The organism is Kitasatospora sp. NPDC056651, assembly GCF_042792155.1.
Classification (GTDB): domain Bacteria; phylum Actinomycetota; class Actinomycetes; order Streptomycetales; family Streptomycetaceae; genus Kitasatospora.
Genome location: NZ_JBHTWX010000020.1, coordinates 1 through 87,667 on the forward strand (window position 1 = coordinate 1; position 87,667 = coordinate 87,667).

Sequence of the window (87,667 nt, forward strand, 5' to 3'; positions counted from 1 at the left end):
ACGTCGCCAAGGCCGCCGGACTGGCGGTGTCAGCCTGCGGAGCGCGGGTAAGACCGGGACTCGTCCCGGCACAGCGCGAAGAAACAGGAACCCACTCGAAGCCCCGCCCGGTGACCACCGGCAGGCAGGCGGGAATCTCCGTCCTTTAGGGCGGAGAGGATGTCAATCGTTGATCCTGGACCGCAGGATCGGCTCGTACGAGCTGCCGCCCGGCTCGATCGTGATCGGCGCCGGGAACCGCGCCACCGACGGCGCGCTCGCCCGCCCGATGGCCTCCGCGCTGGTCAACCGCATGGTCCACGTCCATCTGCGGGCCAGCGCCGAGGACTGGCTGCGCTGGGCGGCCGGCACCGGCATCCACCCCTGGATCGTCGACCACCTCACCGACCGGCCCGACCACCTGTGGTCCGCCCCGCCCAAGACCGAGGAACCGTTCTCCACCCCGCGTGCCTGGCACATGCTCTCGGACGCGCTGCACTCCTTCGGTCCCGCCCTGGACGAGGGGACCCTCAAGGTCGTCGCCCACGGGCTGCTCACCGCCCAGCACGCCGTGGCCTTCTGCGGCTACGCCAAGATCGTCCGCAACTCCTACGGCCTGGAGGCGATCCTCAAAGGCGACGCCCGCTGGCCGCACCGGCTGGAGGACCGCGACCTGCTCTACTACCTGGCCGACGCCTTCCGCGGCCGGCTCGTCAAGGAACTGCCCGCCCGCAAGGAACACGCCTCCGGGGCGCAGCGGCAGACCGCCTTCCGGGCCAAGTCGCTGCTGGTGCAGCTGGCCGAGATATCGGTGGAGGTCGCCCAGACGGTGATCGCCGACGGTCCGGACGGCAACCCGCTGCTGCCCGCCTGGTTCCTGATCGAGGCCGCCCGGGACATGCCCCGCCTGGTCGAGGCCCGCCGGTGAACCGCGCCCCGGCCGACCGGAAGAAGCCGGACCCGGGCGCCGAGGCCTTCGCCGAGGGCCTGGCCCGGCTCCGCGGCAACCGGGCCCTCGCCGCCCTGAACGCCGACGTCTGCCGCAGCGAGGACTGTGCCACCGCCCCGCCGGACGGCTGGGCGGTGGTGGACTCCAACGGCACCCTGCACGTCAACCCGCGCCGCCGGGCCGAACCCGAGGAGTGGGCCTGGGTCCTGGCGCACTGCCTGCTGCACCTCGGCTTCGGCCACCTCCCGGGCGCCCGCGGCCGCGGCACCCAGCCCGACGCCCACCTGGCCGCCGCCCGCTGCGCGGTGGTCAACCGCTTCCTCGCCACCTTCCCCGTCGGCCACGCCCCGGTCGCCGTCCCGCAGCAGTACCCGGGCGGCGACGAGGAGGAACTGGCCGCCCGCTGGCGCCGCGACGGCCTGCCGCCCACCGACGCCGCCGGAACGGCGGGCACCGCCGGCACCGCCGCACGCGACCAGCTGCTCGTCGAGTGGCGCGGCCACGGCCAGGCCCCCGAGGACTGGCCGACGGCCTTCGCCGCCGCGCTCACCCGCACCATGTCCGCCGCGATGGACCGGGCCGGCGGCCGGATCGACGCCGAGACCGGCGAACGCCTCCCCGAGCGGTCCTGGAACCGGGCCCTCAACTGGTTCGTCTCCTCCTACCCCCTGCTCGGCGCCGTCGCCGCCGGCCTCACCGTCGTCGCCGACGCCGAACTCGCCCGCGCCCACGACATCGCCGTCGCCGCCGTCAACGCCGAGGCCGCCGAGATCTACGTCAACCCGCTGCGCCACCACACCGACGAGGAGTGGCGGTTCATCCTCGGCCACGAGATCCTGCACGCCGCCCTGCGGCACGGCGAACGCCGCGGCGGACGCGACCCGTTCCTGTTCAACGTCGCCGCCGACTACGTCATCAACGGCTGGCTGCTGGAGATGGGCGTCGGCGACATGCCCGACGGGCTGCTGCACGACCCGCAGCTGAAGGGCCTGTCCGCCGAGGAGGTGTACGACCGGATCGCCCGCGACCGGCGCCGGATCCGCCGCCTCGCCACCCTGGCGGGGAAGAACCGTCCGGACGTCCTCGGCGAACCGCTCGGGCCGCCCCGCGACTACGTGGACCTCGACGACTTCTACCGGAGAGGCCTCCAGCAGGGCTTCGAACTCCACCGGCGCGAACGCGGCCTGCTCCCGGCCGGGCTGGTCGAGGAGATCCGCGCACTCGCCCACCCGCCACTGCCCTGGGACGCCCGCCTGGCCCGCTGGTTCGACGAGTTCGTGCCGAGGCCGCAGCCGGTGCGCAGCTACGCCCGCCCGGCCCGCCGGCAGTCCGCCACCCCCGACATCCCCCGGGCCGGGCGCCACCACCCCGAGGAGGAGGTGCCGCGCTGCACCTTCGGCGTCGTCCTGGACACCTCGGGCTCGATGGACCGGACGCTGCTCGGCAAGGCGCTCGGCGCGATCGCCTCCTACGCCGCCGCCCGGGACGTCCCGGCCGCCCGGGTGGTGCACTGCGACGCCGCCCCGCACGACGCCGGGTACCTCCCGGTCGAGGAGATCGCCGGGCGCCTGCGGGTGCACGGGCGCGGCGGCACCGTCCTCCAGCCGGGCATCGACCTGCTGGAGCGGGCGGAGGACTTCCCGCCCGGGGCACCCGTCCTGGTGATCACCGACGGCGAGTGCGACGTCCTGCGGCTGCGCCGCGAGCACGCCTTCCTCGTCCCGCGCGGCGCGGCGCTGCCGTTCACCCCGCGAGGGCCGGTCTTCCGGATGACCTGAACGGGCCGGACCGTGAGGCGGGGGGCGTTCCGGTCGGGCGTTCCAGGGCGAGGAGAACGCGCAGGTCAGAGGAGGTGCGACCGTTCCAGCGTCCCGTGTCGCCCGGCGGCGCTGGTGGGCGGGACGGATCGCGGGGCAGTCTTCGGTCCGGCGGCGACCGGCACCGGGCCGGGGCCGCCCGGCCGCGGAGCGCGGCCTCCCATGGCGTTCGTCCGCCATGCACCACCCGACCAGAAGGAAGTCCTGCCATGCGCCTCTCGAACCGACGCCTGATCGCCGTCTTGCTGGCGGCCGCCGGCCTGCTGGCCGCCGGGGCCACCCCGGCCGCCGCCGTCCACGGTGGGTCGGACACCACGACCAAGGCCCACCCCTTCGTCGTGGCCCTGGAGACCGCCGCGGGCGAACAGTGGTGCACCGGCGCGCTGATCGCGCCGACCAAGGTGCTCACCGCGGGCCACTGCGTGGCCGAGGCGAGCGACCCGGGCTCCCTGCGGGTGATCGCCGGCCGGACCGACCTGACCGGCACCGGCGGCCAGGTCCGCCGGGTGAAGGGCTACCGGGTCGACCCGCGCTACACCGCGGGCCTGGAGCACGACTCCGCCGTCCTCGCCCTGGACCGTCCGCTGCCGCAGACGCCGGTGCGGGTGGCGCGCCAGGGGGACGAGGCGCTGTACCGGTACGGCCGCACGGCCACGCTGCTGGGGTTCGGGCGCACCGGCTCGGACGGTCCGGGCACCCGCCTCAAGCAGGCGGTGCTGACGCTGGCTCCGCCGGCCTCCTGCGACCCGTACACCGAGCCCGGGGACTCCCCGCTGCTGAAGGTCTGCGGTCTGCCGCGGGCCGGTACGGCGGACAGCGTCTGCAAGGGGGACTCGGGCGGGCCGCTGGTGGTCGGCGGTGTGGTGATCGGGGTGGTCTCCACCGGCAACAAGTACTGTGACACCCAGTTCCCGGTCTCGGTGTTCACCCGGGCCACCGACGTGCCCGCGCAACTGCTGTCCTGACCGATACCGGTGCCGCTGCCGGTACTACCGCGGAAAGGCCGTCCGCGCCGAACGCGCGTCAGGGTGTGGGTAAAGGGGGCGTATCGGATGAACCACGCACTTGCGTGTGCATGTCATTTAATGACCCTTTACCATTCATCAGATATGAATCCCTGACATTCGTTCATATGATCGCTCCGTCTCTGCATAATTCCGGTGGAGGACTCGTGGAGGCCTTCGCGGCAAGCAGAGGGGGTTGCGTGATCTCACCCGATCAGACCGGAGAACTCGTCGAGGCCACCTACACCTGGGCGCGCTCCCTGGAGACCGCCTTCGGCGCTCCGGAGCCGCGCCGGCCGGGGGCCCTGGACGGCGCGGCCCAGCAGATGACCGAGGCCGTGGTACGGGCCCGGCAGCGGGTGCTGCTGGCGGAGCCGGCGGACAGCGCGCCCGGCCGGCGCTGCTGGCTCGGGCTGCTGACCGGAGCGCTCGCCGACAGCGCGCGGCGGGGCAGGGACGTGCGGCTGCTGCTCGGCGGCAAGCGGCCGTGGCGGCCGCAGGGGGCCGCGGAATGGGCCGCGCTGGACGGTCTGCAGCAGGCGGGCGTGGTCCTGCGGGCGGTGTCGGGCCCCGTGCAGCCGATGCTGCTGACGGACGCCGCCGTGCTGCTGGGCGCGGCGCGGGAGGCTTCGGCCGGCCCGGACGACGTGCTGGAGGTGACGGAGCGGTCGACCTCGCAGATCGTCCACCACCTGGCCGCGATGCTCTGGGAGAGCGGCGAGCCGCTGTGAGCCGTCGGGCCGGCCGACCGTCGAACCGGTCGGCCGGCCCCGGCATCGGACCCGACGTCGGACCGAGGCCAGACTTGAGGCCGGACCCGAAGCCAGACCCGGGCGTCAGACCCGGCGGATGTCGCGGCGCAGCCGCCACACCGCGAGTGCTCCGAACAGGACCGTCCAGACGACCAGGCCGCCCACCGGCACCAGCACCTCGCCGCCGGACACCGCGGCCCGGGCGAGCGCGCCCGACCCGTACGCCGGGGTGAACGGCGCCAGTTCGCGGAGCATGCCGGGCAGCACGTCGAGCGGGATGAACAGGCCGCCGAAGACGGCGAGCAGGGCGAGGCCGGGGCCGGCCAGCTGCATCACGTTCTCGGAGGGCAGCAGCAGCCCGCAGAGCAGTCCGAGGACGGCGAACAGCAGCGCGGGCAGCCAGGCCGCCGCCGCGGCGAGCAGCCACTCGCCCCAGCCGAGCCGGACGCCGAAGGCCGCGCCGAGCGCGAACTCGGCGGCCACGGAGACGAGTCCGAGCACCATCGCGGTGATCGCCTTGACGGCGACCTGGCCGAGCGGGCGCATCGGGGTGAGCCGCAGCTGGCGCTGCCAGCCGGCGGCGCGTTCCACCGCGATGCCGGCGCCGCAGCCGGCCGCGCCGACCATCGCGCCGTACGCGGCCATGCTGACCATCACCTGGGCCAGCGGTCGCCCGCCGGACGCCTGGCTGGGCAGGCCGTAGAGGAGGAAGAAGGACGTCGGCATCGCGACCACCAGCACCACGGTGCGCACGTTGCGCAGCACCCGGCGGATCTCGAGGGCGAGCACGGTCCGGTTGCAGCCGCGCAGCGGTGATCCGGCGGAGAGCGACAGGGACACGGGTTCCTCTCAGTCCTGGGTGCGGGTGGGCGGGGGGACGGCCGCGGCGAGGGCGAGGAACGCCTCCTCCAGGCCGGAGGAGGTCACCTCGATCTCGCGGGCGGCCGTCGCGGCGAGGTGGCGCACCACCAGGTCGGAGTCCTCGGTGTGGACGGTGAGGGCGGGGCCGTGCTGCTCGACCCGGCCGACGGCGGGCAGGGCGCGCAGCGCGGTCAGGTCGGCGTCCGGCCAGTGGGCGCGAACCACCCGGCCGGCGGCGTGGCCGCGGATCTCGGCGGGGGTGCCGTCGGCGGCGATCCGGCCGGAGGCCATCACGACCACGCGCTTCGCGTACTGTTCGGCCTCGTCGAGCTGGTGGGTGGCGAACAGGACGGTGGGTCGGCTGGGGATCCGGGCGACGGCGTCCCAGAACTGGCGGCGGCCGGTGACGTCCAGGCCCGCGGTGGGCTCGTCGAGGACCAGCAGGCGGGGGCGGCCGAGCAGGGCCAGCGCGAAGTGCAGCCGTCGGCGCTCGCCGCCCGAGCAGGCGCCGACCCGGCGGCGGGCGACGGCCTGGAGGCCGGCCAGTTCGAGCGCCTCGGCGAGCGGCAGCGGGTCCCGGTGCAGCGAGGCGAAGTAGCGCAGGGTCTCGGTGACGGTGAGGTCGTGGAGCAGGCCGCCGTCCTGGAGGACCGCGCCGACCTCGCCGCGGGCGGCGGCCTCGGCCGGGGTGCCGCCGAGGACGGTGACGGTGCCGCGGTCGGGGGTCTGGAGGCCGAGGAGCAGGTCCATGACGGTGGTCTTGCCCGCGCCGTTGGGGCCGAGCAGGGCGGTGAGTCGGCCGGGCAGCAGGTCGAGGCTGATCCCGTCCACGGCACGGACCTCGCCGAACGCCTTCTCGACCCGCTCCAGGCGGACGCCGTCCGGTGCGGTGCCGCTCACCACGCGGCCCGCCGCGCCACCGCTCACCGCGCCGCCGCTCACCACGCCACCGCCCGGGTGTCCTGGCCGATCCGGAAGCCGGCCTGGAAGCGGCTGACCGCGTCGGTGGCGCTCATGATGTCGGCGATGTGGCGGCGACAGGTGCGCAGGGAGACGTTCAGGCTGCGGGCTATGGTCTCGTCCTTCTCGCCGCCGGCCAGTCGGCGGATGATCTCGCGCTTCAGGTTGCTCTCCAGCATCTCGTCGATCGGGTTGGCGGGCCGCAGGCACCGGGCGGAGCGCCAGACCAGGTCGAAGGCGGAGGCGACCGCCTCGGCGACCGCGGCGTCCCCGATCACCAGGGTGGGCGGTTCGTCCTCGGGGGTGCGGGGCAGCAGGGCGGCGACCCGGCGGTCCACCACCAGGACGGCGTCGAGCCGCCGGTCGAGTTCGCCGCCGCTCTCGGCGACCCGGACCTGTTCCGCGAGCGGGTGCGCGGCCAGCTGCTCGCGGCAGCTGTCCAGGGACCGCGGGTCGAACAGGGCGCGACGGTCGAAGTCGTGCCAGGCGAGCGCGAAGCCCCACAGGTCGAGGGCGGCCCCGCCCGGGACGCGCTGCCAGATCACCGCGGTCCGGGCGCCGCGCAGCAGGTCGGCCAGGGTGGCGCCGACCGCGCGGCTTCCGGTGGCGCTCTCGTACTGGGGGAATCGTTCCGCCACCGCGCGGACCGGTGCGGAGGTTCGGGCAGCCGTGAACTCCGTCGGCTGCACGACTCCACTGGAGGACAGGGTCATGTGACACCTTTCTGCCTCGTGAGCGGCTTCGTGCTCACGTGCTGCTGCACAGGCGGAAAACGGGCCTCTGTGTGGGGGACCGGCCCCGGACGTCTCCGGATTCGGCTGGCCCAGTCTAGGTTCGTCCGGTGACGACCGGCAGTCCTGACGCATGGTCAATGATCGCCAGTCTCAGAAGGATTCCGGCCAGCTGTGACTCCGCGGCGAGACCGAGGCCGAGCCGGTTGTGGGCCATGTGCAGGTGGGAGGCGAGGATCTGCCGGGCGCGGCCGGCGCCGAGTTCCCCGGTGAGGGCGGCGGTGGCGGCGGCGAGGCGACGGGTCAGCGGGGACCAGCGGCCGGCCTCCCCGGCGGCGAGCCGCCGCAGGGCGGGCGCGCAGGGCCGCAGTGCCTCGGCCTTGGCGTCGAGGGCGCCCGGATCGGGTGGCGGGGTGTCCAACAGGGCCTGCCAGCCTGCGGTGTTGGCGTGCAGGAACTCCTCGGGGTCGGGCCAGGCGGGCAGCGCGGCGGCGAGCAGTTCGAGTCCGTCCACCAGGGTCCGGGCGCGGCCGGCCTGCCCGGCCCGGGCGGCGCAGGCGCGCAGGCAGACCACGCTGGAGACGTGGAACAGCTGCTCGGCGGCGGCCATCGCGCCCGGGCCGCCGTAGCGGTCCACCTCGGGCCGGTAGTCGGCCCGGTGGACGCCGGGGGCGAGCAGTTCACCGGCCGGGAGGCTGGTGCCGTACTCGCCGAGGGCGGCGAGCGGGGCGGCGAGCTCCGCGTAGCGGGCGGGGGTGAGCCGGCCGTCGGCGGGCAGGGCGGCCTCGATCCCGGCGAGGCCGCGCGCCAGTTCCGCCTCCACCTCCGCCGCCGACCGCTCGGTCAGACCGGCGACGCGCAGGCGCAGGTGCGGTCCGTGCTGCCAGTAGCGGAGGTAGAACCAGGAGCGGGGCGTGCCGTCGGCGGCCGGTCCGGCGAGGCGCAGCGCGCCGGGCACGCACGTCAGCAGGAGCTGCTCGACCACCGCCGGGTCGGCGGTGGGCACGTGCAAGTGCCAGCTGTGCCAGGGCGGTTCGCCGGTCATCCGCGCAGGTCCCAGAGCGGCCCGGTGTACCGGGGCGTGCCGCAGACAGTCATGAAGACCGGGACCTCCTTGCGGTCGAGCCCCAGCAGGGGCTGCAGGTGGTGCTCGTCGTAGGAGCGGGCCGGCCGGGCGACCAGGCCGTGGGCGGCGGCGGCCAGGCACAGGCCGTGCGCGGCCCAGCCGCACCACTGGGCGGCGAGGGCGAGCGCGGCGGGGCCGAACTCCTCGACCAGCGCGCCGGGTTCGGCGCTGTGGACGTACAGCACGCCGGCGTGCCGCAGGGCGATGCCGGTGTCCGGGGCGTCGGGCCGTCCGAAGCCGGGTTCGAGGCGGGCGGGCAGGCCGGGGCCGGGCCGGTGCGCGGTGAGCCGGCCGTCGGTGAGCCGGTAGGCGCCGTCGGGCAGGCCGGCGACGTTCTGGAGGACCACGGTGCGGCGGATCCGTTCGGCGACGCGTGCCGTCAGGGCGTCGGGCGGCGGGACGGCGGCCCAGGCCAGCAGGTCGCGCAGCGCGCGTTCGGCGACGGGCGCGGGGCGCAGGGCGAAGCCGTAGCGGCGGCCGGGCACCCGGCCGGCGGAGCGCCGCCACAGGACCTCGGCCCAGCTGGGGCCCGGTGCGTCGGCGAACGCCGGGATACCGGTCAGCGGGCCGGCCGGGGCGGCGGTGCGGCAGCGGCTGAGGGCCCGGCAGTCCTCGGCGTCGGGGTCGGCGGCGGTGAACCGGGCGTGGTCGGCGGGGGCGGGCGCGGGGCCGGGCAAGGGTCGGCTGGGGCCCGGGTGGTGGGCGGTCAGTTCGACGGACAGCGGGGCGCTCCAGCGTCCGGTGCCGGCGGCGGCGATCAGCCGCTCGGCGGGTGCGTCGTCGGCCTCCAGGCGGCCGGGGACGCCGAAGGCCTGCGCGGTGACGGCCCAGGCCCGCAGGTTGACGCCGAGTTCGGCCTCGCAGACGGCGAAGCGCAGGCTGCCGTAGGCGGCGGGCAGGTCGGAGTAGCGGGCGGCGAGCACCAGCCGGGTGCGGTCGTCGGCCTCCCCGCGGACATCCCCGCCGGCCTCCCCGCCGGCCGGCGGGGAGGTGAGGTCGACCAGGGCCCGCCGGTACGGGTCGAGGTAGCGGCGGACGCCCGGGCCGCCGAGCAGCGCGTGCACCGGGTGGCGGGCCCGGCCGGAGGCGGTGCCCCGGTGGTCGGGGAACTGGTGGTCGGGCTCGCGCCGTTGCAGGCCGAACGCGGTGGCCAGTGCCGCGCCGAGCGGGTCGGCGCCGTACCGCAGCGGGCCGGGGAAGGCGGTGTCGGCGAGCAGGTCGTGCGGGTCGCCGGGCAGCGGTGTGCCGGTGGCGCCGAGGGCGTGCGGGGGCGGCAGGTAGGCGGTGGTCGGGGCGGTGTCGTCGATGGCGCGCTGCTCGCCGAGCAGGCGCTTGCCGGGGCCCTGCCGGTAGCCGAAGGCGAGTGCCTCGGCCGGGCCGGGTGCCGGGCGGGCGGTCACGGGAAGGGGTGGGGGTCGAAGGGCAGGTCGCGCTCGTCGGCGTCCAGGGTGTCGAGCAGTCTGGGAAGTCCGGCCAACCGTTGCTGGGCGTGGCCGAAGCACATCGGGACGATGCCGGGCACCACGGCCTTGACCGCGGTCATGCCGTGCGCGGTGTGCTCGGGGGTGGACTGGTCGACGATCAGGATCCGCCGCAGCCCGGCCGCGTCGTAGAGCCCGGCGACGTGGTCGAGGGCGCCGCGGACGTCGCCGCGGGCGGCCCGTACCAGGGAGTGGGGCCAGTCGGGGAACGCCTCGGCGGCGGTGGTGAGCGGCCCGCCGAGGACGCGCTCCACCCGGGGCAGCAGCTCCGGGAAGGTGTAGCGACGCCAGTGCTCGGCGATGGTCTGGATCGACCAGGGGTCGTCGACGGTGTGCTCGTACGAGGCCGGGTCCCAGGCCAGGCCGCCGCTGACCATCTGGGTGAGCTCCCACAGCGCGGCGCGGACGGCCTGCTCCGGGTCCGGGTGGCAGCCGGCGGTGCTGAAGCTGGCGGGCAGGGCGCGGCGGCGGTTGACGGCAAGGGCCCAGACGGCGGGCAGTTCGAGCCGGTCGGTGATGACCAGCAGGTGCACCTCGTAGCCGTGTTCGTCGGCGAGGCGGAGCATCATCCGGCTGGCGGGGTCGCGGATCGTGCCCGGGTCGAGGCGGGGCAGCGGCCGGGCGCGGTGCCAGGCCAGCAGGAACGCGTCGCGCTCGGCGAGTTCGAGCAGGGCGTGCAGGGCGGCCTCCTCGTACCCGGAGCCGAGGGCGCTGCCGCTGGAGGACTCCAGGAAGCAGTTGCGTCCGGCCTCCGCTCCCTCGCCGTACGGGCGCAGGTCGTAGCGGTAGCGGAAGAAGCCGATCTCGGCGGGGACCAGTTGGGGCGGGCCGCCGTCCAGCGGGTGGGACCAGACCCAGTCCAGCCGGGTGTCCGGGGTGAAGCGGCGCAGCCGGCTGTGCGGGGAGGCGAGTTGGGCCTCGGTGTGGTGGCCGAGGGTCATCGGGTCGAGGGCCAGGCCGCCGAGTTCGCGGTGGGTGGCGCCGGGGAGCAGCGGCGCGTGGTGGGGGTAGCCGGCGGTGCGTTCGTACGCCTCCAGGACGGAGACCGCCTCGGCCTCCCGGAAGGACCCGGCGCGGCCCATGCCGGCGGGGGTGCCGGCGAGCAGTTCGGTCTCGGTGATCGGGAAGGTGCCGGCGGCGTGCCGGGTGGTGCGGGTGATCGGGCCGAAGCGGGGGTCGGCGAGTGCGGCGCGCATCCGGGCCGGGTCGAGGCCGAAGGGGGCGGCGGGGCCGCGCAGCGGCAGCGCGGCGGTGGTGGGTTGGGGCTCGGTGGGCCGGGCGGGCGGTGGTGCCGGGTCGGTGAGCAGCGCGGGGGCGGGGTCGCCGCAGACGGTGCAGCCGTGGTCGCGGGCGACCCGGTGGCGGCTGATCCGGCCGTCCGCGGTGACGGCGGTGGTCTCGCCGGGTGCGGCGTCGCGGGTGGCGAGGTTGGTCAGCAGGGCGTCGACGGTCGCGGCCAGCCAGGGCGGCAGGGCGGCGGTCCCGCGGGTGGCGGCGGTGCGGGGCGGGGGTGTCTCGCGTTCGGCGCGGCGGCGGACGAAGCGCTGCTCGGGCTCCAGGGCGCGGGCCCGGTCGGCGCGTTCCGCGCAGCCGGCGCAGCCGCGTTCGGCGGCCGGGGTCCACAGCGGGCCGATGAGGATCTCGTGGGCGGTGAGCCGGACGGAGAGCAGGGCGCGGTCCTCGGCGCGGGCCCGGTCGAGGGCGGAGCGCTCCCAGGCGGCGTCGTGGCCGGAGCGGGCGGCGAGCAGGACGCCGGGGCCGAGGGTGTCGGCCCAGTGCCGCCAGGGCCAGGAGGCGGGCAGTCCGGGGCCGAGCAGCGGGGCGGGGGACAGGGCGGTGGTCACGCGCACCACACCCGTCCGGCGGTGGCGGGCAGCGGGCCGAGCACCGGGTCGTGGTGGCGGACCGCGGCGCGCAGCGTGCCGACGCGTTCGGCGAGGTGCTCGGCGAGCCGGGCGAGTGCGGCGTCGGCCCGGGCCGCGGTGAGCTGTTCGACGGGGGTGGCCGCTCCGGCGGCGACGAGCCGGGCCCGGGTGCCGGGGTCGGCCTGGGCCTGGGCGGCGGCGGCGGTGAGGGCGGCCTCCAGGGCGGTCGAGCGGTCCTCTCCCCAGGCGGCGGCGCGCAGTTCCCCGGTGGCGTCGGCGGCTTCGGCCAGCTGCCAGCCGGTGCCGTCGAGCCGGCGGACGGTCAGGGTGGTGTCGCGGTGGAACCACTCGTCCAGGACGCTCCACATCGAGCGCTGCCGGGCGTTGTCCAGGTCCTCCCAGGCGACCGGTGCCGGTGCGGCGAGGGCGGGTCGCAGCAGGCGCAGGGCGCCGTCCAGCAGGAAGCGGGTCGGGCTGCTGCCCGCGGCGGGCACGGCGTCGGCGGGGTGTGCCCCGGGCGGGTGGCCGGTGGCGGCGAGGGCGCGCAGGGCCTGGAGGACGGCGTCCAGGACGGCGGCGGCGCGGGTGCGGCCCCAGGCGGCGAGCGGGTCGCCGCCGAGCGGGCGGACGGTGGCGAGGGAGACCGGCAGCTGCGGCAGCGGGCCGTCGTCGCCGGGGACGACCAGTCCGGTCCAGGGCGCGGTGAGCGGGGTGAGCGTGCCGAGGACGGCGGCGGCGTCCGGGGTCTCGGTGTCCGGAGCGCCGCTGTTCGAGGCGTCGGCATCCGGGGCGTCGGCGTCCGGGGCGGTGCCGCGGGGCGGCCGGGCCAGGGCGTCCCACTCGGCGGTGGCCCACTCGGGGGCGGGGCGCTCGGGCAGGGCGGGGAGCCGGCTGGTGGTCAGGTGCGGGCCGTGGATCAGCAGCGGGCCGGGGCCGCCGGGGCCGCCGAGCAGCCGGTCCAGGGTGGTGTGGGCGGCCAGCGACCCGGCGAGGGTGGCGCTGAGCGGGGTGGGGGCGGCCTCGTGCGGCCGGGCGTCCAGCCAGGCGGCGATCCGCTCGGTGAGGGCGGCGGGTTCGCCGCCGTCGCCGAGCAGGGCGTACCGCTCGTCGGTGTGGACGGTGACCGTGCCGCCGTCGGCGCGGCGCAGGGTCAGGGCGGGCCGTTCGGCGCCCCCGGCCGGCAGGTCGGTGACGCCCGCGCCGCGCAGGGTGCGGACGGCGGTGCGGGCGGCCGGGCCGGACCCGAGGACGGTGACGGTGGCGGCGCGCAGCGCGGCGAAGTCCCGGTAGGGGTCGGTGCTGCGGGTCTCCAGGTGGGCCAGCACGTCGGCGTACTCGGCGGCGGTCCGCGGGTCGGGGGCGGGGACGGTGAGCGCGTCCAGGTCGAGCAGCACGCCCTGGTGGAGCAGCCGGCCCAGGACGTGGGCGAGGACCGGGCGGGCGGCCGGGTCCCCGGTGGCGGCGGCCAGCTCGTCGAGGTCGGCGCCCTCGGTGAGCGGGCCGAGCAGGCCGTCGATCAGTTCGTGCAGGGCGGGCGGGCCGGCGAGGACGAACTCGCGGCCGCCCCGGGCGACGTACAGGCCCTGCGGGACGGGCGCGTAGTGGGTGTCGGGACGCAGTTTGACTCTCATCCGAGGGCCGCCTCCCGGTCGACCTCGACGGCCCACTCGAAGGCGTGCGTGCCGTTGCGGACCGCCGGTAGCGCCTCCTCGAAGTAGCCGCGGTGGCGGCGTTCCATCAGCCGCGGCAGCACCCGGACCATCAGGGCGCTGGCGAGGTCCACGTACTGGGGCTTCTCGCGGCGGCGGGCGGCGATGATCTGCTCGATCTTCGGCGCGGGGGTGTCCTCGCCGGGGCGCACGAGTCCGGGCAGCCGCCACAGCGGGGTCTTGACCACGATCTGCTCGGGCACGTCGTGCCGGGCCCGCCACGCGGTGAGGGCGAGCAGGTCGGCGATCTCGTCGACCGGGGCGCAGGGCGCGGGCAGGTCCTCGCCGGGGTACCAGCGGCGGCGCTGCAGGACGCAGTCGCCGGCCACCAGCCGGGGGTAGTGCACGGTCGGGGTGGTGTCGCCGGGCGGGCGGGCGGCGCGGTGGGCGCGCTCCACCGGGTCGAAGGCGACCAGGCTGGGCCCGTGCAGCCAGGCGGCGACCAGCAGCGGGGCGGGCTGGGCGTCGATCCACTTCATGCCGAGGGAGAGCACCCGGATCGGCTGCCCGTCGCCGTCCAGCAGCGTCAGCCGGTCGGTGGCGGGGTCGTGGGCGAGCCGGGCCCGGGCCCAGTCCCGCGGGGTGAGGCGGCGCTCCAGCAGCGGCAGCCGGTGGTTGAGGTTGCTGCCGTGCAGGCCGTGGTCCTCGACGGGCTGCTCGCCGCGGACGGAGTGCAGCCGGTGGAGCCGCTCGCGCAGCCGCTCGCGGAAGACCCCGTCCCGGTCGGCGGTGTCCAGGAAGCGGGTGGTGAGCTGCCCGGAGCCGGGGTAGCAGGCGTTGACCACCAGTCGGCCCCCGCCGGCGGGCTGGATCAGCAGGCCGTACGAGGGGCTGTCGCCGGCGCACTCCTCGGGCAGGCCGTCGGCGAGGGCGGCCAGGTCGGCGGCGGTGCAGCGGGCCTCGGTCAGGCCGTCGGCGCGGGAGCGTTCCAGCAGGTCGGTGAGGGCGCTCTCGGCGTGTGCGCGGGCCCGCTGGAGGCGCGCCAGGACGCCGTCGGCGGCGGCCGGGTCGGTCTCCAGGAGCCGCTGGCGGGAGCGGACCTCGGCGACCAGGCCGGGGGCGTGGTCGAGCAGCGGGGCCTGGCCGCCGGCGCCGAAGCGGTCGGTGAAGGCCCGCACCAGCAGGGCGCGCACGTCGTGGTGGCGGTCGAAGAGGTGCAGGAAGCGGCCGACGGCGGGCAGTTCGCCGAGCGCCGTGTCGTGGCCGCGGGCACTGACCCGGGCGGGCGGCAGCAGGTGGTCCTCGTTGACCCGCAGCCGGACCGGGACGGCGCTGAGGGTGTTGAGCTCGCGGCCGGCGCGCTCGATCCGGCTGAGCGCGGCGACCCGTTCGGGCACCGTGCCGCGGGCGGCGCGGGCGAGTTCGGCGCCGATGCCGTCGAGGAGGGCGGCGGCCCGGCCGTGCCCGGGGGCGAGCGCGGCGGTGGCCTCGGCGAGCAGGTCGGTGCTCTGCTCGTCCAGGAGCGGGGCGGGCACCAGGATCTGCGCCCGGACGGCGGCGGTGACCAGGGTGGCGGTGGCCTCGGCGGGCACGCCGAGGCGCCGGGCGGTGGCCTCGGCGAGCTCCCGCGGCGTCAGCGGACCCATCTCGGTGAGCCGCAGCAGCACCGTCAGTTCGCGGTTGAGTTCGGCGGCGAGCATCCGGCCCTGGCCGTCGCCGTGGTGGTGGAAGCGGATCCGGTCGCCTTCGACGCGCAGCATCGGGTTGCGGGCCAGCAGCGTCGCGCTGGTCCGCTCGGGGTGCTGGAGGATGCCGTTGACCAGACCGGACAGCTGCGGCTGGTCGAGCCTCAGCAGGCTGTGGGCGTCCCGCCGGGGGAAGCGGACCTGGTCGAGCGGGGTGCCGTCGTCGGCCCATTCGGCGAAGCCGGCGGCGGTGAGCCGGGCCAGCGGGCTGACCCGGACCACGGCGCGGGCGTAGTGCTGGACCAGTCCGCGTTCGGACTTGCGGTCGCGGGCGGAGGTGCGGCCGGCGGCCTTGCGGTAGCGCTGCACGGCGTCCAGGACGTGCGGGGAGTTCAGCGCCAGGGAGAGCAGGAACGGCTCGCTGCCGAGGGCCTCGGCGAACGCGGCGCGCTCCTGGGCGAGGAACGCCGCGTGTCCGGCCCGTACGGCGGTGCGCGCGAGGCGGCGGCGGCCGTCGGCGTCCAGCCAGGCGGTGACCGGTTCGGGCAGCGGCTCGGGCCACGGCCCGGGGCCGGGATCGCGGTCGTTGTGGACGGCGCGGCGCAGGTGCAGCAGCCGGTGCCGGTCGGCGCCCCCGGCGTGCGCGATCGCCTCGTACAGGCTGTCGCGGGCGGCGTCGGCGAGCCGGGCGCAGCGCTGCTCGGACTCGGCCAGCGCGGTCAGCGCGGTGCGCAGCTCGGGGCCGGCGAGCCGCCGGCCGGGGGTGGGGTTGACGCGCAGCATCACGCTGTCGGCCAGGACCCATCCGCCGGCGGGCGCGGACGGGCGCGGCGGGGCGGCGGGGGCGGGAACGGCGAAGGTGGGCACGGGGGAGCGGCCTCTCTGGGGACGGGACGCGGCTGCGCGAGGGCGCGCGGCACCGGCCGCGCGGCCGGTGCCCGGAACGGGCCGCACCGGACCGCGGGCGGGCAGGACGGAAGGGGAGGCTGACGACCGCCGGAAGCAGGGGGGACGGTCAGGACGCGGCGAGCTGGCTGCGCCGGGCCCGCATCCGTTCCACCGACGTGGCCCCGGTGAGCGCGTCCGCGGCCTCGGCGAGGCCGTAGCAGAGGTAGTAGCGCTGCATGGGGGTGATGCCGAAGCAGGTCAGTGTCGGATACAGGGTGTTGAGCAGCAGCCGGTAGGCGTTCTGCCGGTAGTTCTGCCCGGCGGCCTCCCGGTTCTCCAGGTAGGCGGCGATGAAGTCGCTGCGCACCGGCCTGCCGAGCGGGTACTCCATGGGGCCGACGGCCTGGTGGATGGCGTCCTCGTTCAGGACGTCGTGCGCGCACGCGGCCTCGGCGGTGCCCCAGATCCGGGTCAGCGCGCTCTCCCAGCCGCGCAGCAGCGGGCTGTCGACGGGCTGGGTGAGCGCGGCGGTGAAGCGCTCCGCGTCCTGCCGGTACCGCCGGGCGTAGATCGCGCGCAGGTCGGTGTGGTTCCCGGTGGCGGAGCAGACGCCCTCGACGTGGGAACGCAGGGCCAGGGTGCCGACGGGGTAGCCCTGCGGATGGGAGCGGGCGACCAGGGCGAGGATCCGGGCGAGCTGCGGCAGCAGGTCCTCGTCGGGCAGGGCGGCGGTGTCCAGGACGGAGTCGAGGAAGGCGTCGGCCATCAGGTCGCGGGTGAGCAGCAGCGGGGCGGAGAAGCGGGCCGCGTCCTCGTCGGGTCCGGACTCGACGTGGCCGTGCGGGTGCAGCGGCAGCGGGTCCTCGCGGCGGTTCTCCCAGCGGCCGAGCTGCTCGGCGCGGCGCAGGTAGTCGGTCTCGGTCAGGGGCGGCGCGGTGAGTTCGGCGGCGGCCCGGCGGGCCTGTTCGGTGAACTCGGCCAGCAGGGGCGGGCGGTGCGGGTAGGAGCGCACCAGCACCCGCAGGTGCGAGCCGTGCAGCCAGCCGCGGCGCAGGTGCACCACGGGGAGCTGCTGCGCGTCCCTGAGCAGCCTGAGCGGCGTGTCCAGGGCGCGCAGCAGGTCCCGCGGCTGCGCCGAGTGGTCGGTGATTCGTACGGCCGTGCCCGGGCCGATGGTTTCCATGGCGTGTCTCCCGGAGGTACGCGAGGCGACCGGTGCGGCTGAGGCCGCGCGGTCGTTCGCAGGTGGCCGATTGGCTGGTGCGGGGCGCTGTCCCGGGTCAGTGCGGCGTTCGGGCCGGCTGCCGGGCGGTCAGCGCCTCAGCTGCTGGGCGGTGTCAGCAGCAGGAGGTGGACAGCGAGCCGGAGATGCCGTTCAGGTCGGCCTCGCCGAGGACCTCCTCGCCGTCCGGGGTCACGGTCGGGTAGACGATGATGATGGAGGCGCCCATGTCGGGCAGCGCGACGCCGTCGCCGGCCTCCAGGACCTCGAGCTCGGTGACGTCGAAGGCGCCGAAGTCGATGCTCATGTCGATTGTCCTCTCGGTTCGTTCGAGGACGTCGGTCGTCCTCGCAACGGCAATCAGCTTCCGGGTCGGGAGCCGTGCCGGGCAAGCGGCCGGCGCGGCATCAAGTTGCCGAGCGTCCACGGGTTTTGACATGGACTTGAGTGGAATTCGAGGGTCCCTTGAGCCGCCGCCGACCGGCGGAACGGAGCAAACCGGTCCATAACCCGCTTGCAGTTTGCTGCCAACGGGCACCTCGGCGTCCCGTCCCCTCTGGACGGCACCGGGGCCGACCTCGCAGAGTCGGGGACCGACCTGGCGGCGCACCTGCGGCCGCGGCCCTCCATCCGCCGATCCGGCCGGGCATCCTGTTCAGAATCGGAGCCATCGTGATCCAAGCCCAGGCACTGACCCGCAGTTTCCGCACCCGCTCGGGACCCGTGCAGGCCGTCGCCGGCGTCGACCTGTCGGTCGCCGAAGGCGAGGCCGTCGGCTTCCTCGGACCCAACGGGGCGGGCAAGACCACCACCGTACGGATGCTGTGCACCCTGCTGCGGCCCACCTCCGGCACCGCCAGCGTCGCCGGGCTGGACGTGGTCCGCCGGCGCGCCGAGGTCCGCCGGCAGATCGGCTACGTCGGGCAGAGCGGCTCCGGCGGCGACCACCGCGCCGGCGACGAACTGCGCACCCAGGCCCGGCTACAGGGGATGACGGCGGCACAGGCCGCCGAGCGGGCCGCCGAGAGCGCCGAGCGCTTCGAACTGACCGACCTGCTGGACCGCCCCTGCGGGCGCCTGTCCGGCGGGCAGCGCCGCCGGCTGGACCTGGCCCTCGGGCTGGTGCACCGGCCGCGGGTGCTGTTCCTCGACGAGCCGACCGCCGGCCTCGACCCGCAGTCCCGGGCCAACCTCTGGGACCACCTGCGGGCGCTGCGCGCCGAGCAGAACCTCACCGTCTTCCTCACCACCCACTACCTGGAGGAGGCCGACGGGCTCTGCGACCGCATCCTGGTCATCGACGGCGGCAGGATCGTCGCCGCCGACACCGCCAAGGCACTGAAGGACCAGATCGGCGGTGACGTGATCATCCTGGAGACCGAGCAGATCGGCGACTGCGCCGCCACCGCCGCCCGGGTGCTGCCCGACTGCCGGCCGGACGTGACCGCCGAACGGGTCCACCTGCACTGCGCGAACGCCCAGCGCAGGCTCCCGGAGCTGCTGAAGGCACTGGACGCGGCCGGGATCGCGCTCAGCTCGGTGGAGGTGAAGCGGCCCAGCCTGGAGGACGCCTTCCTCCGGCTCACCGGCCGCTCGCTGCGCGAGGAGAGCCCCGCCACGGCTTCGGCGGTCGCGGCGGTGACCCGGTGAGCACCCTCCGCACCAGCCTGATCATCTTCCGCCGCTCGCTGCGGTTCACCCTGCGCAACCCCGCCTGGGTGATCATGAGCCTGGTCCAGCCCCTGCTCTACCTGGTGCTGTTCGGCCCGCTGCTGGCCAGACTGGCCGCCGTGCCCGGGTTCGGCGACAACCCCTGGCGGGTGTTCGTCCCCGGCCTGCTGGTGCAGCAGAGCGTCTTCGCCTCCGCCTTCGTCGGCTTCGGCGTGATCGCCGAGATCCGCTCCGGCGTCCTGGACCGGATGCGGGTCACCGCCGCCGGGGAACTGGGCCTGCTGCTCGGCCGGGTGATGCGCGACGCCGTGGTGTACGCCGTCCAGGGCGGCCTGCTGGTGCTCGGCGCCGTCGGCCTGGGACTGCGCGCCTCGCCGGCCGGGGTGGTGCTCTCCTTCGCCGTGCTGTGCGTGCTCGGCCTGGCGATGTCCGCGCTGTCGTACGGGCTGGCGCTGCGCATCCCCGCCGAGGACGTCTTCGGACAGCTGATCAACGCGGTCACCCTGCCGACCCTGCTGCTGTCCGGGGTGCTGCTGCCGATGACGCTCGCCCCCGGCTGGCTGTCCGGGCTCTCCCGGGCCAATCCGCTGACCCACGTGGTGACCGGCGTCCGCGAACTGTTCGACGGGAGGATCACCTCCACCGCCACCCTGGCCGGCGCGGCGGTCACCATCGGCCTGGCCGCCCTGACCGTCTGGTTCGGGCTGCGCTCGGTCCGCTCCACCGACCGCTGACCGCCCAACCCGCCCACCAGCCCGCCAGCCCGCCCTGACCGCCCAGCCCGCCCGGGCCGCCCCCAGAAGGGAACCCCAGTGCCCCTCGGTACCACCGCGCCGCCCGCCACCGGGCAGCCGCTGCGCCACCGGCTCGGCAACGGACTCACCGTCGTCCTGCTGCCCGACCCCGAGGTCCCGGCCGTCGCGGTCGCCGTCGGCTACGACACCGGCTACCGCAGCGAGGCCCGCCCCGGCTTCGCCCACCTCTTCGAGCACCTGATGTTCCAGGGCAGCTCCTCGCTGCCCAAGCTCGGACACGCCGAGCGGGTCCAGGCCGCCGGCGGCGCCTTCAACGCCGTCACCCAGCGCGACCACACCTGCTACTACCAGGTGGTGCCCGCCGAAGCCCTGGAACTGGTGCTGTTCCTGGAGGCCGACCGGATGCGCGGCCCCCGCATCACCCCGGAGACCATCGCCAACCAGATCGCCGTGGTGACCGAGGAGATCAACCAGAACTTCCTCGGCCGCCCCTACGGCGGCTTCCCGGCCTTCACCCTGCCGCCCGTACTGTTCCGCGACGAGGCCAACACCCACAACGGCTACGGCGACACCCGCTCGCTGAGCGGCGTCACCCCGCAGGAGTGCGAGCGGTTCTTCGCCGACCACTACACCCCGGGCAGTGCCGTCCTCGCGATCAGCGGCGCCTTCGACCCGCGACACGCCCTCGACCTGGCCGACAAGCACTTCGGCGCGCTGCCCGCCCGCCCCCGCCCACCGCGCCGCGACCACACCGAACCGCCGCCGGACCAGGAACGCGCCCACACCGTCACCGACCCGCTGGCCCCGGCCGCCGCGGTCGCCGTCGGCTGGCGCTGCCCCGCCCCCGGCACCCCCGCACACCTGGCCGCCCTGCTCGTCGCCGCCCTGCTCGGCGACCCGCAGCAGGGCCGGCTGCGCCGCACCCTCGTCCGCGCCGGACAGGCCACCCAGGCGGCGGTGCTGCCCTCGCTCACCGGCCAGGCCTTCGACGCCCGCGACCCGGAGGCCCTCGTCGCCACCGCCGTCTGCGCCCCCGGCCGCACCCCCGGCGAGGTCGCCGCACTGATCCGCCACCAACTCGCCCTGCTCGCCGAGCCGGACGGCTTCGACCAGGCCGAACTCGGCCGCGCGGTACGGCGCTTGAGCGCCACCTGGTACTCCGAGACCGACCCGGTCGCCGCCCGGGCCCGGCGCGCCGCCGCCTTCGAGGTCCTGTACGGCCGGGCCGAACTCGTCACCGAACTGCCCCGGCTGCTGGCCGACGTCGACCTCGCCCAGGTCCGCACCGCCGCGGCCGCGCTCGCCGCCTGCCCACCGGCCGTCCTCACCGTCGAACCGGCCGGAGGCCGCCCGTGACCACCGCCCCCGCCATCCCCGCGGTGCCGCGCCCGGCGGCCGCCCGCCCACCGGAACACCGGGAACGCACCCTGCCCAACGGCCTGCGGGTGCTCGCCGCCCGGCGCGCCGCCGTCCCGGTCGTCGAACTGCGCCTCGCCCTGCCGTACGGCGGCCAGACCCCCGAGCACGCCGCCGAGGCCGAACTCCTCGCCGCCGCACTCACCTGCGGCGCCGCCCGCCGCGACCGCGCCGCCGTGGACGAGGTGCTCGCCGACTACGGCGGCAGCCTGCGCGTCGAAGCCCGCCCCGAGCGGCTCAAGATCACCGCCCGGCTGCTCGGCGAGGGCCTGCCGACCCTCCTCGACCTGCTCGCCGACCTGCTCACCGGCACCGCCTTCCGGGCCGCCGACGTGGAGGCCGAACGGGCCCGGCTGCTCCAGCGGGTCCGGCTCGCCGGCCGGATGCCCCAGTACGCCGGCCGCGCCGCCCTGCTGCGGCACTGCTTCGGCGAACACCCCGCCGCCCGGGAGACCCCGGACGCCGAACTGGTCCGCGAGGTGTCCGCCGACACCCTGACCCGCCGCCGCGCCGAAGGGCTCCTCCCCGCCGGCTCGACCCTGGTCCTGGTCGGCGACCTGACACCGGAACACGCCCTGGACGCCGCCGCCCTCGCCCTCGCGCACTGGACCGGCCCCGGCCCGGCCCGCGAGATGGCCAGCCCCCCGCAGATCGCCGGCGGCCCCGTCGCCGACGTCCGCATGCCCGGCCTGCGACAGGCCGAGGCCCGCCTCGCCGCGCCCTCGCTGCCCCGGACCGACCCCGGCTTCGCCGCCCTGCACCTGGCCGAACTCGTCTTCGCCGGCTACTTCTCCTCCCGACTGGTCCGCTCCCTGCGCGAGGAGGCCGGCTACGCCTACAGCGCCCGCTGCGCCGCCGTCGAGATCGGCACCATCGCCGTCAACCTGGTCCAGTTCGGCGTCGACCCCCGCCACCGCGACGAGTCGCTGGAACGCACCTTCGACGTGCTGGCCCGCCTCAGCGGCGACCGGCCGCCCACCCCGGCCGAGGTCGAGGCCGCCGCCGGCTACAGCGCGGGCATCCGGGCGATCTCCCTGGCCACCCAGATCGGCCTCGCCGACGCCCTGCTCGACGCCGCCGTGCACGGCCTGCGCCCGGCCTGGCTGTCCGCCTTCCCGGCGTCCCTCGCCCAGGTGACGGCCGACCAGGTCGCCGAGGCGGCCCGCACCCACCTCGATCCCGGCGCGTTCACCGGCATCGTCCTGCAGCCCTGAACCCCGCCCCACCGCCCCCCGGAGGAACCCATGCGTTTCGGCCTGTCCTTCCTGCCCGACTCCACCCCGGAGACCAAGTCACCCGCCGCGTACTACGACGAGGTGCTGGCCCTGTCCCGGTACGGCGACCAGGCCGGCCTGGACTACGTCAAGATGACCGAGCACTACCTCCACCCCTACGGCGGCTACTGTCCCAGCCCGCTCACCTTCCTCACCGCCGTCGCCGCCCAGACCACCGACATCCGGCTGATCACCGGCTGCGTGCTCCCGGTCTTCCACCACCCCGTCCAACTCGCCTCGCACATCACCATGGTGGACGCCATCAGCCACGGCCGGCTGGAGATCGGCTTCGCCCGCGCCTACCTGCCGCACGAGTTCCACGCCTTCGACGTGCCGATGGACGGCAGCCGGGCCCGCTTCGAGGCCGTGGTCGCCGCCGTCGCGCGGATGCTCCGGGAGGAGGGCGTCGACGAGCAGACCCCCTACTTCACCCTGCGCAACGCCACCGTGCTGCCCCGCCCCGTCCAGCAGGACGGCCCGCCCCTGTGGATCGCCGCCGTGCAGTCCCCGGAGAGCTTCCGCCGGATCGGCGAACTCGGCCACGGCCTGCTGATCACACCCACCGGCCGGGACCTCGACAACACCATGGTCGAGCTGTACCGGAAGACCTACACCGAACACCACCCCGACTCCGCACCCCGCGTGATGGCCAGCCTCCCGCTGGTCGTCGCCGAGACCGACCAGGACGCCCGGGCCCTCGCCGACCCGCACCTCAACCGCTACCTGGAGGTGTGGAGCTCCGCCCTCGACCCCTGGGACGAGACCGTCTCCAAGGACTACGACCAGTACACCGGCCTGGCCGCCTCCATCCGCACCCTCACCGCCAAGGACCTGCGCGCCAACGGCAGCGCCATCGTCGGCTCCCCCGAGCACGTCGCCGAGCAGATCGGCCGCTTCCAGGAGCGGATGAACGTCGACGGGCTGCTCTGGCAGGCCGACTTCGGCGACTTCGGCGGCGCCGCCGCACTGCGCAGCACCGAACTCTTCGTCGAGAAGGTCCGCCCGCAGTTCCCCGGGACCGCCCGGTGACCACCACGACCGCCGACTCCGTCGCGCTGAACGCCACCGCCGTGCTCCGCGACGGCCAGGTCCGCTACCAGGTCACCGCACCCGACCGGACCCGCAGCCTCGCCGTCACCGCCACCGCCACCGTCCGCACCCTGGTCGCGTTCAGCGCGCTCGGCCCGGCCGGCCGCGACCGGCTCACCGCCGCGCTGGCCCGCCGGCTCGGCCCCGGCCCCGCCGAAGCGGCCGTCACCGCGGGCCTCGGCAGCGGACTGCTGCTCGCCCGCCCGGCCGACGGCTCCGCCCCGGCTCCCGAAGACCCGGGAGCGGTGCGCCGCCACGCGCTCGGCGCACCACCCGAAGGCTACGCCGAGGCGTTCGCCGACCTCGCCGCCCTGCTCCCGCTGCTCCGCCCGCTCGACCGCGGCCACGACATCAGGGCCCTGCTCACCGTCGCCTTCACCGACCGCCACGGCACCGGCACCTCCGTCCCCCTGGTGGACTGCGCCGCCGACCTGCTCACCGTCGCGCACCGCCGCTCCGGCATGCTCGACGCCGACGGCGCCGAGGAGTTCGGCCCCGCCGACGGCTCACTCACCGCGCTGCTCGCCGCCCGCGCCACCGCCGCCGCCACCCTGGCCGAACGGCTCACCGGCGCCGGCCCGGGCCCCGTTCCCGCGCTGCCCGCCCGCTTCCGGGACCCGGACGGCGGCTACCAGCTCCTGACCGCCCCCCACGACGGCTCGCTCGCCCTGCACGGCGCGGGCACCACCGGCACGCCCGCCGACCCCGGCCCGTACCCCTGGTACGAGGCCCGGCTCAGCCACCGGCCCGAGAGCGACACCCTCGTCGTCACCGACCAGGACGGCCACCCGCTCACCGTCCCCAGCCCGCCCCAGCGCCCCGCCTGGCAGCTGCCCGCCCCCGTCCAGATCGCCGCCTGGCTCTCCGGCGCCACCCGCCTGCGGATCGACCTGCCCGCCCGGCACACCGACGGACCCCGGATCGGCCGGATCCTGCTCGGCACCGCCGCACCGGCCGCCGAACCCTGGCTGATCGACTGCGGAAGCCCGGCCAGGTGACCCGGCTCAAGCTCCGCCCCGGCTGCCACTTCGCCCCCGTCCCGCAGGGCCTGCACTGCTCGTTCCGGGACACCGCCTTCGTCGTCCGCGGCCCCGCCGCCGCCCTGTTCGACGCACTCGACCGCCGGCTCGGCCCGCTCACCGACGGGGCCGCCCCGGCCGACCTCGCCGACGGACCGTCCGGCCCGCTGCTCGCCAAGCTGCTCCCGGTGCTCACCGAACGCGGGCTCCTGTTCGACCCCGACGCGGCCGGCGGCCCGCCGCCCACCGACCCCCGCCACGAGGAGATCGTCGCCCACCTGGAGGAACACGCCGAGCAGCCCTACGCCCTCTACCACCGCCTGCGCCGCACCACCGCCGCCGTCACCGGCACCGGTCCCGCCGCCGACGCCGCCACCCGGTCCCTCGCCCGCCTCGCCGTCGGCACCGCCGCACCGCCCGACGGCTCGGCGGAGGTCACCGTGCGGGTCCTGGCCGACCACTCGTCACCGGCCGACGACTCGTCACCGGGCGCCGTCCTCCCCGTCTCCTGCGGGCCCCGGCACGCCGTCGTCGGTCCGGTGCTGGACGATCCCGCGCGGATCGCCGACTTCCGGGCGGCGGTCCGCCGGGTGGCCGGCTGGCTGGCGGTACTGCCGCAGGGGCCCGCACCGATGCCGGTAGGCGCGGTCCTCGCCGGTGCGTTAGCCGCCCGGCGCGTGGTCGACCGGATCACCGGCCTGGCGCCCGTCGACGGGGCGCTGGTGGTGCACGGCCCGACCGCCGAGGTGACCGCCGTCGCCCTGCCGGACCGGACGGCCGCCACCGGCTGGCAGCCGCTCGACCCCGACGAGCCACCCGGCGACACGGACCCGGCCGTCCTGACCGAGCCGTGGCGCGGCCTGGGCCACTGGCCGGATGCGGCCGGACCGGAGCACCGCCGTCCGGTCGCCGCCGTCACCCTGCACCCGGTCCTCCCGGCGGGGGCGGCCCCGCTGACCGGCTGGGGCGAGGACGCCACCGCCGCCCGCCGCCACGCCCTGCTCGCCCTGCTCCGCCGTCACGCCGACGGCGCCCGGGCCGAACCGGACGCCGCCCGGGCCGAACCGGACGGCGCGGGCGCCGCCGACCCGGTGGAGCAGCCCTGCGCCGGCACCACCCCCGCGCACGCCACCCTCGACGGTCTGCTCCGCGCACTGACCCCGCGGACCCAGGAGTCTCCCGGCCGGGCACTGCCGCCGTCCGCGCTGGAGCACCCCACCGCCCGGGCCCTGCACAGCGCACTCGCCGACTACCACGGCCACCGCTTCGACCTGACGGTGCACCGGCTCGGCGACGGCTCCTGGCACCTGGCCGCCGCCCGCACCCCCGACGGCGACCCCCTCGCCGTCGAGTGGGGACCGAGCCCGGCGTCCGCCGCCTACGCCGTCCTCGGGACGCTGTTCACCGCGAGGACCACCGGCGGCACCCACCCGGTGACCGGCACCTGGTGCGTGGAACACCTCACCCCGCCCGCGCTGACCCGCTCGCTGCACGCGCTGCTGGCCGAACACCGGGTGACGCTGCGCCGGCTGCCCGCCGACCCGGTCCTCGGCCCGCTGCCGTGGACCTGCGCCCGGCTGCGCCTGCACTGACCGCCGCCCGCCCGCGACCACCGCCACCCCGCCCCGAGGAGTCCCGCATGCCCACCGCCCCCGAGCCCCCCTCCGCACCGGAGGTGCTGCGCTTCGCGCTCGCCCAGGGCCCGCTGCGGGGCCTGCTGCTGGACCCGGTCGCCGTGGACGAGCGGATCGCCACCACCGCGCTGCTGCCGCCCGCCGCGGCCCGTGGCGGCGAACTCCACCCGCTGCCGGCCGGGACCTTCCGGCTGCTGGAGGACCTGCCGTTCGGCGCGGGCCGGCCGGCGGAGCGGCCCGCGGACGGGGAGCGGCTCGGGCACCTCCTGGTGGCCGCGCTCGGCCTCCAGCGGCGCGAGCCGTCGAACCCGGCGAACGACCACCGCGCGGTGGCGTCGGTGCGCAGCAAGTTCCCGGTCCACGCGCTGGTGGTGGGCGTGGACGGCCGGGCCGGCTACCTCGACCCGTACCGGCACGCCCTGGTGGCGGTGGACGCGCCGGTACCGCCGCGGCTGCGGCCGCCCGAGGGCGCGGTGCGGGTGGTCCTGGCCGCCCGGCTGACCGACCTGCCGACGCCGTACGGCATCCTGCGCCGGGCGCTGGGGGACCTGGAGGTCGGCATCAACCTGCGGGCGGTGCTGACGGCCGCCGAACTGTTCGACTGCCCGGCGACGGTGCAGAGCACCGGCCCGGAACCGTCCGCCGCCGAACGGCTGCTGGCGGACGCCGGCCCGGGCTGCTGGTCGGTGCCGGTGGTGGTGACCCTGCACGGCGTGGCGGGCCCGGCACCGTTCGGCACGACGGCCGCCGGGCGCCCGGTGGCCGCCCGACTGGACGCGCTGCTGGCCGCCTCCGCCGCCCACCCCAGCCTCACCGGCTCCCGGTCGATCGCCGCACCGCGCCGCTACGCCGCCGGCGCCGCCCCCGTCCCGGCCACCGCGCTCCCCAAGTCCGCCGACGGGCCGGACGGGCCGGACGGGCCGGACGACGGGCAGGCGTCGTGGGCGGACGTGCTGTGGAGCCGCAGCGCGGGCCGGGTGCCGCTGCCGCTCACCGGCTTCTCCGTCCGCCCGGGCACCAGCACCGCCGCCGAGGTGGAGTCGCTGACGGCGTGGGCGGGCGTCCCGGTGCCGTCCGGCCCGCTCGCACCCGTCCGGGAGGCGGTGACGGTCCACGTGGTGCTCCAGCACACCGCGGGCCTGCCGGACGGCCACTACCGGGCCGCGCCGGACGGCGGGCTCACCCTGGTACGGCGGGCCGAGGGCCTGGCCGCGGAGCTGGAGGCGGGCTTCGGCTACCCGCTCGCCCCCGGCAACGACAGCGGGGTCCGGCACGCCTCCTCGCTGTGGTTCTGCACCGTGGACCTGGAGCGGCTGATCGAGCGCCACGGCCCGGCGGCCTGGAGCCTGCTGCAAGTCGCCTGCGGCTGGCTCGCGCACGGCCTGAGCCTGGGAGCGGCCGCGCAGAACCGCTTCGCCCGCCCGGCGCGCTCCTTCGACGAACACCTGGTCGCCCGCCTGCTGGGCCTGCCGGACGGGGAGTACCCGGTCCTGCTCACGGTCTGCGGCCGCACCCGCTACGCGGAGCCCTACCTCGACCTGCGCGTCTGACCCCGGCCCCAGCCCCGGCCCCAGCCCCGGCCCCGGCGGGCCCGGCCCGGCGGGAGGGGCGCTCACTGGTCCCGGTGGTTCGGGACGAGGACGGTCGCGGCCGCGGCGACCAGCGCCCAGGCGCCGAGGACGACGCAGGCGCCTCCCACCGTCCACGGCCACTGCTCCGTGGTGGACTGCTCGTGGCCGATGCGCCCCCATGCCTGCACGACCGTCAGGTGGAGAAGGCTGACCGAGAGGTGCTTGCGGCTGTTCAGCAGGGAAGGCAGGACGAAGAGCAGAGCGATCGTGGCCACGATGGTGAGCGCGCTGTGCCGGATGAGCGTGGCCAACCCCATGCCCACGAGCGCGGAGACCGGAGCGAGCAGCGCGGAGGCCGCGAGCAGGCGCAGGACCCCCTCATGCCCGAGGCCGACCGCGGCGTGCTCACCGGACAGGACCGCCTGGGCCGCACCGAACGAGGCCAGGGCCAGAACCGCACCGAGGCCGGTCGTGACCAGGGCGACCACCGCCACCTTCGCGGCCATCACCGCACCACGCGCGGGGACGGCCGTGAAGGTCGTCCGGATCATGCCGGAGGTGTACTCGCCGAGGACCGCGATGGCGCCGACGGCACCGGCGCCGATGGTCAGCAGCGTGGCGGCGCCGGTGGAGAACGCCTCGGCCGGCGCCCCGAACATCCGGAAGTACGCACGCTCCGTCCCGGTGGCCTGACGGTAGTTCTGGACATCGCCCAGGGCGCCGGTGACGGTGATGGCCAGGAGCAGCACGGCGGTCGCGGCCAAGGCCCAAGGGGTCGACCGCAACGACCACAGCTTGATCCACTCGGCGGCGAACAGGTCACCGAAGCGGGGCTCGGGCTCCGGAGGCGGCACGGCGGACACCGGGGCCGTCTCCGTCGTCTTCGGCGCGGTCACCCGGTCCCCCCGGCGAGGTACTCGACGCTGCCGGCGGTCAACTCCATGAACGCCTCCTCCAACGATCCGGTGCGGCCGGTCAGTTCGGTCAGCAGAACGCGGTGCTCGAAGGCGATCCCGGCGATCCGGTCCGCCTCCAGCCCGACCACCGTGAGGCTCCCGTCGGCCTCGCCCCGCACCGAGGCGCCCCCGGCGGTCAGCAGCGGCGACAGCGCCGCCGGGTCCGGCGTACGGACCGACACGCTCCGGCCTGCCCCGCGGGCCGCGAACTCCCGTACGCTCTCGGCGGCGATCAGCTCACCACGGCCGAGGACGACGAGCTGATCGGCGGTGTGCTCCATCTCGGACATCAGGTGGCTGGAGACGAGGACCGTGCGCCCCTCGCGGGCCAGCCGGCGGAACAGACCGCGTACCCAGTGCACGCCCTCCGGGTCGAGCCCGTTGAGCGGCTCGTCGAAGAGCAGCACCGGGGGGTCGCCGAGGATCGCGGCGGCGATGCCCAGGCGCTGGCGCATACCGAGGGAGAACCCGCCGATCCGGCGGTCCGCCGCGTCGGCGATGCCGACCTCGCGCAGCACCTCGTCCACCCGGCCGCGCGGGATCGCGTTGCCGCGGGCCAGAGCCCGCAGGTGGGACCGGGCGGTGCGCCCGCCGTGCACGTCACCGGCGTCCAGCAGCGCGCCGACGTGCCGCAGACCCCGGGGCAGTGAACGGAACGGACGGCCGGAGACGGTGACGGTCCCGCTGGTGGGCGCGTGCAGACCGACGATCATCCTCAGGGTGGTGCTCTTGCCGGCCCCGTTGGGCCCGAGGAACCCGGTCACCCGGCCCGGACGGACGGTGAAACTCAGGTTGTCGACCGCCGTCTTCTTCCCGTAACGCTTCGTCAACTCATGGACTTCGATCATGCGGCCCATGGTGTCGGCCACGCGCCGCGCTGCGCGTCGGACCAGTGGTGACACTTCTTCGACCGGGCCTGTCACCCACGGTCGTACACCCACGGTCCGATGCCCGGCCGAGACCCCCTGACTACGATCCCCGTATGTACGCCACGCGGACCCTCCCACTGCTGAAGCGCGTTCCACCGGGCGCCTGGACAGCCGTCACCTGGCTGGTCGTCACCGTCTACCCCACGCTGCTCGTCGGGCGGAACGGAGCCACCGCCTGGCTCGGCGGCATCGCCATGGGCGGCCACTCGGCGACGAACCGGGACTGGAACATGGTGCAGGTGGCCGCGCTGTTCGCGCTGGCGGGCAGCGCGCTGCTGGTCCGGCGGCCGCTGGCCGGTCTCGCCCTGCTGACCACCGCCTCGGTGGGGGTGACGAACGGCTGGTCGTCCGGGTCGCAGTTTCCGCCCCTGCAGTTCCTCTCGGCGGACATCGCCCTGCTCGTCATCACGGCCACCCACCCCCGGCGCACGGCACGCATCGCCGCGGGCATGCTGATCGGCGTCCTGGTCGCCCACATCGGCATGGTCCCGCGCACCGACACCACCGACGCCCAGGGCGCGGTGCTGCTGGCCGTCATCGCCTGGCTGATCGGCCGCTCGATGCACCAGGCCCGCGACCACGCCGAGGAGCTCAGCGCCCAGGCCGCCGCCCGGGCGGTCACCGCCGAGCGGCTCCGGGTCGCCCGCGAGCTGCACGACACGGTCGCGCACACCATCGGCATCGTCGCCCTCCAGGCCGGCGCGGCCCGCCGGGTCATCGAGACCCAACCGGACCGGGCGCGCACCGCGCTGGGTGAGATCGAGACCGCCAGCCGGGAGACGCTGTCCGGGCTGCGCCGGATGCTCGGCGCGCTCCGGCAGCCCGAACCCGGTGCGGACGCGGACGCGGAGTCGGCGCCGATGGCCCCCGGGCCCGGTCTGGCGACGCTCGACCACCTCGTCGCGAGCACCGCGGCCGCCGGCGTCCGGGTCGACGTCCGGTGGAGCGGCGAGCGCCGGTACCTCCCCCCGGAGGTCGACGTGTCGGCCTTCCGGATCATCCAGGAGGCGGTCTCCAACGTGCTGCGGCACGCGGACACCACGACGTGCCGGGTGTCCCTCGACTGCCGGGAGTCGGAGCTGTCCGTCGAGGTCGTCGACGACGGCCGGCGGCAACCGCACGGCGCCACCGCCGGGTCCGGCCTCGGCCTCCTGGGCATGCGCGAGCGGGTCAACCTGCTGCACGGCGAGTTCTCCGCCGGGCCGCTGCCCGGGGGCGGCTTCCGCGTGGCCGCGCGTCTTCCCGTCCCGGAGGGGGCCCGATGACGATCCGCGTGCTGCTGGCCGACGACCAGCCGCTGGTGCGCGCCGCCCTGCAGATGGTGATCGCCGACGCCCCCGACCTGGAGGTGGTCGGCGAGGCCGGCAACGGCGCCGAGGCGGTCGAGCTCGCCGCCGCCCTGGAACCCGACGTCGTGGTGATGGACATCCGGATGCCCGGCATGGACGGCATCGAGGCCACCCGCAGGATCACCGCCGCCCCTGGCGGCACCCAGGTCGTGGTGCTCACCACCTTCGACGACGACGAGTACGTCTTCGGCGCGCTGAAGGCCGGCGTCTCCGGCTTCCTGGTCAAGGACATGGCCCTGGACGACATCCTGGCCGCGGTACGGGTGGTCGCGAGCGGCGACGGCCTGATCGCCCCCGGCGTCACCCGCCGGCTGATCAAGGAGTTCGCCGGCCGCCCGTCGACCGGAGCCGGGGTTGGGTCAGGGGCCAAGCCGCGGCGGACCGTCAGCGGCATCACCGACCGCGAGCGCGAGGTGCTCACCCTGGTCGCCCAAGGCCTGTCGAACACCGAAGTGGCGGAGCGGCTGGTGATCAGCGTCGCCACCGCCAAGACCTACGTCACCCGGCTGCTCGCCAAGCTCGACGCCCGCGACCGGGTCCAGCTGGTGATCATCGCCTACGAGGCCGGCCTGGTGACCCCGTAGCCCGTGTCGCCGGGCCCGGGGGGCGGGCCCCCAAGCGCCGCAGGTCAGGTCCTTCGCGGGCAGTTGGGCCGTCGTCAGGTAGCGGGTGACGCTGACGTCCACGCCGGACGGGCCGGCTACCACCCCCGCCGTGGCCCTCGCCGCCGACAGCCCGCGGGCGCGGTCACTCGGCGGAGTGGAGAATGGGGGATTCCCGGGCGGAGCGGCCGCGTCGGGCAGTACGGTGCCCGCATGACCGTGCTCGTCCGCCGTCGTCACATCGACTTCGGCCGCATCCACTCCACCGGCTGTCCGGTCATCGTCTGATCGCCCGACCCGCCCGGCCGCGCCGTTCCGTTCGCCTCCGTGCCGAACGCCGCCGCCGTGGCGGCCGTCGTCCGCTGCCGCGCGGGCCCGCCGTCGCTACGACCGGTGGCTCCGTGCGCGCGGCGCTCCGGGCACATCCGCCGGGACACGGCCACGTCGCCGCTCCGCGTACCACCCGCTCCGCACCGCCCGTTCGGTACCACCCGCTCCTCGGCGCACGCGGCACGCGTCCGTGCGTGCGGACGCGGGGACGGAGCGCGCCCGCGCGTCCCGGCCGGCCACGATCCGACCGCACCGAAGGGACAGCCGTCCACCATGACCGACACCGCCACCGACCACTACCTGCGCAACAACACCGACTACGCCGCGGCCTTCGACGGGCCGCTCCCGCTCCCGCCGGCCCGCCACACGGCCGTCCTGGCCTGCATGGACGCCCGGCTCAACGTGTACCGCGCGCTCGGCCTCGCCGAGGGCGACTCGCACGTGATCCGCAACGCGGGCGGGGTGGCGACCGACGACGCCATCCGCTCGCTGGCGATCAGCCAGCGGCTGCTCGGGACGCGGGAGATCGTCCTCGTCCACCACACCGACTGCGGCATGCTCACCTTCGCCGACGACGCCTTCCGCGAGTCGATCCGCGAGGAGACCGGCATCAAGCCCCCGTGGGCCGCCGAGGCCTTCACCGACCTGGAGACGGACGTCCGCCAGTCCGCCGCCCGGATTCGCACCAGCCCCTTCGTCCCGCACACGGACTCCCTGCGCGGGTTCGTCTTCGACGTCGCGACCGGCCTCCTCAAGGAGGTCGTGCTCTGACCCGACGGCGCCCCCGGTGCGGCGGCCTCCCACGGCCCGCCGCACCGGGGGCACCCGGTTCGGGGGTTCAGCAGGGGTGCCGGGGCCCGCAGACCGCGCTCCGGCGGCCCGCCCTGGCGGCCCAGTGCCCGGTGGCCGCCGCCGTCCGGGATGTTGCCGAGCTTCTTGATGTCGACGTGGACCAACTCGCCTGGCGCGCAGTGCTCGTAGCGGCGCACGGCTCGGCCGGTGGCGCGGTCGAGGTGGGTCAGTCGGGCGAGGCGGTAGCGGGTCAGGACGCGGTGCACGGTGGCGGGGTTGAGCTTCAGCAGGTAGGCGATGCGGGCGGGCCCCCAGCGTCGCAGGACGCGGACCTTGATGATCCGGCGCTCGGTGCGGGTCGGGGTGCGGTGGGGGCTGTGGTGCGGGCGGCTGGAGCGGTCGCTCATGCCGGCCTCGCCGAGAGCACGGTAGCGGTCCGCCCAGCGCTTGGCCGTGGTCGGCGAGACCTGGAAGCGCTCGGCGGCCCGGCGCAGGGGCCAGCCGTCCTCGACCACGCAGCGGGCCAGGCGCAGGCGTCCGGTCTCGGTCAGCGGTGCGTTACGGTGTGGCATGAGGGCCTTTCTGGGTGCCGGTGCAGATGTCGCAATCCACACCGAGCCAGAAGGCCCTCACTCATTTCAAGGTCACCCGCCCGTGAACCCTGTCACCAACCTCCGTGGTCAGTACACCTAGGCCTTGCCGCCTGTGGGCGTGGCCCTGCTCGACGGCGCCTACTACACCGTTGACCTCTCCGGCGACGTGCCCCGCTTGGTACCCCGCCCACCGCTCCAGGCCATCGAGCCGCACCCCGATCCGCCGCAACCGGTCCCGCAGCGGGACGCAGGGGCGGCGGTCCTCGGGCCGGCCAGACTGCCATGTCGGACGGACCGCGATGAGAACTGACACGGACACCGGGCGCCGGGTGTCCGGGCGTTGTCCGGACACCCGGATCCGTGACCCTGGCACGGCCCGTGAGCTGGGCGGACACCATCCGGACAGGGCAGGCCGGGCACTGGCCCGCCGGGCTTCGAAGACCCACTAGCGGACACCGAGGACACCGCGTCCGGACACGCCCCTTCTGGGTGTCCGGACATGAGCGACAACGAGGAGGACACCAACGATGAGCGCACCACTGACTGCCGACCAGTTCCTCGCCGCACTGCGCGCCGAGGGCGCGACCGTCGTCGAGACCGGCGGCTGGCGCACCCACAACCGCAACAGCCGCGGCCCCTGGGGTCCGGTCAACGGCGTCATGATCCACCACGCCGTGACCCGCAGCACCGACGCGACCGTGCGGATCGTCCATGACGGGTACGAAGGCCTGCCGGGCCCGCTGTGCCACGTCGTGATCGCCAAGGAGGGCACGATCTACACGATCGGTTGTGGCCGCACCAACCACGCTGGCCTCGGCGACCCCGCGGTTCTCGCCGCCGTCATCGCCGAACGCGCTCTCCCGACCGACAAGGAGAACGCCGTCGACGGCAACGCGAGGTTCTACGGGGCGGAATGCGAGAACCGGGGAACTGGCGACGACCCGTGGCCTGAGCCCCAGTTGCTCGCGATCGAGCAGTTCGCGGCGGCGCTGTGCCGCGCCCACGGCTGGTCGGCCGCGAGCGTCATCGGCCACAAGGAGTGGCAGGTGGGCAGATCGACCCGCTTGGCTTCTCGATGGACCGGACTCCCTGAGCCCGTTCGTTCTCGCGCTCATCCCGACCGCGGTCACCGCCGTCTCCGGGTGGGGCGCGAAGCACAGCCCGCGCGACAACGCGGCCGACGCCGAGGCGTAGGAGTGGGTACCGGCATCCCGGCGCTGGACACCGCCCTCGTGTGGGGCGGAGCCTTCACCGCCCTCGCCGCTGTCGTCGCGCTGTTCTGGCGCGTGCTGCGCGGAGGGCTCCACCTCACCCGGGCGGTCGGCAAGGTGATCGACGACTGACACGGCGAGGAGGCCCGGCCCGGGGGTGCAGGCGAGGCCGGGGCTGATGGAGCGGGTCGGCGGGATCGAGGACAGGCTCACCCGCGTCGAGCACGAGCTCTACCCGAACTCCGGGGAGAGCTTGAGGGACGCGGTCGACCTGGCGAACCGGCGGCTGGCCCGGCTCTGCGACGATGACCCCGGGCGGGCTTCGCCGGGGTCGCCGTCCCCCTGACCAGCCGCCCGCCGTCCTGGCTCCGGGGGGCGGGCGGTTGCTGCGCTGGGAAAGCTGATGCGACTGGGTGATCAGGCTGGGAGCATCTGGGAATGCAGCTCTCCCTCCCGCCCGGGACAAACCGGGATGATGCCCTCCATATCCTTGGAGAGGTCTCCCATGACATCGGCGACCTCTACACCGAGAGCGACCACTACGATGCCGATGAACTGCTGTACGAGTACCTGAAGTGGGCGAGCAGCGCGGTTCGCCGGCTGGAGCATGTGGTCAGCCCCGCGGACCTCGACCGGCTGGTTCTCACCCGCCGGTACGACCAGCTGCTCACCAACAGGTCAAAGCTCAGCTCCTCTTCGGGGAAGCTGGTGGACGGACTGCTGCGCCTCGAACTCTCCCAGCGCTCACGCGCCTTCGCTGAAGCGGTACGGGAACTTCAAGCGGCGGTCGTCAATTTGGGGCGCGTGGCCGCCAACGTCGTGTTCGACACCTCGGTATTCATCCACCACCCCAAGAAGCTGGAAGAACTCTCCTTCTTCCCCCTGACGGGCAAGGTGTTCGGCCCGTTCCGGCTCATCGTGCCGATGGTGGTCATCGATGAGTTGGACAGGCTGAAGGAGTCGGGGAAGACGCAGACTCGCTGGCGGGCCCGTTACTCGCTGGCGGTCCTCGACCGGATCTTCGCCGACAACAGGAGGGGGAAGTCCTCGGCGACACTGTCCAGCCCGAGCCCGGCCAGCAGTGCGTCTGGTCCCCGCCTGGGGGACGAAGTGATCGTCGAGATCGTCTCGGACTCGGCGCATCACATCCGACTCCCGAACCCGGACGACGAGATCGTGGACCGGGCCCTGGCCATGGAGCCGCTTGTGGGGGCCCACGTGACGCTGATCACCTACGACACCGGCCAGGCGAGCCGAGCGCGGAGCGCAGGCTTGTCTTTTCGAAAGTTGGACATGCCTTTGGGGCCGGAGCCTGGGCCTGAGCCCGGGAAGGAAGTGAAGCGGTCGAACCGCACCTCGTAGCGCCCGGCTACGAGACGCTGACTGTCTCAAGATCCTCAGTCTGAACTGGTGGGGCTCGGCGCCCGCCGCTGACCGGAGTCCGGGCGGTCAGATCCTGCGCAGGACGTCCTCGCACTCCTGGCACCGCTTGGCCCGAAGGTAGATCGGATACCAGGGATCGCCAGGCCGAGCCGGCCGGTAGCGCGAGTTCACCATGGCGGCCGTGCCGAGCCCGCGGACGGTCTCGTCCAGGGGTCCGAAACCGCCTCGGGATCGGCTCCAGCTGCGTGAACCCGCGCCACCCCGGAAGCCTCGTCTACCGGGTCGGGGCCCTGCCCTGGCTCCATCTCGAACAGCACGATGATCGACGCCATGGCTCGACCATGCGGTACGGGGGCCGAGCCCGCGCCTCCTGGGACTATGCGGGATCGGGGTCCTGGAGGTGTTTGAGCTTGGAGCGGGCGTCGCTGTGGTCCTCGGGCGGCAGCGTGGCCCAGTAGTCGTTCGCCCACACGGCGTGGCTGGCCTGGCGCTCTTCCTCCTCCAACTGCTTGGACTGCTCGGCTTGCTCGTCGCTCAGGCCTTGGGCGGCGGCTTCCAGGTTGCTGCCCCAGGCGGGAAGGCCGGAGAGGAAGGCGCGGCGGCGTGCCTGCCCGTCCTCCAGTGCACGCTGCGCCTTCTGGAGATCCTCGGGATAATCGAACGTCTTTTCTTTCTTGCCCGCCTGGAGATGGTACGGCCGCCCGGTAGCTGACGGTCGGGGCCCGGGGCCTGGGCGGTCGTGGTTGCTGCTCCGTCCGAGGTGGTGGCGCGGCAGCGTCCATGGAGGCGGCGCGCGGGGGATCGTCACGCTCCCTGGGGCGGGCACCGCGCTGTTCCCCAGGGGTGATCTGGTGGTTACGCTCAGGCCATGAGTGACTTCCTCGTGGTGACGACGACCCATGACGACGAGACGAAGGCCCGCGACCTGGCCGCGAAGGTGATCGGGGAGCGGCTGGCTGCGTGCGCCCAGGTCTACCCGATCCGCTCGGTGTACTGGTGGGACGGTGAGGTGCAGTCCGGCGAAGAGTGGCGGATCGACTTCAAGACCCGCGCCGAGCTGGGTGGGCGGCTCAGCACGTTCATCGGTGAGCAGCACTCGTACGACGTGCCGGAGGTCGTCGCGGTGCCGGTCGTGGCCGGCGCCGAGAGCTACCTGAACTGGATCACCGCGGAGACGTCGGCCAGCTGACCGGTCAGGCGATGGCGGCCTGGACTTCCTCGCGGAAGGCCCCGGCCGTGCTCTCGTTCAGGGAGGCGGTCGGCGAAGAACCGGGCTGCATGGCCATCAGCTCAGTTCCCTCACCATCACGGCGTATAGCGGGGAGTCCGCGAAGGGACGACGGTCTCCCACCTTCGCGTACCCCCAGCTTTCGTAGAGGGCCTGGACCCTGGGGTGCTCTGTGTCGACGAGGAGTACTGCCAAGGCCTCGGGCCGGTCCGAGACCAGCTCGTCGTGCAGGCGGGTGGAGTACCCCCGCTTCTGCCAGGCCGGGCGGACCATCAGCTCGGACACCGCGAAGGTACTGGGGCTCTCCGGCGCGGGGGTGATGTGGTCGCGCCACCACTCGCGGCCGGCCGCCAGGGGCGCCCCGTAGATGAAGCCGACGGGCTCCCGACCGTCGTACGCCACCACGCAGGTGAAGCCGTCCATGTCGCTCCAGTGGCCGACGAACCACGGGAAGCGCTGGTTGAACTCGTCGTCCATCACGTCGGCGTAGACCTCCGTGTGGATGGTGATCAGCATCTCGCGGAAGACGTCGTTCACGTCGTCAGCGCGGTACTGACGCAGGTGGATTGCGTCGGTCACATTCGGCTCCATTCGGTCCGGTAGCGGTCCCCCCACTCTTGCGCAGCCGGGACGTTCGTGGAAAGGGTCAGCAGCTCGCGGTGGAAATCACCGAGGAGGGTGCGCATCCGCCCGGGTAGGGGGCCGCCTGCCATGATGTCGAAGACCGATGACGCGGTGTGGACGGCCAGGTCTAGCTCGTCCTGGTGGAGCAGTGTCAGGGCGAGGCGTGCGGTAGCGAGCGCGCGGTTTCGCCGGAACTGGACAGGCAGTAGCGCGAGGGCCTGGTGGCTGGCGCTCTCTGCGCTCACGGCGTCACCGAGTCGGTCATGGACGATCGAGGTGAGCGCTTGGAGTTCGGCGGCACCGTAGAAGGCGAACCAACTCGGGCACGGCCGGTCGTCGCGTGCGCGGCCGAGCGCATCGGCGGCCAGGCCGATGGATCGGAGAGCGCTCTGACGGTCGCCCAGGCTGGCGCTGCCGATGGCGGTCCGGGCGTGGGCGAGCGAGGCGAATGCGGGGTCGCGGCGCGTGATCCCGGTGCGTTGTGCGGCGCGGGCGGCTGCGATGGCGTCAGGGTAGTTCCCCAGTTGGTTGGCCAGCATTGCGATCATGTTCCAGGTGCGGAAGGCAGCCACAGGGTCTCGGGCGAGGCCGGCCAGGCGCATGCAGGCGTCGAGGTGCAGCTGCGCACGGTCGAGTTCTCGGGCGTCGATGCAGGACCAAGCGGCGATCGCGGTGTAGTCCGCAGCGACGCTGTACAGCCGGAGGCGAATTCGTTCGGTGGCGCTGCCGGTGCGCTGGAGGTTCATCACCTCTTCTGCGTAGGCGAGAGCTGCCTTCTCCAGGGCGCCGTGGCCGCCCTTGCGGTCGTCGAGGGCGTCGAGGGTTTCGAGGCCGCCGCGTAGGCGGATCACGTCGGACGTCCCGATGGTGGTCCGGGATGCTGTGGCGGCAGGTGGCGAGGTGAGACCGGCTGCTGCGGTGGCAGCGATCCCCTTGAGGAAAGTTTGACGCTTCATCACGTCGTTCTCCGTCGGTGGGGGCGCGGGGGTTGCTCCCCGCGGCTTGAAGCCGAGATCTTCGGCCGTGCAGTCGAATACTTCCTCAAGCGCGCGGCGTTGGAGCGCGCGAGGCCAGGTGGCTTTGCCATTCATCCAGTCCCGTACCGTGCGCTCGGAGCAGGTCCCGTAACGACCGGTGATCGTCTCAATCGTGATGTTCACGCGATGGGCCAACTCGACCTGGTTGATGTCCAGTTCGAGCATGCGCTGCCGGAGTGCCCGGTTGTCCCCCATGTACCGACAGTAGCGATTGGGTGACGAAGCGCACCCGCCCTTTAGGTAAAGGGAGAGTCAAAACTTCCGGGTCCTTGCGTGCACTCGGACTCGAAACCACCCTGCCCCTAACCGACACCCCCCCGTTGACTGGGTACAGCCGCTTGGATGACCGTCGTGATCAGGTCGCCGGGGAAGGACCGAGCGGTTGAGGCGCTCTCGGCCTCGGTCCCCCCGTCGGGGCCAGGGCGCCGCTCCCCCTCTTTCCTGGCCCCAGTACGGGCCCTTCGCAGGGAGCACCACCATGCATCTGATCAATCACCGGTCGGACCGTGCCGCAGCCCAGGCGTTCGTCGAGCTGCTGGGCTGGCAGGTCAAGGTCGGCCACCGGTGCCGGACGTGGCAGGGCTGTACGTGTGAGAACCCGGAGTGCCCGGTGCCGGGCGCGCACCCGGTGGCCGACGGGTCGCCGCTGCTGCGCGATGCCGAGGCCGTGTGCGCGGCCCTGGAGGCCTCGCCGGGCGGGGCGCTGATCGCGCCGACGACCGCGTTCGACGCGGTCGTGGTGCCGCGGGACCTCGGGTCGGCGACGCTGGCGGCCCTGGACGCCAAGTCCCGGCAGGTGCCGTGCATCCTCACCGGGTCCACGGCGACGTTCCTGGTCGAAGCCGGCACCGGGCAGGAAGCGTTCCAGGGCGAGGAGACGCCGGGGGAGGTGCGCGGGGGTGGCGAGGGCTGGGTGGCGCTGCCGCCCTCGACTGGGTGCCGGTGGGACACCTTCCCGTGGCTGGACGGCACCGTGACGCCGCGGGCGCTGCGCCCGGGCGGTGACCTGGCGGGCCCGATCGCGGACTCGCTGCTGTACTACCGGTCCCGGCTGGCCGCCAGGACCGTCGAGGTCGGGGCGGAGGCTGTGGCGTGAGCGGCATCGTGACTGGCGCGGAGCGCGAGGCGGCGGTGGCGCAGTGGCTCATCTGCGCCGTGCAGGCCTCGGAGCGTCGCGCGGTCTGGCAGGACTGGACGCAGCGCGGCGCGGCGCTGATGCCGTGCGGCGTGCTGTTCTCCGGGGTGAAGATCACGGCGAGGACGGTGACGGCCGCAGCCGGCAGTGAAGACGTGGACGCGTACCTCGCGCGCGTCATCCAGGGGCCGGTGATCTGCACGCAGAACGGCCGGTCGTACGTGGCGCTGGTCGGGCCGAGCGTGGCCCGGCGGTGGAAGGTGCCCGGGGTGAGCATGCTCGGCGACGGGGCGTTCCTCGGTGTCCCGCGGCCGTCGCTGGACCGGGCCTCGGGGGCGAGTGCGTTCTGGGCGGTGCCGTTCGACTCGCCCGGGATGCTGTGCATGGGGCACGACGTCGAGCACGTCGTGGAGGCGGGCAGGCGGGGAGGGCCGGCCTGTGGCTGACATCGGGTACCCGCTGGACGTGCAGGCCGCCGAGGCGGCGGTCCGTGCGGTGGACGAGGTCAGGCTGGCCACCGCGGTGGGCGCGCCAGTGGACGCCATCGCGCTCTTCCAGCTGCACGAGGAGCTGATCGGCCATTTGCTGCTGCTCCTCGCGGAAGTGCAGGAGCTGTACCGGGACCAGCCGGGGCGCGCGTGGATGGGGCAGGTCGTCGAGGGCGCGGTGCGGCTGGCCGGCGGCCTCGCGGCCCGGCCTGGCATCGGCCACCTGGACGAGGTCCTGGTGGTCGCGGGTGTCTGCAAGCTGCTGCTTGTGCTGCACCAGATCCACCCACAGGCCACCCCCACCTCGGAGGCCGTGTCGTGATCGGCGATCTGTCCATGAACGATGCGATGCGGTGGCTGAACAAGGAACTCGCCACAGCGGGGTTCCGGGCCTGGGAGGTCGTTGAGGACGGCCGCTACAGGCAGGTCACCGAGGGCATCGGCTGGTGTCAGCGGGCGGGGTGCAGCCGGAAGCCTGGCCGCCCGGGGCGCTCGGCTGCCTTCGCCTCACTTGGTACCCGGACCCGGCGTTCCGGCGGGACTACCGGACCGGCCGTGTCCCCGCCGGCGCCGCCGGGCACTGGCGGGAGTCGGTGGATGCGCTGCTCGCCACGGTGCGAGACCTTGGTCTCGGCGTCGCCGTGACCGGGCCGCCGCGGACCCCGGAGCGGAACGCGTCGACGTGCCTCCTCGTCTGGGAACCGGGCCCCGACACCCCGACCGACTGGCCACCGCCCGGCGCGTGGGATGGTGTGCCCCCAATGAAGCCGAACTTCGTGGACGGCTGGCCGAGCTGGGCTGAGGGGCCCGGCGTCGAGGTGGGCGACGCGTTGCGGCTCCTGGCCCGCAGGCGGGAGGCCGAGGACCTGCTGTCTGTCGGCCAGGTCTCGGTCAGGGACGCGGACGGCGTGCTGTGGCCTCCCGGTGCGCGCGCCTGCGCCCGGGTCCTGTGGACCCCGGAGAAGGCCCACGAGCGGGACGCCAGCGGCGCGTTGTCGACCGATGCCCTGCTGCACTGGCGGACGCCTTCCGGCTCCTGCACCCGGAGCTGGCTGAGTACTCGTGGGTCGGGCGCACCGGGGACGGCTACCGCTACGACCACGCGCACGCCTCGCGGCTGCTCGCCAAGCGGGTGACCGCCTGCACGTACGACCACGTCCCGCGGACCGGCGAGCAGCGGCTGACCGACCACTCGGCGCTGGCCGTCCGCTTCGACCTGGCGGCGGCCGAGCCGCTCGTGGTCGATGACCCATCACGGCCGGCTGGGCGCCGGCCCAGTCCTGAGAGCGCGAGGAGAGGCACATGGAAGACGAGCTGTGGGTTCGGGTTGAGAAGCTGCGGGCCTGGCTGGACGACAAGGCCGACGAGGTGCCGGCTGCGGACGTGCGGCTGCTGCGGATCCTCAAGATCTCGGAGGAGGTCGGGGAGGTCGGGGAGGCCGTGCACGGTGCTCTCGGGGCGAATCCGCGCAAGGGGCACAGCCACGGGTGGGCGGACGTCGAGACGGAGCTGGCAGACGTCATCGTGACCGCGATGGTCGCGCTCGACACCATCTCGGGTGACGGGCGCCAGGTTCTCGCGGACCGACTGCGGGAGCTGGTGGTCCGGGTCGGCCTGGAAGCGCCCGCCGAGGTGGACTGAGCGCCCGCTTGCGGAGTCACTGGCGTGGGGTCGGGGTGTCAACGTCTCGGTGACGCATCCGCGCCAAGCGCTACTGCGCCTGGGGCGCGCTGCCCACCGTCCCCAACCCCGAGGGGCAAACGCTGTGGTGACATGCTTCTCGCAGTGGTACCGACGATCCGCGGCTGACGGTGCCCGCTGCTCGGTGGCGTGGGTGGTTTCCAGCCATACCTGGAGAAGGCGGCCAGAATCTGCCGCACTGACTGCGAGGCGGCTGGGCGGGCAGGGAAGTGGCGTCCTGTCCGCCCAGGTCAGCAGCGAGGCGGTGCCCGTTCCCGAGGGGACTTCCCGGCCGTGTTCCCACGGGAACATGAGGGTGGGGAGATCCTGGGAGATCCGGAGTGAAGCGGGGAGATTCGGGCCGGTTCTCGCAGGTCACGGCATCGCCGCAGGTCAGATGGGGTGCCCTTTCCGGTTCTCGCCTGGCCGAGACCATCGCGGTCCCGGTGAGCCGCTCCACGCTCCGATCCCCGAGCGGGCGGTCGACGCAGGTGCGCAGGACGCCCCTTGGTCCTTCGAAGAGGGCGGCCGGCCGAGTCTCGATCGACCGGCCGCCTCCTTTGTCAGACGTTCTGCTGGGCGAGCGGATTGGCGACGGACAGGGACTTGGTCGCGAGGACGACGTGGGCGTCGCCATTCGGAGAGCTGATCTCGACGAGTCCGGCCGAGTCTGTGATCGGGTGATCCGAGTTCCCTCGGCCAGGGCGTCTCACCGTCACTTGCCGTCACCGGCGGGGCTGAAGGCGGACTCCTGTGACTCGGCAGGGGCGAGATGCCATACGCCGTGGGCAAGGTCGAGTGTCGCCGTATGGTCGGCCCGCTCCGGGAGCCGCTGGCCAAGGTGCCATCGCTGCGACTGGGCCGACAACTCGACGGTCACCGTGGTCTCGGACGCGGTCCCGACGACTCCGATCCAGTGGGGGCTCTCGGCAATCAGCTGCTCCGGCAGCGCACCGTCCGGTTCCGGGACTCTCACTGATGAGGCTCCACCGGCACCGAGCAGAGCGGACCCGGCCAGCAGGGCCAGCAGCCGGCCGAGGACCGACGAGGGCATGGCCGGATCCGTCGATTCCACCGCCAGGTAGCAGTCGTCGTGCCCGGAGAACCAGAAACGCGAGCCATCGAGGCGAGGGAGGACTGGTTCGTCGCCGACGGCCGTGCCCATGACCAGAGCGAGCTCATCGAGCTGCTCGGGCGTCGCGCCCGCCGGCACGTCGACCAGCGACAGCTCGTAGGGCGACCAGTCGCCGCTCAGGAATCGGGGCAGGCTGTCCCGATGCATCACCAGGAACTCCTCGCCGAGCTCGATGGAGTCAGAGGCCCACGGCTTGACCGGGTGGACGGTGCAGTCGACCCCTTGCTCCGCTGCGATCAGGGACGGCCGCCACTGCTGGTGGTCCTCGTGCAGGAAGCAGTTCGTCGCCAGGTTCACGACGACGACCGTGTCGCTCGCCGTACGGGTGAGCAGATCGATCAGCTCAAGGGCCTGGGCTGCCGCCGCGCTGATCATCCATGAGCCGTCGGTCTCGCGGACGCTGAAGCTCAACGGGAACGGCAGACGCTCCAACCCGACACAGTTGACGCTGAATGCCCCTTGGCGCTCCACCTTGACCACTGCCGCAACCCCCGTATGAACTCGCCCGCACCGTGACTTGTGCGGACCATCATCCCCTCTGTGTCGACCTGTCCGGAGTCCGGTATCGGTGGGAGTTCGTGGATCGAGTGATCGATGCTCGTAGGCCTGAGGGTGCGTGAGGTCCACGAGGGTGGTCACCGGGGGCGTACACCTTCCAGGTGCTTCCCGCCTGGGCGGCGACGGCCTCGGTGTGGACGGCCTCGGTGTGGACGGCGGGATGAACGATGGGGCGGCACGGCGGCTGATGCCCTGCCGCGGTGCACCGCCGGTACATCCCGGGAGGGCCGGTGCCCGCCACGCGCGCCGGAACGGCTGGGACACCGTCGCGGCACCGACCGTCGGTCACGCGGGCGCGGCCGACAGGCAAGCGAGCGCTTGCGTATGGGCTTCACGCAGGGGACACCGACGCCACCGACGCCACCGACGTCACCGACGCCACTCCCGGCTACCCGGTGTTCCAGGAGTGCACGGGAATCCGACCGTCCGCGCACTCCTGTGGGGCGAGTGTCACAGGTGGTGCCGGGCGAAGAACTGCCAGGCGGCGGCGGAGGCGTCCGGGCCGGTGGGGTCGCTGAACCGGGCGACCGCGGGGTCGGTGGAGCCGCCGGACCACGTGTGGGCCATGCCGTGGACGGTCCAGAACTCCAGGAGGCCGCCGTACTCGATGGTGGTGTAGGCACGGCCGCCGGGAACGGTGGCGTCGGTGCTCCGGGTGGGTCGGGCGGGGATGGCGGGCAGTCCCTGGGCGGCGAGGGCCAGGTCGTCGGTCCGGCGCCACTGCTCCAGGGCCTGGAGGCCGCACTGGTAGGGGACGAGCGGGTCGGCGTCGCCGTGGAAGAGGATCACCGGGACGGGGCGGCGGCGCGGGCCCATCTGCTCGAACGCCTGCTGGGCCAGGGCCGTCGTGTCGGCGGTCGGCAGGTACGGGCCGGCGCAGCCCGCGAGCCCGTGGGCGTAGGCGGCGCCGGAGTAGACGCCGATCGCGGCGTAGAGGTCGGGGTAGTCCGCTCCGAGCATGGAGGTTTCGAAGCCGCCGGCGGACATGCCCAGGGCGTAGGTGCGGCTGGTGTCGACGTTCCAGGCGGCCGCCACGGCGCGGGTCATGCCGGCGATGGCGGCGGCGTCGCCGCGGTCGCGGGTCTCGCCCTGCGGGTCGGTGACGGCGCGCCAGCAGCGGCCGTTGAGGAGGCGGTCGTAGGCGTCGCCGTCGGGGTAGAGCACGATGGCGTGCCGCTGTTCGGCCACCTCGTTGAACGCGCTGGACTGCGCGCGCTGGTCGGCGGTGCTGTTGCAGCCGTGGAGCAGGACCACGAGCGGTGACGGCGTCCCGGGGTCGTAGCCGGAGGGGACGTAGAGGCTGTAGTCGTAGACGTCGCCGGCGGAGTCGTAGCTCTGGTGGAGGTAGCTGCCGGGCCCAGGGAAGACGAACGACGTGGACGCGGTGGACGTGGCCGACGAAGCGGACGCGGTGGACGTGGCCGACGCGGTCGGGGCTGGCAGGAGCAGGCCGGTGGCGGTGGCCAGCAGGGCCAGCAGGCGGGCGGGGCCGGGTTTCACGCGGTGGTCTCCTTCGAGGGGGTCGGACGGGTCTCAGCGGAGGGCGGCGCGGCGGGCGAGTTCCCGCTGGAGGCGGCGGACGTCGTCGGCCCAGGGGCGGTGCAGCAGGGTGAGGAAGAGTCCGTTGGCGAGCATGAGGCCGACGAGGACGGTGAGGAAGACCGGGCGGAGCCCGAAGGCCTCGCCGGTCAGGCCGGCGCCGAGGGTGAAGGCGGCCCAGGCGAGGGCCTCGGCGACGGAGACGTAGACGGTGAAGGCGGCGTCGCGCAGTTCCGGCGGGACGACGGCCAGCACCATCGGGCGGTTGATGCTGGGGTTGACGCCCTGGGTGACGCCCATGAGCAGGAAGAGCAGGGCGTGGGGACCGATGCTGCCGTAGTCGATCTGGGTGCCGAGGCAGGCGAGGACGGCGAAGGCGATCTGGGCGCTCTGGAGGGCGGCCGGCAGGCCGTGGCGGGGGCTGCGGCGGTCGGCCCAGTCGGCGAGGAAGCCCCCGAGGGCGGTGCCGAGGACGTAGCCGAGGCCCAGCGGCAGCAGGACGATGGCGGCCTTCGCGGTGGTGAATCCGAAGACGTCGACCAGGTAGACGACCGCGAAGGAGCCGAGGAGGAGGTGTCCGGACAGCAGCCGGGAGGCGACCAGCACGGCGAAGGTGCGGATGCGCAGCAGGGAGAGCAGCGCGGCGCGGTCGAGCTTCGGCAGGGCGGCCGCGGGTGTGCCGGTGCGTCCGGCGAGCTGCGGTTCGGCGGCTCCGCGGCCCGGGTCGCGGAAGAACAGCAGGAGGAGCAGCCCGAAGAGGACGTTGAGGGTGCCGATGGTCCAGAAGCCCCAGCGCCAGCCGTCCTTGATTCCGGAGAGCCGGCCGATGAGCGGGCCGAGGGCGGACCCCGCCAGGGCGAGTCCGCCGTAGAGGGCGCCGGTGGCACGGCCCCGGGAGGGGCCGGGGAACAGGTCGCCGAGGATGCTCGGCACCAGGGGCTGGGCCGCGGCGTATCCGGCGGCCAGGAGCGTGGTGAGCAGCAGCAGTTGGCCGAAGTCCCGGGCGAAGCCGGCGGCGATGCCCCAGACGCCCCAGAAGCCGGTGGCCAGGACGAGGACGCTCTTGCGGGACCAGCGGTGCGCGGCCCAGGCCCACAGCGGTCCGGCGACGACGCCGACGAGCTTGCCCGTGGCGGTGAGGACGCCCAGGGAGCCGAGGGTGAGGCCGAGGGACTGCCGGATCACCGGGAACAGTCCGCTGATCAGGCCGGCTTCGGAGCCGTCGACGAGCATCGCGCCGCCGAGGAGGGCGAGTTGGCGCCAGCGTCCCCGTCCCTGCCCGCAGGCTCGTGGGCTGGTGTCAATGCCGCCACCGGCGTCGGCGTCGATCGGGGCGGTCGGTCTCAGGTCGGTATGCTCGGGCACGGGTCACTCCTGCGGGTCACGTGGTTCGTGTGAAGGAACGGCGCCGGGGAGTGACGACCGGTGGCGGGGTGGCCGCCCCGCCACCGGTCATCTCACGGTCCCCGTTCGACCGGGGGCGGGCCTGGCGGAGGCCGGAGCCCGACGGGTGTCAGAGCTCGGCCAGTTCGCGGGCGACGGCGTGCAGCGCCCGGGCGTCGAACCGTCCGCCCACGATGGCTGCCAGGTCGAGCAGCGGGAGTCCGCCGAGGAACTGGAGGAACTCCGAGTCGACGATGCCGGGCAGGTGCTTGCGCAGGACCTCCACGGCGACGGGGTCGGAGATCAGCGCGAGGACGGGCGTGTGCACCGAGAGCCGGCCGGCGGGGAAGTCCTGGGCGCGGGGGAACGGCCGGGCGGCGTCGCGCGCCCGGTCGCGCTGGGCGCGGACCAGCAGGTGCTCGTCCGAGACCGGTCCCTCGGCGGGGAGTCCGAGGCGTTCGTACTGGCTCGGCGGCGCGTCGTTGTCGCGCATCAGGTCGACCAGCAGCCCTGCCATCCGCAGCTCGGCCGCGTCGTCGACGACGGGGGACAGCTGCTCAGGGTCGGCCTCCAGGTCGAACAGGAGGGTGCCGTGCTGGTACGGGTTGAGGAGGGAGCGGCCCGGGGTGCGCAGGGTCCGTACGCCCTTGGTGAAGCTGAAGGGCTCGGCCAGTTCGAGGTCCCGCAGCTCGGCGGGGGTGAACCGGCCGCGCATGCGGGTGGGCATCAGGGTGTGCTCCAGCAGGGGCTGGTTGTCCGGGTTCACGGGTGCCCGCAGGTAGACCCAGCGGCCGTCGGTGACGTTGACATGGCCGCCGTGGGCGCCGAACAGGCCGGCCTCGCGGACCGGGGTGTCGGCCGCGACGGGCAGCGGGTGGCCCTGCATGTCCGCGGGCCGCTCCATGCCGAAGAAGTCCAGCAGGGTGGGCGCGAGGTCGATCGTCTGCACCAGTGCGCCGCGGCGCTCGCCGGCGCGGCCGGCGCGCGGGTCCCAGACGAACAGCGGGAGGCGGACGAGCTCGTTGTACCAGGGCTGGATGTTCTTGCCCCACCAGCCCTTCTCGCCGAGCAGCAGGCCGTGGTCGGTGTTGACGATCAGCAGGGTGTCGTCCCACAGGGCGAGTTCGTCCATCAGGTCGAGTACCCGGCCGAGCGAGTGGTCGCACATGGACAGCAGCGCCGCGTACTCGTTGCGGGCGTGGGCGACCTGGTCGTCGCTCTCCACCACCCGTTTGTAGTCGGGCCAGTCGAAGTGCGGGCCGTCGTAGTCGTGCGGGTAGAGGTCCTTGTAGCGCTGGTGGGAGAAGAAGGGTTCGTGCGGGTCGAAGGTCTCGATCTGCACGAACCAGCGGTCGGCGTCCCGGTTGGTGCGGACGAACTCGACGCCCGCGTCGAAGGTGAGCGTCTGCGGGTGCTCGGCCTCGGTGGGCAGGTACCGCCGGTTGACCCAGTCCTGGCGGTGGGTCGCGAACCGCAGCCGCTTCAGATCCTCGGGGATCTCGGGGTCGGCGACCTGCCCCTTCCACGGGTCGCCCTCCTGGCCGCGGAAGAACTCCCAGGTGGTGTACCGGCCGTGGTAGGTGGCGCCGCCGTCCTCCCAGTAGTGGGGGTGGTCGCTGGCCAGGTGGGTGTGGACGCCGTGCTGCTTGAGCAGCTCGGGCATGGAGTCGTCGAACGGCTCCAGCGGGCCCCAGCCGCGGTGCAGGAAGTTGTGGCGGCCGGTGTGGATCTCGCGGCGGGCCGGCATGCAGGGCAGCGAGCCGGCCCACGCGTTGTCGAAGGTGACCGAACGCTCCGCGAGGCGGCGGAAGTTGGGAGCGTGGGTCCAGTCGCCCCCGTACGGCGGCAGCAGGTGCCGGTTGAGGCTGTCGAACATCACCATGATCGCCTTCATCGGGCGTCCCCCTCCGTCGCGGCGGCGTCCTGGGCCTGCCGCTCCTCCAGCATGGTCAGCATTCCTTCCAGCCAGTCGACCCAGCGGTCCACCGAGGCGGCGCCGAAGCGGTGCAGCTCCTCGGCGACCTCACGGGCCAGCCGCTGGTCGAGCTCGGGCAGCGGGTCGGTGAAGCGCAGGCTCCGGTCCCGGCCGCGGTTGCGGGCGATCTGGGCGCGCCGGAAGTCCAGCTCGGTGCGCAGCAGCCGGATCGCGGCCTCCAGGTCCAGCGGCGCCGCGAAGGCGAAGCGGGCGAGGAAGTCCGCGTCCTGGAAGCGGCTCGGCGGGTCGTACGGGGAGCGCACCCAGTCCAGCAGGGCCTCCCGTCCGACCGGGGTCAGCCGGTAGACCTTCGCGTCCGGGCGGCCCTCGCGGGGGTCCACCTGGTAGTCGACCCAGCCGTCCACGACCATCCGTCCGAGCAGCCGGTAGATCTGGCTGTGGTGGGCCCGCGACCGCAGGAACTGGCCCTCGGTCTCCACCCATTTGCGCAGGTCGTACCCGCTGAGCGGGCGGCCGGCCAACAGTGCGAGCAACACGTACTCGAAGCGCAACTCCATCTCCCCTATGTGCATGGTGTCCTATGTGCAGAGTGCTCTAGCCACGGCGGAAGGACAACGCCTTCGGCGGTCCCGCCATCAGCTGTTCACGGGAGTTCACGCAGCCGCAGCACCGGACGGAACGCAGGAGGGCGCCGACGACCTGGAGGCGGCGGCCTTCGGACTGGCTTTGGTGACCAAGGCAATGTCGATCTGCTTCCCGGATGGCTTCCTGCCGATCTTCTCCGCCTCGCACGTACGGCACTTCGCCGCTCTGCCCGCCGCGCCCGAACTCCTCAAGGCCTCCAGCATCCGGACCTGGCGGGCCAACCTCGTTCAGCACGACCTGATCCGCCGCAACCGGCTGTTCGAGGACTGGCACCCACACGAGGTCATGCACTGCCTCTACTCCGCATACGACCCCCGGATCGTCGACGGAGACGTGTGGAAGATCGCCCCCGGCGATGGTGCCTGTGTCTGCAGCGCCCCGTTTGACCCCGTCGCTCGCCCTGAGCTCCGACGGGCCCAGGGCGAACGAGCGGACCTCAGAGGTGGTCAATTCCGCCTGCCGGCTGCCACGACCTTGTACTCGGCCGTAGGCTGCGAGGATGGCTGCTGTGGGGAACTATCGTGGCGTGATCTTCGACTTCTTCGGTGTACTGACCTTCAATATGGTCGAGGTGATCACCGGTTTCGAGACCCGGGAGGGGATCGCACCTACCAGCAGCAGTGCCGTGATGCCCAGCTGAACGCCACCCTCGTCGGCGACTTCGACCGCCAACTCGCCCGCGCCCTCGCCGCCCTGCCCACCACCCGCGTCATGGCCTGCCCCAGCCGCGGCGAGACGCTGGCCAACGTCGTCTTCGAGACCGGCCTGTGGGCGCAGAACCATGGCGCGATCGTCCTCGCCCCCGGCCGCGACGGCTTCCCCGAGCAGATCACCGACGGTCGCAACGGCCTGCTCTACCCGCCGGACGAGGACCGAGCTCTCACCGCCGGGCTGCGCCGCGCCCTGGCCCTGCCCGAGGAGGAGCACCGTCGGATCCGGCGGGCCGCGCACGCCCGCGTGGTCACCGAGCGGGATGCCGCCGGGCACCTCGCCGCGCTGCTCGCCCGGTTCTTCCCGCCTCCGGCCCCGGGCGCCGGTAGACTCCCGGGTCATCCCATCCCGGATGCCCGTCAGCCGCGGTCACAGGCCACCACCAGCCAGCTCGACCCTCTGGAGGCCTCGCGATGACCCCTCTGCCGCTGCTGCTCGTCGACGGCCACAACCTCCTCTACCGGGCCTGGTTCGGATTCGCCGCACGGATCTTCGACCGGGCCAAGGAACACGACCGCACCGGCGTGTTCGGCTTCGCCGCCCTGCTGCGCAAGGCCCAGCTGCAGCACGCCGCCGCCCACGAGATCTTCGTCGTTTTCGACTCCGAGAATGGCGCCGAGATCCGAGTCGAGCAGGACGCCACCTACAAGGCCAACCGGGCCGTGGAGCAGGACCCGGGACTGATGGAGTCCCTCGCGCACATCAAGGCCGCCCTCGACGAGACCGGAGTGCGGTGGATCGAGCAGGACGGCTGCGAAGGCGACGACGTCATCGCGACCCTGGCCGCCCAGGCCCGCCGCCAGGGCCGACCGGTGGACGTGATGAGCGCCGACAAGGACTTCCTGCAGCTGCTCGCCGACCCCGGAGTGCGCCTGCTGAACACCATGCTCGCCGAGCACCGGCGCCACAGCACGGGCGCGGACGTCGTGGCCCGCTACGGCGTCACCGCCGCCCAGTGGCCGGACTACCGCGCGCTGACCGGCGACCCCTCGGACAACATCGCCGGCGTGCGCGGCATCGGCTGCAAGACCGCCGCCCGCCTGCTGCGCGACGGCCGCTCCCTCGAACAGATCCCCACCGACGAGCTGCGCCAGGCATGGGCCGGGCAGTGGCAGGACGCGCTGCGGTGGCGGGAGATGATCCGCCTCGACCACAAGACCGAGCTGCCCGACGAGCTGCTCACCGGCGCGCCGACCGCGGCCCTTCCCCGCGCCGCTCTTCTCCTGGAAAGGCTGGACCTGTGGTGACCGGCACGGTGCTGTGGGACTTCGACGGCACCCTCGGCCACCGCCGCCACGGCACCTGGGCCGAGTGCCTCCTCGAGATCCTCGACCGCCACCAGCACGACCACCCCTGGCAGTTCACCGACCTCTTCGACGCCCTGGCCACCGGATCCCCCTGGCACCACAGCGACCACCCCCACCTCGCCGACGCCGACCGCTGGTGGGCCCACATCACCACCGTGATCCGCGACGCCCTGACCGGACTCGGCATGGACCCTGAGACGGCCGCTGGCGCGGCGCATGCGACCCGCGCCACCTACACCGACACCCGCGCCTGGTCCCTCTACCCGAACGCCCTGCAGAGCCTGGACCACCTTCGGGCCCAAGGCTGGCAGCACATCGTCATGCCCAACCATGTCCCCGAACTCCCGGCGATCCCCGACGCCCTCGACGTCACCCCGCGACTGACGGCCGTCATCAACTCGGCCGCCACTGGCTTCGAGAAGCCCCCAGAGGCATTCGGCCGCGCGCGGGCGGCGGCCGGTCCAGGCCCCATGTGGATGGTCGGTGACAACCCGCACTCGGACGTCGCCAGCGCCCAGGCGGCCGGCATCAACGCCACCTGGGTCCAGCGCCCCTACGGCCGCGGCATACCGGACCTGCCCGCCGCAGCCCGCATGGTCCTCGAACACCGCGGCGAGAGCCACACGCTGTGGTGGGAAATCCCGCCCGCCTGCGCCGAAAGCGCCCGCGCCACCCATCCGGTCGGCTAGTCTCACGACGTCTGCGACGTAGATGCCCGGCCAGCGCCCCGGAACCGGCGCGCGAAAGCCAGGCATGCACCAGAGCATCCCCGCACCCGCCCAGGCCGAGTGCCTCACCGCGTTCGCCCGCCTGCGCGCCGGTTCCCCCACGGGCGCGTTCGAGATCGGCGAAGGCTGCAACTTCTACCCGCCTTCACCCGATCTCGGCCGTCACCTCGCGACCCTGCTCCACGGCCTCGCCGCCCACGGCGGCCTTTCCCGGTACTCCGACCCGTTCAACGGCGGAGCCAAGGCGGCCCTCGCCGAACTCACCACGGCCCGGCTCGGCATCCCCCTGACCGCACAGGACATCACCTTCGTCCAAGGCGGCACCGAAGCGATCAGTCTGATCATCAGCCACCTGGCCGCCGCCGGGCACAGCCTCACCCTGCCCATCCCGAACTACTACGGCTTCGACCACTCCGCCGCTCGCTGGGGCGCACCCATCGCGTCCTACTACCGGCACGACGGCGTGACCCACCCCAACAGCAAGCAGACCGGCCACCGAAGTGCCCTCGTCGAGGTCCTGCCCAACGGCGTGACCGGAACGCTCTTCGCCCGGCCGGCCGGCAGCCCGGACTTCACCATCCTGGACCTCGTGTTCCAGCACGGCGCCCACCACGACCCGTCCGCGCTGCAGGTGGCGGTCCAGTCCCGCATGCACGAACTCGACCTCTGCCACAGCGCGGTCATCATGACCGCCTCGAAGGACCTGGCGATGCCCGGCCTGCGCGCCGCCGCGATCATCACCCGCAACCGCACCCTGCGCCAGCACCTGTCTGCGGACGCCTTCGACCGCGCCCCCGCCGGCTCCCCGCTGGCCACGCTCCTCATGGTCCTCTACGCAGCCATCCTCTACACAGCCAACGGCCCGACCGAACTCCTCAACGAGCGCCACCAGACGGCACAGCAGATCGTTCACGACCACGGCTTGCCCGACCTTCCCGACGCGGCCACGACCCACCAGGTGCACGCCCACTTGAACACTATGGCCCGGCGCTTCCGCAGCAACAGCGAGCTGCTCACGGGACCGTCCAGCCCCCTCGCGGTCGCCGACGATCTGGTCCCGACGGCGGGGTACTCGGCGTTCCCGCACCTGCGCGTACCGAAGGCGGACTTCCTGGACTGGGTCCGTCGGTGCGGAATGAACGGCCTGCTACTCAACCCCACTCTCCTGCACGCCGGGACCGCAGCCGCCTGGCAGGCACTGCACCCCGGTCAGCACCTGCGAGTCAACCTCTCCGAATCCGCCAGTCGAACAGGGACCGGTCTGCAACGGCTCTGGGCCGAGCTCCAGGCGGAGCCGCGTTGACGATCACGTCCGGCAAGGCACCAGCGCTCCGCACAGGGGCATCCTTCGTCCGCCATCCACGAACCGCCAACCCGGCCGGTCGTGTCCCCATCCGGCGCCACCGGGACGACCTCTTCCGCCAGCGACCCACCCGCGGCCGAGCCCGAGGAGCCCCGATCATGCCGGAGGCCCGGTGACCGCGCAGACTCGCAGACCACCCACGCCTGCTTCACAGGTCACCGCCCGAACCCCGTTCACCGCAGCACTCGCCCTCGAACCAGGCGTGCGCGACCCGGCAGCCGTCGCGAAGCTCGCCTGGTTCCCGCGGCACCGACCGGTGCCACGGCTGTTCGCGCCGCTCGGCGACGACCGTCCCGCTCGGCGCCAGCGCCTGCTCGACCTCGCTGACGAACCCGAACAGCACCTCGCCGTCTGCCATGGGATGGACCACGTCCTCATGCAGCGCGACGGCCGCATCCCGAGCGGACCGAACTTGGGTGCCGGCCTGCTGGCCGTCACCCTCCAGGATCTCCGCCGGGTGCCGCTTGAGCCGGTCGAGCGCGGCTTCTGGCCAACCGCTGTCTGTGGCCGGCACCGCTCGGCCCGGGACCGGGGGGGGGAGGGGCGGCGTGAAGCGGCGCCGCCGCGAGGCGGCCGTAGCCGACGGGTCGTCTCCGAGCGAACAGTTGTTGTTCGGTGGCCCGATGCGCTACGACGGCGGCTTCGTCCGTCGCAGAAGATGTCGTCAGGCACCGGTCGCCTCCTCGTTCTCGATCGGGTCGGGGCGCCAGGTGGGGTGGATGACGGTGGCGGCGTGGTCGAGGGAGCGCAGGCCGAGCCGGGTGGCCTGGGCGGCGACCGAGTACGCGCCGGTGATCACCGTGTCGTCGAGTTCTCCGGAGGCCAGGGCCTTGCCGGGCCCTTGCCCTTCGAACACGGTGGGGGGCCAGACGCGGGGCGCATGTCCCGGAGACGCCGTTGACGCACGTGCAGACGCGTCCCGTTCGGTGGACCCCGCGCCGCCCGCGCGGATGGCCTAGGAGAAGTCGGCGGGGCCGGAGCGTCCGCCCGAGACTCGGAGCACCGGAGTGGTATCCGACCGACAGCGGAGCGTGGTCACCTTGGCGGACCTGGCGTACCTCGGCGTGACGGTGCTCGTGTTCGCCGTCCTCGCCCTGCTGGCCAAGGGGGCCGAGCGGCTGTGACGGCCGACAACGTCCTCGGGCTCGTGGTGGCGGCCGTACTGGTCGGCTACCTGGTGCTGGCACTCGTCTTCCCGGAGAGGTTCTGAGGTGGACCCTGCGCTCGCCGGGGTCCTGCAGGTGCTGGCCCTGGCGGCGGCGCTCGCGCTGTCCCACCGCCCGCTCGGCGACTACCTGGCGCACGTGCTGACGACCCGCAGGGACCTGCGGATCGAGCGTGGCGTCTACCGGCTGGTCGGGGTGAACGAGGAGTCCGAACAGACCTGGCCGGCCTATCTGCGGGGCGTGCTGGCGTTCTCGGCCGTCTCGGTGCTGTTCCTCTACGGCTTCCAGCGCCTGCAGAGCCACCTGTGGCTCTCGCTCGGCTTCCCGGACGTGCCCGCCGCGACGGCGTGGAACACCGCGGTCTCCTTCGTCACCAACACCAACTGGCAGTCCTACAGCGGCGAGTCCACGATGGGCCACCTGGTGCAGATGGCGGGCCTGGCGGTGCAGAACTTCCTGTCCGCCGCCGTGGGCATCGCCGTGGCCGCGGCGCTGGTCCGCGGGTTCGCCCGGAGCGGGACCGACCGGGTGGGCAACTTCTGGGTGGACGTCACCCGGGTCACCGTGCGGGTGCTGCTGCCGGTGTCGGTGGTCTTCGCGGTCGTCTTCGTCGCCGCCGGCATGGTCGAGAACCTGCACGCGGCCCAGCCGGTCGGCACGCTCGGCGGAGGCACCCAGGCCCTCACCGGCGGCCCGGTGGCCTCCCAGGAGGTGATCAAGCTCCTCGGGACCAACGGCGGCGGCTTCTACAACGCCAACTCGGCCCACCCGTTCGAGAACCCGAACCCGCTGACGAACTGGCTGGAGGTCTACCTCCTGCTGGTGATCGGCTTCGCGCTGCCCCGTACCTTCGGCACGATGGTCGGCGACCGGCGCCAGGGCCACGCGATCGTCGCCGTCATGGCCCTGATCTGGATCGCCTCCACCGCCCTGACGGCCCTGTTCGAATGGCAGCACGAGGGTTCGGCACTCAGGGCTGCGGGCGCCGCGATGGAGGGCAAGGAGGTGCGCTTCGGCATCTCCGCCTCCACGCTGTTCGCCGCCGGCACCACGCTGACGTCCACCGGCGCGGCGAACTCCGCGCACGACTCCTTCTCCCCGCTCGGCGGGGGCGTGCTGCTCGTCGACATGATGCTCGGCGAGATCGCACCCGGCGGCACCGGATCCGGCCTCTACGGCATCCTGGTCCTCGCCGTGGTCACCGTCTTCGTGGCAGGCCTCATGGTCGGCCGCACCCCGGAGTACCTGCGCAAGAAGCTCGGCGCACGGGAGGTGAAGTTCGCCTCCCTGTACATCCTCACCACCCCGGCGGTCGTCCTCGTCGGCACCGGCACGGCGATGACCCTCCGCGCGGAGCGCTCGACCGCGCTCAACAGCGGCCCGCACGGCTTCTCCGAGGTCCTGTACGCCTTCACCTCGGCCGCCAACAACAACGGCTCCGCCTTCGCCGGCCTCACCGCCACCAGCACCTGGTGGGAGACCGCCCTCGGCCTGGCCATGCTGTTCGGGCGGCTGCTGCCGATGGTGTTCGTCCTCGCCCTGGCCGGGTCGCTCGCGCGACAGAGCACCGTCCCGGTGACCGCGGGCACCCTCCCCACCCACCGGCCGCTGTTCATCGGCATGCTGACCGGCGTGGTGCTGATCGTGGTCGGGCTGACCTACTTCCCGGCCCTGGCGCTCGGACCGCTCGCGGAGGGGCTGCGGCGATGACGACGCCCGCACCGGACCCTGCGATGCCGGACCCTGCGATGCCGGACCCTGCGATGCCGGACCCTGCGGTGCCGGACCCGCCCGGGCCGGCCCCGTCCGGGCGTGAGCCGCACCGGGTCTCCGGCGGCCTGATGGACCCCAAGCAGCTGCTCCGCTCCCTCCCCGACGCCCTGCGCAAGCTGGACCCCCGCCGCATGGTCCGGCACCCGGTCATGTTCGTCGTGGAGGTCGGATCGCTCCTGACCACCTACTCGGCGATCCGGCACACCAGCCTGTTCGCCTGGCTGATCACCGTCTGGCTCTGGCTGACGGTCGTCTTCGCCAACCTCGCGGAGGCCGTGGCGGAGGGCCGCGGCAAGGCCCAGGCGGAATCGCTGCGCCGCACCCGCACCGAGGCCGTGGCCCGACGGCTCACCGTGCCGTGGCGGGCCGGGCTCGCGGAGGCACCGGAGGAGACCGTCCCCGCGGGGGACCTGCGCCTCGGCGACCACGTGATCGTCGAGGCGGACCAGCTGATCCCCGGCGACGGCGACGTGGTCGAGGGCGCCGCGAGCGTCGACGAATCGGCGATCACCGGCGAGTCCGCCCCCGTCATCCGCGAGTCCGGCGGCGACCGCAGCGCCGTCACCGGCGGCACCAAGGTGCTCTCGGACCGGATCGTCGTGAAGATCACCTCGAAGCCGGGGGAGACCTTCATCGACCGGATGATCGCCCTGGTCGAGGGCGCCGCCCGGCAGAAGACGCCGAACGAGATCGCGCTCGACATCCTGCTGGCCGCGCTGACCATCGTCTTCCTGCTCGCCGTCGTGACCCTCCAGCCGATGGCCTCCTACGCCGGCGCCGAGCAGGGCATCGTCGTACTGGTCGCCCTCCTGGTGGCGCTCATCCCGACCACGATCGGCGCCCTGCTCTCCGCGATCGGCATCGCCGGCATGGACCGGCTCGTGCAGCGCAACGTGCTCGCCCTGTCCGGTCGCGCCGTCGAGGCCGCGGGCGACGTGTCGACGCTGCTGCTCGACAAGACCGGCACGATCACCCTCGGCAACCGACAGGCCGCCGAACTCACCCCGGTGGGCGGCACGGAGATCGGACGGCTGGCCGACGCCGCCCAGCTGTCGAGCCTGGCCGACGAGACCCCCGAAGGCCGGTCCATCATCGTCCTCGTCAAGGAGACGCACGGACTGCGGGCCCGCTCCCAGGACGAGATCGGCCGCGTCGAGTGGATCGCGTTCTCCGCGCGGACCCGGATGAGCGGCGCCGACCTGCACGAGGACGGAGACGACGGAGAAGACGCAGGCGTGCGGCGCATCCGCAAGGGCGCCGCCGGCGCCGTGGTCCGCTGGGTCGAGGAGAACGGCGGCACCCCCGGCACCGAGCTCGACCCGCTCGTCGACCGGATCTCCGAGACGGGCGGCACACCCCTCGTCGTCGCCGAGCAGCGCGGCGCCGCACCCGCCACCGTCCTCGGCGTCATCCACCTCAAGGACGTCGTCAAGCACGGCATCCACGAACGCTTCGAGGACCTGCGCCGGATGGGCATCCGGACCGTCATGATCACCGGAGACAACCCGCTGACCGCCAAGGCGATCGCGGACGAGGCCGGCGTCGACGACTTCCTCGCCGAAGCCACCCCCGAGGACAAGATGGCCCTCATCCGCCGGGAACAGGGCGGCGGCAAGCTCGTCGCGATGACCGGCGACGGCACCAACGACGCCCCCGCCCTCGCCCAGGCCGACGTCGGCGTCGCGATGAACACCGGCACCTCGGCCGCCAAGGAGGCCGGCAACATGGTCGACCTCGACTCCAACCCCACCAAGCTGATCGAGATCGTCGAGATCGGCAAGCAACTGCTCATCACGCGCGGGGCGTTGACGACCTTCTCGATCGCCAACGACGTGGCCAAGTACTTCGCGATCATCCCCGCGATGTTCGCCGGGGTCTACCCGGGCCTGAACCACCTCAACATCATGGGCCTGCACAGCCCCGAGTCCGCGATCACCTCGGCGATCGTCTTCAACGCCCTGATCATCGTCGCGCTGATCCCGCTCGCCCTGCGCGGCGTCCGCTACCGGCCCTCCTCGGCCTCCGCCCTGCTGCGCCGCAACCTCGGCGTCTACGGCGTGGGCGGGCTGATCCTGCCGTTCCTCGGCATCAAACTCATCGACCTCGCCGCGCAGTTCCTCTACTGACACCTCCCGCCGTGCCCCCGCGTGCCCCCGGGACCATCCACCGAAGGGAGGGCTTCCATGCGGACCCAGCCGCTCGTCCTCATCCGGCCACACCTGACCGCGCTGCGCCTGCTGCTCGTCTTCACCGTGATCTGCGGCCTGGCCTACCCCCTGCTGCTCACCGGGTTCTCCCAGCTCGCCTTCTCCGGCCAGGCCAACGGCTCGCAGCTGCGGCAGGACGGCCGGGTGGTCGGATCCAGTCTGCTCGGGCAGACCTTCGACCTGCCGAAGACGCGTCCGAACGACCCCAAGGAGCAGCCGAGGCCCGATCCGAGGTGGTTCCAGCCCCGCCCGTCGGCGGCCGGAGCCGGCTACGACCCGACCGCCTCGGGCGCGTCCAACCTCGGGCCCGACGATCCGGGGCTGACGAGGACGATCCAGGACCGACGGGCCGCCGTGGCGGCCTTCGACGGCGTCGACCCGGCCCTGGTCCCACCGGACGCCGTCACCGCGAGCGGCTCCGGCCTCGACCCGCACATCTCCCCGGCCTACGCTGATGAGCAGGTCGACCGGGTCGCCACGGCGCGCGGCCTGGACCCGGCGGCGGTCCGCCGGCTGGTCGAACAGCACCGGCAGGGCCGGACCCTGGGCTTCCTGGGCCAGCAGCGGGTGAACGTCGTCACCCTCAACCTCGCCCTCGCGCGGCTCGGCCGTCCGTGAAGGGAGGCCGTCCGGTGACGCGGGAGAACGCGACGCCGGCGCAGGCGTCGGCGGGGCTTCGGCTCGGCCGGGGTCGGCTCAAGGTGTACCTCGGCGCCGCACCCGGTGTGGGCAAGACCTTCCGCATGCTGGAGGAGGGCCTGCGGCGCAGCGCGCGCGGCACCGACGTGGTGGTGGGCCTGGTCGAGTGCCACGGCCGGCAGCGTACGGAGGCGATGCTCGGCGGTCTGGAGGTCCTCCCGCGCGCTCGTCGCACCTACCGGGGCGCCGAGCTGACGGAACTGGACCTCGACGGGGTGCTCGCCCGTGGGCCCCGGGTCGTGCTGATCGACGAGCTGGCCCACACCAACGTGCCCGGCGGCCGCCACCCCCGGCGCTGGCAGGACGTCGAGGACCTGCTGGACGCCGGCATCGAGGTCATCACCACCGTCAACATCCAGCATCTGGAATCGCTGAACGACGTGGTGCGGAGGATCACCGGCGTGCTGCAGCACGAGACCGTGCCCGACGAGGTCGTCCGGGGCGCCGATCAGGTCGAGCTGGTGGACATGGCGCCGGAAGGGCTGCGGCGCCGGATCGTGCACGGCAACGTCTACGCGCCGGAGAAGGTGGAAGCGGCGCTGTCCAACTACTTCCGGATCGGGAACCTGATCGCCCTGCGCCAGCTCGCGCTGCTCTGGCTGGCCGAGCGGGTGGACGAGCGGCTGCAGGACTACCGGGCGGAGCACGGGATCCACCGGGTCTGGGAGACCCGGGAACGGGTCGTGGTCGCCCTCACCGGCGGGCCCGAGGGGGAGACCCTGCTCCGGCGGGCCGCCCGGATCGCCGACCGCACCGGCGGCGGGGACCTGCTCGCCGTCCACGTGGCGCGCGAGGACGGCCTCACCGGTGCCGGCTCCGGGACCCTGGACCGGCAGCGTGAGCTGGTGGAGAGCCTGGGCGGGACGTTCCACCAGGTGGTCGGCGAGGACGTCCCCCGTGCGCTCCTGCGGTTCGCCCGGGACCACGACGCCACCCAACTCGTGCTCGGCACCAGCCGCCGCGGACGGTTCAACCGCTTCCTCACCGGCCCCGGCATCGGCGAGACCACGGTCCACCTCTCCGGGGACATCGACGTCCACATGGTCACCCACGAGGCCTCCGCCGGCGGCCGACGCCACCGCGGGGCCGGACCGCTGGGATCGCGTTGAGGCTTCGCCTGCCGCCTGCCGCCTGCCGCCTGCCACCGACGCAGGGGCTGCTGCACCGGAACCAGCAGGAGGTGCGCGATGCCTTGGTACGTTCGGCAGGTCCGGCTCGTTCGGCGTCCGAGCTTGCTGAGACGGCCGCCATCATCGGGCCGGCCATCACCGCCGAAGACGCGGACCAGGACCCGGACAGCGGCTTCGACACCGTCATTGCCACCGTCCAGGCCATGGCGGCCCTGGACGACCGGCTCGCCCGCCACCTCACCCGAATGCGCCGGACCCGGCAGAGCGACGCCCGGCCCACGGAGCCGCCGGCACTGCCGAAGTGGATCTCTTTCAGCGGCACCGGGATCCCGGCGGGCTTCATCGACGCGGTCACCGTTCGGAGCGTTCTCTCCACCGGTTCCCGCAGGGCACGCCACCTGGAGGACCTGCGGGTCTTCCACACCGCTAACGGCCACCTGCGAGTGGCCCGGGCCAGGGTCGGCCCCCGCCTCCACGGCGGCGATCCTGCGGCGGCAGGCTGATCGGGTCGAGGCGGCCGTCTGGTGCGGCGGCCGTTCTCTGCGAGTGGGTCCCGGCCATTGTGATCGGCTCCGGGACGGGGGTACCCGTGGTCCGGGCGGGGCCGAGGCTGCGCCATGGTGCGGTGCGGAACGGCGGCCGTCCCACGCGTGGTGCGCATGGGAGTGGTGCCGCCGGGTGATGCGCGGCTTGGTGGGCATGCGTATGGCGGGAATGGCAAGCGCATGCACCGAGGCCCCTTCCGCAGGTGCCCCGAGCCGGGTCAGCCTTGTCCCGCACCGCGAAGGAACATCACTGTGTTCCGTGGCAACTCGGTATGGGTCGGGCGCTTTTGATCCCTCGTCCCATTCCGTGATCAGGGTCTTCCCGAGACCCTGACTCCATCGAGGAAGGACCCGAAGATGGCCACTCCCGCGACACCCCAGGGCGGCGACACGGATGTGGAATGGACCGGCATCCGGACCCTCGGATACGCGAACCGCTTCGCCGTCTGGGACAGCGAGTTCCGCTACGACGGCCGGATCCGTGTCCCGATGGGCGTGAAGATCAAGACGATCCGGTACTCGTACACCGGCAACGGGCAGGCGGGCACGGAAGCCATCGAGGTCAAGCGCGGCCGCGGTGGCATCGACCAGGAGTACGAGGTCATCGACCTCACCTTCCTCGACGACTCCGACCTCATCACCTTCACCCTCCGCGGCGACCTCAACGTCGACGCCGACCCGCGCCCGGCCTACAGCCGCACCTACCCGATCCGCGTCGACGTCATCCTGGACAACGGGGACGTCCGCACGGTGAATCCGCAGGTCGAGGTGCTCGCCGGCGCCTGGCAGAAGAGCGACCCGGAGAAGGTGGGACGGCCGTTCGTTCGCCTGCCGTACGACAACAACTGGGGCGGCACGCCCAACAGCCAGGCAGGCTTCGGCTTCGTCTCGGACAACGGCCGCATCCCCGGCGACAAGTTCATCATCGACCTGGTCAATCTGCGTCAGGGCGAGCCGGGCGTGCCGAGCAACGGCAGCGACCACGTGTACTACCAGCTCGTCCACGAGGACGGCACACCCTCCCGATTCACCCTGACCCCGCAGGTGCAGAAGGCGGAGGGCCACCGGGACAGCGGGACCGGCCGCAAGGTGACGCTGCCCGCGATCGACCTCCGTCAGCTGGGCGACAGGCCGGGGTACTACCGCTTCCTGGTCTGGCCGCAGTCCAGCAACCCCGACGGCTCGGTGAGCAGCCTCGGTTGGGACCCGGCCAGGGAGGAGGACGCGTTCCAGCTCGGCAGCGTCTACTACCGCTACACGGCCGCCCGCCCCCAGAGCCGGTTCTCGGTGTCGCCCGGGGGCCCGGTGAACCTGGTCCGTGGCGGCGCCTCCGGCTACGTGGGGGTGGAACTGCAGGCAGTCGCGGACGGCGGTGTCCCGCCGCAGAAGGTCCGTGTGACCATCCCGCAAGGGAAGGGTCTGCAGGTCACCGACCGGCTGATCCTGGGAATCGTGCAGGACGGCCAGTGGAGGGAACTGGGCTCCTACCAGGGAACGTTGTCGCCGGACGGCCAGAGCCTCACCTTCGACGGCATCGACCTGGCGCTGGCCGGGAAGGGCTCGAAGTCCGGTGCGCTGATCGAGGTGAGCGCCGCCGCCGGCGCCCCGCTGGGAGACACCAGCCTGACCTTCCAGGTGGGCGACCAGATCTCGGCCTCCTCACTCATCCACGTCGCGGACAGGTAGGCCGGTAGACAGGTAGGCCGAGCGTCCGCCGGGCCCTCGCCCCGGCGGGTCGCAGCGACACAAGGGACCACCGCCCGCAGGGGCCGGTCAGCGGTACGACCGCGGCCCGGACCCCTGCGGGCGGGGTCGCGTGAACCGCTCATCGCGTCATCCCAACCAGAGGGAGTACTGACACGTGGACACGGTGGCATCCCGCCCGCACAGGCTGGCCGCGCCCCCCAGGTCACGGAGCATGTCCGTCGTGGCCCGGGTGTACGGATATCCACCGGCCCACAACGCCGGCTCCGAATGGATGCTCCACTCGATGCTGCGCCCGCTGGCCGAGCGCGGCCACCGGGTGACGGTCTGGCTCTCCCATCCGGGGAGCATCGAGAAGAGCTACGAGATCGACGGAGTACGGGTCGTCCCGTACCAGGAGGGCACCGACTTCGCGGCCGACGCCCAGAAGGCGGACGTGCTGCTCTCCCACTTCGAGAACGTCCCCCTGGTGTCGGGCCTCGCCGCCGCCCGCCGGATACCCGTGGTGGTGATCTGCCATGACAACTTCGCCACCAGCTTCCACGACGCGGCCGGAGCCGATCTCGTCGTCTACAACAGCGAATGGATCCGGCGGGACGGCGAGATCTTCTACGCCCGCTACCCCGACGAGTTCCTGCCCAGGAACACGATCGTCGTCCGCCCTCCCGTGATCGCGGAGGAGTACCGCACGGAACCGGGCGACCACGTGACGCTGGTGAACCTGAACGCGGACAAGGGCGGTGAGCTCTTCTGGCAGATCGCCGCATGGACGCCCGAGTGGAGGTTCCTCGGGGTCCGCGGCGCCTACGGGCAGCAGGTCATGCCGCCACCGCGGCTGCCCAACTGCGAAGTCGTGGACGGCGTACCCGGAAAGGAGATGCGGGCGCACGTCTACAGCCGCTCGCGCGTGATACTCATGCCGAGCATCTACGAGTCCTGGGGGCGGGTGGCGGTGGAGGCCTTCGCCTCCGGGATCCCGGTGATCGCCCACCCTACCCCCGGGCTGGTCGAGTCCCTCGGCGAGGCGGGGATCTTCGCCTACCGCGACGACCTGAACGCCTGGATCCACTCCCTGGCATCACTGCAGGACCCGAAGAACTGGGCAAGGGCCTCCCGCCGCGCCAAGGCACGCTCCGACGAGCTGAGCTCGGCCCCCGATCTCGGCATCTGGTGCGACGCCGTCGAGTCGCTGCACGACCCGAGGCAACGGAAGTCCTTCCACCCGGGAGGCCAGAGGACGTACAACGCGAGTGGCGTCGGCGCGTCGTGACGCCCCGCCACCGCGCCCGTCGAGCCGGCCCTCGCCTCCGCAACGGCCTTCCTGGCCGCCGAGATCCTCGACCCGCTCGTCCACACCCCGCTACGACGCCACGGCTGGATTCCCGCCGTCCTCGTCGTGGTCGACTTCACGGCCGTCGGCGGCGGCATCCGGACCGGCCGCGCGCTCGGCGACCCGGCCAGCGGCCTGGCAGCGCTCACCGGAGCCGGATTCCCGTACACCTTCCACCCGCGCTGCCCGGGCTTCGTCTGCACCATCGACTCCCTGCCGACGAGCTGCACCAACCCGACCGGCAGCGCCTACTGGTCGTACTGGCACGCCCGGCACGGCGGCCCCTGGTCGTACAGCAGCCTGGGCGCGGGCAGCTACGACCCGGCACCCGGCGATGTCGAGGGCTGGTCCTTCGGCGCCGGCGCGCAGCCGGGCATCACCGCGCCCTGAAGCGCGGAGGCCGACTGGCGCCCCGGTCCCTTCTCCGGATGGAGCCGGGGCGCCTGCAACGGGAGCGCCGACAACGGGGGCTCAGGTGCCGCGGGGCGAAGAGCGCGACCAAGTAGTGACACCGCGGCTCCCGCAGCGGCTGTGAACAGCGGCGTGTCGACCACGGTGCCCGCGGTGGTCGGCCACGCGGGGTCGGCGCCGTGCCGCCGACCGTGTGGTCCTGGGCCCTTCCGGGTGGTGGTGAGAGTCCCCCGGGGTGAACGGCGGGAGGGGGCGTCGGGCGCGGGGGACACCCAGAAAATGTCAGATCATCAGATTGTCTCGCGAAGGCTGATCCTGGCCGCGGCCGGGTTGTCGGTCCTCAGCGCCGCAGGGTGCGGGGGAGCACGGCGGGCCGGGGAACCTGGTACCGCGCCGAGAGGGAACGCCGGGCCGCCGCCGGCACCCGCGCCCCCGGCGCCTGTGCCGGAAGACGCCTCGGCCGCCGAGGCCGCCGCCGCCGAGGCCGCCCCGGAAGCCCCCAGGGTGCTGACCGAGGCGGAGAGCCGGCCGGTGTTCGAACTCGCCGAGGAGGGGAAGGTGGTGGCCCTCACCATCGACGACGGACCCCATCCGCGCCACACCCCCGAAGTCCTGGCGCTGCTGGAGAAGCACGAGATCCGGGCGACGTTCTTCCTGATCGGCGAGAACGCGGCCGACCGTCCCGACCTGGTCCGGGAGATCGCGGCGCGGGGGCACCGCATCGGAAACCACACCTGGAGCCATCCGGACCTCCGTCACCTTCCCGACGACGCCCAGGTGCGGGAGGAGCTGACGCGAACCTCCGAACTCCTCGGCGGGATCACCGGCAAGGCGCCCACCTGGTTCCGGGCCCCGGGCGGGGACTGGGCCCCGAGGACGCTCAGGATGAGCAGGGAGCTCGGGATGCGGCCGATGGGCTGGACGGTCGACCCGGAGGACTGGGCCGAGCCGGGAACGGACGTGATCCTCGGTCGGCTCATGAAGGAACTGCGCCCGGGAGCGATCGTGCTCACCCATGACGGCGGAGGCGACCGTTCGCAGACCGTGGCCGCTCTCGGGCGCTTCCTCCCCTCCCTGATCGACTCCGGCTACCGCTTCGTCACCCCGCAAGCCTGACCGGCACGCCCCGCCGGTGCCGGGCCCTCCGCGACGGGAGCCGGGCACCGGCGGGGCGCGTAAAGCGGCTCCTCGTACTCCTCGTACTCCTCGTACTCGTCATCCATGGACTCGGCGATGGCCTGCACGGTGTCGAGAGCGGCGCTGCACGACCCGGCGACGCCGGGGGAGGAGTGCGGTCTCTGGGAGACCGGCGGGCCGGCGGTCCTCATGGACTCCGCCGAGGCCGGCAAGAGCCTCGGTGTGCCGTACCCGGACGATGGAGGCGAGTCGGACCGAGCCCCCGTCCACCTGCCCGCAGGGCGCTGGATGCACGCCGCCTTCGGCTAAGGACGTCCGCGAGGGCCGCCGGCTGATGGACGAAGAAGCACGACCCGCGGAGCGTGCCGGACATCGCGATGTACGGCGGCGTGGTACTCAGACGCCGAGCGGTCGCGCCCGGTTCACGGGGTTGCGCCGACCAGGCCGGACTCGTAGGCGAGGATGACCAGCTGCACCCGGTCGCGGGCGTCCAGCTTGGCCAGCAGCCGGGTCATGTAGGTCTTGACGGTGGCGATGCTGAGGACCAGCTCCTCGGCGATCTCGGTGTTGGACAGGCCTCGGCCGACCAGGGTGAGGATCTCGCGCTCGCGGTCGGTGATGGCGCCGAGCCGCGGCGAGGCGGCGGCGACCGGCGGCGGCACGGCCGCGGGGGCGCACCGCCCGGCGAAGGCGGCGATCAGCCGGCGGGTGACGCCTGGCGCGATCAGCCCGTCCCCGGCGGCGACCACCCGGATCGCGCCGAGGATGTCGTCGAGGGCCATGTCCTTGACCAGGAAGCCGGACGCACCGGCGCGCAGCGCGCCGTAGACGTGGTCGTCGTCGTCGAAGGTGGTGAGCACGACGACGCGGGTCGGCCCCTGGCCGGAGGTGACCAGGCGGGTGGCCTCGATGCCGTCCATGCCGGGCATGCGCAGGTCCATCACCACCACGTCGGGCCGCAGTTCGGCGGCGAGCCGGACGGCGTCGACGCCGGTGGCGGCCTCGCCGACCACCTCGACGTCGGTGGTCTCGGAGATGACCATCTCCAACGCGGCCCGTACCAGCGGCTGGTCGTCGGCGAGCACGACGCGTACGGTCATCGCGCGCCTCCCGCCAGGGGCAGCCGGGCGGCAACCCGGAAGCCGCCGTCCGGGCGGGGGCCGGCGTGGAACTCGCCGTGCAGCAGGGTGACTCGCTCGCGCAGTCCGGCGAGGCCGTAGCCGCTGCCGGGGGTGGTGCCGTGGCCGCGGCCCCGGTCGGTGATCTCGACGGACACCTCGTCCTCTTTCCGGCAGTCGATGGAGACTTGGCAGGAACGGACGTCGGCGTGGCGGACGACGTTGGTGACCGACTCCTGGATGACGCGGAAGGCCGACAGGTCGATCTCCGGTGGCAGCGGGCCGCGTTCGCCGTGCCACCGGACATCCACCCGCACGCCGGCGGACGTGGTGGCGGCGGTGAGCCGGTCGAGGTCGGCCAGGCCCTGCGGCAGGTTTGCCGGGGTCCCCGCCGGCTCGCCGTCGGCCTCGCGCAGGGCGACGAGCATCAGGCGCAGGCCCGCGAGCGTCTCCCGCCCGGCGGCCTCGATCTCGGTCAGCGCTTCGCGCGCCCGGTCCGGCCGGCTGTCGATGACCCGCCGGGCGGCGCCGGCCTGGAGGGCGACGATGCCGATGCTGTGCGCCACCGTGTCGTGCATCTCCCGGGCGATCCTCAGCCGTTCGCCGGTGACCGCCTGCGCGGCCAGCTGTGCGCTCAACACCTCGGTGTGCTCGCGGGACTGGCGTATCGACCGGCCCACCAGCCAGGCGATGACGGCGGCTAGAACCCCCTCGTCCGAGACACCGATGTGCGGCAGGCTGGTGGTCAGCTGGAAGTGATCGACGACGAACACGGTCCTCGGCGCCGGAGCACCGTCGTACGTGGCGGTCGTCAACCCGAAGGTGTTGTCGGGGACCATGCCCAGGTGCACGATCAGCAGGACCAGCACCAGGGCCAGAGCGGCACGGGAGGTTCGGCGCGGCTGGGCGGCCGTGACCAGGCACAGTGCGACGTCGACCGCCAGGAGCGCGGTCAGTGGCAGTTGTACGTTCGCGCGCGTCGCGTCCGTCACCGCGAGCGTGGCGACGATCAGCAGGGTGATCGACAGCAACGGCCGCCGGTGCAGCAGGGCGGCCGCGGTGAAGGCGACGACGGTGGTGGCGGCGATGAACGCCCAGTCCCGGTGCACCGGAGCGTGGTTCGCTCCCACGTGCAGGACGACCGAGGGGTACGCCACCGAGGCGCACCAGGCGAGGGCCGTCCACGCGCCCGGTGACACGCGTCTGAGCAGGGGCGGAGTGGGCGTGGCGGACATGCGGCGATCGTAACCGCACGCGGTTTCGGCCGTCATCGGACCGCGGTCGTACAACCAGGGGTGACACCCGGGGTGAGTGGGTGTCAGCACCGGTCGGATGTCCGGGGACACCCCGTCCGGGCACGGTGGAGCACATGATCGATGTCATCGGACTGACCAAGCGCTACGGCGGCAGGACCGCCGTGGACGACCTCACCTTCACCGTCCGACCGGGCCGTGTCACCGGGTTCCTGGGACCGAACGGCGCCGGCAAGAGCACCACCCTGCGGATGATCCTGGGCCTCAACGACCCCACCAGCGGCACCGCGACCGTCGACGGATCGGCGGGTACTCGCTGGGCATGAAGCAGCGGCTCGGCATCGCGGGCGCGCTGCTCGGGGATCCGCCGGTGCTGCTGTTCGACGAGCCCCTGAACGGGCTCTGCCTCGGCGTCCTGATCCGGCGCACCGCCGCCTCCGTGGTGGGCATGTTCCTGGTGCTCTTCCTCGTGCCCACCTTCTTCACAGACACCTACCACTGGTCGGCGGACATCTCGCACGCCATGCCGTTCACCGCCTGGCGCCGCCTGGCCCAGGTCGACCTGACCAACCAGTTCATCCCGCAGTACCCGGCCACCGTCGCCGGGGCCTGGACCACCTTCGCGGTCTGGTCCCTCGCGGCGGTGGCGATCTCCACGACCGTCATCCACCGCCGGGGACCTCTGAGCGCGGCGATCGCCCCGGAGCAGTGTCCGAGGTGAAGCTGGTGGCGTTCGCAGTAGTACGACGGAGGCTCCGGAGGTTCGAACGCCTGGGCACTGAACCCTCGACCCCTGGGGCCGGCCCGGCAGGCCGTAGCTTCCCGATCGCCACACGCTGGCCGTCGACCATCACCACCACCGGCCTGCGCGCGTCCGGGACGATCAGCGGCCTGCGGATCCGCTCGCAGAGGCCCTTCTCGCGGGCCTCCTCGACGGCCTCCGCCCGGTCCGTCTCCACGTAGCCCCAGACGTCGTAGTCCCAGGCGTCCTTCGACGCCGACGCCGGGAAGGGGAACCGCTTCAGGCCGTAGGCGACCGGTCCGCTCATCCGCCGACGCTCATGACGTCTCGATGCCGAGGCATCCAGGTCCGGCGCCCGCGTCACATCCGTCGAAGCGCCCTCTCGCACTCACGGCACCGTCGGTCCTCGAACTCCGCCGGATACCACGGTTCCCCGTAACCGGCCCGGTAGTGCGTGTGTACCAACGGGTCGGTGCGGACGCCGCAGAGCGTCGTCGGCAGCGGGTCCTCCGGCACCTCGGGATCGCTCGCGGCGGCGTGGACCGACCGGATGAGGACGGGGTCCGCTTCATCCGGGTCGAATCCCTCGAGAACCTCCAGCAGCACCAGTACACCCATACCTCGACGGTGCCCGCAGCGACTGGCGAGCGCACGCTGAGAACCCTCCGGGTGCCGCCGAATGCGGCTCGGTGGCCCGCTGGCTGCGCCGCGCCGCCTCGATGGCGGCCGGCCCGAGCCCCTACAAGCCGACATCGAGCCCGTCAGGATCGGAGACGTGGACGGCGTCGGCGATCCGGACAGCGCTGTTGACCAGAAGATCCTCCACCTCCGCGCAGGACGGCCCCCTTCGCCAGGTCAGGCAACGGCTGGTGTTGCTCCGGGGCGCGGGAACGATCTCGGCGGTGTGGGGCCAGTGCCTCCAGCAGGTGCTCGCGCGCACCATCAGCCGACCGCGCGACGGCGTACACGGGGTGGAGGCCCAGTGCGGGGAAGCGCTTTCCTCCGCATGTCTCCCGGCCGGCATCCTCGGTATCCAGCTCGATCCGTCCGTTGACCGGTGGCCGCCCACGGCACGTGCTGGGGCACGGACAGCAGAGCCGGATACTGCCTGAGGCGCGCACGGTCGTTGACATGCGGCATTGAAGATCCTCGCCGGCGACAGCCCGGACCGCGCCGCGAAACGAGACGGTGGTGTCGGCTGATGGCACGGCGAATCGCGAGGAGGTCGGGCATCCCACCCGCCGGCTCCCCGCACAGTTCGTCCGGGTGAACGGCCAGCCGTGGACCACCTCCGGGCCCGACAGGAGGGTGGAGGAACCCGCTGCGATCAGCACTTCGCCACGCCGACGGCGGATGGGACAGGACAGTCACCTGGATCGAGCGGCTCACCGAGCCGCCCCGGCACCCCCGACCGGTGCACGGCGGCTTGTGCGCGCCGCCTTGGAATGCGGTCGCCTTGAGCTGTGGATCGCACCGGTTGTCGCGAGGCCTTGACAGTGCGTCACGGGCCGAGAACCCTGGTTCCGTACTCCAGGGACGTGAGGGACACGGCATGCCATGGGTTGACGAGAGCAAACGCCACCGGGGTTTCCCGGCGGCGGTGTTGGCGGACGGCAGCGAGCCGGCGCCGCTACCGGACGGGCGCACCACCTGGTGGCTCTACAACGGTGCGGACGGCCCTCGGGCCACCGCGGTGCGCGGTGGCTGCAACTGCGGCTGGCGGGGCGAGCGGCTGCACCCGCTCGACTTCGGCAACGACTCGGCGACCGAGGCGGTGGGTAAGGCCACCGGGCCGTTCGCGGACTGGGAGCGGCACGTCGAGCTGGCCGAGGGCGTGGTGCCGCGCGAGGTCGAGGAGCTGGTCGCGGCGCTGGTGGACCGGATCTGCGACCTGACGGAGAGCAGGCCGTACGCCGCCGTCCGTGCGGCCGCCCGGTTCGAGCGTGCCGCCGCTTCGACCGCACTGCTGGCCGGCCGCAGGGCCTACGACAGCCTGATGACCTGGGAGTACATCGGCCGCGCCTTCGGCTGCGGGCCGGAGGAAGCGCTGGAGCGGTTCGGCGAGACGCTGCACGACATCGACCTGGGTGATGAGGAGGAGTTCTGAGGCGTCAGTACCGACCCGGGCCCTGTGGGCGGTCCGCGCCGGATCGAGCGGCGGCGGTGCGGGGAGGGGTCGGAGGGGTCCCACCGGCCGGTGGGACCCCTGCCGCGTGGGTGGGTCAGCCCGCTGCCCCCGCCGTCGGCCGGACGGCGACCGCGTCGATCTCGAAGAGCATCCCCGGCAGGGCGAGCGAGGCGACCCCGCTGAGCGTCTGCGCGGGCAGCCGGTCGCCCCAGGCCCCGGCCAGGGCCTTGCCGAGGACGGCCAGCTTCTCCGGGTCGTGGTCGACGATGTACGAGCCGAGCCGGACCACGTGCTCGAAGCCGAGGCCGACTCCGGTGAGCGCGGTGCGCAGGTTGGCGAGGGCGAGCTCCACCTGGGCGGCGAAGTCGCCGGGCACGACCTGACCGCCGGCGTCGGAGGCGTACTGGCCGCCGATGAACACCGGCTCGCCGGGCGCGGAGGCGGCGTGGCTGTAGCCGAACGGCGTCGGGTCGTGCAGGCCGGGCGGGTTGGTGATGGTGCGGGTGTCGGTCACGGGATTCCTTCCCTGGTGTCGGGCCGGGCTCGGTGCCGGGCGGTCTACGGCTCGGACCGGGCGGCTTCCTCCCGGGCGGCTTCCTCTCGGACGTCGCGCCAACTCGGCGACTCCAGGAAGTGGTTGTCGAAGAGGTCCTGCTTGGCGAGCAGTTCCTCGACCGTCGCCTCGCCCGTGCGGATCCGCTCCAGCAGGCGGAAGTAGTCGAAGCGCTCCACCCCGGGGGTGATCACGATCAGCAGGTCCGCCCCGGAGTCCGGGGCCGCCGCGAAGGCGTGCGGCAGATGGGGCGGCACCACCACGAGGTCGCCGCTCCGGGCGGTGACCACCTCGTTCCCGACCAGCACCTGGGCCGAGCCGTCGACGACGAAGAACAGCTCCGAGGAGCCCCCGTGGTAGTGCGGAGTGGCACCGTCCTTGCCGCGCCCCAGCGTGACGCGCAGGGTGCTCAGGGCGCCGCCGGTGGCGCTGGAGTCCGCCAGCAGCCGCCCCTTGCCGCCGAGCATTCCGACGGTCTCGGCTTCGTCGCCCCGTACCACCACGGCTTCCGGTCCGATCAACGTCATTGGTCTCTCCCCACAGTGAGCGCTCTGATAGTTCTTCGACTGATAGTACTACGTCTAACTATCTCTCATCGAATAACATGCCCCCATGGATCACGTGGACGTCATGCTCGACCAGTGGAGCCGGGAGCGCCCGGACCTCGACCTGGCGGCGGTCGGCACCGTCGGCCGCCTCGGCCGCTTCGCGCTGCTCGCGGGCCGGGTCGTCGAAGAGGTGTTCAAGCAACACGGCCTCCAGCGCGGCGAGTTCGACGTTCTCGCCACCCTGCGCCGCTCCGGCGCGCCGTACGAACTGATGCCCTCCGAACTCGCCGCGCTGCTGCTGATGTCGCGGGCCGGCATGACCAGCCGGATCGACCGGCTGGAATCGGCGGGCCTGGTGGAACGCCGCACCGACCCGGCGGACCGGCGCAGCGTCCGCATCGCCCTCACCGCGGCCGGACGCGCCCTCGTGGACGCCGCCTTCACCGACCACGCGGCCAACGAGACCGCGCTGCTCTCCGCCCTCTCGGGCGAGGAACGGGCCACCCTGGACGGGCTCCTGCGCAAACTGCTCGCCGACGTCGAGGGCGCGGAGAGCCCGGCGCCCTGACGGCCCCGCCCGACGCCCCTGCCTGAGGTCCGGCCGCCCGCCACCACTCCGGAACGCCGACGGCCGCCGTACGCGGGGAACGCGTACGGCGGCCGATGTCGCGCTCGTGGACCCAGGGGTGCATCTCGCGGGACGGATTGTCGTGCGCCACGACGTTCCAGGCGGCATCCGAGATGTACGCCCGATGGGGGTGCCCGGTGGGCCAGTGCCCCCAGCGCCCCAGCACCCCAGTGCCTCGCGGGCCCACCGGGCCCGCTGCCCGGGCACTGCGCAGAGGCCCCGGGGCCGGGGTTGTCGGCGATCAGCCCGTCTTGGCGAGGTTCTTCTCGAACGCGGCGAGGTAGCTGGGCAGGTGGTGGTCCCTGATGGCGTCGGTCTCCGGGGCGAACATGTCCTGGCGGAAGCCCTTGGCCCGGTCCTTCAGCCCGGAGAGGAGCGGCATGGCCTCGTGGAGCTTCCCGTCGGCGTCGAAGTAGCGCAGCGCGTCGACGTGGGTGAAGACCGGCTCGGGCGGGAGCTGGGGAACGATGTCGTTGTTGTTGACGAATCGATAACAGCGGTCCCTGAAGGCCGCGTTGTGGGCGCCGGCGAGGAGGCGTTCACAGGTGCGGGGCTGACCGAAGGTGTAGACCCCGTCGGGGAGTCGGCGAGGCTCCTCGAAGTACCAGCGGGCGCCGGCCAGCATGGCGAGGGCACCGCCGAGGCTGTGGCCGGTGAACCAGACGCTCTGCCCGTCGGTGCGCAGCTCCTGGATGGTGTCGCGGATCTCGGGGTAGACGGACTGCAGGGCCTGGTGGAAGCCGTAGTGGACGAAGCCCTTGTCCGCCGGTCCGGGGACCGGCGGGGTGCTGACGTCGGTGAGCCAGTCGTAGATCTTCAGGACCTCGGTGCCCCGGAAGCCGGTGACGATCATGCGGTCGCTGGCCATGGTGTAGGCCTGGGTGTCCTCGATCAGGAACGGCATCCGGTGCGTCGACTCGAAGTGGCGTACCTCGTCGAAGCCCCAGGCGTGGGCCTTGTCCTCGATGCCGGCCCGGTCCAGCATGGCCAGTCCGGCGGCCTGGGCCATCCAGTAGGCGTGGGGGAGGGAGTAGCGGGTCGTCGAGTGGTCCAGGGCGGGGATGGCCATCGGTGTCCTCCGGAAACGGGCAAGTGGGTCGCCCAGCAACCTAATCCGGCATACGAACGAATAGGTGACGGCGGCACTGGAGGCCACCTGGACGGACGCAACCGAGTTGCGAGAGCGCCTGTCGCACCGCCTCCAGGAAGAAGTCGGCGATTCGGCGCGACTCGAACTCGGCCGCTCTCCGATGCACGGTCTTTCCAGCAGGGTTTGTGCCGCCTTGTGGAGAGCGGTCGGGCCGCGAACTCGCCGGGCAGGCTCGGCTGACATGTGAGTCCGCGGCGGATCAGCGTACGAGGATCACGACCGTGCCGAGGACGCCGTCGCCGTGCTACCGGTCAGGGTCGTCGTTCCGCAGGAAAACGTGGGTCCGGAAGGACAGCCCGAAGCCCCGCCCAAGAGCGGCGTCGACCATCTTCTGGGCAGGGGTGATGCCGGTTCGCTGGCCATCTTCGGGGAGACGTTGTACTGCGTGACGAACTCGTTGAACTCCGCGAGGGGGCGATGGCACCAGCCGTCTCGATGTGGATCTCGTGGCCCCAGCCGCGCAACTGCTCCAGCAGCGGCACCAGCTCCCGCTGCCGCATCATCGGCTCGCCGACGGAGATCACGATGATCGTCGGCCGGTGCCCGAGGCCGGCGAGGTGGGCGGCGAAGGCGCGCGGCTCGGACAGCGTCAGGTGCCACAGGGCGCTGTAGCCGTTGGGGATGTCGCCGTCGCCGTCGCCTGCGGCGATCGGCTCCAGGCCCGCGGTGCCGTCGACCGCGTGGTGGAGGGCGGCTGCCTGCCGGCGGCGATGCGCCAGCGTCTCGGGGAAGCGCTGGAGGTTGTCGCGGGCGAGGGCTGCGAGCGGCTCGGGGAGGCGGTAGTTGACGTCCAGGCGGCTTCCGGCCGGGGCGTCGGGGGCGGGGCTCTGCCAGTGGGTGCGGTAGGCGGCGCGGCGGCCGCCGCAGTCCAGGGATCCACCTCCGGCGCGCCTCCGGCCGGTGCCGGGCCACCGTCAAGGTGGAGGTGGACGGCCCCTACGTGCCTGTGGGCACGGAGGCAAGCGGCGACGGCCAAATGCGCTGGCCCTTTCATGGGCTGATGGTCCACGAGCCTATGCGTGTCGGCTCGGGGTGGAGCGTGATGCTGGTCGCTGCCTTTACCCGGGTGGCGAGGCCAGCAAGCGCCTGGGCGAACCCCGTGGCTGTCGCATTGCCGCGAGCGGTGACTGTGAGAGTTCGGCGTTCCGAGCGGCGCACGCCCCGAGAGTTCGCGCTGGACGGCTTCGATGGTGCCGATCACCCGCTTGTCGTCGGTGGGGAGGAAGCCGACCAGCGGGATGACCAGCAGGGCGGCGTCGAGATCCTCGTCTCCGTAGGACTGGGTGAAGGTGTTGCGCTGAGGGTCGTAGCCGTCGGTGCAGACGTGTCGTCGTGGATCTCGGTGCGCGCGTTGCGCATACGGGCGAGGACGTGTTCGTGCGAGCTGCCCCTCCGGGTGAGCAGGGCGATCGCACGGTCCAGGAAGACCCACGCCATGACCTTGGAATGGACGAAGTCCCGTCGGGGCCGCGGATCTCCCAGCTGCCCTCGTCCGGCTGCTGCCAGAGCCGGATGACCTCGCCGGCCAGGGCGACCAGCAGGGCGTCCGCGTCGGCGTCGGGCTCCAACCCGGCATACTCGGCGACCAGGAAGGCCTCGGCGATGTGATCGTAGACGTCGAGCTGAAGCTGGTCGGCGGCACCGTTGCCGATCCGGACCGGAAGGGAGCCTGCGTAGCCCAGCAGGTGGCTCAGGACCCGCTCGGTGAGGTCGGTGCCGCCCCTGAGCTGGTAGATGGCGCGGACGCGGCCGGAGCGCTCGACGCTGCGACCGAGCTGATCATCCAGGCCGAAAAGCTGCTCGACACCGTTGACCACCAGGATGAGCCCACCTGGATCCGCTACTTCAACCACGCCTACCTCGCGGACGAGGTGGCTCACTGCCTCCACGACCTCGGTCGCGCCCCGGCCGCGAGGAGCCAACTCGCCGAAGCCCTCAGCGGCGTGGGGGAGGACAGGGTTCGTCGGCGGGCGATCGACGCCGCCTTGCTCGCCGCCACCTGGCTGCGCACCAGGGACCTGGACCAGGCGTGCGCGGCCGGCCGGGCCGCCGTCACCTACGCGGCCAGGACGGGATCAGGCCGGTGCGTCGAGCGGGTGGCCGGAGTCCTGGCCGACCTGCGGGTCCACGCCGACTACGCCCCGGCCCGGGAGCTTCGCGAGTTCGCCCGGGCCGTGCTACCCGAGGCCGACGGCATGGCCGTCACCCTCTCGGGCGGCTCATGATCCGGCGGTAGAAGTCGAGTTCGGCGCGGAGGGCCTGTTCCCGGGCAGCGGGCGCCGACAGGTAGTGGTCGCCGTCGTCCAGCAGCAGGCTGTCGTGCTCACCGCCGAGGGCGGTCAGGCCCTGGGCGAACCGCATGGCATCCCTGGTGGACGTGATCGTGTCGGCGGTGCCGTGGATCACCAGCACGGGGCAGCGGATCCCTTCCGGCGTCACCGCTCCGGCGGGCCCACGGAGTACGGCTGCGTGGGAGCGTTGGAACTCCGGGACGGACAGCTCCCACTGCGCGGGGTCGATGATCGCCGAGGCGGCCGTCGCGCCGGCGAACGGCCCGGGACGGCTCGCCGCCTGGAGCGCCGTGTACCCGCCGGCACTCGCGCCGCTGATGAAGATCGCCCCGGTCAGGACCACCCCGGTCGATCGTAGGTGCTCGGCGACCACGGCGCAGTCCTCGACGTCGTACTCGCCCCAGTGACCGTGGAGCACCTGACGGAACGCGCGCCCCCGGCCGGTGCTGCCGCGGTGGAGGACCTCGGCGACGGCGAACCCGTGGCTGACGAAGAACTGGGTCGTCCAGTCCAGCCGCAGAGGTACGTCGTCCGTCGGACCGGGGTGTACTCGCACTACGAGCGGAACCGATGCTGATGCACCTGGCGGCCGATGCAGCAGGAAGCTCACAGGGCCGTCCGTACCCCGTGTGGTGTCGATCGACGGAGGGACGGGCGTCCAGGGTGGGGCGGACTGGGATCCCTGGCTTATCGGGACGGCCAGGGTGTCGGCTTGTGCCGTGAGATCGAGCGACCACAGGCGCGGAGCAGACGACGGGGTGGAGCCGATCACGGCGAGTCGGTCGCCGTCGACTGCGAGGTACGGCTTCACCGAGGTGAGGTTCGGCCCGAGCCGACATTGACTGCCCGTGGGATCGACGGCTACGAGTTCGGTGGAGAACCCGTCCAGTACGGTCAGCACGACGGCGCCGTCGGGGGCGAACCCGTATGACTGGTAGCCCGCTTCCCAGGGCGCCGGCGCGCAGTCCGCGTCGGTGGGCAGGACCGCCGTCACGGTGTCGTCACGAAGCCGGTAGAGGTTCCACCAGCCCGTTCGGTCGGACATGAAGTACAGCAGTCCGTCCGGCCCCCAGGCCGGCTGGAGCACGGACTCCGAGGAGCTGCCCGCGACGACCCGGCCCGCTCCAGGGCGACCGGAACGGATGTCGGCCAGCAAGAGACGGCAGCTGTCCCACGGCATCTGGTCCCGGCCCCACTCCAGGTACGCCAGGGCATCCCCTGCGAGCCGGGGACAGGAGAGGAACTCGGAGGAACGAACCAGGACCTGAACGTTTCCGGCCGGAGTCACCGCGATGATCTCGTCCGCAACGCCGTTGCCCCGAACCGCGAACACACCGCCGTCCGGGCTCGGAGTGAGGTCGCCGTAGGTTTCGGAGCCACGGACGGGCACGATTCTGTCCGGCGTGCGGCCGGGCGGTTGGCGGAAGAGGGAGCCGCCGTCACCGACGAACCACACCGCGTCCTCCACCACGGCGAAACTGCCACCACCGTAGGCGTGGAGCTCGCTCCCGACCGAGAAGTCGGATGGCGTCACCGCGAAGGCCTTGCCAGATCGCTCCGCGCACATCACGCGCCGGACCCCACCGTGATCGGGGTCGGACTGCAGCCACCACAGCGAGCCTGCCACAGCCTGGAGTTCGTCGTACGCGACGACCTTCCGCGCGACCCACGCGGGTGACAGCCCTGTGTCCTGAGTCCTCATGGAAGGGATCCTGCCGAATCAGGACGGTAAGTGCCACCATTGCAAAGTGACCGGTACACGACGTCCGGATGCCCGGATTCTCAGCGCTGCCGCCCGGGTCCGACTTCAGGCGGCAGCGCTGGGTTGGCTCGGCGCCCGTCGCTACATGGCGGCCGCGATCGGGCTGGCTGTCAGCTCGCTGATGCTCTCGTCCGCCTTGCGGGTGTGGTAGATCAACGGGCGCAAGTCGGTGGGCATTTCGGCGGAGCGCCGGAGCAGGAGGACGGAGCCCATGATGGAGTCGTGCCACAGGACCGGGGCGGCGACGGAGTCCCAGCTGGGCATGCACTCCTGGCGGCCGACTCCGAAGCCGAGGCGGCGGATCTCGTCGAGGGAGGCGTTCAGGGCGCCGGTGCGTAGGGAGCGGGAGACGGAGACGACGTCCTCGGCGGACATGCCGACTTCGGCGGGGTCGATGTCGCCGATGACGTAGTCGGTGCACAGGCGCTTCGCGCCGCCGAAGGGCGAGAGCACGTACAGCAGGGCGAGACCGCCGGTGGCGGCGTGGAGGCGTTCGAGGATCGTGTGGGTCGAGGCAGCGCCGGGGGAGTGGGCCGTGGCCTGGACACCGGCGTGGGCGGTCCCGGCCCCCTCGCACGACCATACGGAGAGGCCAATCACCGTTAGAGGGTGTTCGATAGGGGACGCCCAGCAACCTGTTCCCGCATGCGAACGAGTAGGCGACGGCGGCACTGGAGGCCACCGGGACGGACGCAACCGAGTTGCGAGAGCGCCTGTCGCACCCGCCGGCGCCCAGCCTGATCGCCGAGGCGGCCGGGCTGCCGCAGGCCGAGTTCCTCTGCTCCCGGGATCGCCATCGTGTTCGCTGTGACGCCGCCCTCCGGGCCGGGGAGGACCCGGACGTCAGGCACGCTCGGTCCGGCGCTGATCTGCAGGCCGGCCAGGTCCAGGGCCCGTTTGAGGCGGGGCGGGATCCGCTCGGCGCGCGGTCTCCACGCAGCCGGGACACCGGCCGGATGCGGCTGCCCTGTGCCGCCCGCGGCGGACCGTCGTCCCGGGCGTGTGCGAACTCGTGCGGGAGAGGCGCTTTCGGTGGGGTTCGGTGGCAGCATGGTTCGCGGCAATCAGCCACCAACTCTTCAGGGGGAAAAGATGATTGGGATGCGCGCCGCTGTCCGCCTCGCCGCCGTGGCCGCCGTCGCCGCCGGCAGTCTGGGCCTCACCACCGGGGTGGCGTCGGCTGACGCCACCTACCCCGCCAACGTCCCGGGCTGTGCCGGAGGCATGAACGCCCAGTACTACAACGGGCACGACTGGGTGCAGGGCTACGTCATCTCCACCACGGGCAACTACTGTACGGTCAACCTCCAGCAGTCGAACGGCCGCTGGTCCAGCGCATACAGCAACGTCCGGGGCGAGGAGCACTACACCCTCCAGCTCCAGGACTCCGGGATCACCTCGTACGTCGTCGTGTGCAACACCGACCTCGGCCGGTGCGCCACCAGCGCCTCGTACTGACGGACGCCGCCGTTCGGATCGCCGTCGCCGGCGGCGGGCGGTAGCTGCCCGACAACTCGGCTTGTTCGATGGGTAGTTGTGTCACGTGGCCGGTTCGAGTGAGCCACGAGCGGTTCACGCGGGTGCTCGGCCGGTTCTCCCGGCCGAGCACCCGCTGCGGCGCTGCGACCGCCGGCGGCCCGGCTCTCCGCTGCCGGATGCCGACTGCGCGTCCGTCGACGAACACCTCTCCGCTGTCATCGTCGCCGCCCTCCGTTCCCGTCGCCTGGCCGCTGCCCCGCGCCGGCCCCCGCGCATTGCTGCGGGCCTTCGGCGCCCTGGTAGCGACCGTCGAACCGGTTCTCGGCGTCAAGGAGTTCGAGGCCTGGGCGGGTCCCGGCGCGGCGCCGGTCGCCGGCCGAGGGTCCTATCCCGCCCCAGCCCGGCCGCACGGGGGCCGTCACCGTCGAGGGGGGATCGGCGGATCCACTTGATCGTGCGGGAATTCTCGCACTATCATCGTGCGAAAATAACCGCACGATGCGAAGGTGGTTCCCATGGCACCGGCACGGGTGTACGAACACCCCGAGACCGACGAGATCGCCATCCCGCGCGTGCTGTTCGCACTGAGCGAGCCACTGCGGCTGTCGATGGTGCGCACGCTCGCGGAACGCGGCGAGGTGGACAGCATCGAACTGGGGCCGGACCTCCCACGCTCGACGCTCACCCACCACACCAGCCTCCTGCGCGAGACCGGGGTCGTCTTCGTCCGCGCCGAAGGACGCAAGTGCATGATCCGGCTGCGCCGTGACGACCTGGACAAGCGGTTCCCCGGCCTCATCGACACGGTCCTCGCCGGGTACCAGGAAGCACCTCCCGCGAGGGAGGACGCGTGATCCGCCGCCTCTGGCCACTGGTCGCCGCCGCCGTCGCGCTGGGCGTCGACGCCTACGTCCTCGCCGGAGTGCTGCCCTCGATCGCCGACTCGCTCGCCACCACCGTCGCGGCGGCCGGCCTGGGGGTCACGGCCTTCACGGCGGCGTACGCCCTGGCCGGGCCGCTGCTGTCGGGAACGCTGACCCGGGGGAGCACCGCCGGGGCGCTGCTGATCGCGCTGGGCGTGTTCAACCTCGGCAACCTCCTGACCGCGCTCTCGCCGAGCCTCGAAGTGTTCCTCGCCTCGCGGGTGGTGGCCGGAGCCGGCGCGGGCGTACTCACCGCGGTGGCGACCGCCACCGCCGCCGCGATGGCCTCCGACGCCGAACGGGGCCGCGCCATGGCCGTCGTGACCTTCGGTCTGTCCACCGGGACGGTCGCCGGAGTGCCGATCGGGATGCTCATCGGCGACCGGCTGAACTGGCGGTGGACCATGGGCCTGGTCGTCGCCGTCGGGCTCCTCGGCATGGCCGCGCTGGCGGCCAGGGCACGCACGATCCCGCCGCTGCCCGCCTCACGAGGCCCCGCGTTCGCGGTGCTGCGCTCACCGAAGTCACTCGTCGGGATCGCCGCCGCCTTCCTCCTCGGCGCGGCCAGCCTCGGGCTTTACACCTATCTGCTGCCGATGGCCGAAGCCCGCGGGCTCCGGGACTGGGGCTTCGCGCTGGTGTGGGCCTGGGGCATCGGCGGAGTCGCCGGCTCCGCCCTGGTCGGCAGGGCCCTGGACGCGTTCGGGCCCCGCGTGCTGCTCATCGCCCTGCCAGCCGTGCTCCTGGGCGGCTTCGCCGCTTTCTGGCTCTTCACCGCCCCGGCGGTGTGGCTCGGCGCGGCGGCCCTGTGGGGCGCGGCGGGATGGGCGAGCGTCCCTACACTGCAACAGGCCCTCACCGGGGACCGGCCCGAGGAGGCGATGCCGATCGTCGCGTTCCAGATGGCCGCCATGTACCTCGGCTCCGCCACCGGGGCCGCCGCGGGCAGCAGCCTGCTTGCCCACGGCGCCGACCCGCGCGAACTGCCGGCCTGGGCCCTGCTGCCCACGGCTCTGGCGCTGCTGCTCACCGGATGGCTCAGCATCATCGCGCTGCGCGCCCGGCGCCACGCGACCGGCCTCGCGTGCGAGGCCGTGGCCGCGGGCCCGGCGCAGCCGCCGGAGGGGCCACTCCTCAGCCCGTAGGAGCCCGGGCCCGGTGGCCCTGTGCCTCCGGGCCCGATGCCTTACCTACCCCTCCCCGCCGCGGCCTGCTCCGTCCCGCCCGGCTCCGTCGGCGTCTCGGAGGCGATCGTGCCGTCCAGGCGGATGCCGCGGGTCGAGGCCCACATCACCAGGGCGCTGCCGCACACCACGGCGCAGTCGGCGAGGTTGAAGACCGGCCAGTGCGGCAGCTGGATCCAGTCCACGACGAGTCCCTGCCCCGGGGAGGGGGCCCGGAACAGCCGGTCGACGAGGTTTCCGGCCGCCCCGGCGATGACCAGCCCGAAGGCGACCGCCCAGAAGCGGGTGCGGATCCGGGGCGACACCACGAGCAGGAGGACGATGACCGTCGCCTTCACCGCGGTGAAGAACCATGTGTTCCCCGCGCCGAAGGAGAACGCTCCACCCGAGTTGAAGACCAGCGTGAACTTCAGGAGCCCGCCGAGCGCCTCGGTCGGATCGGACCCCGAGAAGTCCGTCAGCGCCATCTGTTTGGTGAGGAAATCCGAGGCCAGCAGCGCGAGTGCCACGGCTGCCATGGTTCCCAGCCGTCGAGGTGTGTCATGGGGAGAGGAAGCTCCTCGCGCAACCCGTGGGCGCAGTAAGCGAGTCATGGCCGCATTCTAGGTGCCGATGACTCGTGCACGTGTGCTCCCGGGAGCGGGAGCGCATCGTCGGAACGGGTGCGCACCGTCGGAACGGGTGCGCACCCCGGCCGTTGCCGGGCCGCAGCGCCCCGGACGCGCCCCGGACGAGCCCCGGACTCCTTCTCCGGGGCGCCGCGGAGGATCAGAACTGCCAGGCGGCGTCGTCGGCGATCGCCAGGAGGGCGGCCTCGGCCAGGGCGGCGTCCGGGTGGTCGGTCCACTGCTGGAGGGTCACCGTACGGCCGTCGGCGCGCTGGAGGCGGACGTACTGGGAGGTGCTGCCGCTCCGCGGGTCGGTCAGCGTCACGGCCTCGCCGCGCGCGCCGGAGGGGAGGTCGACCAGCCGGCAGTTGTTGCGCGGGGCGGCCTCCTGCGGGCTGGGCACCCCGGGGCGGGCGGTGACGACGGGCAGGGCGATGGCGGCGCAGAACGGCACCTTCGGGGCGTCGGCGGTGCGGTCGGCGCCGCCGACGAAGTCCACCGGGCCGGCCGGGGACTGCCAGGCGACCCGGAAGCTGCGGCCCGGGATGTCGCCGGCGCGCACGGTCGTGGGGCCGGCCGGGAGCAGACCGGCCAGGGTGGCCGCCAGGTGCTCGCTGGTCCAGTCGGTGGCGTGGCCGCTGCCGGGGCCGAAGGAGTCCGGGCGCAGCGGTTCGGCGCTCGCGCCCGCCGAGCCGGCGAGGGCGAGCGGGCCGGTCAGCGGGTCGGCGGCCGCCACCGCGGTGTCCGTGGCGGGCGCGTCGGTGGCGGGCACGGTGGCCACCAGGGCGGCCAGGGCCGCGGTGGCGGCCACCGCGGTGCCGGCGCGGACGGCCAGCCGGGTGCCGTGGACGCGGCGTCCGGCCGCGACCGCCGCGTCCACCGTGCCGGGTCGCAGCGGGGGTTCGGCGCCGAGCCCGGTCGCGAGGAGGGGGCGCAGGTCGTCCTGCGGGTCGAGGGCGTCGTGGTGGGTCACAGCAGTTCCTTCAGGGGAGTGGGGTGGGTGGCGAGTTCGTCGAACGGGTCGGTGTCGCCGAGCAGGGTGCGCAGTCTGGTGAGCGCGCGGGCGGTGTGGCTCTTGACGGTTCCGGCGGTGCAGCCGAGGGCCTTGGCGGTGTCCGCGATGTCCAGGTCGGCCCAGAACCGCAGGACCACCACCGCCCGTTGACGCGCCGGCAGGGCGGCGAGCGCGGTGCGGACCTGGAGGCCGAGCGAGGGGTCGGTGCCCGGGCCGGGCCGGTCGGGCAGCGCGGGTGTCGGGTCCTCCCGTCGCCAGCGGCGCCGGGTGTGGTCGATGCAGGTGCGGGTCAGTACGCGGTGGGTGTAGGCCTCCAGGTTGGCGATCCGGTGCCGTCTTCCCCACGCCGCGTACAGCTTGGTCAAGGCGGTCTGCGTGATGTCCTCGGCGTGGTGCCAGTCGCCGCACATCAGGTACGCGGTCCGCCGCAGGTGCGGCAACCGCTCCTCGGCGAAGCCGCGGAACTCCTCCAGGTCTGCGCTGCGCACAGGGCGTGCCTCCGTTCGTCTCTGCCCACTCCGACGGAGCCCACCCGGTGCCGGGATGTCACGGGTGGCGAAGAAATTTCGCAGGTCGCGCGAGGCGGGACGGTCCGTCGGTTCCGGAGGGCGGGAAGGTCCGCTGGGTTTCTGATCATCGGATGACATCCTCCGCTGCCTTCCGTTCCGTCGATTCCTCGACAGAACCGGTGAGCGGCCCCGGGATCCGTGGTGCCGCCCGATGGAGAGGACACCTGTGCGAGGAACCCGCAGGAACGACGTACCCGGGCAAGGCCCACGGGCGGCCCGGCGGTGGCCGGCCGCCGTGCTGGGCGCGGCACTGGTCGCCTCGTCGGCCGCCCCGGCCGGCTGGGCCGCCGCCGACCCCGCCCCCGCCCCCGCCCCCGACCCCGCCCCCGCCCCCGCTCCGGCGCCCGACACGGCTCTCGCCCCGGCGGCCGACGGACCGGCACCGGGCCGCCCGGTCCAGGTCACCCTGGTCACCGGCGACACGGTTACCGCCCGGATCGGCGGCGACGGCGCCGTGACGCTGCTGGGCGTGCGGCCCGGCCCGGGCCGCGAGGACGTGACCTTCCTCCGGCGCTCCGGCGCGCCCGGCTCACTGAACCTCGTCCCCTCGGACGCGGCCGAACCGCTGGACTCCGGACGGCTGGACCCCCGGCTGTTCGACGTCGCCGGGCTGATCGCCCAGGGCTACGACGACGCGCACACCCCCGACCTGCCGCTGATCCTGGGCTCGGAGCACGCCGGCGTCCCGGGCTTGGTCCCGGGCCTGGCCCCGGCCCTCGCCGCGGCCGCGCCGCCCGCCGGCGCCACCTCCGTCCGGGCGCTGGAGAGCGTGCACGGCGCGGCCCTGCGCACCCCGAAGGCACGGGCGGGCGAGCTGTGGCAGCTCGTCGCGCGCCCGGGCGCCGGCCTCGCCGCGGGCGGCGCGGGCCCGGCGGGCGGCGTGGACAAGGTGTGGCTGGACGGCAAGGTCACCGCGGCGCTCGACCGCTCGACCGCCCAGATCGGCGCCCCGCAGGCCTGGAACTCCGGCTGGACCGGCAAGGGCGTCAAGGTCGCGGTGCTCGACAGCGGCATCGACCGGGGCCACCCCGACGTGGCCGCCTCCCTCGGCGAGACCGCCGACTTCACCGGGCCCGCCGCCGCGCCGGTGAACGCCGACCCGGACGGACACGGCACCCACGTCGCCTCGATCGTCGCCGGCACCGGGGCCGCCTCCGACGGCCGGTTCAAGGGCGTCGCCCCCGACGCCGAGCTACTGGTCGGCAGGGTCCTGGACGACGAGGGCAACGGCCAGGAGTCCTGGGTGCTCCAGGGCATGGAGTGGGCCGCGGCCCGCGCACCGATCGTCAACCTGAGCCTCACCGGCCCCCCGACCGACGGCACCGACCCGATGGCCAGGGCCGTCGACACGCTCTCCGCCCGCTACGGGACCCTGTTCGTCGCCGCCGCCGGCAACAGCGGCCGCCCCGGCACCGTCGGCACCCCCGGATCGGCCGACGCCGCCCTGACGGTGGGCTCCGTCGACCGGGACGGCACCCTCGCCCCGACCTTCAGCCGGGGCCCGCGCGTCGGCGACCAGGCCGTCAAGCCGGACCTCACCGCGCCCGGCGTCGCCATCGTCGCCGCCCGGGCCGCCGGAACCGACGGCCAGGAACCGGTCGGCGACCGGTACACGGCCATCTCCGGCACCTCCATGGCGGCCCCGCACGGGGCCGGGGCCGCCGCCCTGCTCGCCCAGCAGCACCCCTGGTGGAAGGGCCCACAGCTCAAGGCGGCGCTCACCTCCACCGCGGCGCCGGCCGCCGGCCAGAGCGCGTACGAGCAGGGCGCCGGTCGCGTCGACCTCGCCCGGGCCACCGTCCAGCAGGTGTACGCCACCGCCGAGGGCACCGGGATCCGCCTGGAAGGCCCGCCCGGCGGCGAACCGCTCACCCGCACCATCGAGTACCACAACGACGGCCAGGCCCCCGTCACGCTGGACCTGACCGTCGACAGCACCGCGGCGGCGGGCGCGGCACCCGGCGCGTTCACCGTCACCCCCGCCCGCCTGACCGTCCCAGCAGGCGCCGCGGCGTCGGCCACCCTGACCGTCGATCAGGCCCGCGTCCCCTCCGGAGCGTCACTGACCGGACGGGTGCACGCCACCGCGCCCGGCGAGGCCGCCGTCACCACCGCCTACGCGCTCACCCGCGAGGCCGTGCGCCACGACATCACCGTGACAGCCGTCGACCGCAACGGGGCGCCACTCGGGCCGGGCAGCTGGAACACCCGGTCGACGATCAGACTGGTCAACGTGGACACCCACGACACCCACCCGCTGGAGTTCACCGTCGGCACCGCCACCGCCCGCGTGCCCGAGGGCCGCTACAACCTCGGCGGAGAACTGGTCACCCCCGCCGCAGGCACCACACCCCGCACCGCGACCCTCTTCCTACAACCCGAACTGGACCTGCGCGCCGACACCCGGCTCACCGTCGACGCCCGCCAGGGCCGCCAACTGACCGTCACCGTCCCCGGCCGGGCCACCACCGGCTGGTCCCTCGCCGCCGGCTACTGCCACCGCCCCACCGGGAGCACCGATACCAGCGACTGCACGGACTCCCTCGCCTCCCTGACCCGCCCCGGCAACCTGTACGTCATCCCCAGCACCCGGCCCACCACCGGCCGGCTCGACTTCGTCACCCAGAGCATCCAGGAAGGCCCGGCCACCCCAAACGGCCGACTGCCCGACCGCTACGACCTGCTGGTCCACACCACCGGCGGGCTGCCCGACCCGGCCCTGACCGTCGAACCCGGCGAACTCGCCACCCTCAACACCCGCTACTTCGCCCAAGGATCGGGCACCGCAGGCGACTTCAGCAGCTTCGCGTCCGCCGGCGGCCTCGGCCTCTTCAGCATCGGCCAACCCACCTTCGCCCTGCCGGCCACCCGCACCGAGTACTACACCGTCAAGGACCAGCACCGCGAGACGACCTTCGGCCGGAACATCGGCCCCGGCGGCGAGATGCGACCCTCCGCCGCCACCAGCCAGTCCGGCACGGTCCGCTGCCCCGCCGGCGCGACCTGCGCGGAACGCTGGAACGCCGCCGTCATCGGCCCCGGCCTGACCCAAGGCAAGGACCGCGCCACCATGGCCCGCACCAGCGACAACTACCTCACCGTGGCCCCGCAACTGTTCACCGACGCCTCCGCCGGCCACGTCGGCTCCCCATGGCCGCTACGGCTGGACGACACCGTCCGCCTCGAACTGGAACGCGACGGCCAGCACACCGGCGGCAGCGACCGCGAGCAGGCCCGCTTCGCCGTGCCCGCCGGCGACGCCACCTACCGGCTCACCGCCAAGGCCATACGCTCCGAACCCTGGGCGACGCTCTCCGGCACCGTCGAGGCAGCCTGGACCTTCCACTCCGCCCCCGTCACCCCCGGCCCCGACGGCCACACCCGCAGCACCGCGCTGCCGCTCGACGTCATCCGCTTCACCGCCCCCGTCGACCCGGACAACCAGGTGCCGCGCCGCCGGCACACCCTGCTCGCCGCCATCGAACGCCAAAGCGGCGCCCCGGCCTCGGCCACCGCACACCTGAGCGTGCAGGCCTCCTTCGACGACGGCGCCACCTGGCACGACACCCCCCTCACCCCCGCCGACGGCGGCCACCGCGTCACCGTCGACCCGCCGCCGGGCACCGCAGGCTTCGTCTCCCTCAAGGCCACCGCCCGCGCCGCCGACGGCGCCACCGTCGAACAGACCGTGCTGCGCGCCTACCGCCTGGCACCCTGACGGCCCGCCGATGGCCCCCGCGCGAAGGCGCCGTTGCCGGGCTGCGCCGTGCTGTGCCGTCCTTGACCAGCCCCCGCCCGCCGGCGCGGGTGCCTGCGTGCCAGGGGCTGCCCCGGCTGCCTGCGATGCAGCGGTCAGGTGCTGCTCCGGCTGCGCCGAGCGCTCGGGGGTGCCGTGGTCCACCTCAGTTCGGGTACGCCCCCCGCGGCGGGGGCCACGGAGCAGACGACCAGAACATCGCCGGCGAGCGCCATGACAGACGTGTGCCCCTGACAGGTCAGCGCTCGACCGATCAGGCGCTCGCCCTGGACGACGAGTTCGGTGTCCGTCGCAGGCGTGGCCGTGACGTCCTGCAGCGCTCTCTCCATGAGCTGCGGCATGCGCAGACCGGCGCGATCACCCGTCGCTCGCAGGCACTGGGCGATGAACCGGGCGGCAGACGCCTCATGGTGCATGCGTGGTGGTGGTGCGCCCTGCCCGGGAGCGGGTCGGATGGTCTCCACCGAGGCCATCGGAAGGGAAGACCTGGTGTACGCGATCTCGACCATCATCGGAGTTCCGTCGCAGGCTCCCCAGTCGATGTTCCACATCCAGGTTTCGTCAGCCGATGCGAGATCGGCGACCGGCCTTCCGAGGCTCTTGAGGACTTCCCCTGGAAGGGGCTTCCCTCCGTCGCCAGCGTGACTGTTTCCACTCGTGAAGAACACATCCAAACCCATCGAAGTAGGTAGGGAGGGGCGGGGGGGGGGGCCCGCGGGGGGCCCCCCCCCCCCCCCCCCCGCCGGAAACCCCGGCCCCCCCCCGAAGCCGGGGACGCCCGGGGGGGGGCGCGGGCGCACCCGGCGGGGGGGGGGCA

General features: G+C 73.5%; 78 protein-coding genes and 5 pseudogenes. 47 read left to right on the forward strand and 36 right to left on the reverse strand.

Going from position 1 to position 87,667, the window contains the following annotated elements:
• Positions 1-166 precede the first annotated feature (166 nt).
• The 4 genes and pseudogenes from ACFRAR_RS10905 to ACFRAR_RS10920 all read left to right on the forward strand — a co-directional run.
• A pseudogene (locus tag ACFRAR_RS10905) lies at positions 167-907 on the forward strand (MoxR family ATPase); the annotation flags it as partial.
• The gene (locus tag ACFRAR_RS10910; protein WP_380697111.1) at positions 904-2,706 is read left to right on the forward strand and encodes a hypothetical protein; all 1,803 of its coding nucleotides are present in this window, start codon (positions 904-906) and stop codon (positions 2,704-2,706) included. The pseudogene ACFRAR_RS10905 and the gene ACFRAR_RS10910, both read left to right, overlap by 4 nt.
• 248 nt (positions 2,707-2,954) lie before the next feature.
• The gene (locus tag ACFRAR_RS10915; protein WP_380697113.1) at positions 2,955-3,710 is read left to right on the forward strand and encodes a S1 family peptidase; all 756 of its coding nucleotides are present in this window, start codon (positions 2,955-2,957) and stop codon (positions 3,708-3,710) included.
• Between the two features lie 239 nt (positions 3,711-3,949).
• Positions 3,950-4,480 carry a hypothetical protein gene (locus ACFRAR_RS10920; protein ID WP_380697115.1) on the forward strand — a complete coding sequence of 177 codons (531 nt, stop codon included), beginning with the start codon at positions 3,950-3,952 and terminating at the stop codon, positions 4,478-4,480.
• A 105-nt stretch (positions 4,481-4,585) separates the two neighbouring features.
• Here ACFRAR_RS10920 and ACFRAR_RS10925 read toward each other — a convergent pair whose 3' ends face one another.
• The 10 genes from ACFRAR_RS10925 to ACFRAR_RS10970 all read right to left on the reverse strand — a co-directional run bounded on the left by ACFRAR_RS10925 (position 4,586) and on the right by ACFRAR_RS10970 (position 17,276).
• Complete coding sequence (locus tag ACFRAR_RS10925) at positions 4,586-5,341, reverse strand: ABC transporter permease (protein WP_380697117.1); 756 nt, start codon at positions 5,339-5,341, stop codon at positions 4,586-4,588.
• A gap of 9 nt (positions 5,342-5,350) precedes the next feature.
• Complete coding sequence (locus tag ACFRAR_RS10930; RefSeq protein ID WP_380697119.1) at positions 5,351-6,304, reverse strand: ABC transporter ATP-binding protein; 954 nt, start codon at positions 6,302-6,304, stop codon at positions 5,351-5,353.
• Positions 6,301-7,035 (reverse strand): hypothetical protein, encoded by a 735-nt coding sequence (locus ACFRAR_RS10935; protein ID WP_380697121.1) that lies wholly within the window; start codon positions 7,033-7,035, stop codon positions 6,301-6,303. Before ACFRAR_RS10935 ends, ACFRAR_RS10930 begins: the two co-directional genes overlap by 4 nt.
• Before the next feature lie 115 nt (positions 7,036-7,150).
• Positions 7,151-8,098, reverse strand: coding sequence for a thiopeptide-type bacteriocin biosynthesis protein (locus ACFRAR_RS10940; protein ID WP_380697123.1), 948 nt, complete (start codon positions 8,096-8,098; stop codon positions 7,151-7,153).
• Positions 8,095-9,579: a hypothetical protein gene (locus ACFRAR_RS10945; protein WP_380697125.1), complete on the reverse strand. Its 1,485-nt coding sequence runs from the start codon at positions 9,577-9,579 to the stop codon at positions 8,095-8,097. Before ACFRAR_RS10945 ends, ACFRAR_RS10940 begins: the two co-directional genes overlap by 4 nt.
• The gene (locus ACFRAR_RS10950; RefSeq protein ID WP_380697127.1) at positions 9,576-11,504 is read right to left on the reverse strand and encodes a TOMM precursor leader peptide-binding protein; all 1,929 of its coding nucleotides are present in this window, start codon (positions 11,502-11,504) and stop codon (positions 9,576-9,578) included. Before ACFRAR_RS10950 ends, ACFRAR_RS10945 begins: the two co-directional genes overlap by 4 nt.
• On the reverse strand, positions 11,501-13,156 hold the full coding sequence (locus ACFRAR_RS10955) for a hypothetical protein (protein ID WP_380697129.1): 1,656 nt from the start codon (positions 13,154-13,156) through the stop codon (positions 11,501-11,503). The genes ACFRAR_RS10950 and ACFRAR_RS10955 overlap by 4 nt, the downstream gene beginning before the upstream one ends.
• Positions 13,153-15,726: a hypothetical protein gene (locus ACFRAR_RS10960; protein WP_380697131.1), complete on the reverse strand. Its 2,574-nt coding sequence runs from the start codon at positions 15,724-15,726 to the stop codon at positions 13,153-13,155. Before ACFRAR_RS10960 ends, ACFRAR_RS10955 begins: the two co-directional genes overlap by 4 nt.
• Before the next feature lie 148 nt (positions 15,727-15,874).
• The gene (locus ACFRAR_RS10965; protein WP_380697133.1) at positions 15,875-16,930 is read right to left on the reverse strand and encodes a hypothetical protein; all 1,056 of its coding nucleotides are present in this window, start codon (positions 16,928-16,930) and stop codon (positions 15,875-15,877) included.
• A 154-nt stretch (positions 16,931-17,084) separates the two neighbouring features.
• Positions 17,085-17,276 (reverse strand): hypothetical protein, encoded by a 192-nt coding sequence (locus ACFRAR_RS10970; RefSeq protein WP_380697135.1) that lies wholly within the window; start codon positions 17,274-17,276, stop codon positions 17,085-17,087.
• 365 nt (positions 17,277-17,641) lie between these two features.
• Here ACFRAR_RS10970 and ACFRAR_RS10975 point away from each other — a divergent pair, with 365 nt between their 5' ends.
• The 8 genes from ACFRAR_RS10975 to ACFRAR_RS11010 all read left to right on the forward strand — a co-directional run bounded on the left by ACFRAR_RS10975 (position 17,642) and on the right by ACFRAR_RS11010 (position 27,377).
• The gene (locus tag ACFRAR_RS10975) at positions 17,642-18,619 is read left to right on the forward strand and encodes an ATP-binding cassette domain-containing protein (RefSeq protein ID WP_380697137.1); all 978 of its coding nucleotides are present in this window, start codon (positions 17,642-17,644) and stop codon (positions 18,617-18,619) included.
• Entirely contained in the window at positions 18,616-19,374 is a 759-nt protein-coding gene (locus ACFRAR_RS10980) for an ABC transporter permease (RefSeq protein ID WP_380697139.1), read from the forward strand. Before ACFRAR_RS10975 ends, ACFRAR_RS10980 begins: the two co-directional genes overlap by 4 nt.
• 78 nt (positions 19,375-19,452) lie before the next feature.
• On the forward strand, positions 19,453-20,751 hold the full coding sequence (locus ACFRAR_RS10985; protein ID WP_380697141.1) for a M16 family metallopeptidase: 1,299 nt from the start codon (positions 19,453-19,455) through the stop codon (positions 20,749-20,751).
• Positions 20,748-22,025: a M16 family metallopeptidase gene (locus ACFRAR_RS10990; protein WP_380697143.1), complete on the forward strand. Its 1,278-nt coding sequence runs from the start codon at positions 20,748-20,750 to the stop codon at positions 22,023-22,025. The genes ACFRAR_RS10985 and ACFRAR_RS10990 overlap by 4 nt, the downstream gene beginning before the upstream one ends.
• Positions 22,026-22,055: 30 nt before the next feature.
• Positions 22,056-23,114 carry an LLM class flavin-dependent oxidoreductase gene (locus ACFRAR_RS10995; protein ID WP_380697145.1) on the forward strand — a complete coding sequence of 353 codons (1,059 nt, stop codon included), beginning with the start codon at positions 22,056-22,058 and terminating at the stop codon, positions 23,112-23,114.
• A complete protein-coding gene (locus ACFRAR_RS11000) occupies positions 23,111-24,172 on the forward strand; it encodes a hypothetical protein (protein WP_380697147.1) in 1,062 nt (353 codons plus the stop codon). Before ACFRAR_RS10995 ends, ACFRAR_RS11000 begins: the two co-directional genes overlap by 4 nt.
• Positions 24,169-25,785, forward strand: coding sequence for a hypothetical protein (locus ACFRAR_RS11005; protein WP_380697149.1), 1,617 nt, complete (start codon positions 24,169-24,171; stop codon positions 25,783-25,785). Before ACFRAR_RS11000 ends, ACFRAR_RS11005 begins: the two co-directional genes overlap by 4 nt.
• A 47-nt stretch (positions 25,786-25,832) precedes the next feature.
• Positions 25,833-27,377, forward strand: coding sequence for a hypothetical protein (locus ACFRAR_RS11010; protein ID WP_380697151.1), 1,545 nt, complete (start codon positions 25,833-25,835; stop codon positions 27,375-27,377).
• Positions 27,378-27,439: 62 nt separating this feature from the next.
• On the opposite strand, the gene ACFRAR_RS11015 is transcribed toward ACFRAR_RS11010, so the two are convergent.
• Both ACFRAR_RS11015 and ACFRAR_RS11020 read right to left on the reverse strand, forming a co-directional pair.
• On the reverse strand, positions 27,440-28,294 hold the full coding sequence (locus ACFRAR_RS11015; RefSeq protein ID WP_380697153.1) for an ABC transporter permease: 855 nt from the start codon (positions 28,292-28,294) through the stop codon (positions 27,440-27,442).
• Positions 28,291-29,202 carry an ABC transporter ATP-binding protein gene (locus tag ACFRAR_RS11020; RefSeq protein ID WP_380697155.1) on the reverse strand — a complete coding sequence of 304 codons (912 nt, stop codon included), beginning with the start codon at positions 29,200-29,202 and terminating at the stop codon, positions 28,291-28,293. The genes ACFRAR_RS11015 and ACFRAR_RS11020 overlap by 4 nt, the downstream gene beginning before the upstream one ends.
• A gap of 134 nt (positions 29,203-29,336) precedes the next feature.
• On the opposite strand from ACFRAR_RS11020, the gene ACFRAR_RS11025 reads away from it, so the two are divergent.
• The 3 genes from ACFRAR_RS11025 (at position 29,337) to ACFRAR_RS11035 (ending at position 32,335) form a co-directional block, all read left to right on the forward strand.
• The gene (locus tag ACFRAR_RS11025) at positions 29,337-30,548 is read left to right on the forward strand and encodes a sensor histidine kinase (RefSeq protein WP_380697157.1); all 1,212 of its coding nucleotides are present in this window, start codon (positions 29,337-29,339) and stop codon (positions 30,546-30,548) included.
• Entirely contained in the window at positions 30,545-31,216 is a 672-nt protein-coding gene (locus ACFRAR_RS11030) for a response regulator (RefSeq protein ID WP_380697159.1), read from the forward strand. The genes ACFRAR_RS11025 and ACFRAR_RS11030 overlap by 4 nt, the downstream gene beginning before the upstream one ends.
• A 621-nt stretch (positions 31,217-31,837) precedes the next feature.
• The gene (locus ACFRAR_RS11035) at positions 31,838-32,335 is read left to right on the forward strand and encodes a beta-class carbonic anhydrase (protein ID WP_380697161.1); all 498 of its coding nucleotides are present in this window, start codon (positions 31,838-31,840) and stop codon (positions 32,333-32,335) included.
• Positions 32,336-32,442: 107 nt separating this feature from the next.
• On the opposite strand, the pseudogene ACFRAR_RS11040 reads toward ACFRAR_RS11035, so the two are convergent.
• Positions 32,443-32,928: pseudogene (locus ACFRAR_RS11040) on the reverse strand (leucine zipper domain-containing protein); the annotation flags it as partial.
• A 548-nt stretch (positions 32,929-33,476) separates the two neighbouring features.
• Here ACFRAR_RS11040 and ACFRAR_RS11045 point away from each other — a divergent pair.
• The 4 genes and pseudogenes from ACFRAR_RS11045 to ACFRAR_RS11060 all read left to right on the forward strand — a co-directional run bounded on the left by ACFRAR_RS11045 (position 33,477) and on the right by ACFRAR_RS11060 (position 35,522).
• Positions 33,477-34,042 (forward strand): annotated as a pseudogene (locus ACFRAR_RS11045) (N-acetylmuramoyl-L-alanine amidase).
• Between the two features lie 103 nt (positions 34,043-34,145).
• On the forward strand, positions 34,146-34,292 hold the full coding sequence (locus tag ACFRAR_RS11050; RefSeq protein ID WP_380697163.1) for a hypothetical protein: 147 nt from the start codon (positions 34,146-34,148) through the stop codon (positions 34,290-34,292).
• Positions 34,293-34,317: 25 nt separating this feature from the next.
• On the forward strand, positions 34,318-34,506 hold the full coding sequence (locus ACFRAR_RS11055; protein WP_380697165.1) for a hypothetical protein: 189 nt from the start codon (positions 34,318-34,320) through the stop codon (positions 34,504-34,506).
• 92 nt (positions 34,507-34,598) lie between these two features.
• Positions 34,599-35,522, forward strand: coding sequence for a PIN domain-containing protein (locus ACFRAR_RS11060; protein WP_380697167.1), 924 nt, complete (start codon positions 34,599-34,601; stop codon positions 35,520-35,522).
• A gap of 397 nt (positions 35,523-35,919) precedes the next feature.
• Here the strand turns inward: ACFRAR_RS11060 and ACFRAR_RS11065 are convergent, their stop codons facing one another.
• A complete protein-coding gene (locus ACFRAR_RS11065; protein WP_380697169.1) occupies positions 35,920-36,351 on the reverse strand; it encodes a hypothetical protein in 432 nt (143 codons plus the stop codon).
• 60 nt (positions 36,352-36,411) lie between these two features.
• Between ACFRAR_RS11065 and cutA the strand changes: the two genes are divergently transcribed.
• A complete protein-coding gene (cutA, locus tag ACFRAR_RS11070) occupies positions 36,412-36,732 on the forward strand; it encodes a divalent-cation tolerance protein CutA (RefSeq protein WP_380697171.1) in 321 nt (106 codons plus the stop codon).
• A 96-nt stretch (positions 36,733-36,828) separates the two neighbouring features.
• On the opposite strand, the gene ACFRAR_RS11075 is transcribed toward cutA, so the two are convergent.
• Together ACFRAR_RS11075 and ACFRAR_RS11080 are read right to left on the reverse strand one after the other, a co-directional pair.
• Complete coding sequence (locus tag ACFRAR_RS11075) at positions 36,829-37,362, reverse strand: GNAT family N-acetyltransferase (RefSeq protein WP_380697173.1); 534 nt, start codon at positions 37,360-37,362, stop codon at positions 36,829-36,831.
• Positions 37,347-38,627, reverse strand: a complete 1,281-nt coding sequence (locus tag ACFRAR_RS11080) for an XRE family transcriptional regulator (RefSeq protein WP_380697175.1) — start codon at positions 38,625-38,627, stop codon at positions 37,347-37,349. The genes ACFRAR_RS11075 and ACFRAR_RS11080 overlap by 16 nt, the downstream gene beginning before the upstream one ends.
• Before the next feature lie 283 nt (positions 38,628-38,910).
• Here ACFRAR_RS11080 and ACFRAR_RS11085 point away from each other — a divergent pair, with 283 nt between their 5' ends.
• The 4 genes from ACFRAR_RS11085 to ACFRAR_RS11100 all read left to right on the forward strand — a co-directional run bounded on the left by ACFRAR_RS11085 (position 38,911) and on the right by ACFRAR_RS11100 (position 41,696).
• Positions 38,911-39,528 (forward strand): hypothetical protein, encoded by a 618-nt coding sequence (locus ACFRAR_RS11085; RefSeq protein WP_380697177.1) that lies wholly within the window; start codon positions 38,911-38,913, stop codon positions 39,526-39,528.
• On the forward strand, positions 39,525-40,013 hold the full coding sequence (locus ACFRAR_RS11090; protein WP_380697179.1) for a hypothetical protein: 489 nt from the start codon (positions 39,525-39,527) through the stop codon (positions 40,011-40,013). Before ACFRAR_RS11085 ends, ACFRAR_RS11090 begins: the two co-directional genes overlap by 4 nt.
• Positions 40,006-40,377, forward strand: a complete 372-nt coding sequence (locus ACFRAR_RS11095; protein WP_380697181.1) for a hypothetical protein — start codon at positions 40,006-40,008, stop codon at positions 40,375-40,377. Before ACFRAR_RS11090 ends, ACFRAR_RS11095 begins: the two co-directional genes overlap by 8 nt.
• Positions 40,378-41,357: 980 nt before the next feature.
• Entirely contained in the window at positions 41,358-41,696 is a 339-nt protein-coding gene (locus tag ACFRAR_RS11100) for a MazG-like family protein (RefSeq protein WP_380697183.1), read from the forward strand.
• Positions 41,697-42,450: 754 nt separating this feature from the next.
• On the opposite strand, the gene ACFRAR_RS11105 is transcribed toward ACFRAR_RS11100, so the two are convergent.
• From ACFRAR_RS11105 to ACFRAR_RS11125, 5 genes are all read right to left on the reverse strand, one after another.
• Complete coding sequence (locus tag ACFRAR_RS11105; RefSeq protein WP_380697185.1) at positions 42,451-43,350, reverse strand: hypothetical protein; 900 nt, start codon at positions 43,348-43,350, stop codon at positions 42,451-42,453.
• A 528-nt stretch (positions 43,351-43,878) separates the two neighbouring features.
• On the reverse strand, positions 43,879-44,928 hold the full coding sequence (locus ACFRAR_RS11110) for an alpha/beta hydrolase family esterase (protein ID WP_380697187.1): 1,050 nt from the start codon (positions 44,926-44,928) through the stop codon (positions 43,879-43,881).
• A gap of 33 nt (positions 44,929-44,961) precedes the next feature.
• Positions 44,962-46,332 (reverse strand): MFS transporter, encoded by a 1,371-nt coding sequence (locus ACFRAR_RS11115; RefSeq protein ID WP_380697189.1) that lies wholly within the window; start codon positions 46,330-46,332, stop codon positions 44,962-44,964.
• Positions 46,333-46,480: 148 nt separating this feature from the next.
• On the reverse strand, positions 46,481-48,244 hold the full coding sequence (locus ACFRAR_RS11120; RefSeq protein WP_380697191.1) for a sulfatase: 1,764 nt from the start codon (positions 48,242-48,244) through the stop codon (positions 46,481-46,483).
• The gene (locus tag ACFRAR_RS11125; RefSeq protein ID WP_380697193.1) at positions 48,241-48,858 is read right to left on the reverse strand and encodes a PadR family transcriptional regulator; all 618 of its coding nucleotides are present in this window, start codon (positions 48,856-48,858) and stop codon (positions 48,241-48,243) included. The genes ACFRAR_RS11120 and ACFRAR_RS11125 overlap by 4 nt, the downstream gene beginning before the upstream one ends.
• Between ACFRAR_RS11125 and ACFRAR_RS11130 the strand changes: the two genes are divergently transcribed.
• From ACFRAR_RS11130 to ACFRAR_RS11145, 4 genes are all read left to right on the forward strand, one after another.
• Positions 48,857-50,059: a glycosyltransferase gene (locus ACFRAR_RS11130; protein ID WP_380697195.1), complete on the forward strand. Its 1,203-nt coding sequence runs from the start codon at positions 48,857-48,859 to the stop codon at positions 50,057-50,059. The genes ACFRAR_RS11125 and ACFRAR_RS11130 overlap by 2 nt on opposite strands.
• Positions 50,056-50,889, forward strand: coding sequence for a 5'-3' exonuclease H3TH domain-containing protein (locus ACFRAR_RS11135; RefSeq protein WP_380697197.1), 834 nt, complete (start codon positions 50,056-50,058; stop codon positions 50,887-50,889). The genes ACFRAR_RS11130 and ACFRAR_RS11135 overlap by 4 nt, the downstream gene beginning before the upstream one ends.
• Positions 50,886-51,638 (forward strand): HAD family hydrolase, encoded by a 753-nt coding sequence (locus ACFRAR_RS11140; protein ID WP_380697199.1) that lies wholly within the window; start codon positions 50,886-50,888, stop codon positions 51,636-51,638. The genes ACFRAR_RS11135 and ACFRAR_RS11140 overlap by 4 nt, the downstream gene beginning before the upstream one ends.
• Before the next feature lie 64 nt (positions 51,639-51,702).
• Positions 51,703-52,980 (forward strand): hypothetical protein, encoded by a 1,278-nt coding sequence (locus ACFRAR_RS11145; protein WP_380697201.1) that lies wholly within the window; start codon positions 51,703-51,705, stop codon positions 52,978-52,980.
• 208 nt (positions 52,981-53,188) lie between these two features.
• Here ACFRAR_RS11145 and ACFRAR_RS11150 read toward each other — a convergent pair whose 3' ends face one another.
• Positions 53,189-53,554 carry a hypothetical protein gene (locus ACFRAR_RS11150; RefSeq protein WP_380697203.1) on the reverse strand — a complete coding sequence of 122 codons (366 nt, stop codon included), beginning with the start codon at positions 53,552-53,554 and terminating at the stop codon, positions 53,189-53,191.
• 150 nt (positions 53,555-53,704) lie between these two features.
• Positions 53,705-53,896 (reverse strand): hypothetical protein, encoded by a 192-nt coding sequence (locus ACFRAR_RS11155; protein ID WP_380697205.1) that lies wholly within the window; start codon positions 53,894-53,896, stop codon positions 53,705-53,707.
• Positions 53,897-54,160: 264 nt separating this feature from the next.
• Between ACFRAR_RS11155 and kdpF the strand changes: the two genes are divergently transcribed.
• The 11 genes from kdpF to ACFRAR_RS11210 all read left to right on the forward strand — a co-directional run bounded on the left by kdpF (position 54,161) and on the right by ACFRAR_RS11210 (position 65,451).
• Positions 54,161-54,250, forward strand: a complete 90-nt coding sequence (gene kdpF / locus ACFRAR_RS11160; protein WP_196948045.1) for a K(+)-transporting ATPase subunit F — start codon at positions 54,161-54,163, stop codon at positions 54,248-54,250.
• A gap of 1 nt (position 54,251) precedes the next feature.
• Positions 54,252-55,916 (forward strand): potassium-transporting ATPase subunit KdpA, encoded by a 1,665-nt coding sequence (gene kdpA / locus ACFRAR_RS11165; protein WP_380697207.1) that lies wholly within the window; start codon positions 54,252-54,254, stop codon positions 55,914-55,916.
• Positions 55,917-55,969: 53 nt separating this feature from the next.
• Complete coding sequence (gene kdpB / locus ACFRAR_RS11170) at positions 55,970-58,105, forward strand: potassium-transporting ATPase subunit KdpB (RefSeq protein ID WP_380697209.1); 2,136 nt, start codon at positions 55,970-55,972, stop codon at positions 58,103-58,105.
• A gap of 57 nt (positions 58,106-58,162) precedes the next feature.
• Positions 58,163-58,804 (forward strand): potassium-transporting ATPase subunit KdpC, encoded by a 642-nt coding sequence (kdpC, locus tag ACFRAR_RS11175; RefSeq protein ID WP_380697211.1) that lies wholly within the window; start codon positions 58,163-58,165, stop codon positions 58,802-58,804.
• A gap of 14 nt (positions 58,805-58,818) precedes the next feature.
• Positions 58,819-59,994 carry a universal stress protein gene (locus tag ACFRAR_RS11180; RefSeq protein ID WP_380697213.1) on the forward strand — a complete coding sequence of 392 codons (1,176 nt, stop codon included), beginning with the start codon at positions 58,819-58,821 and terminating at the stop codon, positions 59,992-59,994.
• A gap of 83 nt (positions 59,995-60,077) precedes the next feature.
• Positions 60,078-60,518, forward strand: coding sequence for a hypothetical protein (locus ACFRAR_RS11185; RefSeq protein ID WP_380697215.1), 441 nt, complete (start codon positions 60,078-60,080; stop codon positions 60,516-60,518).
• A gap of 399 nt (positions 60,519-60,917) precedes the next feature.
• Positions 60,918-62,246, forward strand: a complete 1,329-nt coding sequence (locus tag ACFRAR_RS11190) for a hypothetical protein (RefSeq protein ID WP_380697217.1) — start codon at positions 60,918-60,920, stop codon at positions 62,244-62,246.
• Between the two features lie 232 nt (positions 62,247-62,478).
• Entirely contained in the window at positions 62,479-63,534 is a 1,056-nt protein-coding gene (locus ACFRAR_RS11195) for a glycosyltransferase family 4 protein (protein WP_380697219.1), read from the forward strand.
• A 126-nt stretch (positions 63,535-63,660) separates the two neighbouring features.
• On the forward strand, positions 63,661-63,984 hold the full coding sequence (locus ACFRAR_RS11200; RefSeq protein ID WP_380697221.1) for a hypothetical protein: 324 nt from the start codon (positions 63,661-63,663) through the stop codon (positions 63,982-63,984).
• Between the two features lie 462 nt (positions 63,985-64,446).
• Positions 64,447-65,121 carry a polysaccharide deacetylase family protein gene (locus ACFRAR_RS11205; protein ID WP_380697223.1) on the forward strand — a complete coding sequence of 225 codons (675 nt, stop codon included), beginning with the start codon at positions 64,447-64,449 and terminating at the stop codon, positions 65,119-65,121.
• Positions 65,122-65,226: 105 nt separating this feature from the next.
• Positions 65,227-65,451, forward strand: coding sequence for an Imm21 family immunity protein (locus ACFRAR_RS11210; RefSeq protein WP_380697225.1), 225 nt, complete (start codon positions 65,227-65,229; stop codon positions 65,449-65,451).
• Positions 65,452-65,564: 113 nt separating this feature from the next.
• Here ACFRAR_RS11210 and ACFRAR_RS11215 read toward each other — a convergent pair whose 3' ends face one another.
• Entirely contained in the window at positions 65,565-66,242 is a 678-nt protein-coding gene (locus ACFRAR_RS11215) for a response regulator (RefSeq protein WP_380697227.1), read from the reverse strand.
• A complete protein-coding gene (locus tag ACFRAR_RS11220; protein WP_380697229.1) occupies positions 66,239-67,495 on the reverse strand; it encodes a sensor histidine kinase in 1,257 nt (418 codons plus the stop codon). The genes ACFRAR_RS11215 and ACFRAR_RS11220 overlap by 4 nt, the downstream gene beginning before the upstream one ends.
• Positions 67,496-67,629: 134 nt before the next feature.
• On the opposite strand from ACFRAR_RS11220, the pseudogene ACFRAR_RS11225 reads away from it, so the two are divergent.
• A pseudogene (locus tag ACFRAR_RS11225) lies at positions 67,630-67,916 on the forward strand (ATP-binding cassette domain-containing protein); the annotation flags it as partial.
• Between the two features lie 699 nt (positions 67,917-68,615).
• Here the strand turns inward: ACFRAR_RS11225 and ACFRAR_RS11230 are convergent.
• Positions 68,616-68,873 (reverse strand): hypothetical protein, encoded by a 258-nt coding sequence (locus tag ACFRAR_RS11230; protein ID WP_380697231.1) that lies wholly within the window; start codon positions 68,871-68,873, stop codon positions 68,616-68,618.
• Between the two features lie 934 nt (positions 68,874-69,807).
• Here ACFRAR_RS11230 and ACFRAR_RS11235 point away from each other — a divergent pair.
• Positions 69,808-70,362 carry a hypothetical protein gene (locus ACFRAR_RS11235; protein ID WP_380697233.1) on the forward strand — a complete coding sequence of 185 codons (555 nt, stop codon included), beginning with the start codon at positions 69,808-69,810 and terminating at the stop codon, positions 70,360-70,362.
• A 115-nt stretch (positions 70,363-70,477) separates the two neighbouring features.
• Here ACFRAR_RS11235 and ACFRAR_RS11240 read toward each other — a convergent pair whose 3' ends face one another.
• Positions 70,478-70,897: a RidA family protein gene (locus ACFRAR_RS11240; protein ID WP_380697235.1), complete on the reverse strand. Its 420-nt coding sequence runs from the start codon at positions 70,895-70,897 to the stop codon at positions 70,478-70,480.
• 44 nt (positions 70,898-70,941) lie between these two features.
• Positions 70,942-71,463 (reverse strand): cupin domain-containing protein, encoded by a 522-nt coding sequence (locus ACFRAR_RS11245; RefSeq protein WP_380697237.1) that lies wholly within the window; start codon positions 71,461-71,463, stop codon positions 70,942-70,944.
• Positions 71,464-71,548: 85 nt separating this feature from the next.
• On the opposite strand from ACFRAR_RS11245, the gene ACFRAR_RS11250 reads away from it, so the two are divergent.
• Positions 71,549-72,052, forward strand: a complete 504-nt coding sequence (locus ACFRAR_RS11250; protein WP_280685212.1) for a MarR family transcriptional regulator — start codon at positions 71,549-71,551, stop codon at positions 72,050-72,052.
• Between the two features lie 301 nt (positions 72,053-72,353).
• On the opposite strand, the gene ACFRAR_RS11255 is transcribed toward ACFRAR_RS11250, so the two are convergent.
• A complete protein-coding gene (locus ACFRAR_RS11255) occupies positions 72,354-73,181 on the reverse strand; it encodes a lipase family protein (protein WP_380697239.1) in 828 nt (275 codons plus the stop codon).
• A gap of 1,243 nt (positions 73,182-74,424) precedes the next feature.
• A pseudogene (locus ACFRAR_RS11260) lies at positions 74,425-74,977 on the reverse strand (glycoside hydrolase family 15 protein); the annotation flags it as partial.
• Between ACFRAR_RS11260 and ACFRAR_RS11265 the strand changes: the two are divergent.
• Positions 74,867-75,487: a hypothetical protein gene (locus ACFRAR_RS11265; protein WP_380697261.1), complete on the forward strand. Its 621-nt coding sequence runs from the start codon at positions 74,867-74,869 to the stop codon at positions 75,485-75,487. The pseudogene ACFRAR_RS11260 and the gene ACFRAR_RS11265 sit on opposite strands and share 111 nt — an antisense overlap.
• Here ACFRAR_RS11265 and ACFRAR_RS11270 read toward each other — a convergent pair.
• Both ACFRAR_RS11270 and ACFRAR_RS11275 read right to left on the reverse strand, forming a co-directional pair.
• Positions 75,465-77,087 carry a prolyl oligopeptidase family serine peptidase gene (locus tag ACFRAR_RS11270; RefSeq protein WP_380697241.1) on the reverse strand — a complete coding sequence of 541 codons (1,623 nt, stop codon included), beginning with the start codon at positions 77,085-77,087 and terminating at the stop codon, positions 75,465-75,467. The genes ACFRAR_RS11265 and ACFRAR_RS11270 overlap by 23 nt on opposite strands.
• Before the next feature lie 309 nt (positions 77,088-77,396).
• Positions 77,397-77,915 carry a hypothetical protein gene (locus ACFRAR_RS11275; RefSeq protein WP_380697243.1) on the reverse strand — a complete coding sequence of 173 codons (519 nt, stop codon included), beginning with the start codon at positions 77,913-77,915 and terminating at the stop codon, positions 77,397-77,399.
• A gap of 501 nt (positions 77,916-78,416) precedes the next feature.
• Between ACFRAR_RS11275 and ACFRAR_RS11280 the strand changes: the two genes are divergently transcribed.
• The 3 genes from ACFRAR_RS11280 (at position 78,417) to ACFRAR_RS11290 (ending at position 80,862) form a co-directional block, all read left to right on the forward strand.
• A complete protein-coding gene (locus ACFRAR_RS11280) occupies positions 78,417-78,773 on the forward strand; it encodes a hypothetical protein (protein ID WP_380697245.1) in 357 nt (118 codons plus the stop codon).
• Between the two features lie 536 nt (positions 78,774-79,309).
• Entirely contained in the window at positions 79,310-79,648 is a 339-nt protein-coding gene (locus ACFRAR_RS11285; protein WP_380697247.1) for an ArsR/SmtB family transcription factor, read from the forward strand.
• Positions 79,645-80,862, forward strand: a complete 1,218-nt coding sequence (locus ACFRAR_RS11290) for an MFS transporter (RefSeq protein ID WP_380697249.1) — start codon at positions 79,645-79,647, stop codon at positions 80,860-80,862. Before ACFRAR_RS11285 ends, ACFRAR_RS11290 begins: the two co-directional genes overlap by 4 nt.
• A 41-nt stretch (positions 80,863-80,903) precedes the next feature.
• Here the strand turns inward: ACFRAR_RS11290 and lspA are convergent, their stop codons facing one another.
• From lspA to ACFRAR_RS11305, 3 genes are all read right to left on the reverse strand, one after another.
• Entirely contained in the window at positions 80,904-81,410 is a 507-nt protein-coding gene (gene lspA / locus ACFRAR_RS11295) for a signal peptidase II (RefSeq protein WP_380697251.1), read from the reverse strand.
• Positions 81,411-81,669: 259 nt separating this feature from the next.
• On the reverse strand, positions 81,670-82,482 hold the full coding sequence (locus ACFRAR_RS11300; RefSeq protein ID WP_380697253.1) for a hypothetical protein: 813 nt from the start codon (positions 82,480-82,482) through the stop codon (positions 81,670-81,672).
• Positions 82,479-83,012 carry a SigE family RNA polymerase sigma factor gene (locus ACFRAR_RS11305; protein ID WP_380697255.1) on the reverse strand — a complete coding sequence of 178 codons (534 nt, stop codon included), beginning with the start codon at positions 83,010-83,012 and terminating at the stop codon, positions 82,479-82,481. The genes ACFRAR_RS11300 and ACFRAR_RS11305 overlap by 4 nt, the downstream gene beginning before the upstream one ends.
• A gap of 316 nt (positions 83,013-83,328) precedes the next feature.
• Here ACFRAR_RS11305 and ACFRAR_RS11310 point away from each other — a divergent pair, with 316 nt between their 5' ends.
• A complete protein-coding gene (locus ACFRAR_RS11310; protein WP_380697257.1) occupies positions 83,329-86,811 on the forward strand; it encodes a S8 family serine peptidase in 3,483 nt (1,160 codons plus the stop codon).
• 134 nt (positions 86,812-86,945) lie between these two features.
• On the opposite strand, the gene ACFRAR_RS11315 is transcribed toward ACFRAR_RS11310, so the two are convergent.
• Positions 86,946-87,362, reverse strand: coding sequence for a hypothetical protein (locus ACFRAR_RS11315; protein ID WP_380697259.1), 417 nt, complete (start codon positions 87,360-87,362; stop codon positions 86,946-86,948).
• Positions 87,363-87,667 lie beyond the last annotated feature (305 nt).

What these genes read in the sequence shown, in the direction of transcription:
- ACFRAR_RS10915 (WP_380697113.1), top strand. Translation starts at nt 2,955, where the DNA reads ATGCGCCTCTCGAACCGACGCCTGATCGCCGTCTTGCTGGCGGCCGCC.
- ACFRAR_RS10935 (WP_380697121.1), bottom strand. Translation starts at nt 7,035, where the DNA reads ATGACCCTGTCCTCCAGTGGAGTCGTGCAGCCGACGGAGTTCACGGCT.
- ACFRAR_RS10940 (WP_380697123.1), bottom strand. Translation starts at nt 8,098, where the DNA reads ATGACCGGCGAACCGCCCTGGCACAGCTGGCACTTGCACGTGCCCACC.
- ACFRAR_RS10955 (WP_380697129.1), bottom strand. Translation starts at nt 13,156, where the DNA reads ATGAGAGTCAAACTGCGTCCCGACACCCACTACGCGCCCGTCCCGCAG.
- ACFRAR_RS10965 (WP_380697133.1), bottom strand. Translation starts at nt 16,930, where the DNA reads ATGGAAACCATCGGCCCGGGCACGGCCGTACGAATCACCGACCACTCG.
- ACFRAR_RS10970 (WP_380697135.1), bottom strand. Translation starts at nt 17,276, where the DNA reads ATGAGCATCGACTTCGGCGCCTTCGACGTCACCGAGCTCGAGGTCCTG.
- ACFRAR_RS10995 (WP_380697145.1), top strand. Translation starts at nt 22,056, where the DNA reads ATGCGTTTCGGCCTGTCCTTCCTGCCCGACTCCACCCCGGAGACCAAG.
- ACFRAR_RS11010 (WP_380697151.1), top strand. Translation starts at nt 25,833, where the DNA reads ATGCCCACCGCCCCCGAGCCCCCCTCCGCACCGGAGGTGCTGCGCTTC.
- ACFRAR_RS11020 (WP_380697155.1), bottom strand. Translation starts at nt 29,202, where the DNA reads ATGATCGAAGTCCATGAGTTGACGAAGCGTTACGGGAAGAAGACGGCG.
- ACFRAR_RS11025 (WP_380697157.1), top strand. Translation starts at nt 29,337, where the DNA reads ATGTACGCCACGCGGACCCTCCCACTGCTGAAGCGCGTTCCACCGGGC.
- ACFRAR_RS11030 (WP_380697159.1), top strand. Translation starts at nt 30,545, where the DNA reads ATGACGATCCGCGTGCTGCTGGCCGACGACCAGCCGCTGGTGCGCGCC.
- ACFRAR_RS11035 (WP_380697161.1), top strand. Translation starts at nt 31,838, where the DNA reads ATGACCGACACCGCCACCGACCACTACCTGCGCAACAACACCGACTAC.
- ACFRAR_RS11060 (WP_380697167.1), top strand. Translation starts at nt 34,599, where the DNA reads ATGCAGCTCTCCCTCCCGCCCGGGACAAACCGGGATGATGCCCTCCAT.
- cutA (WP_380697171.1), top strand. Translation starts at nt 36,412, where the DNA reads ATGAGTGACTTCCTCGTGGTGACGACGACCCATGACGACGAGACGAAG.
- ACFRAR_RS11075 (WP_380697173.1), bottom strand. Translation starts at nt 37,362, where the DNA reads ATGGAGCCGAATGTGACCGACGCAATCCACCTGCGTCAGTACCGCGCT.
- ACFRAR_RS11080 (WP_380697175.1), bottom strand. Translation starts at nt 38,627, where the DNA reads ATGGGGGACAACCGGGCACTCCGGCAGCGCATGCTCGAACTGGACATC.
- ACFRAR_RS11085 (WP_380697177.1), top strand. Translation starts at nt 38,911, where the DNA reads ATGCATCTGATCAATCACCGGTCGGACCGTGCCGCAGCCCAGGCGTTC.
- ACFRAR_RS11100 (WP_380697183.1), top strand. Translation starts at nt 41,358, where the DNA reads ATGGAAGACGAGCTGTGGGTTCGGGTTGAGAAGCTGCGGGCCTGGCTG.
- ACFRAR_RS11120 (WP_380697191.1), bottom strand. Translation starts at nt 48,244, where the DNA reads ATGAAGGCGATCATGGTGATGTTCGACAGCCTCAACCGGCACCTGCTG.
- ACFRAR_RS11130 (WP_380697195.1), top strand. Translation starts at nt 48,857, where the DNA reads ATGGTGTCCTATGTGCAGAGTGCTCTAGCCACGGCGGAAGGACAACGC.
- ACFRAR_RS11125 (WP_380697193.1), bottom strand. Translation starts at nt 48,858, where the DNA reads ATGCACATAGGGGAGATGGAGTTGCGCTTCGAGTACGTGTTGCTCGCA.
- ACFRAR_RS11135 (WP_380697197.1), top strand. Translation starts at nt 50,056, where the DNA reads ATGACCCCTCTGCCGCTGCTGCTCGTCGACGGCCACAACCTCCTCTAC.
- ACFRAR_RS11145 (WP_380697201.1), top strand. Translation starts at nt 51,703, where the DNA reads ATGCACCAGAGCATCCCCGCACCCGCCCAGGCCGAGTGCCTCACCGCG.
- kdpB (WP_380697209.1), top strand. Translation starts at nt 55,970, where the DNA reads ATGCCGGACCCTGCGGTGCCGGACCCGCCCGGGCCGGCCCCGTCCGGG.
- kdpC (WP_380697211.1), top strand. Translation starts at nt 58,163, where the DNA reads ATGCGGACCCAGCCGCTCGTCCTCATCCGGCCACACCTGACCGCGCTG.
- ACFRAR_RS11190 (WP_380697217.1), top strand. Translation starts at nt 60,918, where the DNA reads ATGGCCACTCCCGCGACACCCCAGGGCGGCGACACGGATGTGGAATGG.
- ACFRAR_RS11195 (WP_380697219.1), top strand. Translation starts at nt 62,479, where the DNA reads ATGTCCGTCGTGGCCCGGGTGTACGGATATCCACCGGCCCACAACGCC.
- ACFRAR_RS11210 (WP_380697225.1), top strand. Translation starts at nt 65,227, where the DNA reads ATGGACTCGGCGATGGCCTGCACGGTGTCGAGAGCGGCGCTGCACGAC.
- ACFRAR_RS11215 (WP_380697227.1), bottom strand. Translation starts at nt 66,242, where the DNA reads ATGACCGTACGCGTCGTGCTCGCCGACGACCAGCCGCTGGTACGGGCC.
- ACFRAR_RS11220 (WP_380697229.1), bottom strand. Translation starts at nt 67,495, where the DNA reads ATGTCCGCCACGCCCACTCCGCCCCTGCTCAGACGCGTGTCACCGGGC.
- ACFRAR_RS11230 (WP_380697231.1), bottom strand. Translation starts at nt 68,873, where the DNA reads ATGGGTGTACTGGTGCTGCTGGAGGTTCTCGAGGGATTCGACCCGGAT.
- ACFRAR_RS11235 (WP_380697233.1), top strand. Translation starts at nt 69,808, where the DNA reads ATGCCATGGGTTGACGAGAGCAAACGCCACCGGGGTTTCCCGGCGGCG.
- ACFRAR_RS11245 (WP_380697237.1), bottom strand. Translation starts at nt 71,463, where the DNA reads ATGACGTTGATCGGACCGGAAGCCGTGGTGGTACGGGGCGACGAAGCC.
- ACFRAR_RS11250 (WP_280685212.1), top strand. Translation starts at nt 71,549, where the DNA reads ATGGATCACGTGGACGTCATGCTCGACCAGTGGAGCCGGGAGCGCCCG.
- ACFRAR_RS11255 (WP_380697239.1), bottom strand. Translation starts at nt 73,181, where the DNA reads ATGGCCATCCCCGCCCTGGACCACTCGACGACCCGCTACTCCCTCCCC.
- ACFRAR_RS11280 (WP_380697245.1), top strand. Translation starts at nt 78,417, where the DNA reads ATGCGCGCCGCTGTCCGCCTCGCCGCCGTGGCCGCCGTCGCCGCCGGC.
- ACFRAR_RS11285 (WP_380697247.1), top strand. Translation starts at nt 79,310, where the DNA reads ATGGCACCGGCACGGGTGTACGAACACCCCGAGACCGACGAGATCGCC.
- ACFRAR_RS11315 (WP_380697259.1), bottom strand. Translation starts at nt 87,362, where the DNA reads ATGATGGTCGAGATCGCGTACACCAGGTCTTCCCTTCCGATGGCCTCG.